A 109829-nucleotide genomic window follows, 5' to 3' on the forward strand; every position below is an offset into this window, starting at 1 on the left:
GAAGCCGGCGGTCGTTCATGAACGCGCCGCCGCCGCGTTCGGCGGTATAGAGCTCGTCCATCGCCGGGTTGTAGACGACACCGGCGACGATCTGGCCCTGCCGCTCCAGCGCGATCGAGATCGAGAAGATCGGGATGCCGTGCAGGAAGTTGGTGGTGCCGTCGAGCGGATCGACGATCCAGCGGTGCTGGTCGTCATCGCCTTCGACGGCGCCGCGCTCCTCCATCAGGAAGGAATAGCCCGGCCGAACCTTGGAAAGCTCGGCGTGGATGATCTCTTCCGCCTTGCGATCGGCCTGGCTGACATAGTCGCCGGGTCCCTTCAGGGACACCTGCAGGTTCTGGACCTCGCCAAAGTCGCGCGCCAGCGACCGGCCGGCCTTCATGGCGGTCTGCACCATGACGTTGATGATCGCTGAGCGGGCCATGAGGTAATCCGTCTCGTGCTGGCCGCGTCAGTCGGCGCGGCGCAGGTAGGTGATTTCGTTGGTGTCGACGACGATGCGCTCGCCGGACGAGATGAATGGCGGCACCAGGACACGGATGCCGTTTTCGAGCACTGCCGGCTTGTAGGACGAGGCAGCGGTCTGGCCCTTCACGACCGGGTCGGCTTCGGTGATGGTCAGCGTCACGTGATCGGGCAGCGAGATGCCGATCGGGCGCTCTTCATGCAGCTCCACGGTAACCTTCATGCCGTCCTGCAGGAACGCGGCGCGATCGCCGACGAAATCCTTGAGGAGTTCGAGCTGCTCGTAGCTCTCGTCGTCCATGAACACCAACGCCTCCCCCTGCTCGTAGAGGAAGGTGAAGTCCTTCTGCTCGAGGCGAACCTTCTCGACCGTTTCGGCAGCGCGGAAGCGCTCGTTCAGCTTGGTGCCGTTGATGAGGTTCTTCAACTCGACCTGGTTGTAGGCGCCGCCCTTGCCGGGCTTCACCGCATTGGTCTTCACCGCCACCCACAGGCCGCCATCGTGCTCGATGACATTGCCGGGACGGATTTCGTTGCCGTTGATCTTAGCCATTGCTCGTTTCCGGGATTTCTGGTCGCATACCGTAGCCGGCACGCATTCGGCGCTTCCAAGACCACAAAACGCCGCGCGAAGCAAGATAGCGCGCTACAGGACGGCGGATGCAGTCGAGCGACGTATCGAGTTCGGCCCGCACTCCGGCTACAGAATGGCGGCGCGTCGCCTGGCGAGGTCAAGTTCCTCTTCGGTGAGGCCGTCGATGTGGTCTTCCATCACCTGGTCGACGAGCCCGGCGCGGCGCGCGCGCAGATACCAGGCGACGGCCGTCACCCTGTCGGCCTCGACGCCGACGCCGGAACGGTAGAGCTTGGCGACCCGGTTCTGCGCAGCGGGATTGCCGGCGCGAGCAGCGCGCATCAGCCACGCAAAACCGGCCTTTTCCTGCTCGGCGCCGCCGCGACCCTCGACCAGCATCGTGCCGAGTTCGATCTGGGCGGTGTCGTAGTTCTGGTTCGCGGCCAGTTCCAGCCAGTAGCGGGCCTTGTCCAGGTCGACCGGTTTGCCGCCGGTGCCGTTGCGAAAAAACTGCGCCATCGCGTACTGCGCATCCGCAAGACCGCCTTCGGCCGCCATTTCGTAATATTCCGCGGCCCGCTCGCGTCCACGTTCGGTCGGGTCGCGATCAGCCAGCATCTGGGCGAAGTTGAACCGTGCGAGGCGGTGACCGGCATCCGCGGCGCGCTCCATCAGCGAAAAGGCCCGCTCTTCGTCGCGAAATTCGGCGCCGCCGTCGAGCAGGATCATGGCGAGCTGGAACAGTGCTTCGGGAACGTCTTGCTCGGCGGCCTTCCCGTACCATTCCACGGCTTTGGCCATGTCGCGGCGGACGCCGAGACCGCTGGAATAGATCTCGCCGATCAACGCCTGTGCCGCAGGATCGCCGTCGAGCGCCAACGGCGTGGCGAGGTTGAGGGCCGTGATGTAGTAGCCGCGCTGATAAGCGCTGTAGGCTGCATCGGCTGGCCGGCTGCCGAAGCGGTCGGGATCGATCGCCTCGATTTCAGGCGCGGTTACCCTGCCGCCATCGGGCGCGAGCTGCTGGGCCGATCCAGGGGTGGCGGCAAGCAGCCCGATCAGGACGAGAACAGTGCGTCGCATGGTCCTGGCGTCAACCCTCATCGAAGCGGGGTGCCTGGTCGAGCAATTCATTGGCGCGGGCGACAGCTTGCGCAGGGTCGATGCCATCGCCGAACACGGCCGCGGACAGCGCGACGAAATCGACTCCGGTTTCGGCCACGGCGGCCAGACCTGCCAGATCCGAACCGGCCATCACGATGCAGGGAATGCGCACCATCTCTCCCCACCACTCGCCAAGCTTGAGGTTGCGCGGGTGCGGCTCCGGCTTGTTGTCGTAGCCGAACTTGCCAAAGAACATGTAATCCGGCTGGACCTCGCCAAGTTCGAGCGCGTCGTCGCGGGTTGTCGCACCACCGGTGCCGACCATCAGTTTCGCCTGGTGCTTCTCGACGATCTCTGCCAGCGCCTGCTTGGAACCTTCGAAATGGATGCCGTCGGCGCGGCAGCGCGCGGCGATGCGCGGATCGCCGGCGATCATGACGGCGAGGCCTGCCGCCTGCGCGCCGGGGATGATCGCTTCCGCATAGCTCTGGAACTCATCGTCGTCGGCCTCCCACTGCGGCAGGATGAGAGAGGCAACATCGCCGCCCTCAAACGCCGACAGGATGCGCTTCGGCTCCTCGCGGGGCGGAGCGATGAGGACAATGCGGCAGCGGTCGGGCGCTTCGGTCGGGTTCATGGTGTTCCTGCGCGGGTTCGGCCTCAATGGCGGGCGATCGTGGTGGGAATGCGGCATAGAACACGCGGCGCGTTTTGAACAGCATCGCATGTGGCGGGGCGCCGATGTCATGGTCTCGCCAAGGCGATCGATTGCGGATATGGCTTTGCGCGAAAGGCCAGCCTACCGCGAAATGGAATCCCTCCTCACCGATCCCTGGTTCTACGCCGCCGCCCTGCCGGCGGTGATCGTCGTCGGCCTGTCCAAGGGCGGGCTGGGTGGCGCGACCGCGCTGATCGGCGTGCCGCTGATGGCGCTGGTGGTGTCGCCGGTGCAGGCGGCGGCGATCCTGCTTCCCATCCTGATCGTGATGGACATGGTATCGCTCTGGGCATGGCGCGGCGAGCGCGACCCCATGACATTGAAGCTGATGCTGCCTGGCGCGCTTGCGGGCATCGCCATCGGCTGGCTGACGGCGGCCATGGTGACGGCGGGCGCCGTCCGGCTCATCGTCGGGATCGTCTCGCTGGCGTTCTTCTTGCGCTGGGTCCTTCAGAAGCTGTCGTCGGCAGACAGGACACGGCCGCACCACGCGGGCAAGGCGACGGTGTGGGCGCTAGTGTCCGGCTTCACCAGCTTTGTCGCCCACGCGGGCGGGCCGCCCTACCAGGTCTACGCGCTGCCCCTCAAGCAGAGCCCGTCGATCTATGTCGGCACGAGTGTCGTCTTCTTCGCCATCGTCAATGCGGTGAAGCTGGTGCCCTATTTCGCGCTCGGCCAGTTCGATGGCACCAATCTCACCGCATCCGCCGTGCTGATGCCGATCGCGCCGGTGGCGACACTCGCTGGAGCGTGGATCGTCCGGCGCATGAAGCCCGAGATCTTCTATCCGTTCATGTACACGATGGTCCTGGTCGTCGGCTCCAAGCTCGTCTGGGACGGGATCATCGAAATCTGGGGATGATGACGACCGCGCGGCCATGTGCATAATCCCGCGCGCAGGAGGGAGACCATGACCAATCCATACGCAATCGGCCTCGACAAGAATGCCGCCAATTATCAGCCGCTGACCCCGCTTTCCTACCTCGAACGGGCGGCGAAGGTGTTCCCGGATCAGCTTGCCATCATTCATGGCGCCACCCGGTGGACCTACCGCGAGTTCTGGCGGCGGTCCCTCAAGCTCGCTTCGGCGCTGGCCGAGCGGGGCGTCGGCAAGGGCGACACGGTGACGGTGATGCTGTCAAACACGCCGCCGATGCTGGAAGCGCATTTCGGCGTGCCGATGGTCAAGGCGGTGCTGCATTCGCTGAACACGCGGCTCGATGCCGCCATCGTCGCCTTCCAGCTCGACCATGCTGAAACCAAGGTGCTGATCATCGACCGCGAGTTCTCCGGGGTCGTGAAGGAAGCGCTGGCGCTGGCAAGCGTGAAGCCGCTGGTCATCGACTATGACGATCCCGACTATGGCGACGACGCCCCCTATGCCAAGGGCGAGCGGCTCGGCACGATCGACTATGAGGATTTCGTCGCTTCAGGCGACGATGGATTTGCGTGGTCGATGCCCGACGACGAATGGGACGCGATCTCGCTGAACTACACGTCGGGGACCACGGGCAACCCCAAGGGCGTCGTCTACCACCATCGCGGTGCGGCGCTGATGGCCTATGCAAACACGATCCACGCCGGCATGGGGCGCCATCCGGTCTATCTGTGGACGCTGCCGATGTTTCATTGCAACGGCTGGTGTTTTCCCTGGACGCTCGCCGTGACCGGCGGGACGCATGTCTGCCTGCGCTGGGTGCGCGCCAGGGCGATGTACGATGCGATCGCCGATCACGGCGTCACCCATCTGTGCGGCGCACCGGTGGTGATGTCGACGCTGATCAACGCGGCAGCCGCAGACAAGCGCGACTTCCCGCAGACAGTCACGTTCAACACCGCAGCCGCGCCGCCGCCGGAGGCGGTGCTGTCAGGCATGGCAGATGCCGGTTTCGCCGTTACCCACCTTTACGGGCTGACCGAGACCTACGGACCGGCGGTGGTCAACGAATGGCATTCCAACTGGGACCATCTGGATCGCAACGCGCGCACGGTGAAAAAAGCGCGACAGGGCGTGCGCTATGCGGCGCTCGAGGAACTAACCGTCATGGACCCGGCAACCATGCAACGGACACCGCCGGATGGCGAGACCATCGGCGAAGTGATGTTCCGCGGCAACATCGTCATGAAGGGCTATCTGAAGAACACCAAGGCCACCGACGAGGCGTTTGCCGGCGGTTGGTTCCATTCGGGAGACCTGGGGGTGATGCACCGCGACGGTTATATCCAGCTCAAGGACCGTTCCAAGGACATCATCATCTCCGGTGGCGAGAACATTTCCTCGATTGAGGTCGAGGACGCGCTTTACAAGCACCCGGCGGTCGCTTCGTGCGGCGTGGTGGCGCGGCCTGACGACAAATGGGGCGAGACACCCGTGGCCTATGTCGAGCTCAAGCTGGGCACGAGCGCAAGCGAAGAGGAGATCATCGAACACTGCCGCGGCCTGCTGGCGCGCTTCAAGTGCCCGCGCACCGTCGTATTCGCGGAGATCCCCAAGACGTCGACCGGGAAGATCCAGAAGTTCAGGCTACGGGACATGGCCAGGGAGTTGTAAACCTGCGCGGCGGGGGAAGCAGGCGCGGACGCTGCGTAAATTGTCTCGATACGGGACAAATTTTCGGCTTGTTAACCATTCTGTTAAGCTTCGGTTAAGCTTTACATGTCATTACTGTGGGCATCCAGTGATCTGGATTCTTACCGAGTGGCCGAGCCACTCCGTTTGACGCCTCCCTGTTTAACTCCTGAGAGCCGCTTTTGCGGCTCTTTTTTTGTCTTGCGGCAGCCCCGGGAGCCTGCTCATCCACGTTAACCCTTTGTTAAACACGCACTTGCGTTTGGCCCCTCGGGGGATCAAATTGCCTGTTCCATCGTTTAAGCAGCGCGGCTCACGGGCCGCACGCCATTTCGATGGTCAGGCGGCGTCGAGAGTTCACGGGGTAGCGTTCACATGCAAGAGCAGGGTTTCGAGACCGGCAACACCATCAAGCTCGCCGAAAGGCGCGTGTTCTCCAACTCGTTCAAACCGCTTTACAATGAAGGCATGGCGCTGGTCGAACAGGCGGCGGAGTACCTCGACGGAGAGGGCCGAGCTGCAGCCAAGTCGCTGTCGCGGGTCGGCGCGACGCTCTATGCCGCCGAATCAATGCGGCTGACCACCCGCCTGATGCAGATCGCGTCCTGGCTGCTTTTGCAGCGCGCTGCCAATTCCGGCGAGATGACGCGCGATCAGGTAGCCTCGGAAAAATCCAAGGTGAGGCTCGACACGGCGTCGGCACAGGACGACACCCCGGGATGGTCGGACCTGCCGGAATCCTTCCGCGCAATCGTCGATCATTCGCTGCGCCTGCAGGCGCTGGTTCGGCGCATGGACGACCAGATTTATGGCGAGATCGTTGGCCGGGGTCCGGTCGGTGCCGTGCGGACGGGCAATCCGGTGTCCGACCAGCTCAATCTCCTGCAGACCGCATTCGCGCGCGGCTGATCAGCCGCCCAGCGCTGCCGCGGCGGCGTGAAAGACCCTGTCGAAAACCGGCAGCGCGAGGATGGCGGCGGCCAGGATGAGCGTGAAGGTGGCGATGCGGTAGAGCCTCTCGCCGCCGCGCGTGAAAGCGGACGTTCCCGCCACTATGCCTGCAAAGTAGAGCGGCGCGGCAATCAGCGCCCGCATGGCGACTTCCCACTGGAACAGGCCTGCGATCCAGAGATTGCCGAGCGCGACGAACTCGCCAATGAAGAACAGCGAGAGCAGGTTGGCGCGAACCAGAACGGCCGGCAGCCCGGCGGTCATCCAGTAGGCGATCACCGGTGGACCGGGCACGGACGCGATTCCCGACAGGGTGCCGGCAACACCGCCAACCGCGAACGACGTCGCCAGGTTGCGCGGACCGTGATAGGTCCAGCGCGACCAAAGCACCCCGACACAGGCAAGGATAGCGAGGCTGATGAGCCAGCGCAGGACCTCTTCGTCGCCATTGACGAGGATGAAGACGCCGATCGGGAAGCAGACGAACAGACCCGCCGCCACCGGCACAACCTCCCGCCATACGGCGATGCGCAGCGCCGGCAGGGTGACGGGGATGGTCGGCAGCGAATCCATCAACACGACGATGGCGAGCGCTGCCTGTGGTCCGTAGATGGCGCCTGCAACCGGCGCCACGATCATGCCGGTGCCGAACCCCGAAATTCCCCTTGCGATGCCCGCAAGCGTCACCACCGCGAGCAGGACGAGAAAAGGTAGGTCGAACGGCGGAAAGGGCCAGTCAAGCGGGTTCATGGCGCCGCTGTCACATGCCGGAGGCGGGTCCGCTAGGGCACAATGCGGCGGCACCCGATGGGCCAACCCAAACATCTGTTTCTGATTTGTTCACTTTCGCATGGCATTCCACGGTCGATGGAATAGGGTGGCTTGCATGAACAGCGCGATTCGAATCATCGGCATCGATCCCGGCCTGCGCCGAACAGGCTGGGGGATTGTCGAGGCTCAGGCCAATTCGCTGCGTTTCGTGGCGGCAGGCACGGTTCACTCCAACGGCAAGGCCGATCTCGCCTCGCGGCTGTGCGAGCTTCATGACGGCTTGTCCGCCATCGTCCATGGTCAGAGGCCGGACGAGGCGGCGGTAGAACAGACCTTCGTCAACAAGGACGCGACCGCCACCCTCAAGCTCGGCCAGGCCCGGGGCATCGCCATGCTGGTCCCGGCCCTTGCCGGTCTGCCGGTGGCGGAATATGCACCCAATGCCGTGAAGAAGGCGGTGATCGGCGTCGGCCACGGCGACAAGAAGCAGATCCACATGATGGTGCGCGTGCTGATGCCGAAGGCGACGTTCGATACCGACGACGCCGCCGATGCGCTGGCGATCGCCATCTGCCATGCGCATCATCGTCAAAGCGTCGCCGGCAGGCTGGCCGCATTGGCCCGGGCCAGCTAGCTATGTTCTTGACTTGTTCTGTTGTGGGCAGTAAGTAATACCTGAGAGGTATTACCATGCGTGTCACTGAAAAAGGCCAAGTCACGATCCCGAAGAACATCCGGCGCCACCTAGGGATCGCGCCGGGCAGCGAGGTGGAGTTCGTCTTCACCGACGAGGGCGCGCTGCTCAGGAAGGCGGTTAAAGGCCAGCAGGAGCGGAGCGCGGAAGTGCGTGATCTTCTGGACCACATCCGCAAGCACAGGGGATCGATGAACCTCGGCGGCTTGAGCGCCGACGAATTCTATCGAATGATGCGCGACTGATGGCGACGCTGATCGACACCAACGTGCTCCTCGACCTTTTCGAGGTCGGAGGGGAGTGGGAAGCATGGTCCCTGGAACAGGTCGCCATTGCGCGAGAGGTGGGTCCGGTCGTGATTAATCCGCTGATTTACGCAGAGATGGCCGCCGGCTTCGATCGCGAAGCGGAACTGGAGGCCGCATTGCCGCCGACGAAGTTCACGCGCGAGGATCTGCCGTGGCAGGCAGCCTTTCTCGCAGGCCGCGCCTTCCTGCTCTATCGGCGGTCGGGTGGGGCCAAGCGGTCGCCGCTACCCGACTTCTATGTAGGCGCTCATGCGGCCGTCGCCGGGCACTCGCTGCTGACCCGCGACCATGCGCGCTACGCCTCCTATTTCCCCACGCTTCGCATCATAGCTCCAGAGACGCGTCCATGATCGGCAAGCTCAAGGGCACGGTGGACGAGATCGCCGAGGATCACTGCGTCATCGATGTCCACGGCGTCGGCTATGTCGCCTATTGCTCGACGCGGACGCTGTCGGCGCTGGGCGGCGCCGGGGTCGCGGCGGTGCTCTTCATCGAGACCTATGTGCGCGAGGACATGATCCGGCTTTACGGGTTCGGCTCGGTGCTCGAGCGCGAATGGTTCCGCCTGCTGCAGAGTGTGCAGGGCGTCGGCGCGAAGGTCTCGCTAGCGGTGCTCTCGACTCTGACCCCGTCGGAGCTCGCCAATGCGATCGCACTGCGCGACATTGCGATGGTGTCGCGTGCGCCGGGGGTCGGCAAGAAGGTAGCGGAGCGCATCGTTACCGAACTCAAGACCAAGGCACCGGCCTTTGCCGGCGAAGCCTCCGGCACGATTGGCCTCAAGCAGGAACTGGGCGAGGGGGTGGCGCCTGCGCCGGTCGCCGACGCGGTCTCGGCGCTGACCAATCTCGGCTATTCGCGCGACATGGCCGCAAATGCCGTCGCTGCCGCGCTGAGAGCCTCGGGCGAGGATGCGGATTCCGCCAAACTCATCCGCCTGGGACTCAAGGAACTGGCGCGGTGATGCATTGTTGCAACCGCGCCGTCGTCGTGAAATGAAAAGCAGATGAGCCTCTCCCCGCGCCTCATAACGCCGGAAAAGCGTGGCGAAGACGCCGACGTCTCGCTTCGGCCGCAGGCGCTGGACGAGTTTGTCGGCCAGCAGGCGGCACGCGCGAATCTCAAGATCTTCATCGAGGCGGCGAAGAATCGCGGCGAGGCGCTGGACCATGTGCTGTTCGTCGGGCCGCCCGGGCTCGGCAAGACGACGCTGGCGCAGATCATGGCGCGCGAACTGGGCGTCAATTTCCGCTCGACTTCCGGCCCGGTCATCGCGAAGGCAGGCGATCTCGCCGCACTGCTGACCAATCTCGAAGACCGCGACGTCCTCTTCATCGACGAGATCCACCGGCTCAACCCGGCGGTCGAGGAAATCCTCTATCCGGCGATGGAGGATTTCCAGCTCGACCTGATCATCGGCGAGGGACCGGCGGCGCGCTCGGTCAAGATCGACCTGGCACGATTCACGCTGGTCGCGGCGACGACACGGCTGGGACTGCTCACTAATCCGCTGCGCGACCGCTTCGGCATTCCGGTGCGGCTCAATTTCTACACGGTCGAGGAACTCGAACTGATCGTGCGGCGTGGAGCGCGCATCCTGTCGCTGCCGATGACCGACGAGGGCTCGGTGGAGATCGCGCGGCGGGCACGCGGTACGCCTCGCATCGCCGGCAGGCTGCTGCGGCGGGTCCGTGACTTCGCCACCGTCGCGGGTGCAGAGACCGTCGACCGCAAGGTAGCAGACGCAGCCCTGTCGCGCCTCGAAGTCGACGCACTCGGGCTGGACGAACTGGACCGGCGCTATCTCGGCATGATCGCACGCAATTTTGGTGGGGGCCCGGTCGGAATCGAGACGATCGCGGCCGGTCTGTCGGAGCCTCGCGACGCGATTGAGGACATCATCGAGCCCTACCTCATCCAGCAGGGCTTCATCCAGCGCACGCCACGTGGCCGCGTGCTGACGGCAAACGCCTGGCGCCATATGGGGCTGGACGCGCCCAAGGATCTTGCCCAACAGCAGATCACGCTGTTCCAGGAGGAGAGTTGAGCGCGCGGGACTACAGGCCCGGCGTCATCGGCCAGATCGTTCGCCTCCATGCGGATTACTATGCGCGCGAATGGAACTTCGGTCTTGGTTTCGAGGCGAAGGTAGCGACCGAACTGTCGGCGTTCCTGTCCGGCTTCCGCGACGGGCGCGACTTCTTCTGCTGTGAATTTTCCATAGACGGAGACGTGCTGGGCACGGTCAGCCTTGAGGCGCCCGTCGAGGGTGAGCCGCTTGGCCATTTGCGCTGGTTCATCCTGTCGGATGATGCGCGCGGTACGGGACTGGGCAGGCGTCTGCTGATGCGGGCGCTGGCGCATGCTGACGCGCAGGGTTTTGCGGGAACCTACCTGACGACATTCGCAGGGCTGAGCGCGGCGCGTCATCTGTATGAAAGCTGCGGCTTCACGCTCGTGGCGCAGGCTGATATCGATCAGTGGCAGGGTGGGGTGCGCGAGCAGCGGTTCGAGCGGATGCCATCTGGGACGACGGACTGAATACGGGACCAGGGCGACATGCAAGATCATACCGGCTCCGCCGCCACGCCTTCCATCTCCGGCGAATTGACGGCGACCGGCCATCGGCTGCTGGCGCGGGTCTACTATGCCGACACCGATTTTTCAGGCGTCGTCTATCATGCCCGCTACCTCGAGTTCCTCGAGCGCGGGCGCTCGGACTGCCTGCGCCTGGCGGGCGTTCACCACACAGAACTCGCCGACGGCAAGCATGGCGAGAAACTCGTTTGGGTGGTTCGACGGATGGAGATCGACTTCCGCGCGCCGGCACGCATCGACGACGTGCTGACGATCGACACCCGGACCGAGACCGTATCGGGCGCACGCATCTTCATGGCGCAGCAGATCAGGCGTGGCGATGACGTCCTGATCGAGGCGCGGGTGGAAGCCGCGATCATCTCCGAGAGCGGTCGGCCGCGCCGCTTCCCCAGGGAATGGCTCGCCGCCTTCATGCCTGGCGCGCCAGACGCCGCCGACTAGCGTCGAGCGCTTCATAACCCATCCTTAACCTTAACGGCCCATGAAGATCATGGTGAAGAATGCGTGGGACGCTCACGCCTTCGTTTCACCAAATTTGGCCCGGAAAAGGCCGGAACAGCGTATCGAGGGCGGTTCCGACCAATTCGGACGCAACCGAGTGGGAACGATGCGCGCGGGACCGGACCTTGCGAAGGCCCGATACTCTTAGGGACTAAAGATTCATGGAACAATTGGCTCTCGCCGCGCCCGGCGGCGACCACTCGATTTGGGGCCTGTTCTGGCAGGCAGGCTGGGTTGTGAAGCTCGTCATGCTGGGGCTGATCGCGGCTTCGGTGTGGACGTGGGCGATCATCGTCGACAAGCTGCTTTCCTTTGCCCGGATGCGTTCGTCGCTGTCGCGCTTCGAGGAGGTGTTCTGGTCAGGCCAGTCGCTCGAGGAGCTTTACAGAACGCTCTCGGAGCGCAAGACCAACGGCATGGGCGCGGTCTTCGTCGCTGCCATGCGTGAGTGGAAGAAGAGCTTCGAGAAGGGCGTCAAGTCGCCGATCGGCTTGCAGAACCGTATCGACAAGGCGATGGATCTCGCGCTGACGCGCGAGATGGAGCGCCTGGAAGGCCGCCTCGGCTTCCTCGCATCGGTCGGCTCGGCGGCGCCGTTCATTGGTCTCTTCGGAACGGTCGTCGGCATTATGACGTCGTTCCAGGCGATCGCGGCGTCGGGCGCGACCAACCTTGCCGTCGTGGCGCCGGGCATCGCCGAGGCGCTGCTTGCAACCGCATTGGGACTGTTGGCCGCCATTCCGGCGACGATCGCCTACAACAAGCTGTCATCGGATGCCGGCAAGATCGCCCTTCGCATGGAAGGGTTTGCCGACGAGTTTTCCGCCATACTGTCGCGGCAAATCGATGAAAAGGTCCCTGCAAGGGCCGCGGCCTAGACACACACCCCGACGCAGGAGCGGCACTCATGGGAATGTCCATCGGCCAGAGCGGAGGTCGCGGCGGACGCGGCCACAGGCGGCGCGGACGTCATCACGCACTGGTATCCGAAATCAACGTCACACCGTTCGTCGACGTGATGCTGGTGTTGCTGATCATCTTCATGGTCGCAGCGCCGCTGATGACGGTCGGCGTGCCGATCGACCTGCCTGAATCGCAGGCGCGCGCGCTGTCGGCCGACACGCAGCCGATTACCGTCTCGGTGAATGGCGAAGGCAAGGTATTCCTCCAGGAGACCGAGATCGCGCTCGACGAGATCGTGCCGCGGCTCGAAGCCATTGCCCAGACCGGCTATGAGGAACGCATCTTCGTGCGCGCCGATGGTGCGTCCGACTATGCCAGCGTCATGCGCGTACTTGGACGCATCAACGGCGCGGGCTTCCGCAATGTCGGGCTGGTGACCCTGCAGGAACAGGGCGGCTGAACGGAATGAAGGTCGGGCTGACGACATCGCTGGCATTGCATGTGGTCGTGCTTGGCTTCGGCCTCGTAACGCTGTCGTCTCCCACGCCAATGGAACTGGGCGACATCGAGACGTTTCCGGTCGACATCGTGCCGATGTCCGACATCTCGCAGAGCGTGCAGGGAGACCGCGAAGCGCCGGCGGCCGAGCGCCCCGCGCCGACGCCCACGACGCGTACCGATGTCGTCGAGGACGCGCAGGAGGTTGGCGACAACAGCGAGGACCTGCAAACTCCTCCGACGCCAGATCCGCGTCCGCGCCCGGTCGAGACCGCAGCAGCGCCGCCGCCCGCCGAGGCGCCGGAGCCGACACCAACACCCGAACCGGAGCCCGAACCCGCGCCGACCCCCGAGCCCGAGCCCGTGCCGACCACCGAGGTCGCACCCGAGCCAGAGCCGCCGCAGGAAGTGACGCCGGACCCCGCTCCGGAGCCACCGGTCGTGGCAGAGACCCCCGAGCCGCAGGAGCAAGCAGTCAACCTGCCCACCAGCGCGCCCGCGCCACAATCGCGGCCGCAGCCGCCACAGGCGCAGACGGCACGCACGCCCGAGCGTCGGGAGCCGGAGCGGCAGAGCGAACCTAGCCGTGAGTCGGTGGCGAGCGAGACGGAGTCCGACAGCATCGAGGATCAGGTCGCCGCACTTCTCAATCAAGAAGACGCTTCCGGCGGCGGCGCCCAGCGTTCCACTGAGCAGGCCGCGCTCGGCGGTCGACAGACGACAGGCGCGCAGCTCACCCAGAGCGAGCGCGACGCAATCATCGCGCAGTTGCGGAGTTGCTGGAACGTGCCCGTGGGCGCCGAAGGTTCCGACGAACTCAACACGCGGGTGCGCTTCCGCCTTGACCCTTCAGGAACGCTGGACGGCGTGCCGGTGGTCGAGCAGGCGAGCGGCAACAGGCAATTCGACGAGAGCACAACCAGAGCAATCCGGATCTGCAGTCAGCGCGGCTTCCAGCTTCCCTCCGACAAATACGACACGTGGTCGGAAGTGGTGGTCAATTTCAGCCCGCGTGACATGTTCTGATTTTTCCGAACCGACATGAGCCCTTCCGGACCCATGAGGCCAAGCGAATGACACGACTTATGAACAACATCCTTTCCATCGGACTTCTTGCCCTCGGCATGGCGCTTGCGATCTCGCAACCCGCTCGAGCCCAGCTCGAGATCGACATCACGCGAGGCGTCGTCGAGCCGGTGCCGATCGCGATCACGGATTTCATCTCCGACGACACGATGGGCGCGGAGATCGCCGCGGTGGTCACCGCCGACCTGAAGCGCTCGGGTCTCTTTGCGCCGATCGAAAAAAGCGCCTTCATCGAGAACATCAGCAATCCCGACGTTGCGCCACGCTTCGCCGACTGGACCGTCCTCAACGCCCAGGCGCTCGTCACAGGCAGGGTTACCCGGGAGGCGGACGGGCGGCTGCGGGCGGAATTCCGCCTCTGGGACGCGTTTGCCGGACAGCAGCTCGTCGGCGAGCAGTTCTTCGCCAATCCTGCAAACTGGCGCCGTGTCGCGCACATCATCGCCGACGCCATCTACGAACGGCTGACCGGCGAGACCGGGTATTTCGACACGCGCATCGTTTTCATCGAGGAAAGTGGTCCGAAGAACGACCGTGTGAAGCGGCTTGCGATCATGGACCAGGATGGTGCGAACCACCGGACCCTGTCCGACGGGCGCTCGATCGTGCTGACGCCGCGCTTCTCGCCCAACCGCCAGGAAATCACCTACATGTCGTATGAGGGCGGTCAGCCGCAGGTCTACCTGCTGCAGATCGAGACCGGCCAGCGCGAACTGGTTGGAAATTTCCCGGGGATGACGTTTGCGCCACGGTTCTCGCCCGACGGACAGAAGGTCATCATGAGTCTGCTGCGCGACGACGGCAATTCCAACATCTACACAATGGACCTGCGCAGCCGCTCGACGACCCGCCTGACCAGCTCGAATTCGATCGACACTTCGCCATCCTATTCTCCTGACGGCAGCCAGATCGTGTTCACGTCGGATCGTGGAGGACGCCCGCACATCTATACGATGGGCGCGGATGGCTCCAATCCGCAACGCATCTCGTTCGGCGACGGCACCTATTCGACGCCGGTCTGGTCGCCGCGCGGCGACCTCATCGCCTTCACCAAGCAATCCGGCGGCGAGTTCCAGATCGGCGTCATGCGCACCGACGGTTCGGGCGAGCGGATTCTCAGCAGCGGCTACCTGGAGGAAGGTCCGACCTGGGCGCCGAACGGCCGCGTCATCATGTTCTTCCGCGAGAATGCTGGATCGGGCGGACCAAAACTGGTCTCGATAGACCTGACCGGCCGCAACGAACAGTCCATCCCAACGCCGCAGTTCGCATCGGACCCGGCGTGGTCGCCGCTACTCGACTGAGGCGTGTCAACCCCTACCAGATGACGACGGGCGGCGACGTTTTTGTCATCGAACGGATGACCGACTTGTCCTTCTGGCTCTGAAACCAGTCCTTTCCCGCTTCCTTGGTGGTGGAGGTCGAGTTCGATGCGACCGGGTATGCGCTGGCGAAGACGAGGTAGGACGTCGTGGTCTTGCGAAGGCAGACCACGACGTACTCTGCAGCATCGTCGTTCATGCTCGCCGCGCCCGCCGCACTGCCGGTGGTGTTCGAGCGGGTGAACTGCTTCGTGGACCCGAGCGTGGCGACTGCAGTTCTGGAGTAGAGATCGATGCCGTCGGTTGCGTCTGGCTTGCCGAGAAGGGCCTTGAGCGCGAGTTCTCCGATCTCGGTGTTGAGGGCGGCCGTTATGGCTTCGACAGAGGACAGAGGCGAGTCGAACATCGAGTGCTTTGTGCGCTTCTTGTAGGCCGATTTCAGATGGCCATCGACGGCATCAACCGTGCCGACCGCTGCTCCCGAAGAATCCGTGCGTTGCGTCGCCCAGAAGTCTTCGCTCTTCATGTGCTCCTTGGCATGAGACAGCGATGCGCTGGCATCGCCGAGAATCTGCGTCGCCGTCGCGGCAGTGAACTTGCGGTTCTTGGAGTCTCTGATCGCATCCGCGACCGTGTAGGTGTATGGCATGGTTTCGTGTCCCTCGTTGCGGGGAAGGCCACACCCATTGATCGCAGTGGCCGCGCCCCTTCGCCGGCGAGGGTTCAGTCGCTGATCCTGACCGCCGACGCGACCATGACGCTACGGCAAGTTTATCGGAATTTGAACCCGCATGATGGGGATTGCCCGCGGCCAGGCCATCGTCTGGCGCTGCCGGCCGCGGGCCCGGGGGCCGGACTTCTCACCAAAACGCCGCGTTTTGGCCCCATTTCAGCCTAGTGTTCGAGCCAAGTGCGTCGAGTCTGCCTCTGGCCGTCGTTCAATACCGACCGAAACGATCTGTTAACCGTGTTTCTTGAGTCCGCCTTAACCGAGTCATGGTTACTGGTTGTTCAACGATTTCACTAGAATGCGAAGGAGAGGCGGCAATGCGCCGTATCGCAGCCATCACACGTAATCCCGTAGCGATCGCGCTCGTGGCAATGCTTGCCATCGCGGGATGCGCCAACAAGCAAACACCCAACAATGCAGCCGATCTCGGCCTTGGCGGCAGCGGCTCGGCGGGTACGCCTGGCTCGTCCCAGGACTTCACCGTCAATGTCGGGGACCGCATCTTCTTCGATACCGACTCGTCGATCATTCGTGCCGATGCGCAGACGACGCTGTCCCGGCAGGCCCAGTGGCTGCAGCAGTACGGCTCTTATGCGATCACGGTCGAGGGCCATGCCGACGAACGCGGCACGCGTGAATATAACTTGGCGCTCGGCGCCCGCCGTGCCGCCGCAGCGCGCGACTTCCTGATCGCGCGCGGCATTCCAGCCAACCGTATCCGTACGATCTCCTACGGCAAGGAGCGGCCGGTCGCGGTCTGCGACGACATTTCCTGCTGGTCGCAGAATCGCCGCGCCGTCACGGTGCTTGGCGGAGCCGGAAGCTAGTTTTCGGCATCCGCTCCGGCGGCAGACTGCGCAGGGGCGGCCACGGGCCGCCTTTGCTGCTTTGATGCCAAACAAAATTTGGCCGAACTGTGCGGTGCTGATAATAGAGAGGCATTGCAAAGGACTGCGCAAGCAGTCCCGATACTAAAGGACCCGTCATGTATCTGAGAACCTTGATCCGAGGTGTTTTGGTTCTGCCGGTGGTGTTGTTTCTGGCGCTCCCCGCCAGCGCCCAGGTCGTCGACCCGCGCGTGGCGCAGCTCGAAGAGCAGGTGCGGCAGCTCACCGGAACGCTTGAGGAGCTGAACTTCCAGATCCTGCAGATGCAGGACCAGCTTCGGCGCATGCAGGAAGACAACGAGCTCCGGTTCCAGGAACTGGAGCAGCGACGCTCAGATGCGAGCGGCAGCACGCCGCCGCCGTCGCAGGACCAGGCGGGAAGCGGCGACGACGAATTCTACGCCGACGCCCCTCGCGTGGAAGGCGGAGCACCCGTGGCCGGCGCGCCGGCACGCGATTTCGGCACTATCATCTTCGACGAGAACGGCAATGCGACCGGTGCCGGCGTCGCTCCACGTCCGGCGCCCTCCGACAATACGACTGTTGCCGCGCTGCCGCCTGGCGGCGGGGACGACGCGGAAATCTACCGCAACGCCTACGAGTTCATCCTGTCAGGCGACTACGACACGGCAGAGGCCGGCTTTCGCGACCTGATCGAACGCTACCCGGAAAGTGAGCACGCTTCCGATGCGCATTTCTGGCTCGGGGAGGCGCTGCTGGCGCAGGAGAAGCCGCGCGAAGCCGCGGAAATCTTCCTGTCGGCGAGCCGGGAGTTCCCGCAGGCGCGAAAGGCGCCCGACACGCTGTTCAAACTCGGCGTTTCGCTCGCGGCGATGAACCAGCGTGATGTCGCCTGCGCCACCTTCAGCGAAGTGCTCCAGCGCTACCCGGATGTATCCGGCGCACTGAAGGATCGCATACGCCAGGAACAGGCCCAGGCCTCCTGCTGACAGCCCACATGGGTATCGATGTCGACCGTATCTTCGGCGATCTCGAGCTCGGCCAGCGATCAAGGCTGGTTGTCGCCATATCCGGCGGAAGCGACTCGCTCGCACTCCTCGTTCTCCTGAAACAGTATCTCGATCGACAAGCCTCGGCGACGCGGCTGCTTGCGGTGACCGTCGACCATGGCCTGCGCCCGGAAGCGGCGAAAGAAGCCTTGGCGGTCGGCGATCTATGCAGGTCGCTGGAGATCGAGCACCGGGCGGTGGCGTGGGCGGGAGCCAAGCCTCAAACAGGCGTGATCGCCGCAGCTCGCGAGGCGCGCTATGACCTGCTCGCCGACGAAGCCTCGGCGGTCGGAGCGGATTGCATCCTCACCGGCCATACTCTCGACGATCAGGCCGAGACGGTGGCGATGCGGGCGCAGCGGGGGCAGGGAGGCGGCCTTGCCGGGATGGCGCGCGCGACGCTGTTCGACGGGCGTGTGTGGATCGTGCGGCCGTTGCTTGGTATGCGCCGGCAGGCCCTGCGCGAAGAGCTGATTGCCCGGGAGCTTGCCTGGATCGAGGACCCGACCAACCTGAACCCCGCCTATGAGCGGGTCAGGGTACGGGCGGACCTCGCGACGTCGGGCGAGACGGACCGCCTTGCAGCGCAGGCCGCGTCCGCCGGCAGGGCCCGTCAGGCCCTTGCAGAACAGGCCGCGACACTGCTCGACGCTTGCGCCTCGATGCCCTCGCCCGGGCTGTTCCGGCTCGATGCGCGGCTGCTCGAGGAGAAAGGCGACGACACTGTGCATGCGCTGCGCGTCGTACTGGCACTGGTCGGCGGCGTGGCGCGATTGCCGGACGCGGCTCGCACACGGGCGCTGCACGAAAAACTGAACCACGGTTTGCCGCGCGTCTCATTGTCGCGCGCCGTGGTCGACCGGCGCAAGGATGCGATCTGGCTGAGGCGCGAGAAGCGCGGATTGCCCGACCCAATCCGCGCCGATGCGAGCTGCGTGTGGGACGGCCGCTGGCACCTCATGGGTGATGGGCAGGCGCATCTGCAGATCGCCGCCCTCGGCCCCCGGTTGGCAGCGGAACTTGTTGCCGGCGATGCGATGCCGTCACAAGGCCTTGTGCGCGATGCGCTTTCGAGCGAACCGGCGCTGTACGGCCCCAACGGGCTCGTCGGTCTGCTTGCGTGCCGAAGCGCGGCGGAGGCCGGGGTGCATTCAACGCGCATCGCCAGTCCCTTCGCACGCTTCCTGCCGGATTTCGACCTGCCGCTCGCGGCGGCAGCGACGCGCCTGCTCGGCACAGACGCGCCCCCGTCCCCGCCATGGAAGCACCACAATGAACCGGAAGCTTAACCCAGTGCGGTGCTTGTGCTTGGCAAGGCATTTGCCGATGCCTATGTTAGGCGCGACACTCGCTTCTTTGGGACCTCCGTCCGCTGCCAAACGGCATTGCGGGCCTCAACAGGAAACACGATGAATCCGAATTATCGCAATCTCGCGCTCTGGGCGATCATCGCCGTCTTGCTGATCGCGCTCTTCAACCTTTTCCAGGCCCCGCAGCAGCGCGGCATGGCACGCGAGATTCCCTATTCGGAGTTCCTGCAGGAGGTGGATTCGGGCCGCGTCAGCACGGTGACGATCTCGGGTAGCCGAATCTCCGGCACCTACGGCGATTCCAGCACCGGCTTCCAGACCTATTCGCCGGGTGATCCCGCGCTGGTCGACCGTCTCGAAGACCGCGGCGTGACGATCAACGCACGGCCCGAGAGCGATGGCTCCAACTCCATCTTCGGCTACCTGATCTCCTGGCTGCCGATGATCCTCATTCTCGGCGTCTGGATCTTCTTCATGCGCCAGATGCAATCCGGCTCGGGCCGCGCGATGGGCTTCGGCAAGTCCAAGGCCAAGCTCCTGACCGAAGCGCACGGCCGCGTGACGTTCGCCGATGTCGCGGGCGTCGACGAAGCCAAGCAGGATCTGGAGGAGATTGTCGAATTCCTGCGCGACCCGCAGAAGTTCCAGCGCCTCGGCGGCAAGATTCCGCGCGGCGTCCTGCTCGTCGGCCCTCCCGGCACCGGCAAGACGCTGACGGCGCGCGCCGTCGCGGGCGAAGCCAACGTACCGTTCTTCACCATCTCCGGTTCGGATTTCGTCGAAATGTTCGTCGGTGTCGGCGCCAGCCGCGTCCGCGACATGTTCGAGCAGGCCAAGAAGAACGCACCCTGCATCATCTTCATCGACGAGATCGATGCTGTCGGCCGCCATCGTGGCGCCGGCCTGGGCGGTGGCAATGACGAGCGCGAGCAGACGCTGAATCAGCTCCTTGTCGAGATGGACGGGTTCGAGGCGAACGAGGGCATCATCCTTATCGCCGCCACCAACCGTCCCGACGTGCTCGATCCGGCGCTGTTGCGTCCGGGCCGCTTCGACCGTCAGGTCGTGGTGCCCAATCCGGACGTCGTCGGCCGCGAGAAGATCCTCAAGGTGCACGTGCGCAACGTGCCTCTGGCGCCGAATGTCGACCTCAAGGTCATGGCACGCGGCACGCCGGGCTTCTCGGGCGCCGATCTCGCCAACCTCGTCAACGAGGCGGCGCTGATGGCGGCGCGGCGCAACAAGCGTCTCGTAACCATGGCCGAGTTCGAGGACGCCAAGGACAAGATCATGATGGGTGCGGAGCGCCGCTCCAACGCCATGACCCAGGCGGAAAAGGAACTGACCGCTTATCATGAGGCCGGTCACGCCATCACCGCTCTGCAGGTCCCGTCGGCCGATCCGCTGCACAAGGCGACGATCATCCCGCGCGGTCGCGCGCTCGGCATGGTGATGCAGCTTCCGGAGGGCGACCGCTACTCGATGAGCTACAAGTACATGACGTCGCGACTCGTCATCATGATGGGCGGCCGCGTCGCCGAGGAACTCAAGTTCGGCAAGGAGAACATCACCTCTGGTGCGGCCTCGGACATCGACCAGGCGACGAAGCTCGCTCGTGCGATGGTCACCCGTTGGGGGTTCTCCGAAAAGCTCGGCCACGTCGCCTATGGCGACAATCAGGAGGAAGTGTTCCTCGGGCATTCCGTGGCGCGCCAGCAGAATGTTTCGGAAGAGACGGCACAGCTCATCGACGCAGAAGTTCGCCGCCTGATCGACGAGGCCTACAAGGAAGCCCATCGCATCCTAAAGGACCATCGCGACGAGTGGCTCGCGATTGCCGAAGGCCTGCTCGAATACGAGACGCTCTCGGGCGAGGAAATCAAGGCGATCATCAAGGGCCAGAAGCCGGCACGGGATCTCGGCGACGATACACCGCCCAGCCGTGGCTCGACCGTGCCGAAGGCGGGTGCGCGCAAGGAAGGAAAGAAGGGCGGCGAAGAGCCCGACGCCGGCATGGAACCGCAGCCGCAAGGCTGACGCGACTGCCGTGTGCCGAAATATAGCGCCGCGAGGATATCTCCTCGCGGCGCTTTCTTATTCAGTCCTCGGAAATCCGGCTGATCATCAGCATCAGGTGCGCCTCGATCTCCTCGCGCACGATGGCCTGCACTTCGGGCTCGGGTGAGATCAGGTAGAAATCGACCAGCGCGCCCAGCAACGCATTCATCATCTTGAAGCGCAGGGGAGAGGCATTTGCGGTGCGCTCGAAGCGGGAGAAAAACGGCACGAACAATTCGGCAAGGATCCTGTCACCGTCATACGGCCGATCTGCCGCGATGGGACGGAGCTGCCGCATCGCATTCAGAAGGCCCGCATGGGCGGGCATCGCCTGGGCACCGGCGAGGTAAACATCGAGGATGTGGCTGGCAGCCTCTTCCGGGCGTGTATCCTCGTGAAGGACCTGGAGGGCATGGCGGCACTTCTCCACCAGCCGCGCTACGTGGTCGTCATAGGCCGCCAGCAGCATCGCATCGCGATCGGCGAAATAGCGATAGATCGTTCCCACGGCCACACCGGACTCCGCAGCGACCCGCGTGGTCGTGACTGCATCGATACCCTCGGCGATGACGATCGCCTCGACCGTTTCCAGCAGTCCAGCTCGGGTGGCGATGGCGCGACGCTGCCGTGGCTCGGCGATCTTGGGCGCCACATTGTCCTTCATGGTGCGGCTCGTTCCTCCAAATGATTTCGATAAGCACGCGGATCTCGAAGCAACCCTCATGTGCATCTGCTGCCTGATATAGCATAACCGCATCCGCCTTTCTCGAACATGTGGTGTTGATGTTGGCGGCGGATCAGCGCACTGGCGGTGGGCGCGCGAGACCATGCGCCTGGAAAGGCCGCTGGGATTACGCAGTGGGCAAGATATTGGCGAGGTTGATCGCCACGTGGATGGGGTGAGAGAGACGTGGCCCGCAAGGTCTCACCGGGCGCCACCTTTCCGAAAGACTTCGTGAAAAGACCGATGATTGCCGGCTATTTACCAAATCGTACCCAATCGATAACAGAATATCACACAATGTGATACCAAAGCGGCGTTTTCCTGTGGCACACCTCGCCAAGAGGGAATCCGAAACGGGAACCGAGAGTGGGCATGAGCAGACGGTATTTCGGAACGGACGGTATTCGGGGACGGGCCAACAGACTGCCGATGACGGCGGAAGTGGCGATGCGCGTCGGCATGGCCGTCGGCATGTCGTTCAAGCGCGGCAGTCATCGCCACCGCGTCGTGCTCGGCAAGGACACCCGCCTGTCGGGCTATATGATCGAGAACGCCATGGTCGCCGGCTTCTGCGCCGCCGGCATGGACGTGTTCCTGCTGGGACCGATCCCGACGCCGGGCGTCGCGATGCTGGTGCGCTCCTTGCGCGCCGACATCGGCGTGATGATTTCCGCTTCTCACAATCCCTACTACGACAACGGCATCAAGCTTTTCGGCCCTGACGGCTACAAGCTGTCAGACGAGATCGAAACGCGTATCGAGCAGTTGCTCGACCGGGACGTCGACATCGCGCTCGCCGACGCCGACGGGCTCGGCCGGGCCAAGCGCATCGACGGCGTCCATGACCGCTATATCGAGTTCGCCAAGCGCACGCTGCCGCGCTCCATGTCGCTTTCGGGGCTGCGCATCGTCGTCGATTGCGCCAACGGCGCGGGCTACAAGGTGGCGCCGGCGGCGCTGTGGGAACTCGGCGCTGAAGTTATCACCATCAACAACGAGCCGAACGGCCTCAACATCAACGAGGATTGCGGCTCGACGCATCCGCTCGGCCTGTCGCGCAAGGTTCACGAGGTGCGGGCCGATATCGGCATCGCGCTGGATGGCGACGCGGACCGCGTCGTGATCGTCGACGAGACCGGCACGGTGATCGACGGCGACCAGATCATGGCGCTGATCGCCGAGAGCTGGCATCGCAGCGGACGCCTGGCCGGCGGCGGGCTCGTGGCAACCATCATGTCGAACCTTGGGCTGGAGCGTTATGTCGGCGATCTCGGCCTTTCGCTTCACCGCACCAAGGTGGGAGACCGCTACGTCGTCGAACACATGCGCGCGCATGGGTTCAATGTCGGCGGCGAGCAGTCCGGCCACGTTGTCCTGTCTGATTTCTCGACCACCGGCGACGGACTGGTATCCGCGTTGCAGGTTCTTGCCTGCATCAAGCGCGCGGAGCGACCGGCAAGTGAGGTCTGCAGCAAGTTCGAGCCTGTCCCTCAGGTTTTGAAGAATGTCCGCTTCTCCGGCGGCGCGCCGCTGGAGAGCAAGCTGGTGAAGTCGGCGATCGCGGATGCGAATGCGAGACTCGGCGGCAAGGGCCGGCTGGTCATCCGCCCATCGGGCACCGAACCGTTGATTCGCGTCATGGCCGAAGCCGACGACAAGACGCTCGTCGAGCAGGTGGTCGACGACATCGTCGGTGCGATTTCGGACGCCCGCGACGCGGCTTGAGCTCGATGGCGGGTCGCAAGCCACGCGGCAATTTAAGTGCCAAATGGCAGCGGATTTTCGCAAAACGCCAATAATGCTTCGTTGATCGCCAAGGCTACGCGGCAGCGACTGTTAGGCTGGGGCTCCCGAAACGATGGAGAGTACCCCATGAGAAATCTAACGTCGGCGATTGCCCTCATCGGCTGTGTCTGGTCAACGGGCGCCGTGTCGGCAGACCGTACTGATCTGGCGATCGATGAGTTTACTGGCGGCACCGAGTCCGTTGGGATCGTTGAAAACAAGGCGTTCGTCGCGCCACGGGATGCCAAGCCCGCAACTGCCCCGTTCACCGGCACGATTGCCCTGTCGGAAGTGGCGATGACCACTGATCCCGGCACGTTCAAGAGCAACGATATCCTTGGCAAGGACCCGCAGGTGTTTCCCGCCGCCGTGCTCTCGTTCGTAACCGTCGACGATGACCTCGTACCGTCAACGCAGGATGTGCAGCGTTATGGCTCCACCGCGAACGGAACCAGCTTTTGGGACATCATCGTCCAGCCGGGAAAGGTCTGGTCGGAGGATGGGGACGATGGCTGGAACCGTGCATCCTTCCCGTTTTCCCTGATGCATTCGATTGAAGGTGAGACCCATAATGGTGTCGCCATGTTCCTCTACAAGGACGGAGAGGTTTCGGACCTGCGCTTTCAGGTGGTCAGCCAGACGGCTCCCTTCTATGTCGAAGACTATTTCACGGCAGCCGGGCTGGCCGATGCGTCGCTCTCGGAAGGCAGCGTGGACAATGAGGAGGAAATCGCCGCCAAGCATCGCCAGGCGATGGACGATGCGGAGAAACTTGCCGACTGGCAGGCTCTTGTGGAAAAATTCGGCGAAGAATCGGTCGACGGGTTCAACGGCGACATCAACAGCGAAGAGATCGTCGTCGACGGTCTGGGGGTCGACGGGACGTTTTATCTCAAGTCGTGTCCGACGGTGGCGGGCGAACTTCCCTATTGCGACCGGCAGCGCTTCGGGGTGTGGTCGGTGACCAAGGCGGCGGCGAATACGGTGGCCATGCTGCGGCTGGCGGAGAAATACGGCCCGGGCGTCTTCGACGAGAAAATCGCCGAATATGTCAACGAAGCCGAGGGCCTTCCTGGCTGGGATCAGGCGACCTTTGGTGATCTGCTGAACATGGCCAGCGGCATGGGCTACGGTTCGCAGGACGAGAAGCCGTACAACATCACCGATCCCTTCCTCGACCCGTACATGGCCTGGTACGAGGCGCCAACCGTCGAAGGAAAGCTCGACGTGCTCCTCGAGGGCGCCGAGCCCTATCCATGGGGCAATGGAGAGGTTGCGCGTTATCGGGACGAGGACATGTTCCTGCTCGGGGAGGCGATGTCACGCTACGTCCGCGCGCATGACGAGGCGTATCACACCATATGGGACCTGGTCACCGAAGAGGTCTATGAGCCGATCGGTATCCACTATGCGCCGATCAACAAGACCATCGAAGCCGCTTCCGAAGACGACCAGCCTCTCATGGCTTTCGGCTTCTACCCGACCATCAGCGACATGGTCAAAATCGCGAAGCTGTTCCAGAATGATGGTCGGGTCGGCGATAAGCAGATCCTGAACGCCGAGAAACTCGCGGACATCGCGCCATCGGAAGCCCCGATCGGCTTTCCGACCGGCGATCCGCAGCGTCCCTACTATCTCAAGGCGTTCTGGCGTGCGCACATGGACTCGCGAAACGGCTGCAGCTTCTATTATCCGACGATGGTCGGGTGGGGTGCGAACTATGTCGCGCTGTTTCCGAACGACGTTTTCGCGATCAGGCTGGCGAACGACTGGGACGACGATGCTGGCGCCAACCGCATGGATAGTCTCGAACTGACCGCTGATCGCGTCGGCAATCTCTGCGAATAGGCCTTCCACGCGCAGTTTCTAGAGACGAAACAAGGCGCTGCTCCTTGAGATGGAGCAGCGCCGTTTCCGTCTTCAGTATGGGGTGCATGTGCTTTGATGCACATGCGAAGGACAATTGGTACGGTTAATAAAGGCGGTTAATCGAGACTTAACCTTTCCGATTCATTGTCCATCCGAGTTCAATCATGCTCGGCCCGGAAAGTTCGTGGCCGGGCGCTTGCGAGGATGGGATGTCATGCTCAAATCCATGAAGCTGCTGGCCGCCGGCCTTGCGTTTGCCACTTTTGGTTCCCTGCCCGCGCTTGGCGCGGATCTGTACGAGCCGCCAATCATCGAATACGAGCCAGCGCCGGCTCCCGTCTATGGCGGCTGGTATCTGCGTGGTCATATCGGCATGTCGAACCAGCGTGTCGGCGATCTGTACAATGTGCTGTTCGACAGCTTCACGCCGGCCAACAATTTTGCCGTGCTGGACAAGAACTTCGAGGCCGGGCCGACGGTCGGTGCGGGCGTGGGCTACCAGATCAACGACTATCTGCGCGTCGACGGCATCGTCGAGTATCGCGGCGAGGTTGGCTTCCACGGCCTCGACTCGTGGACTGACAATGACGGCAATGCACGGTTCAACAACTATTCCGGCAAGAAGTCGGAGTGGCTGCTGATGGCGAACGCCTATGCCGACCTTGGCGAGTTCTACGGGATCGTGCCTTATGTCGGCGCTGGCCTCGGTGCCAGCCGCAACACAATCCATTCGTTCCGCGATGCCGGTCTCGATCCGGCGACGAATGCGCCGACGCTGGCCTATGCGGATGCCGCGTCGGAATGGAACCTGGCCTGGGCGCTGCATGCCGGTATCGGCATCAAGGCGACCGACCGTCTGACGATCGATCTCGGCTACAGCTTCCTGAACCTTGGGGATGCGCGCTCGGGCGATATCGTTACCTATGACGGCACCAATGCGATCGACAACCCCATGCATTTCGAGGACATCACCTCGCACGATTTCAAGCTCGGCGTGCGCTACTCGCTGTACTAGAATGTGCTGCATCACTGCTTCGAAGGCCCGGCTTTGCCGGGCCTTTTGGTTTTGGCGAAGCGCTTGCCCGCTTGATGCCAATGCGAGGCCGATTACCCTTTGTTAGCCTTAACCGTGACTTAACCACTATGGTTAACAATGCTCATGAAGACGGCAAGAGCGCCGTCACTTTTGCACCACGTGTCTGGAGTGGACCCATGAGCCTCAGTTCCCGCCTGCTCGCAACCTGCGTCGCGCTGGCAATCCTGCCTGCCGCACAGGCGCTGGCTGCCGATTATGACCCGCCGATCTTCGTGGAAGAGGCACCGGAATGGGTGCCGGTCGAAGTCGGCTCCGGCTGGTACCTGCGGGGCGACATCAGCTACAACGTGGCGGAACCGGTCTATGATTTCACATGGCTCGGACGAGACGTGGAACACGGACCGTTCGGCGGCAGCGTCGGCGTCGGCTACTACCTCAACGACAACATCCGTTTCGACGCCAATATCGGCTACCTCAACGGTGACGACTTCTTTGCCCAGGATGGCACCGAGACGTGGGAAGCTTCCCACAAGATGTGGAGCGGCTTGGTCAACGGCTATGTCGACCTTGGCACGATCGCCGGATTCACGCCCTATGTCGGCGCCGGCGTAGGCGTCACCTATTCGCGCCACGAGATCGACATCAACGCGCCGATCTCCGGCACCGTCGAGAGCATTTCAGACAGGCAGTACAACTTCGCCTATGCGCTCATGGCGGGCGGCAGCTACAAGATCACTGATAACGTGTCGATCGATGCCGGCTATCAGTTCCTGCACACGCCGGAGATGGAATATCTGAACACGGATACGCTGGCGGTCGAGAAGGGCAACATGCAGCATCAGGTCAGGGTTGGCTTGCGCTACGAACTCTGGTAGGCACCAGACATCTCAGGCAACAACGGCGGGCTTCGGCTCGCCGTTTCTTTTTTGGCCTCTCGTCAAAGGCGGAAGGTCCAGAAGAGACACGCCGCCGCCGCCGCGAGAAAGATGATGAAGAACAGCGTGCGCATCAGCAGGTTGCGCCGCAGATGGTTCATGAACATGTGCGCCACGATGATGGCGACGGCGAAGACAAATTGCCAATCGACCAGGGTCCACAACGCGTCGTCCTCGCCAAAGGCGAAGCGTGCGACCTGCAGCCCGATCACCGTTGCCAGCAGGATCGACGCCGCCGCGTGAATCGGTGAGGCGGCGTTGGCGTAGACGTATCCGGCGGCGCGCAGGGGCAGGAGCATCATCAAGGCGGCGGCAAACGCATAGAGCGCTGCCAGCGGCATGAAGGTGGCGGCACTGGCGATCGCGTCGAGCCGCTCGACGCCGCGTGCGCCGAAGGCGTAGCCCTTCTGCTCCAGCGCGATGCCGAGCGCTGCGAGCAGTGCCGTCATCACCATGACCATGAGAACTGTCGACGGCATTCTGTTCATGGTCCCTCCGGCAGAATCGCTTGATCCAAACCGATAGGACGAAGCGCGGCGCATGAAAAGCATGCAGACGCCGAAGCCTCACAAACCGCCAGATTACAATGGGTTGGAATACGTGACCGGAATGGCGGAACCGCGCGCGCGGTCTCCCATTACCCTACGCGCCCGCATTCGCGGGGGCATCTCAGGCAGCACGCCCCGTCGCCGGAAGGCGGCGGGGTACTGCTGTGGCGCATAGGCTGCGCTACTTCTTTGCCTTGGCTTTCGGCTTGGCCTTTGCCTTTGCCTTTGCCTTCACCTTGGGTTTTGCGGCGGGAGCTTCCGTGTCGGAAGCCTCGCTTGCAAGGCGCGCCAGACGGAGGCGCTCGGTCTTGGCGTCGCGTTTTCTGGACTCCGAATCCAGTATCTCGCGCGCGACCCTGGTGGTCGTATCCGCCTTCGCCTCCTGCTTGGAAGGCTTGGGCTTGAACATGGCGTTGATGGTGCTTTCGTCCACAATCGACTCCCTTCTAGCAAAAAAGGCCGGGGAATTCCCCGACCTTCTCCTGCACGCCTCAATGGCCGGTGCCAGTACATCCGTGGTCACAGACCAGAAGCGCAGATCCTTAAGCGGCCTGGAGGTTCTCAGCGGCGCTCTTGCCGTTGCGGTTGTCCTTGACGATGTCGAAGCTGAGCTTCTGACCTTCGACGAGGCTACGCATGCCAGCGCGCTCGACAGCCGAGATGTGGACGAAAACGTCCGATTCGCCGTTGCCCAGCTCGATGAAGCCGAAGCCCTTGGTCGCATTGAAGAACTTTACGGTACCAGTAGCCATGATGATTTCCTTTCAAATCGAAATAGCAAAAAGTCGCCCGGCAACATGCCAAGCGCCCAAAAAGTCGAAATTGAATAGGAAGATCGTCGGAGCGCTTGAGCGCGGAAACAAAGTTCGTCAGCAAGATCGATCCGGTTAACTTACGCTCAATCAAGGCGAAATTCAAGATGCCGCCCGAAAATATGCCAAACGTCTTGGCGACGTACGCCGCAGCCGGCCCATTGCGGCACCGGTGATGGGCGGCCGTCCTCACCCTTCGTCGTTCGCGAGGACCCACTTGCGCTTTCTCGCGCGTTGGCGTAATGCCCGCAGCGGGCCACCTCTCCCCAACGAGAGGCGTGCTATCTGAAAGGGTAGAACCAGATGACGACTCATTCCAAGCCGGACCTGCGTCCGGCAAATTCCAATTTTTCCTCCGGTCCCTGTGCCAAGCGTCCCGGCTGGTCGCTTGAAGCGCTGTCCGACGCCCCGCTTGGTCGTTCGCACCGAGCCAAGGTCGGCAAGGCCAAGCTCGAACGGGCCATCAATCTCACTCGCGACGTTCTCAAGGTACCCGCCGACTGGCGGATCGGCATCGTGCCGGCGTCCGACACGGGCGCCGTCGAGATGGCGCTGTGGTCGCTGCTCGGCGAGCGCGGCGTCGACATGGTCGCCTGGGAATCCTTCGGCTCCGGCTGGGTGACCGATGTGATCAAGCAGCTCAAGCTGCCGGATGCCCGCAAGATCGAAGCCGACTACGGCCGTCTGCCGGACCTTTCGCAGATCGACTTCGACCGCGACGTGGTGTTCACCTGGAACGGGACGACGTCCGGCGTGCGCGTGCCGAACGCTGACTTCATCCGCGCCGATCGCAAGGGGCTGACCATCTGCGACGCCACATCGGCGGCCTTTGCCCAGAGGCTCGATTTCGACAAGCTCGATGTTGTTACCTTTTCCTGGCAGAAGGTGCTGGGAGGCGAGGCGGCCCATGGCATGCTGATCCTGTCGCCGCGCGCCGTCGAGCGGCTCGAAAACTACACGCCCGCGTGGCCGATGCCCAAGATCTTCCGCATGACCAAGGGCGGCAAGCTGATCGAGGGCATCTTCAAGGGCGAAACGATCAACACGCCATCGATGCTGTGCGTTGAAGACTATCTCGATGCGCTCGATTGGGCGCAGTCGATCGGCGGTCTCGACGGACTCGTCGCGCGCGCCGACGCAAACTTCGCGGCCATCGACGCCTTTGTCGAAAAGAGTGCGTGGCTCGCCCATCTCGCGGTCGATCCCGCGACGCGGTCGAACACCTCCGTTTGCCTGTCCATCGTCGATCCGGAGATCACCGCGCTCGACGCGGACGCGCAGGCCGCCTTCGCCAAGGGGCTGGCGTCCATGCTCGACAAGGAAGGCGTCGCCTTCGACATCGGCGCCTATCGCGACGCGCCTCCCGGCCTGCGCATATGGGCCGGTGCGACCGTCGAGACGGCCGACCTCGAGGCGCTCATGCCTTGGCTCGACTGGGCCTTCGCGCAGCAAAAAGCAGCGCTGAAGGCTGCGGCTTAAGATTTCTTCCGGGGGTCGCTGTTGGGAGCGGCCCTCACCCCCTCCCATTGACTACTCAAGCTGACGAAGGAGGCCATCATGGCACCCCGCGTACTCGTTTCAGACAAGCTTTCACCCACTGCCGTTCAGATCTTCAAGGATCGCGGCGTCGAGGTCGACTACCTGCCGGATCTCGGCAAGGACAAGGAGAAACTGCTCGAAGTCATCGGCCAGTATGATGGTCTCGCCATTCGCTCGGCCACCAAGGTGACGGAAAAGCTGATCGCGGCAGCGACCAATCTCAAAGTAGTCGGGCGCGCGGGCATCGGTGTCGACAATGTCGATATTCCGGCGGCATCGCGTCGCGGCATCATCGTCATGAACACGCCGTTCGGCAATTCGATCACCACGGCGGAGCACGCGATCGCCCTGATGTTCGCGGTTGCCCGCCAGTTGCCAGAGGCGAACGCCTCCACCCATGCGGGCAAGTGGGAAAAGAACCGCTTCATGGGCGTCGAGATTACCGGCAAGACGCTGGGCGTCATCGGCTGTGGCAATATCGGATCGATCGTCGCGACGCGCGGCGTCGGGCTGCGCATGAAGGTCATCGCCTACGATCCCTTCCTGTCGGAGGGCAGGGCGCAGGAACTCGGCGTCGAGAAGGTCGAGCTCGACGAAATCTTCACCCGCTCGGATTTCATCACGCTTCATACGCCGATGACTGACCGCACGCGCGGCATCATCAACAAGGACGCCTTCGCGAAGATGAAGGATGGCGTGCGTATCATCAACTGCGCGCGCGGCGGGCTTGTCGTGGAAGCCGACCTGATCGATGCGCTGAAAAGCGGCAAGGTTGCCGGCGCGGGCATCGACGTGTTCGAGGTCGAGCCGGCGACCGAGAGCCCGCTCTTCGACTTCGAGAACGTCGTCTGCACGCCGCATCTGGGCGCATCGACGTCTGAAGCGCAGGAGAACGTCGCGCTTCAGGTGGCCGAGCAGATGTCCGATTACCTGGTGAAAGGCGCGGTTTCCAACGCCATCAACATGCCGTCGATCTCGGCGGAAGAAGCGCCACGGCTGAAGCCTTTCATCAAGCTGGCGGAGGTGCTTGGCGCATTTGTCGGGCAGGTCACCGACGAGGCGATCCAGGAGGTGGAAATCCTGTTCGACGGCGCGACGACCGATATGAACACGCGCGCGTTGACCAGCGCGGCACTCGCCGGCCTGATCCGGCCGCAGGTGGCCGACGTCAACATGGTTTCGGCGCCGATCATGGCTAAGGAGCGCGGCGTCATCCTCTCGGAGGTGAAGCGCGACAAGTCAGGCGTCTTCGACGGCTACATCAAGCTGACGGTGAAGACGGCGGCGCGGACGCGATCGATCGCCGGCACCTGCTTTTCCGACGGCAAGGCGCGCTTCATCCAGATCAAGGGCATCAACCTCGACGCTGAGGTCGGCGAGCACATGCTCTACACCACCAATGCCGATGCGCCGGGCATTATCGGCCTGCTCGGCTCTATCTGTGGTCGCAACGGTGTCAACATCGCCAACTTCCAGCTTGGCCGTAACAGGGCGGGCGGCGACGCCATCGCGCTCCTCTATCTCGACGCGCCGTTCCCGCCGGAAGTGCTGGAAGAGCTACGTGCCGACCCGAGGATCGATTCAGCCAAACCGTTGCATTTCGACGTGGGGGGTTAGACTGTATCGGAAAGCGGCCCCTGCCGTCGCCGCTTTCGGGCTCGGGGGTTGAGGCACGTCATCCTTGAGAAGGAAAATGGTCAAGATCGTCCTATTCAGCGCGCTTGTCGCAGCAGGGATCTATCTCTCGGTCGCACTCGCCCTGGTGGCGAGCCAGGAGATAGACACTTCGGTTGAGTCAGGCGGAGCGATCGATTTCTCCTACGCGCTGAACGCCGACAATGACGATTTGGCGGCGCTGCTGCCATATCCAACGCGCGCAGGCGACTCGCAGTTCTATCGGTATTATCCTTCTGATGACGCGGGGGTGAGGTTCATCCTCGTCCATGGCTCTGCCTGGCACAGTATGCAGTTTCACGAGATGGCGCGATCGCTTTCCGAGGCGGGCGTCGCCGAAGTCGTGGTCCCCGACGTTCGCGGACACGGGCCAAACACGAGGCTGCGTGGCGATATCGCCTATATTGGCCAACTCGAAGACGACATGGCCGACTTGATGGTGCATCTGTCTGCGGAATACGGGACGCGCCCGACCGTGTTGGGCGGTCACTCGTCAGGCGGCGGATTTGCCATCCGCTTCGCCGCAGGCCGACATACCGACCTAGCGGACGGCTTCGTCTTCCTTGCGCCTTACCTGCAACACGATGCGCCGACAACGCGGCCGAATTCCGGGGGCTGGGCGCGCCCGGCGGTGCGCCGCATCATCGGCCTGACGATGCTCAACACTATCGGCATCACGGCGCTGAACCATTTGCCGGTCATCGCCTTCGCCATGCCAGCCTTTGTGCTGGAAGGGCCGCTCGGTGACACGGCCACGACAAGCTACAGCTACCGGCTCAACACCAGTTTCGCGCCACGGGCCGATTTCGAATCCGAGATCGCGGCGATACCGGCACGATTTCTGGTGGTGGCGGGGAGCACCGACGAGGCTTTCGACGCTGCGCTCTACGAACCGGTCATGTCTGCCGTGAACGATCGCGGCACCTATCGCATCATCGATGGCGCAGGACACATCGACCTGCTGGGAGACCGGAGAGTTGTCGAAGCAATCAGCGTATGGTTGTCGAATCAAGATCTGCTGTGACTTCGGCGCCAGTGCGCTCCAGGTGGTCGGCAAGTAGGCCCAGATTGCGCGTCGAGGCCTTGTAGAAGACGTCGAACACGGAACCGACGAGTGGAATCGCTCCGAAAACGGTGTCGAGCGCGACATTGCCCGCCATGCGCGCCAGAAGCGTCTTGGGCGCACCGAGGCGATGCGCCTTGACGATGACATATGTCGAAACCACTCCCGCCACTAGGTCGCCTGCTCCAGGCACAAGCCCGAGAACAGGATCGATGCCGAAGCGGATCTGCGTCAAGGGGATTCGCCATCGCGAATCGAGCAACCGCGCGAGGTTGCGGATTTCCGCCAGCTCTGCCGCGTGATCGGGAAGGGCCTCCCCGCGGCGCGTCATTTGCGCAGGACCACCCAGATCGCGTGAATGATGCCGGGCACGTAGCCCAGCAGCGTCAGCAGGATGTTCAGCCAGAAATGAAGACCGAGACCGACCTGCAGGAAGACGCCCAGCGGCGGCAGGATAATAGCAGCAAGTATGCGTAATACGTCCATGTGATCCTCATCGCAGAGGAGCAAGAACGCGCGACGTCGCGAAAGTTTCCCTGCGGGCGACTATCGCTGTGCGGCGAGCTTGCGGCCGCTGTGCTCTGCAAGCCAGATACCGCCAAGAACCAGGGTGAGGGCGACCGCATGGTAGAGATGGAACGCCTCGCCCAGGAGAACGATCGAGAGCAGGGTGCCGAACAGTGGAACCAGGTTGATGAACAACCCGGCACGATTCGCGCCGATCAATTCGACGCCTCTCATGTAGAAGGCCTGGGCGGCTATGGACGGAAGGATTGCGGTGAACGCGGCAATTGCCCATCCGCGTTCGTCCGGCCAGATCGCGCGATCGCTGGAGATTTCCCAAGCCGCAAATGGCAGCGAGGTCAGGAAGGCGGCGAATGCCATCACCAGCATCATGCTCTTCCAGTGGATCGCGGGCTTGTAGCGCAGCGCGACTGTGTAGCCGGAATAGAGCACGACCGCACCCAGCATCAGGAGGTCGCCGAAGTTGAGTTGGAGTTCCGACAGGCGCAACAGGCTGCCGTGGCTCGCAGTCAATGCGATACCGATCAGTGACGCGGTGAAACCGACGATCTGGCCTGTCGATACCTTCATTCCGTAAAGCAGGAAGTTGGCGGCGAAAATGAACATCGGCATGCCCGCCTGCTCGATCGAGACGTTGATGGCCGTGGTGAACAGAAGCGCTGAATAAAGCGTGGCGTTGAAGAGGGCAAAACCTGCAGCGCCGAGCGCGGCGAGTAGAAGAAGGTTGCGTTTGACCAGGTGCCAGTCACGGGAAAGCTGCGGCAGGCCGATCGCGAGCATGATCGCAAAGGCCAAGCCCCACCGAAGCGCGGTCAGGAGCATCGGCGAAACATGGCCGACCGCAAGCTTGCCGGCCACCGCATTCGCGCCCCACAACACTGTGGTCAGGACCAGAAGGGCATAGGCGCTGCGAAACATAATGCTGCCGTGGGGGTTGTTGTCTTGCGCGCGGCTTAGACGTCTGATCCGCGGCTGTAAACGTGCCAGGACGTTATAATGAGTGGCTGCGTCACTTCCTCTGCCACGGAGGGGTCGCACATCACCGGACATGACGTTATAGAGGCCTGTCATTTTGCCCGGCGCGACGCCTGGCGCCAGAATAGAGGAAAGTTTCCATGGCCAATGTGGTGGTCGTCGGGTCGCAGTGGGGAGACGAGGGCAAGGGCAAGATCGTCGACTGGCTCTCCGAACGCGCGGATATCGTCGCCCGATTCCAGGGAGGGCACAATGCCGGCCACACGCTGGTGGTGGACGGCAAGGTCTACAAGCTTTCGCTGCTGCCCTCGGGCGTCGTGCGGCCGGGAAAACTCTCGGTCATCGGCAATGGCGTTGTCTTCGATCCGCATGCATTCGTCGCCGAATTGACGAGGATCAGGGAACAGGGCGTGGATCTTGGGCCGGACCGCCTGAAAATTGCCGAAAATACCGCGCTTATCCTTTCGCTTCACAGGGAGCTGGACGGCTTCAGGGAGGACGCGGCGTCGAACTCCGGAACCAGGATAGGCACCACGCGTCGCGGCATCGGGCCGGCCTATGAGGACAAGGTCGGGCGCAGGGCGATCAGGGTCATGGACCTGGCCGACCTCGAAACCCTGCCCGCGAAGGTCGACCGGCTGCTCACCCATCACAACGCGCTGCGGCGGGGACTTGGCCATGCCGAGGTTGGACACGACAGCATCATGCAGGAACTGACGTCGATCGCCGACAGCGTGCTGCCCTTCATGGATCGTGTGTGGAAAATCCTGGACGACGCACGCCGCGCCGGCCAGCGCATCCTGTTTGAAGGTGCGCAAGGCACGTTGCTCGATATCGACCATGGCACCTATCCGTTCGTGACTTCCTCCAACACCATTGCGGGGCAGGCGGCGACCGGCTCGGGCGTGGGTCCGGGGACGATCGGCTATGTGCTGGGCATCACCAAGGCCTACACCACCCGCGTCGGCGAAGGGCCGTTCCCGACGGAACAGGACAACGAGGTCGGCAATTTCCTCGGCACGCGCGGGCACGAGTTTGGCACCGTGACTGGCCGCAAGCGTCGCTGCGGCTGGTTCGACGCGGTTCTCGTACGCCAGTCGGTTGCCGTGAACGGTATCGACGGCATCGCGCTGACCAAGCTCGACGTGCTCGACGGGCTCGACGAGATAAAGGTGTGCACCGGCTACCGGCTCGATGGCGAGACGATCGACTACCTGCCTGCAAGCCAGGGCGCGCAGGCAAGGGTGGAACCGATCTACGAGACGCTCGAGGGTTGGAAGGGCACGACGGCAGGGGCGCGAAGCTGGGCCGACCTGCCGGCACAGGCGATCAAATATGTGCGCTATATAGAGGAACTGATCGGCGCGCCGGTGGCGCTGCTGTCGACCAGCCCGGAGCGCGACGACACCATACTTGTTACGGACCCGTTTCAAGACTAGGTATTGAAACCCATCCGGGGCCAATGATTTGGTCCTCCCGTCGCCCCGGAACCACGTGAGGACAAGGTAGAGAATGGCGGATTTCGTTGCGGTTCTGAGAAAGACGATCGGCGCGCTCGGCGACAACACGCCGGAAATGCGCGAAAAGGTCTATGACAAGGCCCGCGCCACCATCGAAGCCAAGCTGGCAGCGCTCGATCCACAGCCGCCGGCAGCGGTGATTGAGCGCCAGCGCAAGGCGCTGGACGACGCCATTGCGGTGGTACGAGCAGACTACGCCGCGCCTACCGAGCCGGAGAAGGACGAAGGTCTCGAAGACGTCTTCGCCAGCTTGAAGCCGATGGGCGATGAAACGCCGTCGCAACGGTCTCCGGCAGCGACCCCTCCACCTACTGCCGCATACCAAGCCCCGCTCGCCACACGCGCGACGCCGTCGATGCCGCGCGACCCCGTTCTGGATCCCGAACCGACCGATGGGGTGACGGGTAGCGGGCGAACCGAGCCAGTCGACGCGTTCCATGCAGGCGACGGAAAGTCTGATGCAGGCGACGACGCTTCCATGCGCGATGCCGCGCCGGGTCTGGTCGGCGATGAGCACGCCACCGATGTCGTGATGCCGCCGCCGGCGCCTCGCCGCGCGAAGCCCGCCGCCTCTCGCGGCCGGGGACGTACAATTGCTGCGGCGGCCTTTGTTGTTCTTCTGCTTGTCGCCGGCGGCACTTATGCCTGGATCAATGCCGATGACACCACCGAGGACACTGCGGAAGTCGCGGCGGCCCCGGAAGAAGACGTAGTGACCACGGCCGAGGAACTCGTCGAGGAGCCGCTGGAGGAAGACGTTGCGGCGGGTGACGAGACGGCGGCAGAAGATGCTCCGGCCGCGCCTGCCGAAGAGGAAGAGATCGCCGCATTACCGGAAACGGAGCAGCCCGACGAAGCGCCGGCCGCGCCAGTCGATGATACGGCGGATAAATTCACCCAGCGACTGATGCCCGACGGCAGCGAGGTCGATGAAGGCCCGGCCGGCGGGCAGAGCACGATCGGCGAAGGCACATCCGTTTCGGCTGTCGCGCCGCCGCAGGATGGTGAGGCGCCGGTTGCGCCGAGCCAGAACGCTGAAGCGGCGGAGACGAACGGCGAAGCCGCCGGCCAGCAAAGCGAACCCGGCATTGCGGTGGGTCAGCGGGCGATCTTCTACGAGGAGCGCACGAGTTCGACACAGGGTTCTGCCGAACTCGGATCTATCGTGTGGTCGGTAGTGCAGGAGTCGCCTGGTGGCGACCTGCCGCCGGAACCCGCGATCCGCGCCGAGGCGACGATCCCGGGCAAGGACGTGCAGCTTCGCATGACAATCCGGCGCAACGGCGACGAGTCGCTGCCTGCAGCGCATATCATCGAGATGATCTTCCTGACGCCCGAAGGCTTCGAAGGTGGTGCGATCTCGAACGTTTCGCGCGTCGCCTTCAAGGAGACGGAGCAGGCCGCGGGCAGCCCGCTGGTCGGTATTCCGGCGAAAATTGCCGACGGTTTCTTCCTGATCGCGCTCAGTGACGCGCCGGCGGAAACGCAGAACAACCTGACGCTGCTGAGGCGCCAGAACTGGGTCGACATCCCGATCGTCTACCAGTCAGGCCGGCGGGCGCTGCTTTCGCTGGAAAAGGGCATCCCTGGCGACCGGGTGTTCCAGGAAGCGCTGGGCGCGTGGGAGCAGGCCAACGAAGCTCCCGACTCGGCCGGATAACGTCTTCGAAGATCAAAAAAAGCCGCCCCGAAGGGCGGCTTTTGTATTTTTCGTCGACTTTGAAGTCGGCTCAGTGGGCCGGCTCGGCCTCGATGGTACGCAGCGACTGCGTCTGGCGGCGTGCCTCCGCCTTGACGGCGTCCTGGACCTTCTCGAAGGCGCGGACCTCGATCTGGCGCACACGCTCGCGGCTGATGCCGAACTCGGACGACAGGTCCTCAAGCGTGATCGGGTCTTCCGACAGGCGCCGTGCCTCGAAGATGCGGCGCTCGCGGTCGTTGAGGACCGAGATCGCGCTGGTCAACATGCCGCGACGGTTTTCCAGTTCGTCCTGCTCGATGAGCATGGCTTCCTGGCTTTCGTGGTCGTCGACCAGCCAGTCCTGCCACTCGCCGGATTCGCCTTCGGTGGCGCGGATTGGCGCGTTGAGCGAAGCGTCGCCCGACAGGCGGCGGTTCATCGACACCACCTCTTCCTCGGAAACGTTGAGGCGGGTGGCGATCTCGGTGATCTGGTCCGGCTTCAGGTCGCCTTCGTCGAGTGCCTGGATCTTGCCCTTCACCTTGCGCAGGTTGAAGAACAGCCGCTTCTGGTTGGCGGTGGTGCCCATCTTCACGAGGCTCCACGAACGCAGGATATATTCCTGGATCGCGGCCTTGATCCACCACATGGCATATGTGGCCAGGCGGAAACCACGCTCGGGCTCGAACTTCTTCACCGCCTGCATCAAGCCGACATTGCCTTCGGAAATGACCTCTCCGATCGGCAGGCCGTAACCGCGATAGCCCATGGCAATCTTGGCGACGAGACGCAAATGGCTCGTAACCATCTTGTGGGCGGCAGTGGTGTCTTCATGCTCATGGTACCGCTTGGCGAGCATGTACTCTTCCTGCGGCTGGAGCATGGGAAAACGTCTGATCTCCTCGAGGTAGCGGCTTAGGCCGCCTTCTCCGGAAACGATGCTGGGTAGTGTCTGGGCCATGATAGCGCCCTCCCTCTCTTGCGGGTAACATGCCCCCTGACGGCGGACATGCAGCGCGGCCGCGCCAAGGCGCACCACGCTGTACGGATTTATATAGGTACGTTTGCGGCAATTGCACGGCGCGTAACGCGCTGAAACAGTCCGTCACGCCAACGTGAACAATGGACTCAAGTTTTGCCGTTTGGCGACCAACGCCGAAACCCCTCCAGAAGTTCCGCAAGGTCTTGCGGATGAGGGGCCTCGAAGCGCATTGGCTCGCCGGTGACCGGGTGGCTGAACGCAAGCAGGCGCGCATGCAGCGCCTGGCGCGGAAACATGCGCACGACGGGTCCGAGCGTGTCGCCGAGCTTGTTGGCCTTGGTGAAGAATGCGCGCCCATAGTCCTGGTCGCCGATCAGCGGATGTCCGATATGGGCCATGTGCACGCGTATCTGATGGGTGCGCCCCGTTTCCAGCCGGCACTCGACGAGGGCGGCCATCGCGGTTGCGTCTTCTTTCTGGCCGAAGCGCTCCAGCACGGTGAAATGCGTGACCGCGTGGCGCGCGTCCTCGCGGGTTTCGGGCACGACCGCCTGTCGCGTGCGGTCGGTGCCGGAGCGGCCGAGCGGTGCATCGACCGTGCCGGCGACGCGGGCGGGCGAGCCCCAGACGAGCGCGTCATAGGCGCGCTCCAGGTCTCCGGTCCGGCCATGGTCGGCAAAGGCTTCCGACAAGACACGATGTGCCAGGTCGTTCTTCGCGACCACGAGAACCCCGCTGGTGTCCTTGTCGAGACGGTGGACGATACCCGGCCGGCGGACGCCGCCAATGCCGGACAGCGACGCCCCGCAATGATGGATCATGGCGTTGACCAGCGTGCCGGTCCAGTTTCCGGCGCCTGGATGGACGACGAGCCCCGCCGGCTTGTTGATGACGATGAGGTCGTCGTCCTCGAACAGGATGTCGAGCGGTATGTCCTCGCCGACAGGTTCGGCGGGCGCCGGTTCCGGCATCGTGATGACGATGCGGTCGCCCGGCACGAGTTTGCGCTTCGGTTCGGTCGCCGGCTGGCCGTTGAGGTGCACGGCGCCTTCGCGCATCAGCGCCTGGATGCGGCTGCGCGACAGGTCCGGCTGCAACCGTGCCGCCAGCCACTGGTCGATACGCTCGCCCTTGGCCGTCTCGTCGGCGTCGAGCTCTTTCAATGCCTGTTCGGCTTCGTTATCAGGATCGTTCATCAATCAACCGGACCGAATCTGCCATGGCTGCGCCTCACGACGACGACGAAGACGAAAAGCCGCTGGACCCGGCCGTTGAGAATGTCCGGCGGAAGCTCGTGCGCTTCATCGTCATCAATCTGGGGATACTGTTCATCGCCCTTATGGCGGTGGTGGTGGCACTTGTCTACCGCGCCACGCAAGTGGGCGAGGAGAGGTCCGGTCCGGTCAGCGAATTGCCCGTGCCGGAGAACGGAATGATCGAAGCCGACATCGTGCTGCCGCGCGGCGCGCGCGTGGTCGGCCATTCGCTTTCAGGCGGTATCGTCAGCCTGCATGTCGAACTTGGCGGCGGCGGGCAGGAAATACACCTCTATGACATGTCCGACGGCCAGCAGGTCGGCCGCTTTACCTTGCGCGAGGCACAATGAGCAGCACCCCGCCGCCCATCCACAAGCCGGAGTTCCGCAAGCTCGCAACGGTCGCGATCCTGGTGCGCGACTATGACGAAGCTGCTGCGTGGTATCGCAAGAAGCTCAACTTCATCCTCGTCGAGGACGTCGACTTGGGCGAGGGCAAGCGCTGGGTCGTCGTGGCGCCGAGCGTGCGCAACGGCGCCCGCCTCCTGCTTGCCAAGGCGGCTGGCGAGGGACAGGAGGCACGGGTCGGAGACCAGACCGGGGGCAGGGTCGGCTTCTTCCTGGAAACTGATGATTTCGGCCGCGATTTCGAGCGCATGCGCGCGCGCGGCGTCGAATTCCGCGAAGCGCCGCGCGAGGAACCCTATGGCACGGTGGCAGTGTTCGCCGATCTTTACGGCAACCTTTTCGACCTCATCCAGCCGCGGCAGCGCTGAGGCGCAGGCGCGTGAAAACCTGCGGCCACGTGGTTGCATTCGAGGCGAATCCCCTCTATATCGCCGTTTCTGGCAAGCGCCCATCGTCTAGCGGTCAGGACGGCGCCCTCTCACGGCGCAAACAGGGGTTCGATTCCCCTTGGGCGTACCAGATTTCCTGCAAATTCGAGTTCTCGGCCTTGCGTAAGTCATAATGCGGGCCAATGATGCACATGCGTCACAGGATGTGGTTTTGTTTGTGCAGGGGCATAAACGAGCCGCTGTTTCGGCTGGATCGCAATTCCGTGAACGGATAGGGTCCGCCCGCAAAGCTTAGTCGACGCATTGCGGTTCACCTTGACATACGCCAACACCTTCGATCGCAATAATGCGATCTTCGTCTTTCTTATCGGCGCGCTTCCGGCGGTTGCGGGAAGCGCGATTTCGTTTCTGTTGGGCGTCGCCTATGTCTGGGCGATCATCTCGCTGGTTCTGGGACGGTTTCCGTTCCGGCTGACGCGCGGCGACGTCTATCTGTGCGTCACATTCACCGCCTTCGTAGCGGCGGTTCTCGCCACCGCCTTGATCGGCGAGAACCGGGCGGCCATACCGGCCTACACTTACTGGCTCCTTCCGTTCCTGTCGGTCTGGGTTATCATTCCGCGACTGCGTGCCAGTCCGGGCGTGGATTTCCTGCATTGCTTCATCGTCGGTGCGGCGATCGGTGCGATCGGCGGAATGCTCGTCGGCCTGGCGCAAGTCGTGGTTTTCGATGTTCGCCCGGCCGGTGGCGCCGGCAATGCGGCGATCTACGGCATGATGTCACTGTGCCTCGCGGTCACGGCGGGCCTCAACATCAACCATGGCGAGCGGAATTTTCGCCTGCTCGCGCTGGCGGGCCTGATGGCCGGCTTGGCGGCCGTGATCCTTTCGCTGACGCGCGGGGTGGCGATGGCGGCGGCGCCGGCGATGCTGCTGTTGCTCGCCTATGCGCCGCGTGCGTGGCGCTTCTCCACGCGCGTTGCGATCATCATGTTGGCGCTCGTCATCGTCGTGCTCTATGCGGCCGCGGACCTGCTGCAATTGCGCGCCATCGAAACGCTTGAGGAAGTGCAGCGCGTGCTGGCGGGCGGCAGTTCCGAAAACATCGGCGAGAGGCTGCGGCTATGGGCAGCGGGCATCAAGGCAATCGGCGAATCGCCGATCTGGGGTCACGGCGTCCAGAACCGGATGAGCGAGGTGGCGCGGCATCTTGCCGGTGACGGCCTGCCGATCCAGGCGTTCACCCACGCCCACAACGCGTTCATCTCTTCCATGCTCGATGGCGGCGTCATCGTGCTTGCGGCCGTGCTGGCCGTGCTGGCGGTGCCGACATTGATCGCCTGGAGGGCGCCGCCTGGCCCGCGCCATCGCAAGAGGCTGTTCCTTGCTGCGCAGGTGGCGCTCGTCTACGCGACATGCGGCCTGAGCCAGATCATGTTCAAGCACGACATCATGGACAGCTTCTTCATATTCACCGCGGTGCTGGTGGCATCCAGCGTGGCCAGTGGCGGCGTCGACCCCGAGCCTGCCGGGCAAGACGGCGCCAAGACGTCCTAAAATCTCTTCCAGCATTGAGGCGTCATCGGACTGAGGGTGCTCGCAAGCGCGATCGTCATGGTTAGCAACTCGTTAAGCCTTCCGATGCACACTGAAAGTTGAATGCATCCGCGCAGGGAGTGCTTGGTCAGTGGCGACGCGGGAGGGGCGGACCGCACCTGAATCGACTGAGGCAGGGGAAGGTCGGGACGAGATGACTTCAAAAGAAGGCAGCGACGCTGTGGCCGTCGCCTCATGTCACGGCGCAGAGATCGATGCGCGCGACATGGCGGCGTTGCTGGAATGCGACAGCGACTGGCTGTGGGAATCGGATGCGGAGCATCGCATCTGCCACCTCTCGGATACCTATGTCGCGGCCACCGGCATGGATCCCCGGAAAATCCTCGGGCGCTCGCGCCTGCAACTGCTGATGAAGGCCCCGCAGCCTGGTGGCGGGGTATCCGGTCACCTCGACGATTTGATGGCCCACAGGCCGTTCCGGGATTTCATCTACGAGGCACGCCACGGCAACCCCGGCTGCCGCTGGGTATCGGTATCCGGTGTTCCGTGCTTCGACGCGCAGGGTCGCTTCACCGGCTACAAGGGAACGGGCCGCAACGTGACGGCGATCCTATCCGTTCTCGACGAACTGGGAGAGGCGCGCCGGCGGCTGTCGCTGCACGAGAACCACGACAGGCTGATACGGGACGAAAGCGCCGGCGAAAGCCATGCCGAGCGCCTGATGCATGCGCTCGACGCGATGCAGGACGCCTTCTGCTACTACAATGCGGACAACGAACTCGTCCTCTTCAATGAGGCCATGGTGTCGATGTATGGCGGGCTGGAGGACATGATCCGTCCCGGCACCACCTTCGAGCAACTGATCGATGCCGGCCTGGAACGCGGCATCTGGCAGATCGACGATGAAGGGGCAGCGGAATTCCGCAGCCAGGTTCTGGCCCAGCGGCGCGCGCAGACCCATTCGGAGGTGATGCTGCCGTTTTCGGATGGACGCTGGATCATGCACCGCGAAATCCGGGTCCAGGATGGCGGTACCATCAGCATCTGTACTGACATCACCGCCCTCAAGCAGAAGGAGATCGGCATCGAGCAGGCACGCGCGGATGCTGAACATGCCCGCGCGCGGCTGCAAAGTGCCATCGACGCCCTCGAAGACGGCTTCGTCCTCTGGGATGCCGACGACCGGCTCGTTGCCTTCAACGAAGCCTTCGCGCGGCAGTTCACCTTCATGCCGGACCTTTCAGTGGGCCGTAGCTTCGAAGAGCTCTTCGTCCAGTTCGCGCAGACCGGCGTGGTCGAGCAGGCGGTCGGCCGCGAGCGGGAATGGGTGGCCGAGCATGTCGCCTCGCGCGCTGCCGACCTCGACAAGGACATCGAGTATCCCACCCATGACGGGCGATGGATGCTGCGCCGCGACGTCCATACGGCCACCGGCGACCGTGTCGGCATTCGCACCGACATTTCGGAATACAAGCTCCGGGAAGTGGAGCTCGCCGGCGCCAAGCAGCAGGCGGAGATGCTGCTGGCCGACCTGAAGCGCAGTCTGGACGCGATGACGCTCGGCGTGGTGGTGCTCAATGCGGACCTCGACACCGAAATCCTCAATCGGGCGTTCGACGATCTCTGGAAGCTGCCCGATGGCGAGACCTGGGTCGGCGAGCCATTCCGCAAGCTGCTGGACATCAACCGTCATAACGGCATCTACGAGGTCGCGGACGAGGAATGGGAGGACTACGTCGCGTTCCGTCTCGACGAGATACGCCGCGGCGACGTGGCGCCGCGGGAGTTCCGGCGTGCCGACGGCCGCACGATGATCTACGCCGTGACGGCCCTGTCGGGTGGAAAGCGGCTGCTATCCTACTACGACGTGACGCCGCTCAAGGATCGCGAGGCGCAACTGGCGCAAGCGCTGGAGACGGCAAAGCTCGCCGAGGCGGTGATCGACAGCGTGCCGAGCCCGATGTACGTCAAGGACGCGCAGCTTAATTTCGTCATGGCCAATCAGGCTTTCGCCGACCTCTTCCGGACGACACCGAAGCAGATGATCGGCTTGAGGGCGAGCGACTTTGCCGACGCTGAAGCCGCTGCATCATTCGAGGAGAGCGAGCGGCAGGTGCTGGTGACCGGCCAGTTGTACGAAGTGGAAGAAGACTACGAGTTCGCTGGCATGGAGCGTTCGCGCATCGTGCGCAAGAACCGGGTGCAGACCGCCAGCGGCACGGACTACCTGGCGTGCTCGCTGTTCGACGTGACCGACCTGAAAAGGCGGGAAAACCAGAGCCAGGGAATGCACGAGCATCTGGCCGGCATTCTCGAGGCGCTGCCGGCTGCCGTCATCATCTATGATCGCGATGACCGGTTCGTGCTGGCCAACCGCAAGCTGCAGGACATGGTGCCCTTGCTGCGGCCCGTCTGGCAGAAGAACGGCACCTTCCGCGAAGCGCTCGAACTGGGCCACAAGGTCGGCTATTTCCGGCACAGCGGCGACGAGGACATCGACCGTCTATACAACGAGGATTTCAAGGCCTGGGCGCACGCCTACACTGAGCGTCGTCAGACGGGTTGCATCTACGAGCGGATGAATCCGGATGGCCGCTGGTTCAAGGTTCTGGACACGCGCGCACCCGACGGGTCGTATCTGGGGATCCGGATCGACATCACCGAACTCAAGCAGCGCGAAGCCGCGCTGAAGTCGAGCATGGCGGAGATCGAGCTCTACAAGCACGTGCTCGATGAACTGCCGGTGTCGACCTACGTCAAGTCGGACACGCTCGCCCTCGAATTCGTCAACAAGGCGTGGACAGAGGTGAGCGGCGTGCCGAAGGTAGAAGCGCTCGGCAAGACCGATCGCGACTTCTTCGGCGAGGAGGGAGAGGGATTTGCCGCGCGCGACCTTCAGGTCCTGTCCACCGGCGTGATGGACGAAACCGAGGAGATGCTCACCCATCGCGATGGCACCGTGCGTTGCCTGATCGCCAAGAAGAGCCGCATCGTCGGTGCCGACGGCAAGGTCCATCTCATCGGCTCGAGCACGGACATCACCGAACTCAAGGACCGCGAAGCGGAGTTGCAGGAGGCACAGCAACGCGCCGTGCTGGCCGACCGGGCGAAATCGGAATTTCTCGCCAATATGAGCCACGAGATCCGCACGCCGATGAACGGCGTGCTCGGCATGGCGGAACTGCTGGCGAAATCCGATCTCGATTCACGCCAGAAGACGTTCACCGACATCATCGCCAAGTCCGGTAACGCGCTGCTGACCATCATCAACGACATCCTCGACTTCTCGAAGATCGACGCGGGCCAGCTCGTGCTCGACCCGGCGCCGTTCCAGTTGGCCGAAGCGATCGAGGACGTGGCGACGCTTGTGTCGACCCGCGCAAAGGAAAAGGACCTCGAACTGATCGTGCGGGTGCAGCCCGGCCTGCACGACCACTATGTCGGCGATGCCGGGCGATTGCGCCAGATCATCACCAACCTGCTCGGTAACGCCGTCAAGTTCACAGATTCCGGACATGTGCTGGTGGACGTCACCGGAACGGCGGAGGGGGACGACACGCTGCTGCGCGTATCCGTAACCGACACCGGGATAGGCATTCCAAAAGACAAGCTGGCGCATGTGTTCGACAAGTTCAGCCAGGTCGACGCCTCCTCGACGCGGCGCCACGAAGGCACCGGGCTTGGACTGGCGATTACCTCTCGCCTCGTGGCGCTGATGGACGGCGAGATGGGCGTCTCCAGTGTCGAGGGCGAAGGGTCAACCTTTTGGTTCACCATCAAGCTGCCGATGGCCCCGGCGGTCGGAAAGGACAAGGTCACGCCGCTCGACGTCTCGGGCGCCCGCATTCTCGTCGTCGACGACAATGCGGTGAACAGGTCGATCCTGCTGGAGCAGATGGGCACGTGGGGCTTCGACGCCTGCGCGGCCGAAGGCGGGCCGGAAGGCATCGCCGTGCTCGAGGCGGTGGCCAGCCATGGCCTGAAGGTCGATTGCGTCGTGCTCGACTACCAGATGCCCGGAATGACGGGTGCGGAAGCCGCACGTATCATCCGGTCGACGCCGGCGATCGCAAGAACGCCGATCGTCATTCTCACTTCGGTCGACCAATCGCTCGGCCAGTTGAACTACCGGCATCTCGACATCGACGCGCATCTCATCAAGCCGGCGCGATCCTCCGCTTTGCTGGAGACCATTGTCGCGACGATCCAGAAACATCGGTCCGCCGACGAACCGAAAGCTGAAGCCCCGGCATCAACTGCACGTGCGCCTGCTGTTGCTGCCGAGCCGGCTGCCGCCGCCCCGGCGCGCCCAGAGCTGCGCCTGTCACCCCGTATCAAGGATGCCGTGCATCGCGTCGACATCCTCGTTGCCGAGGACAACGAGGTAAACCAGTTGGTCTTCACCCAGATACTCGGCGAAACCGGCTTCACCTACGAGATCGTCGGAAACGGCCGGCTTGCGGTCGAGGCCAAGCGGACGATGAACCCGCGCATGATCCTGATGGACGTTTCGATGCCGGAAATGAATGGGCTTGAGGCAACCGCCGCCATTCGAGAAGGAGAAGGTCAGACAGGGCACCGCGTACCGATCATCGGCGTTACAGCCCACGCTCTCAAGGGCGACCGGGATCGCTGCCTGGCGGCCGGCATGGACGACTATCTTTCAAAGCCGATCAGCCCGCGCACGCTGACACAGAAGATCGATCGCTGGATGCGTCAGGCGGAGGAGGACGAGAGCGCTCACGGCTGATCGGCCGCGTTACCGAGTCGACACGAAATTGTCATCCAACTGTTACACAGGGCCGCTATTGCCACTCCCGACGCATCGAGGCGTCAACGGATTTTCCGAACAGGAGTAGGCTCCATGAACAAATTTTCCCTCGTCGCAACCACTGCGTCGCTCGCTCTCGCCGCATCGCTCGGCGCTGCTGCCGCCCAGTCGCGCGACACCATCCAGATCGCCGGCTCGTCCACGGTGCTGCCCTTCGCCAGCATCGTCGCCGAAGAATTCGGCCAGGCATTCCCCGAGTTCACGACCCCCGTCGTCGGCTCCGGCGGTTCGTCGGGCGGTCTGCGCCAGTTTTGCACGGGCGTCGGCGAGAACACCATCGACATCGCCAATGCTTCCCGCCGCATCCGCGCCTCCGAGATCGAGGCTTGCAACACCGCCGGCGTCAACGATATCCGCGAAATCCAGATCGGCTATGACGGCATCGTATTCGCCACCGGCGCCGACAAGGAAGACTTCGCGCTCGAGCCTGTGCACGTGTTCAAGGCCATCGCGGCAGAGGTTCCCGTCGACGGCGAGATGGTCGCCAACCCCTACACCACCTGGAACGAGATCGACGAGTCGCTGCCGGAACAGCCGATCGCCCTGGCAATTCCCGCCAGCAATCACGGCACCCGCGAAGTGTTCGAAGAGCGCGTCCTGCATGAGGGCTGCGAGGCTGCCGAACTTCCGGAAATGAGCGAAGACGAAATGGACGCGGCTTGCCTGGCGCTGCGTCAGGACGTCGTCGTGGAGATCGCAGGTGACTACACCGAAACGCTCGCCCGGCTGCAGTCCAACCCCGACACTGTGGGCGTCTTCGGCCTGAGCTTCTACGACCAGAACCGCGACTCCCTGAAGGTCGCGACCATGTCCGGCATCACGCCGTCGCTCGAGACCATCGCTTCGGGCGAATATCCGGTGTCGCGCCCGCTGTTCTTCTACGTGAAGGGCGAGCACATTGGCACGATCCCCGGCATCGAGGAATACGTCCAGTTCTTCCTGTCCGACCAGATGGCCGGTATGGGTGGCACGCTCGAAGGCGCCGGCATGATCCCGGCCCCGGCCGAAGAGACAGCCGAAGTTCTGGCTGAGTTCGAAGAAGGCAAGTCGCTCACCGCTGCTGACGTGCAGTAAGCAGACCATGGACGGGGCCTCTCCTTTCGGGAGGCCCCCTTTCCGTTCTTTCGGGCCTTCACAGCGACTTGCCTTACGGAGCGTGACACAGTGAACACAGCCATCGTCGCCGGCCTGCTTCTCATCTTGCTCGGTTTTGCGTATCAACTCGGCTGGTCGCGCAGCCGCTCGCTGGTTGCCGCCGGCGCACGCGTCCATTCTCGACCGGTGTACCATGGATCGCTCGTCGCGATCTGGGCACTGGTTCCAGCGCTTCTGGTGCTGGGGCTCTGGGTGCTTTTCGGCGATACCGCCATGCGCGCCTACATCGTCGCGCAGTTCCCACCGGACGTCGCCAACCTCGCGCCCGGAGACCTCAATGCCGCCATCCAGCGTGTCCGCCAGATCGAAACCGGCTTCGGCGTCGTCGGCGAGACCGCTCCTTACGAAAACGCCGCTGCCCAGGCGCTGCGTGAATTCAGGGTTCTGACGTTCGCGCTCGTGGTTGCCGCTGCGGCGGGCACCGGCGCGCTGGGGCTCTATCTCGCCCGAAGGCGCATTTCAGACCGGCTGCGTGCCCGCAACGAGGTCGAGACGGTCGTCCGGATTCTTCTGATCGCCTGCTCCGTAGTGGCGATCCTGACCACCGTCGGCATCGTTGCCTCGCTCCTTTCGGAAGCGATACGCTTCTTCACGTTCGTCAGCCCGGCCGACTTCTTCTTCGGTACCGTCTGGAACCCTCGCTTCTCCACGGTCGGCAACGGGGCGACGGGCGAATATGGCCTGCTTCCACTGCTCTGGGGTACCCTGATGGTGGCGACGATCGCGATCATCGTGGCGCTGCCAATCGGGCTGATGACCGCAATCTACCTTACCCAGTACGCATCGCCGCGCGCGCGCGACATCATCAAGCCGATCGTCGAGGTGCTGGCGGGTATTCCGACCATCGTCTACGGCTTCTTCGCGCTCGTAACCGTCGGACCCTTCTTGGCGTCGGCTGGTACCAGCATTGGCCTCGACATCCGGGCGACGAGTGCGCTGACCGCCGGCGTGGTCATGGGCATCATGATCATCCCGTTCATCTCTTCGCTGTCCGACGACGTGATCCGGCAGGTTCCGCGCGCCATGCGCGACGGCTCGCTGGGGCTCGGCGCCACGCAGTCGGAGACGATCAAGCGCGTGATCCTGCCGGCAGCGCTGCCAGGCATCGTCGGTGCCTTTCTGCTCGCCGTCAGCCGCGCCATCGGCGAGACGATGATCGTGGTGCTCGCCGCCGGCAACAGCCCGTTCCTGCGGCTCAACCCCGGCGAACCGGTTTCGACAGTCACGGTGACAATCGTCAACCAGCTTACAGGCGACACGGATTTCGCTTCGCCGCAGTCGCTCGTCGCATTCGCGCTGGGTTTGACGCTGTTCGTGATGACGCTCATCCTCAACGTCGCGGCGCTGTTCATCGTGCGCCGCTATCGGGAGCAGTATGAATAAGATGGCCGAGATGTTCTCCCGACAATTGGAGCAGGGCTCCGACGGTTCCACGCAACGGCTCGAGCGGATCAGGGCAGGGTTGTCGGCACGTCACTCCCGCGAAAGGCGGTTCCGTGCCTATGGTATCGCGGCAATCGTCGCGGCGCTGGGTTTCGTCGCCATCCTGTTCTCCATGATCCTCTATCAGGGATTGCCCGCTTTCACTCAGGCCACCCTCACGGTGGACGTGTTCTTCGACCCCGAGATCATCGAGGCAGACGACATCCCCGTGCAGGTGGAGGGGCAGTCGGCGGCCGAGTACCAGAAGGCGCAGCTCGACTGGCAGCGTCAGGTCACGATGCTGAACTGGAACCGGGTCGTTGAGCAAGCCATCCTTGCCGCGGCGCCGGATATCGAGATCGATACTCGGGCCGTGCTTTCCGTGGTGGAAACGAGCGAACGTTTCCGGCTGCGCGACATGTTCGTCGCCGATCCCGGTCTACTGGGCAAGACAGTGAGCGTCGACATGCTCGCATCGGCCAATACCGACAACTGGCTCAAGGGCAACATCGATCGCAGCCTGCCGGACAGCCAGCAGCAACTCAGTCCCGAGGCTCGTGCGCTGGCCGATCGTCTGATGGAGGAAGGCAAGATGCGCTTCTCCTTCGCCGCGCACATCTTCTCCAACGTCGATTCGCGGTCAGCGCCGGCATCGGCGGGATTGGCGGGCGCGTTCGTCGGCTCGCTCTACATGATGCTGGTTGTCATCGTCCTCGCCGTGCCGATCGGCGTTGCAAGCGCGGTCTATCTCGAAGAATTCGCACCGAAGAACCGGCTGACCGACTTCATCGAGGTCAACATCAACAATCTCGCCGCCGTGCCGTCGATCGTCTTCGGCCTGCTCGGTGCCGCGGTGTTCATCAATTACTTCCGACTGCCGCTATCAGCGCCACTGGTCGGCGGTCTCGTGCTGACGCTGATGACGCTTCCGACTGTCATCATTGCGACGCGGTCGGCGCTGCGTGCGGTTCCACCATCGCTGCGGCAGGCCGCTCTCGGGCTTGGCGCGTCAAAGACACAGACCGTGTTCCACCACGTCCTGCCCGTCACCTATCCCGGCATCCTGACGGCCACCATCATCGGCGTGGCGCAGGCGCTCGGCGAAACGGCGCCGCTGCTGCTGATCGGCATGAACGCATTCGTTGCCCAGATACCTTCCACGCCGATGGATCAGTCGACAGCCCTGCCGGTGCAGATCTATCTTTGGCAGGGCAACGAGAACCGAAATTTCTTCGAGGCCCGTACGTCGGCCGCGATCATCGTGCTGCTCGGCTTGATGCTGACGCTCAACGCGATTGCGATCTTCCTGCGGACCCGGCTGGAGCGCCGCAAATGAATACCGAAACAAGGCAGGAGGCCACGTCCATGCACATGCCGGCCGAAAAGATCGTCGCGCAATCCGACCTTTACTCGATGGAATCACCCACCGTGCGTACACCTGACGAAAACCCGCGCCCGGTTCGGGTCAGCGCGCGCAATGTCAACGTCTTCTACGGTACCAAACAGGCGCTGTTCGATGTCTCCATCGACGTGCCGGAGAAGGCGGTGACTGCGTTCATCGGTCCGTCGGGCTGCGGCAAGTCGACGTTCCTGCGCTGCCTCAACCGAATGAACGACACGATCGAGGGCTGCCGCGTCACGGGCGCTATCGCGCTGGATGGCTCCGACATTTACGACCAGGCGCTCGACGTGGTCGAGCTGCGCGCCCGCGTCGGCATGGTGTTCCAAAAGCCGAATCCGTTCCCGAAGTCGATCTACGAGAACGTGTCGTACGGCCCCCGTATTCACGGCTTGGCGAGAAGCCGTGCCGAACTCGATGCAATCGTCGAAGCCAGCCTGCAGAAGGCGGGCTTGTGGAACGAGGTGAAAGACCGGCTCAGCGAGCCCGGCACCGGGCTTTCCGGCGGCCAGCAACAACGCCTGTGCATCGCGCGTGCGATCGCGGTCTCGCCCGAGGTCATCCTCATGGATGAGCCCTGTTCCGCGCTCGACCCGATCGCGACCGCGCGCATCGAGGAACTTATCGACGAGCTGAAGCAGAACTACACGATCGTGATCGTCACCCACTCGATGCAGCAGGCGGCGCGCGTCTCCCAGCGCACGGCGTTCTTCCATCTCGGAATCCTCGTCGAGGAAGGCCCAACCGACCTGATCTTCACCAGCCCGGGCGAAAAGCGCACGCAGGACTACATCACCGGCCGTTTCGGCTGAGCAGGCTCGCGCAAAGGAGACCACCAATGGGTGAGCATACAGTCACGTCCTTCGATGACGAACTCAACGAGATCGACAGGCTGATCCGCGACATGGGCGATCTGGCAGGGGCGATGGTGGCCGCGGCCACGCGCTCGCTGATAGAGACGGATGCCCCGTTGGCTCAGCGGGTGATTTCCGACGATGCCGTCATGGATGCACGCCAACGGGAACTAGACGAGCGCGCCATCACGTTGATCGCCAAGCGCCAGCCGATGGCGCAGGACCTGCGCTCGGTGGTGGGCGCGATCCGGATGGCGGCCGACCTCGAGCGCATCGGCGATCTGGCCAAGAACATCGCCAAGCGCGTCAATGCGGTGGGCGAGGGCGCAACGCCGCGCAAGCTGTCGCACTCCATCGAGGCGATGGCGCAAATGGTGATGGAGCAGGTGGCTCTGGTCATCTCCGCCTACGAAGCGCGCAACGCCGAGGGGCTGATAACCTTGCGTGCGGACGACGAGAACATCGATATCCAGTACACTGCGGTGTTCCGCGAGCTGCTGACCTACATGATGGAGGATCCGCGCAACATCACGGGCTGCACCCATCTGCTGTTCTGCGCGAAGAATCTGGAGCGTATCGGCGACCACGTCACCAACATCGCCGAAAACGCCTACTACATCGCCACGGGCCGGCAATTGCCGCTGCATCGGCCGAAGCACGACGAGACGTCGGTCCAGGGCTGACGACGGAAGACGGAAATATGATTGCACCGAAGATCATGGTGGTTGAGGACGAGGAGCCGCTGGGCGTACTCCTCAAGTACAATCTCGAGGCGGAAGGGTACGAGGTCGAGGTCATCATGCGTGGTGACGAGGCGGAAATGCGCCTGCGCGAAAGCCAGCCCGACCTGCTCGTGCTCGACTGGATGGTACCGGCGGTGTCCGGCATCGAATTGTGCCGGCGCCTGCGCATGCGCCCGGAGACCGAACGCTTGCCGATCATCATGCTGACGGCGCGCGGCGAAGAAAGCGACCGGGTTCGCGGCCTCGTCACCGGCGCGGACGATTATCTGGTGAAGCCGTTCTCCACGCCCGAACTCATTGCGCGCGTGCGGGCGCTGCTGCGCCGGGCGCGGCCGGAGGTGCTGTCCTCGGTGCTGAAGGTCGGCGACATCGTGCTCGATCGCGAGACGCACCGTGTGCATCGCGGCAAGTCTGAAATTCGGCTCGGGCCGACGGAGTTCCGCCTGCTGGAGTTCATGATGCAGCATCCCGGCAGGGTGTTTTCCCGCGGTCAACTGCTCGACAATGTCTGGGGCGAGACGATCTATATCGACGAACGCACCGTCGACGTGCATGTCGGGCGCCTGCGCAAGGCGGTCAATCTCGGCAACATGGCAGACGTCATCCGCACGATCCGTGGTGCCGGCTACGCCATCCAGGAGGGATAGGCCTGGCCGCCGCCCTGTGGCCGGCGCTTCAGACCACTTCCTCGCTTCGCACGGGGGCTGCAGCAGCGCCTCTGGCGAAGATTTCCTGATCGACGAACGTCAGCGCCTGGCGGGCGCAGCCTTCGCGGATAAGCGGTATCTCGTCCGGCTCCAGGTCAAACGAAATCGCCGCATTGTGCTGGCCGCCGGCGGTGCGGGCGATCGCCTCGCGCATCGTTGGCTCGATGACGTCGAAAGCCGAGGTGCCGAGGCCGACGATCGCCACCGGCGCCGGGTCGAACAGCGCGAACAGGCTGCCCAGCCCGAAACCGATCGCTTCTCCCGCGCGCTGGAATGCTTCGCGCTCGCGGCCGTCGTGATCGCGCGCCGCCGCCGCCATGGCCAGCATGGTTCCGTCGTCGATATCCGCTACCGGCAGTGCATGCTCGCCATCACCGCGCGCATGGCGGTAGATCGCATAGTTGCCGGCATAGGCTTCGATGCAGCCACGCCTGCCGCATCGGCAGAGCGCGCCGTTGGGCACGTGGATCATGTGGCCGAATTCGCCGCCCGACGAGTGCGACCCCGTGAAGAGTTCGCCCCGCAGCACCAGCCCCATCCCGATGCCATTGGACAGCAGGATGGTGAAGAAGTTGTCGCGATAGCGGTCCGGTTCGCGACCGCGCAGGGCGACCGCTATCATGTTGCAGTCGTTCTCGACGGTCACCGGGATGCCGAAGGCGGTTTCCAGTGCGTCGGCAAACGCGATTTCGCTGTGCGGGGTGATCGGCGACCACATCAGTCTGCGGGCGCTGGAGTCAGTGATGCCCTGGACCGCCATGGTGATGCGCAGGACGGGACCGTGGCCTGGCGGCGCACGCTCCATCAATCGCCGAACGGCGGAAATGACGTGATCGCACAGTTCGCCATCGGCCATGGTGAGTGTTGCCGGGCGGGAAATGTCATGGGCGATCGCCTTGCCGGTGTAGTCGATCAGCGCTGCGGACAGCGCGTTCAACGACAGCACCATCGACACGACGCTTGCCGCACGTGGGTCGAGATCGAGAGCCACCTGGGGCCTGCCGCGCTTCAGCGCCGCGGTCTCGCCGGTCTTTAGCTGGGCGAGAATGCCCTCGTCGATGAGGTCGGATGATATCGTCGAAATCGTGGAATGGCTGAGCGCCGTCGCCGTGGCGATCTCGGTACGGGAAGGCTGCCCGCCGCGCCGCACAGCCGCGATCACCATGGCCCGGTTGCGCTTGCGCAGATCGTCGTGGCGCACGCCGATCGTCATCTGACGTCCTTCCTCCCGCACAATGCTGCTCATTTACCCCGGTCCAAGCGGCAAAGCCAGCATTGCACGCAGGATATTGACACACGCCCCTAGCTGAGTCATTCTTTTTTTCGAGGCCCGAAAAAAAGAGCCTCGCGGTATTGTGTGCAAGCACCAGAAAGCGCTTGTTCCAAGCGCAGGGAGGAAATCATGAAGAATTTTGCAGCCGCCATGCTGGCGGGTGTCGCCATGTCGATGACACTGGCTGCCACCGCTCATGCCGAAGGCAAGATCGTCGGCGTGTCCTGGTCGAACTTCCAGGAGGAGCGCTGGAAGACCGACGAGGCCGCAATCAAGGAAGCCCTTGAGGCAGCCGGCAACACCTACATCTCGGCGGACGCCCAGTCGTCGGCCGCCAAGCAACTCACCGACGTCGAGGCGCTGATCGCCCAGGGCGCCAACGCGCTGATCATCCTGGCGCAGGACGCCAGTGCCATCGGGCCGGCAGTCGAAAAAGCCGTGGCCGAAGGCATCCCGGTGGTCGGGTACGATCGTCTCATCGAAAACGCCGATGCATTCTACCTGACCTTCGACAACAAGGAAGTGGGACGTCTGCAGGCACAGGCGGTGTTCGACGTGCAGCCGGAAGGCAACTACGTCTTCATCAAGGGCAACGGCGCCGATCCGAACGCCGACTTCCTGTTCGCCGGCCAGATGGAAGTGCTCAAGGAAGCCATTGATTCCGGTGCGATCAAGAATGTCGGCGAGGCCTATACCGACGGCTGGCTGCCCGCCAATGCGCAGCGCAACATGGAGCAGTTCCTGACTGCCAACAACAACGAGATCGATGCGGTCGTCGCCTCGAATGACGGCGCGGCCGGCGGCGCGATCGCGGCGCTGGAGGCACAGGGCCTGGCAGGGTCAGTTCCGGTGTCGGGTCAGGACGGCGACCATGCCGCGTTGAACCGCATCGCACTGGGCACGCAGACGGTCTCGGTTTGGAAAGACTCGCGCGAGCTCGGCAAGGCCGCCGCGGAAATCGCCAACCAGCTCGCCGACGGCACTGCGATGGACGCGGTGGAAGGCTCGCAAAAGTGGTCCGATGGCCCCAACGGCGTCGAGATGAACGCGATCTTCCTCGACCCCAACCCGATCACCAAGGACAATCTCGAGGTCGTGATCGATGCGGGCTGGGTGACGAAGGACGTCGTATGCCAGGGCGTTGAAGCAGGTTCGGCCGCAGCCTGCGACTGACCCTGACGCCTAATCTTCAGAACGCCGCGGTTTGACGAAAACCGCGGCGTTTCATTAGGATATCTATCCGGCCCCGCCCGACCACGGGCCAGCGCCGGACGGGAGGACGATCATGTCGGATGCAACCGCCCCAGCGCCAACCGATCGTGCGCGATCCAGCGAGAGCGGGCCGGTCGGCCGGTTCCTCAAAGCCACGGAACTCGACACGCGCATGCTCGGCATGATCGGCGCGCTGCTGATCATCTGGCTGACCTTCAACCTTCTCTCCGGCGGGCTTTTCCTGACGCCGCGCAACCTTTGGAACCTGTCGGTTCAATCCGCCTCGGTCGCGGTGATGGCGACGGGCATGGTGCTCGTGATCGTCACCCGGAACATCGATCTTTCGGTCGGGTCCATCCTTGGTGTCGTCGGTATGGTCATGGGTGTGACGCAGGCGCAGATTCTGCCCGACTATCTGGGCTTCGGCCATCCCGCCATCTGGGCCATCGCCGCGCTTGTCGGCCTTTGCTTCGGCGTCGCCATCGGCGCCTTGCATGGCTACGTCATCGCATATCTCGGCGTGCCGGCCTTCATCGTCACGCTCGGCGGCCTGCTGGTATGGCGTGGCGCCGCATGGTGGGTCACCAGTGGCCAGACGGTTGCCCCGATGGACTCTACCTTTCGCCTGATGGGCGGTGGACCGGACGGTTCTGTCGGCGCCACCTGGAGCTGGATCATCGGGGTCGTCGCCTGCGTGGCGGTCGTGGTGATGCTGGTGAACGCGCGCGTGCAGCGAAAGCGCTTCCAGTTTCCGCTGCGCCCGGTCTGGGCAGAGGCGTTTCTTGGCGCGGTGACCTGCGGCCTGATCCTTGGCGCCGTGTGGGTGGCCAATTCCTATCCGTGGCCGATCGGCATCGTCCGGCGCTATGCGGAGGCGAACAACATGGAGCTTCCCGAAGGCGGGCTGTTCATCGCGCATGGCATCGCCATTCCGGTGCTCATCGCCGTCGGCGTCGGTATCCTGATGACGTTCGTTGCCACGCGAACGCGTTTCGGGCGCTACGTTTTCGCCATCGGCGGAAATCCGGAAGCCGCGGCGCTGGCCGGCATCAACACGCGCTGGGTGACGATGAAGATATTCATGCTCATGGGGGCACTCGCCGCCGTGGGCGCGATGATTTCGACGGCCCGCCTCAATGCGGCCACCAACGCGCAGGGCACGCTCGACGAACTGCTTGTCATTGCAGCGGCGGTGATTGGCGGCACGTCGCTGTCGGGCGGCGTCGGCACCATCGCCGGCGCCATGCTTGGCGCGATGCTGATGCAGTCGCTGGCCTCGGGGATGATCCTGCTCGGCGTCGACACGCCATTGCAGAACATCGTCGTCGGCCTTGCGCTCGTCGTGGCCGTGTGGCTCGACACTGTCTATCGCCGCCGGCTGGGTTGAGGAGCGACAAGATGACCAACAACGGCATTCCTCTCGTCGAGATGAAGAACATCTCGATATCGTTCGGCGGCATCCACGCAGTGGACGATGCGTCCATCGACCTTCACGAAGGCGAGGTGGTCGCGCTGCTTGGTCACAATGGCGCCGGCAAGTCGACGCTGATCAAGATCCTCTCCGGCGCCTACAAGCGCGACGAGGGCACCATCCTCGTCAAGGGCGAGGAGGTGACGATCAACAATCCCCGCGATGCGAAGAAATACGGAATCGAGACGATCTACCAGACACTGGCGCTGGCCGACAATGTCGATGCCGCCGCCAACCTGTTCCTCGGGCGTGAGCTGCGCACGAGATGGGGGACGCTCGACGACGTGGCGATGGAATCCGAGACAAGGAAGGTAATGGGGCGGCTCAATCCACGCTTCCAGCGCTTCAAGGAGCCGGTGGTCAAGTTGTCTGGCGGTCAGCGGCAGTCGGTCGCCATTGCCCGCGCGATCCATTTCGACGCGCGCATCCTGATCATGGACGAGCCGACAGCCGCTCTCGGACCGCAGGAAACCGCGCAGGTCGGTGAGCTGGTCAAGCAACTCAAGGAGGACGGGATCGGCATCTTCCTGATCAGCCACGACATTCATGACGTGTTCGATCTGGCAGACAGGGTATGCGTGATGAAAAACGGGCAGGTGGTCGGCACGGCGCAAACCAGCGACGTAACGGAGGACGAGGTGCTTGGCATGATCATCCTCGGCAAGTGCCCACCCGGCGCAACGCCTGGCCCGGGGGCGCTGGCTCTGGCCTAATACGTGTAAAAAGGGAGCCCTCGCAGGCTCCCTTTTACAATCGTAGACACCAATTTAGAAAAGCGAAGGCGTCTAGCAGCGGTCTTCGTAAATCCGGCCATACTGGTCGCGATAGCGGCACCAGCCCTGACGATCTGCACTGCGACCGACCAGATAGCCGGCGGTTCCGCCGACGGCAGCACCGGCCAGAGCACCCGTAGCGCTTCCGGAGGCGACACCACCGATCGCAGCGCCTACAGCAGCGCCACCAACGGCCGTCTGCTCAGCAGTGCTGCACCCAGCCATACCAAGCGTCGCAACCGCCGCAGCGGCCATTATCCAATTCCTCATACCTGCCTCCATTGAAAGACGCCCTTCCTTGGCCAACTTACCGGTACGGCGTTTCATTATCCAGTCCCGGCGCGACGTGGCCGCGCCGCGATCGTCGTTTGACCTCCCATGAACACATGGAACGCGAAAGGGTTCCATGCTTCACCTTTTGAAAAGCTGGCGGCGATAAGGTGCCGCATCACGAGGAGACGGCCATGACCATCGCGGCGCGACTCGACGCGTTCCTGGAGATGATGAGTGCGGAGCGGGGCGCAAGCCAGAACACGCTCGCCGCCTACCGGCGCGATCTCGAGGACGCGGACGATTTCATCTCCGGCGGTCTGGCCAAGGCGGCGTCCGATGATCTGCGCGCCTGGCTCGATGACATCGCATCGAAAGGGTTTGCAGCCTCTTCGCAAGCGCGCAAGCTGTCGTCGCTGCGCCAATATTTTCGCTTCCTGTATTCGGAGGGCATCCGCGCCGATGATCCGACCGGGGTCATCGACGCGCCCAAGAAGCAGAGGCCGCTGCCCAAGACGATGCGCGAGAACGCCGTGACGCTGCTTCTCGACAGGGCGGAGACCGAGAAGAAGGAAGCGCTCGATGACGTCAGCAGGATCGGCGCGGCAAGGCTGCACGCGCTGGTGGAAGCGCTTTATGCTACTGGGCTGCGCGTTTCCGAACTCGTCAGCCTGCCGGTAACCGTCGCCTTGCGTGACGAACGCTTCTTCACCGTGCGCGGCAAAGGCGGAAAGGACCGCATCGTGCCGCTGTCGCCGAAGGCGCGCGTGGCGATGAAGGATTGGCTGTCGGCGCGCGCGCTGCGGCCCGCCCTGGCCGAAAGCCCGTTTTTGTTCCCTGCATCCTCGGGGAGTGGCTACCTGCCGCGACAGGTCTTTGCCCGCGAGCTCAAGGGCCTGGCGGCGCGCGCCGGAGTACCGGCGGCGAAAGTGTCGCCGCATGTGCTGCGCCACGCCTTCGCGAGCCACCTTCTGCAGAACGGCGCCGACCTGCGCGCCGTCCAGCAACTGCTCGGGCATTCCGACATCTCGACGACGCAAATCTACACGCATGTGCTTGAAAACAGGCTCGTCGAGCTGGTCAGCCAGCATCATCCGCTTGCCGACCAGCCCTAGGGTCGCTATGTGACACCCCAATCGGCCGTTTTTCTAGCTTTTCGGCCCCTCATTTCCCTCCGGATCAAAGCTGCGCATGTTTAATTATCTCGATTTCGAAAAACCCGTCGCTGACCTCGAAGCCAAGATACTGGAGCTCAAAAAGCTCTCGGAAAGTGGCGAGTCGGTGGATGTCGGGGAGGAGATATCGCGGCTTGAGAAGCGCTCGACCGATGCGTTGCGCGAGGCCTACCGCAACCTGACCCCGTGGCAGAAGGTGCAAGTGGCGCGCCATCCCGACCGGCCGCACTGCCTCGACTATGTCGAGGGGCTGTTCACCGATTTTACTCAGTTGGCCGGCGACCGAACCTTTGGTGAAGACAATGCGGTGATCGCGGGTTTCGCGCGTTTCCGCGGGGAATCTGTCGCCGTGCTCGGCCTCGAAAAGGGCAACGACACCACCACCCGTCTCAAGCACAATTTCGGCAGCGCCCGACCCGAAGGGTATCGCAAGGCCGTGCGCGTCATGGAGATGGCGAACCGCTTCGGCCTTCCGGTCATCAGCCTCGTCGACACCGCCGGGGCCTATCCCGGCATCGGCGCGGAGGAGCGGGGGCAGGCAGAGGCGATCGCCCGGTCGACCTCGGCATGTCTCGGACTGACCGTGCCGAACATTTCCGTCATCATCGGCGAGGGCGGTTCTGGCGGCGCCATCGCCATTGCCGTCGCCAACCACGTCTACATGCTCGAGCACTCGATCTATTCGGTGATCTCGCCCGAGGGTGCGGCATCGATCCTGTGGCGCGACACCACGCGCTCGAAGGATGCCGCCACCAGCATGAAGATTACCGCGCAGGACTTGCTTGAGCTCAAGATCATCGACGGCATCATAACGGAACCGCTGGGCGGCGCGCATCGCAACAGCGAGACCGTGATCAAGGCGGCGGGCGACCAGATCGCCAAGGGCTTCGCCGATCTCGCGGGCGCAAACATGGATTTCCGCGAGCACCGGCGCGAAAAATTCCTTGCGATGGGCCGAACAATCTAGCTGCCCTACGGTCATCTGCCACAAAATCGCCTTGCCGCATGCTTCAAGTGCGCGATGACATTCCCGTGAGCGCCAACCGGTAAAGATTGTGGTAAGGTTTTTTCAACGTTAACCGGTCTATGGTCGGTTTTGGGGCAAGCATGAGTTGTCGGGGAGGACGGCCCCGTCATTCGAACCAGAGTACGATCCGCGATCCAATGAACATCAACTTCGCACGCGCCGGCATATTGCTTGCGGCCCTCGCACTGGCAGGCTGCAACGAAACGCTCGAGGACATCGCGCCCAAGGCGGAGAAGAGTCTGCCGCCGGCGCTCGTCCAGTCGATGCGCGCCCAGGGGATGAGCACGACGTCGCCGATCATGGTGCGCATCTTCAAGGAAGAAGCCAAACTCGAGGTCTGGAAGCAGAAGGACAACGGGCGCTACGATCTCGCGACCACCTATGACATCTGCACATGGTCCGGAAAGCTCGGCCCGAAGTTCACCGAAGGTGACCGCCAGGCACCCGAGGGCTTCTACATGGTGCGGCCGCACCAGATGAACCCGAAATCCCAGTACCATCTGGCTTTCAACATGGGGTTCCCGAACTCCTATGACCGCGCGCACGGGCGCAGCGGCCAGCATCTGATGGTGCACGGCGCCTGTTCGTCGGCCGGCTGCTATTCGATGACCGACCCGCAGATGGAGCAGATCTACGCGTTCGCGCGCGATGCCTTCAAAGGCGGGCAGACGGAGTTTCAGGTCCAGGCGTTTCCCTTCCGCATGACGCCCGCCAACATGGCGCGTTACAAGGACGATCCGAACTACGCGTTCTGGACGATGCTGAAGGAAGGTTACGATCATTTCGAGATCACCAAAGTGCCGCCGAAGGTCGATGTCTGTGGGCGGCGCTACGTGTTCAACCAAACGGCCAGTGACGGCAGGGGTTTCTCGCCCACGGCCTCCTGCCCGGTAACCACCCAGCCGGATTCGCTGCGCGTTGCCTATTCGAGCTACCAGAACAGTTATGAGACGGCGTTCTCGGCTGCGCTTGGTTCGGCGCAGGGCATCTCGACACCCGCACCGACAATTGCCGGCATGAAGGAAGCATCTCTCGTCGCGGACTGGTCGCGCCGGCGTGCTCGCGGTGAGCGCGTGACGCGTCAGCCGCCATCGCTCGACCGCCCCGAAATCCTCATGGCCGAACAGGAACGCAAGGCGCAGCCGCCAGCGCTCAAGCCAACCGTGGCAGCGGTGCCGACACCGGCTCCCGCCGAACAGCAAGCGGTTGCACCTGCTGCTGCGCCGATGTCGGTATTCACAAACCTGCTGCCTGGGCGTGGCGATGCGTCGGAAGCACAGCCGCAGGCAGCAGAGAGCCCGGCAGCGCCGGCGCCCTCGGAAGAAAAGCGCGGACTCGGCAGCCGTCTGCTCGGCATGTTCGGCGGCTGATTCGATCGGCTCACGCGTGGCCGAAATTTATGATCTCAAGGGACTGAACTGTCCGCTTCCGGTGTTGCGGGCGGGCAAGCGACTTGCGGGCCTGCCCGTCGGCACGCGGCTTTGGGTGGAAACGACCGACCCGCTCGCGGTTATCGACATCCCTGCGTTCTGCCGGGACGCCGGCCATGTGCTTGTGGAGAGCGTAGCGGTTGACGGCGGGCATCGCTTTCTTATCGAACGCGGCGCCTAGGCCCGCTCTGCGTTACGGCTTGAAGCCGGCGATGGCCAAGGGGTTGTCCTGCATCGCCGCGCGGTCAGGGGTATCGATGCCCGGTGCGCCCATAAAGGCCGAAAACAGCCGCCGCACATACTCTTCCGACATGTCGAAAGTGATCAGCACGATGCGGGTGCCGCGGTCTCCGGCGGGCCATTGCGGCAGACGCGCGGGCGGATGCATGATCTTCTGCACGCCGTGGATGACCAGCGGCCTGTCAGGATCGTCGGCGAGTTCGATGACACCCTTCATGCGCAGGAGCTTGTCGCCCTGCGTCGAGCGCAGCAGGTCGAGAAATGCCTCGACGACGGCGAATGGCACGGGTTTGTCATGCACCAGCGACAGGGTCCTGACCCGCTGATCGTGGTGATGATGTTCATGATGGTGATCGTCGTTGCCATCGTGGTGGTGAGCGTGATCATGATGATCGACGGGGCCGCCGAGCCAGCGCGCGACGTCAGCGATCTTCCTGCTCGGATCATACAGACCGCAATTGAACAGAGCCGCGGCGCCGGTGGTGGCATCGCCGGCATCGAGCACTTCAGCGGTGGGGTTCAGCGCCGAGAGCCGTGACGCCAGCGTTTCCCTGTCTCCTTCGTCGGCCATGTCGGACTTCGCCAGCACGATGCGGTCGGCCACGGCCACCTGCCTGACGGCCTCCTGATGGGCATCGAGGGTAGCCCGGCCGTTGACGGCGTCGACGACGCAGATCACGCCATCGAGACGCAGCGCCTGCACCAGTGCCGGGTGCCCCATCACGGCCTGAAGCACCGGGACCGGGTCCGCAAGCCCCGTAGTCTCGATCACGATCCGCTTCAGCGGCGCGATGCGGCCGATCTGCATGCGGTCGACCAGATCGGCCAGCGTGTCGACGAGTTCGCCGCGCACGGTGCAGCACAGGCAGCCATCCGCAAGCTGGATGACGCCATCCGAGGCTTGCTCGACCAGCATGTGGTCGATCGAGACGTCACCGAACTCGTTGATGATCACCGCGGTCGAATCCAGCATCGGGTCCTTGAGCAGCCGATTCAGCAACGTGGTCTTGCCCGCACCGAGGAAGCCGGTGAGGATCGATACGGCGATGGGTTCGAAGTTCACGTCGTCAGCCGCCTTCAGCAGTTGCGGTCACGGGGGTGTAGTCGGCCGGGCGCGGCGTAGGGATCGGGACGTCGGCGTAACGCGGCGCGGGCGATTCGGGGCCCGTCGCCCCGCCGAGCGCCACGGCCACGGGCACCGGGGCGCGTGTCGGCTCGGGAAGGTAGGGCGACGTGAAGGCCAGCTTGCCCGACGGACCGCGCCTTTCCGATACCGCCTTCCAGTGCGCTTCGGTGCAGATCACAGGTCGAAGGTTGGCCGCGTCCTTGGGCTCGGTGCCGGTGGGACGAAGCTGGCCAAGGTAGGGTGCGCTGTCCTCGCTCGCATCGAAGCCCTGGACGAGCATGTTGGCGGCCTTGTCGTCGCGCTCCTCCACGGTGTGCTCACCGATCACAATGGCCATCAGGTTGCGCGAGCCGCGCCGCGCGGTGCCGACCAGGTTGAAACCGGATGGGCACGTATAGCCGGTCTTCATGCCGGTCGCGCCGTCGAAACGCATGACGAGGTTGTTGTGGTTCTCGATCAGCGCGTTGCCGGTGCTGATCGCCTCCAGCGTGTAATAGTCGTCGTATTGCGGGAATTCGTTGCGCATCGTCATTGCGAGGATGGCAAGGTCACGCGCGGTGGTGACCTGATCGTCGACATGCAGGCCGTGCGCATTGGCAAAGCGCGTGTCGCTCATGCCGATGCGCCGCGCCTCGGCGTTCATGCGGGCCACGAAAGCCTGGCTGGAACCGGCGACGCTTTCGGCCAGGGACGTGGCGATGTCGTTCGCCGACTTGACCATCAGGATCTTGATCGCGTTGTCGACCGTCAGCACCGAGCCGGGCTTGAAGCCCATCTTGCTTGGCGGCTCCTTGGCTGCCCGTTCGGAAACTCGTACCGGCGACAGCATCGTGATCTCGCCCGCCGCGATTGCGCGGTAGGTGACGTAGGTGGTCATCAGCTTCGTCAGCGATGCCGGATGCCATGGCACGAACGCATCGTCGTGCTGCAATACCTTGCCCGTATCGAGATCGACGAGAAGCGACGGACCCGCCAGGGCCGCACCCGACGAGATCATGAGGGCCGCAAGCGTGGAGGAGAAAAGCAGTTGCCGCATGGTCAAATCGAAATCACCTCTTGCCGTCATTGCCAAGGCGTCATTAGAGTTCCCGCAAGGATAGCGACTTGCGCTGTCCCTTTCCTTGCCGAACAACAGGACCCTGGACGTTCGCCTCTGCTATTTAGCCCATGTGACGCCATGATGGCAAAGCCGCCATGCGCTTGCGTGCCGCAAGAGGCCTTCGCAGGTCGATAATGGGGACTACTGTCTATGCCGATACTCAACCGCGTCGCCGAAATGCACGACGAAGTGACCGAATGGCGCCGTCACCTGCACACGATACCGGAACTGCTCTACGATCTCCATCAAACTTCGGCCTTCGTAGAGGACAAACTCAGGTCGTTTGGCTGCGACGAAGTCGTTCCCGGGCTCGGCAAGACCGGGGTGGTGGGCATCATCAAGGGAAATCTGGGCGATGGCCCGACAATCGGGCTGCGCGCCGACATGGACGCGCTGCCGCTCGACGAGATCACCGGCAAGCCCCACGCCTCTCAGACGCCCGGCAAGATGCACGCATGCGGCCATGACGGCCACACGGCCATGCTGTTGGGTGCTGCGAAATATCTTGCCGAGACGCGCAACTTCAAGGGGTCCGTCGCGGTGGTGTTCCAGCCCGCCGAGGAAGGCGGCGCGGGCGCCAAGGCGATGATCGATGACGGCCTGATGGACCGGTTCGGCATTTCACGCGTGTTTGGCATGCACAACATGCCGGGCCTGCCGGTCGGCCAGTTCGCGATCCGCCCCGGTCCGATCATGGCGGCAACGGCGGAATTCACCATCACAATCAAGGGCCGTGGCGGCCACGCTGCGATGCCGCATGGCACGATCGATCCGATCGTCATCGCCAGCCAGATGGTGATGGCGCTGCAGACCATCGCGGCGCGCACCACCGACCCGATCGATTCGATCGTGGTCTCGGTCACCAAATTCCATGCCGGCGATGCCTACAACATCATTCCGCAGACGGCGCTGCTTGCCGGCACCATCCGCACGCTTCGCACGGAGGTCGGCGAGAAGGCCCGCGAACGCATGCGCGCGATCTGCGAGGGGATCGCGGCGGCAAACGGCGCCACGGTCGACGTGCACATCGACGTCAACTATCCCGTCACCTACAACGATCCGGGCGAGACCGATTTCGCCATCGACATCGCGCGCGACGTCGCCGGTGAGCCGGGCGTTCATACCGGTGTCAATCCGGTGATGGGCGGCGAGGATTTCTCCTACATGCTGGAAGTGCGGCCCGGCGCGTTCATCTTCGCCGGCAACGGCGACACGGCCAATCTTCATAACCCGTCCTACGATTTCAACGACGAGCTGATCCCGCATGGCATCTCGTACTGGGTGCGGCTGACCGAGACGGCGCTGGCGCGCTGACCGACTTTTGACAAACGAGTTCCGGCGCGAATCCCGCGCCGGACCCTGCTCAAATTGCGGCCCAAAACGGTTGGCGAAAAGCACCGAAGCGGCTATACCGCTGGCAAGCGGTCCCGTAGCTCAGCAGGATAGAGCACCAGATTCCTAATCTGGGGGTCACTGGTTCGAATCCAGTCGGGATCGCCAGCTGCAGCGACGTTTGTATTTTGCATGATGTGCGAACACCTGTTGGTGCCTCTTCCGCACGCTCAATGGGTTCAGGCAGCCGGGTTCAAAGGAACCATCCCGATCATCCCAGCGCGATGATCACATTGTCTGGACACAAAGGTCGATTCATCCATATGCGCACCTTTGTCCGCGCGCCGGGGACCTCCATGGAGAGGATTTCCGGCATGTTCGCATCGAAGAGTTCAACACGATACCCTGGAGTATTGAGAACGCCATCGAATCTTGGGAGGGCAGGCTGCGGGGGGGGGGGGCAGTTCCTCGAAGCGACCCAGCGCAATGGTCGTTTCGCCCTGGTTCCAGGGGAGAGCGCTGACATTTATACAGTCGTCGGAAGCCACGACACCACGCATGTCATGGTCGCGAGGCACCCTCTCTTCGCCCACACCCGCAATGTAAAAGCTGCAGTAGTCGAGCAACACAGCGGCTTTCTTGACCGTCATTGGTGTAACTCCGGAAGTGCGCTATGCCGTCTTAACTCGATGGCACGATTCGGCTAAGTCCATGGAAATCTCGTCGTCATCCCAAGGCGATGATCACATTGTCCGGTTCGGTTTGGTGGTTCGTCCAGATGCGCACCCTGGTCCGTAAACCGGGCACTTCCATCGACAGAATCTCGGGCATGTTCGCGTCGAAAAGATCCACCCGACGCTCAGGCGTCTCCAGCACTCCGTCGAATTTAGGTAGTCCTGTCTGCGGCGACAGTTCTTCGAATGGCCCGAGCGTAATGGTCGTGTCGCCATCCTCGCCATAGAGACAGCCGACATTGATGCATTCGCCGGATGCTGTGACGCCGACCCTATCATGATCCAAGGGTACTCGAATGTCCATTTTACCGGCAATGTAGAAGCCAAGATATTCGGGCGCCACTACTGTCTTCTTGACCGTCATTCCGTGTACCTCCGGCGGTATGCGCCTATGAGGCCGCCCTGGCTGGCGCTGCATTTGGCGCAATGGGGATAGATTCTGGTGGGCCTGCCCATCGATTTTGGCACTTGATGGTCGCCAATGAAAGAACCGGATTTTGTTCCAGGATTCATGCTGCCACATCGGTGGCAGCCCCATCTGCGGCCAATGCGGTCAATTTCCTGTCGCTCAGAGCGGTTCAGGCTACGGTTAGTTGGGGGAGCCGGTATCCACTCACCGGCATAAGGCCCTGGCTCGGCACGAGTCCCCAGAAGCTGAAATAGTCGAAACCGCGCCTCCAGTTCGATGGCGCGGTTGGCGGAAATAAGTCCCTCGACCGTCGAGTAGGCTTGCGCGGGCGGTTTCCAGTTGGGATCGAGTTCGCGCACTTCCCGCAATGCACGGCGCACGGCGTTTTGGGACAATGCAAGCCGCACCTCTTGCGCTGGGGTGATCGCCTGCCAGCGACCGCCGATCCTGATCTGCCCGCGACCGGCCCTGCGGCGCGAGATCTGGTGGATCTGCGCATAGCCGGGAACGCGCGTCCACTGTCCGCCATCCGGTTGCCCGCTAGGAATGCGTGGCTGACCTGGACGAAAGCCTGCCTTGAGAGCAACAGAAAGGCGCAGCATTGCCGTCTGCATGCGCAAGCCTGCCAGTCGCCATCTCAACCTCGAAAGGCTGCCTTCATGCCGTTTCACGCGCCGCGACCTCCTTCGTCTCGTCGCGAGAAGTATCCGGCACGATCGGAGGTGGTGGACAAAGCCGTCGCCGTGTCCTGCCTAACGGCTTGCTATTTAATGCAAATTTTTCGACTGCAGTCGAAGTTTGTCCACATCCGAGGAAGCAGGCGAGATTGACCATCCAGCGGAAGCCCGTCTCGTAGACAGGGTCATAGCGTAGATATAGTCACCATCATCGCCTGTGGCGGGTCGCCAGATCAGTCCGATCCTGTCCATTTTGCCACGACGTCTGCCGACGGCGTTTCGCCTCCGGTGCCGCCGTCGTTGGCCAGGGGCACCGGCTTGTGGTGGACGCTGATGACAGTCAGGTAGTGCGTGGTGTCCTCGTGGGCGGCTGCAACGCGGTCTCCTGGCGAAGGCGCCGACAAGAAGGCATATACGCCCCAATCCTGCGATTTATCCCGGAACGATCCTCTTTCAACCATCAATCGCGCGGCAAACATGGCGCCGGACTCCCATTCTGCATCAACAAGTCCGCCGCGCACGCCCACCATCGCAACAGGCTAGGCGATGGGCGGCAGTTTCGGACGGAACTTAGTTTCATGTCTGCGTCGTTCCATTGCAACCAAAAGCGTGTGTCCCGCGATATCTTGTGGCGCTCGCGGCTCTCGCGGATGGGGGCAGGGACGGAACCGCTTGGCTTCATGGCTCGCCCGCGCTAGTGACCACTGCGAACCGAAGCATCGGAGGCCGAACATGAAAGTCATCGTTTGCGGAGCCGGACAGGTCGGAACGACGATCGCCCGGCATCTTGCGACAGAGGGCATAAACGTCACGGTCATCGACTCGGACAAGGAGCAGGTGCGCCGCGTCGACGAAAGTCACGACGTGCGGGGAGTCGTCGGCTATGCGTCGCATCCCTCCACGCTGCTCAAGGCCGGCGCGCGCGATGCCGACATGCTGATCGCCGTGACCCGCTCGGACGAGGTCAACATGGTCGCGTGCCAGGTCGCCTACTCGCTTTTCGGCGTGAAGCGGCGCATCGCCAGGCTACGCCATTCGGGCTATCTCGAGCAGGACAAGTCCGGGCTTTATGCCGCCGAGCACATGCCGATCGACGTCGTCATCTCGCCGGAGATAGAGATCGCGGAAGGGATCGCGCGCCGGCTGCGGACGCCCGGTGCGTTCGACATGGTGCAGATGGCCCATGGCCTGGTCGTGCTGCTGGGGATCCATACTGAGGATTCCCGCTGCGCCGTGATCGGCGAGCGGCTGGTCGACATCGCCCAGAACAGCGATTTCGAAGGAATGTCGATCGTTGCGGTGGTGCGCAAGGGGCGCTGCTTCGTTCCCGACGAACAGGACCGCATCGCCGTCGGCGACGACGTGTACGTGATTGCCCGTGAGGACAGGATCGACGAAGTCATGGCCGCGTTCGGCCACCGCGAGAGGGTAGGGCGCAAGCTGATCATCGTCGGGGCAGGCAATGTCGGCCTTCATCTTGCGATGAAGATCAGCGATGCCTCGCCCAATGTCGACATCAAGATCATCGAGCACGACCTGGACCGCGCGGAGTATGTGGCGGGAGAGCTCGGCAACTCGGTGGTCGTGCTGCATGGCGATGCGCTGGACCGTGCCCTGCTGGAAGAAGCCCAGACAGGTCTCGCCGAGACCATCGTCGCGGTCACCAATGATGACGAGACGAACATCTTCTCGTCGGTGCTCGCCAAGCAGGTTGGATGCAAGCGCGCCATCACGCTTGTCAACAAACGGTCCTACGAGGTCCTCATGCCGACGCTGGGCATCAATTCGGTAGTGAGCCCGAGCGCGGTGACGATCTCGACCGTGCTGCGCCATGTCCGCCGCGGCGCTATTTCGGCGCTCTATACGCTTCGCGAGGATTTCGGCGAGGTCGTGGAGGCGAAGATCACCGAAGAGTCGCGCCTGTTGCGCCGTCCCCTCGACCAGCTCGGCCTTCCCCCCGGCATGAAGATCGGCGCCGTGATCCGTGAAGGCAAGGTCATCATTCCCAGGTTCGACACCCAGTTGCAGGTCGGCGACCATGTGGTGGTGCTTGTCACCTACAGCTATCTTCGCCTTGCGGAGGCGCTGCTGGGTGCGAGCGGGAAACGCAACGGATGACCCCTGTTCGGCAGAAGCATGCGGCGGTGAAGACCGTGTCGGTGTCCGGCATGAAGCCGGTTCTGCACATGACGGGCCTGGTGCTTCTGTCAATGTCCGGCATCATGCTGTTTCCGATGCTGGTCGACGTCTTCTATGGTAGTCGAGACTGGCAGGCATTCGCCGCTTCTGCGGTCGTGACTGCGTTGATAGGCTCGACGCTGCTCTACGGCAGCCGCGGGTCCCTCAAGGCGGGTTTCACGCTTCGGCAGGCCTTCGTGCTGACGCCGACGAGCTGGTTCGGCGTCTCGGCGGTCAGCGCCATGCCGTTCTTCTTTTCGGAATATGGCGTGGTCAGCGGCAGCCTTGCGAACTCGTTCTTCGAATCGGTTTCGGGAATAACGACAACCGGCGCGACGGTGATCTCGAACCTCGAGCGCGCGCCGCCGGGCCTGTTGATGTGGCGGGCGCTGCTGCAATGGGTGGGCGGCATCGGCATCATCGCGACGGCAATCGCGATCCTGCCGGCGCTCGGCATCGGCGGCATGCAGCTCTTCCGTACCGAATCCTCCGACAGGTCGGAAAAGGCGATGCCGCGCGTGCGCCAGATCGCGATGACGATCGGCTCCGTCTATATCGGGCTCACCGTCACCGCCACGCTGGTCTACTGGCTCTGCGGCATGCGGCTGTTCGATGCGATCGCCCATGCGCTGACATCGATCGCAACGGGCGGCTATTCGACATCCGACCTTTCCTTCGGCGCATGGAACACCAACGGAATACAATGGTTTGCGGCGCTGTTCATGCTGTCGGGAACCGTGCCGTTCGTTCTCTATGTCCGATTTATCGCCGGCGATTACCGGGCATTCTGGGACCGTCAGATTCGTACGCTGATGATCTTCCTCGCGGTTGTCGTCGGGTCGCTCGGTTCGTGGCTGGCCCTGTCGGGCCAATACGGCGTCGAGGAGTCGTTTCGCCACGCAGCCTTCAACGTCGTCTCCGTGGTCACCACCACCGGCTTCGCCACCACCGACTACACGCTCTGGGGCAACGCCGTCATCGGCATATTCTTCGGCCTGACATTCGTCGGTGGTTGTACTGGTTCGACCTCCGGCGGCATCAAGATATTCCGCTTCGAGGTGCTGGCGGTGATGCTGAGGGGGCATTTCCTGCGGCTGATCTATCCCCGCGGCGTGTTCCCGCGCTTTTACGGGGAGCGGCCGCTCGACAGCGACGTGGTGGGATCGGTCATCGCCTTCTTCGCCGTGTTCTTCCTGTGCTATTCCGCGCTGACCATCGCCCTGATGGGATTTGGCCTTGACTTCCTCACCAGCGCCAGCGGCGCTGCAACCGCGGTTGCCAATGTCGGCCCGGGGCTCGGCGCCATCATCGGCCCCGCAGGCAATTTCGGTCCGCTGCCGGATGGCGCGAAGTGGCTGCTGTCGCTCGGAATGCTGCTCGGGCGGCTCGAGCTGTTCACGGTGCTGGTACTATTCATTCCGCGATTCTGGCGCGGATAGGCGGGCTGCAGGACGGGCAAAGAAAAACCCGCCGGGGGAGGAGGTCCGGCGGGTCTAACTGAAGCGCGACAAGGGAGGAGGTTTGCCGCGCCGGGTGTCGGCTCTCTGGGAGGAGGTAGATCACCGACAGTCCCTAAGTAGGATGCGTCGCTGATTGATACAATTGCATTTGCCGCATGGCAGATGTGCGGAAATGACTGCGCCAAACGGTCGCGAAAATTACCGTATTTGCGCGGCTAGCGGCGACGATTTCCCATAAGCAGCGCGGCCGTCACGACAAGCGCCACAAGGCCAACCGCCGCAGCGGTGCGCGTGGGATTCTCGCGGATCGTATCCTCGATGTCGTGGGCCCGGCGACGGATCACCGGCAACGCCCCCGCGACCCGATCTGCAAGGTCGCCGTAGAACTCAGACGCGCTGTCGCTTGCGCCATGATAGGCCGATGCGCCCTTCTTGCCCGCCGAACGGCTCAGGGATGCAACCTCCTTGCGCAGGGCGGCGATCTGGTGATGCAGGTCGAGCGCATCGTCATTGCGTGAAAAGAACGCCATCGCGAAAAACTCCTTGTTGGATCGCGTTTTCAACGACTTGTAAGGCCGATGGTTCCGATTGCGCCGCCGCCGCGTTCGTCGCATTCCAATTTCGCCGACAGTCAGAGTGTGCAGCGCCGGTTCAACAGAGAGCCGATTTCGGTCTAAGGGATTGCGTTGAATAGGGAATAGGCGCTATATTGAACGTCCGTTCAATAGAGTCAGGATGAGGTATGACGCAACCGCTGCTTGATGCGCGGATTCCGAACGATTGGGATCGCAGGGGCCTTCCAGGCTGGAGTTACCACAGCCAGGCCCTGCTCGAACTTGAGAAAGAGCATGTGTTCAGGACGCACTGGCAGATCGTCGGCCATGTGTCCGACGTGCCGGATGCGGGCGACTACCTGACGCTCGACATGGTCGGAGAACGTGCGCTCGTCCTGCGCGGCAAGGATGGTGTGGTGCGCGGTTTCCACAATCTATGCCGGCATCGCGGCAGCCGCGTGGTCGCCGACGAGCGGGGCAGTTGCAAGAACGCGCTCGTCTGCCCGTTTCACGGCTGGGTCTACAATCTCGACGGCACGCTCAGAGGAGCGGCACGCCCGCGCACGTTCCCCGATCTCGACAAGGCTGAGTTCGGCCTGAAGCCACTCGACCTGGAAATCTGGATGGGGTTCATCTTCGTGCGCTTCCGCGAGGGGCCGCAGCCGTCCGTGGCGGACCTGCTCAGGCCGGTGGAAGAAGAGATGGCGCATTACCGCTCAGAGACCATGGTGCCGACGACTGGCATGTGGACGCAGGAAAGCCCGGTCAACTGGAAGTCGGTGCGCGACGTCGACAATGAAGGCTATCACGTCGCGATGGCCCATCCCGCGCTGCAGGACCTTTATGGAGCGACCTATTACGACGAACCTTTCGTCAACGGCATGTCGCGCTCCTTTGCGACTTTTAATCCGCATGCGGGGCGGCGCTGGAGCGTCAAGCGCTACGTGTCGTTGTGCAAGCCGCGCGAACATCTGCCGCCAGATCTGGCGCGCGCCTGGGTCTATTACGGGTTGTTCCCGAATGCGGTGATCGCCGCGACGCCCGAACTGGTGCAATTCTACCAGGAATTTCCGCTGTCGACCGGCAAGACATTGCTGCGTGGCGCGGTCTACCGCTACGCCGACGAGGATCGCCAGGCGGCGGCGGCGCGCTATCTGGCAACGCGCATCGACCGGGACACGACGGCGGAAGACGTTCAGTTGACGATCTGGTCGAACGAATCGATGCGTTCTGGGGCCTTTGAAGGCTTCTTCCTGTCAGATCTCGAATACGGCGTGCGCACGCATCACGACCATCTACGCGCGCACCTGCCGGTGCTGGATCTCGAAAGCGCCCCGCCGGAGAAGGATATCACCGGCCTGAACGCCGCGTTGCTGGCGCGGAGACGTTCCTGAGGTCGCCATCGGGCATGACGATGTCCATGGGGCGCTCCTCGCAGGCAAGTGTCGCGGACAGGAGCAAGCCTCCGTTCCTCGGCTGGTTGCCAATGAGATATGCGATGCGCTGACGGGCGCGCCGTCAGGCGTCCCACAGGCCTTCGCTGCGCAGGTCGTCCATGGTGCGGGAGATGCCCTCCCGCAGGATCGAGACCATGGTGTCGATCTGCTCCGAAGTGATGATCAGGGGCGGCGACATCACGCACATATGGATAAGCGGGCGCACCAGCAGTCCCAGTTCGTGACAATGCGCGTCGATACGCTGTCCGACCTCGGTGTCCAGCGCGAGCGGATTGCCGCTCTGCTTGTCGGCGACGCACTCCACGCAGGCCATCAGCCCCAATCCCCGGACCTCGCCGACCAGCGCCAGGTCCTCCAGTGTCTTCAGTTGCCGCTGAAAATAGGGAGCGACCGCACGGGCATGGTCGAGGACGCCGGCCTCGAGCAGATCGAGGTTCTTGAGCGCGACCGCGCAACCCACCGGGTGGCTCGAATAGGTCAGCCCGTGCGCGAACATCGCCTCGCCATGGTTCGACTTTCGCAGGTCCTCCATGAGACGCGCGGATATGATCGCGCCGCCGAGCGGAAAATAGCCGGACGTCACGCCCTTGGCGAAGATGATGATGTCGGGCTCGATGCCGAACACCTCCTTCGAGGCAAAGACGTGGCCAAGGCGCCCGAAGCCGGTGACGACTTCGTCGGCGATGAACAGGATGTCGTTGTCGCGGCAGATTTCGCGAATGGCGGAGAGGTAGCCATCCGGCGGCACGATCACGCCGCCCGACGCCATGACCGGCTCGCCGACGAAGGCGCCGATGCGGTCCGCGCCGATGCGTTCGACTGCCTGGCGAAATTCCTCAACGAGGCTGTCGCGGAACGCTTCGACGCTGGTGCCGGCTGGCCGCCGAAACGGGTCGGGGCAGGTAAGCTTGACGACGAGGTCGTCGGCTCCGTCCATCCAGTCGCGGTCTCGCGGGCGCCCGTTGAGCGATGCTGAAAGGTAAGACGAGCCGTGATAGGCGCCGCCGCGCGACAGGATCATCTTCTTTTCCGGCCTGCCGCGAACATTGTTGTAGAACTGCATGAACCGCAGCGCAGTCTCTACCGCCGAGGAGCCACCGGTGGTGAAGAAGACGTGATCGAGGTCGCCCGGCGCGTGTGTTGCCAGGCGTTGCGCGAGCACTGCCGACGGCTCGTTCATGGTGTACCAGGGCGTGTTGTAGGACAGCTCCATGGCCTGCTCGTACATCGCTTGCGCCAGCTCGCGCCGGCGATGGCCGAGATTGGTGCACCACATGCCGGCCGGTCCGTCGATCAGTTGCCGTCCTTCCCCGTCCGTCACATAGATGCCGTCCGCCGCGCCGATCACGCCACGGGATTCGTCGCCGATCGATCCGGCCACCGGCCATGGCTGCACGAGGTGACGGCGCGCAATATCCTGCATCGTCTCCGCCGAAGCCTTCGACTTGCCGCTCAACCTCGTCATCGCCGCCATGACGGACCTCCTTTTTGAGATATCGATACATGTGAATGCATCATGCAAGTAACAGGAATATCATCGATATTCGCAATTTTCTGAATGTCTGTTCAGTCAATATCGCAGACGGGCGGGTTGATTTCAATCCGAATGTGCGCACACTATGATGTGCGACGGGCGCCAATGACGAGCTGGTCCGCGCGCCCAGAAGGAGACCCTGTGACGATCAGCCTTGGCAGAGAACGGACTGAGCCAGTGCCGGGAAGGCTGCGATGACAGCCGCCGCCGAAGACGCTCGGTCACTCTCCGCGAGCGTCAGGGCACGGCCTCCCCTTTTGCAGTCGGAACAGGCGCAGGGCCTCGCGCTGATCAGCCCGACCTTTCTCTACGCCCTCGTTCTTCTTCTGCTGCCGATCGCGGTGGTGATCGCGCATTCGTTCTGGACGCAGGACTATCTGACGATCGATCGCAGTTTCACGCTGGCGAATTACAGGGAGGCGCTGACCGATCCAATGTATCGCGACCTTCTGGCGCGGTCGGTATCGGTGTCACTCGCCGTCAGCGTCGCTGCCGTGGTGCTCGGATATCCGGCGGCCTATTTCATCTCCTTCCATGGCGGACGCCACAAGAACCTCTGGCTGTTCATCATCATGGTGCCCTTCTGGACCAGCTATCTTCTGCGCGTCATGGCCTGGAAAGTGATCCTCGGCTACCAGGGTGTACTCAATACCGGCTTGATGGGGCTGGGTATCCTCGACGAGCCTTCCACCGCGCTGCTCTACAACACCTCCGCCGTCGTCATCGCGCTGACCCACGCGTGGGCGGCCTTCGCGATCCTGCCCATCTACGTATCGCTGGAAAAGATCGACCGATCGTTGCTGGAGGCGGCGCGTGACCTCGGCGATGGGCCGTTGCAGTCATTCCTTCGCGTGACGCTGCCGCTGTCGCTGCCGGGCGTCATCGCGGCGCTCCTCATCGTCATGATCCCAACGGTGGGGGACTACATCACGCCACGCCTCGTCGGCGGGACGGAAGGAATCATGATTGCGAACGCGATCCAGTCGCAGTTCGGCCGCTCGGCCAACTGGCCGCTCGGCGCGGCGCTTTCGGTGACGACGATGATCGTCGTGTCGCTGACGGCATGCATTGTCGTGCTGGCGATCAAGGCGCTGGCGAGGGTGGTGCGATGAGCCGGCCGGTGCGCAGGATGGCGATCCGCTGGCTACCGGCCTATGCGGCGCTCTACATCCTGTTTCTTTATGGGCCGGTGCTGCTGCTGCCGCTGTTCTCGTTCAACGATTCGGCCACGCCGACGCTGCCGCTGGCAGGCTTCACCTGGCGTTGGTACGAGCAGCTCGCGGGCAACCAGGAGATGATCGACGCCGCCTGGAACAGTCTCGGCGTCGGGCTGGCCGTGGCGGTCATGTCGACGCTGCTCGGCATCTGCGGGGCACGCGCCGTGACGCGCTACCGCTTCACCGGCAAGCGCGCGATGAGCGGCCTGATCATGGCGCCCCTGGTGCTGCCCGAGATCATCGTCGCGATCTCGCTGCTCCTCGTGTTGCTCGCGTTCGGCATGAGCCTGTCGCTGGTGACGGTGACGCTCGGTCATGTGCTGATATGCCTACCCTATTCGATGGTGGTCCTGATATCCGGCTTCGAAGGGTTCGACCGCAGCCTGGAGGAGGCTTCAGCCGATCTCGGTGAGACGGCATTCGGTACGTTGCGCCGGGTGACGTTGCCGATGGTGGCGCCGGCGATCATTGCCAGCCTGCTCGTTTCCTTCACGATTTCCTTCGACGAGTTCATCGTCGCGTTTTTCCTGAGCGGTGCCGATCCGACACTGCCTATCTACATCTGGGGGCAGCTTCGTTTCGCCTCGCGCCTGCCTTCAGTGCTGGCGCTGGGCACGATCATGCTGGTCGTCTCGTTCGTGCTCGTCACGATTGCCGAGATGCTGCGCCGGCGCGCGGCCTCGCGCACCAACACTGATGGAGGTCTGTTTGCCTGAGCGGCCGATGATCGAGATTCGCGGCGTCACGCGCCGCTTTGGCAATTTTGCCGCGCTCGACAACGCATTGCTGAGCGTGCGTGAGGGCGAGTTCTTTTCTCTTCTGGGGCCCTCAGGCTGCGGCAAGACCACGCTGTTGCGCATGATCGCCGGCTTCGACACGCCGACGAGCGGCACGATCCTGATCGATGGCCAGGAGATGGGCGGCACGCCGGCCAACCAGCGTCCGACCAACATGGTGTTCCAGAGCTATGCGATCTTCCCGCATCTGAATGTCGAACAGAATGTCGGATACGGGCTGAAGCGCCTGAAGCTCGGCAAAGTGGAGGAGAGACGGCGGGTGGAGGAAGCGCTGTCGCAGGTGGCGCTTTCGGGGCTGGGCAAGCGAGGCGCCAGTGAACTGTCGGGCGGACAACGCCAGCGCGTGGCCCTTGCGCGGGCGCTGGTCATGCGTCCCAAGGTCCTGCTTCTGGATGAGCCGTTGTCGGCGCTGGACAAGAAGTTGCGCGAACAGATGCAGGTCGAACTGCGGCATCTCCAACAGACGGTCGGCATTACCTTCGTGCTGGTGACGCATGATCAGTACGAAGCGCTGGCGATGTCGGACCGCATCGCTGTGATGTTCGGCGGCCGCATTGCCCAGGTCGATACGCCCAAACACGTCTATCAGCGTCCGGTTAATCGGCAGGTGGCCGATTTCCTCGGCGGCATGAACTTCGTCCGCGCGCCAGTGGTGGAAGAAAGCGGCGGCCAGATCGTCGTCGACACGCCGGGCTTCGGCCGTGTGAGCACGGATCGGCCGATCGCGTTCCAGACTTCAGACGGATCGGCCACGCTGGGCATACGCCCCGAACGGCTGCGGGTGCTGTGGGACGATGAAACGGCCAGCCATGAAGTGGCAGGCACCGTCGTCGACAGGCATTATTTCGGCGAGATCACCCACCTGCTGGTCGACATACCAGGCTTCGAAAGCCCGCTATCGGTGACCGAGACCAACAATTTTGGCGCCGACGACATTCCTGTCGGCGCTCCCATCCGGCTCGCCTATGATCCGGATGCGCTGGTGGCGATGGCGGATTAATGGGGGCGAGACGGCCACCGCCGCCTCGCTCGATTCTCCCTCAGTAGCCGGCCTTGATACGCTCGAATTCCTCGATCAGCTTCGACTTGGTCTCCGGCGGCAGCGGGCTGTTGAACAATGTCTTGTCGACGAAGGCCTCGAGATCGCCATAGCCCGTTGATTCCAGAACTTCCGGATCGATCTTTGCCATGCCGGTGGCATTGGCGTGGCCATAGCCCCAGTCGTTGACGAGGTAGGTGGCGACCTCCGGCGTGAGGATCGCGTTGAGATAGTCGTAGACCTTGTCGGTGTTGCCGGGCGCATCCTTGAGGTGCACATAGCCGCAGACCCAAGTGGACAGCCCTTCGTCTGTGTCGCGCTTCATCGCCGCAGGCACGCCATCGGCCATCAGTGTCGTGGCAGTTTCATTCCAGGCCCAGGCCAGATCGACCTCGCCGCCGGCCATCGCCTGCGAGAGCTCGGTGTTGTCGAGCCAGTAGAGGCGGACATTCTTGTGAACCTCGCGCAGGAAGGCGGAAGCCGCATCCCAGTCGGCGTCGGTCATCTTGGTCCAGTCGGTGTGGCCGGTGGCCAGCGCGGCCAGGGCGTAGGCATCATCGACATTGTCAGGCATCGAGACACGGCCTTGGAATTTCGGGTCGGCGAAGGCCTTGAGGGACTGGATGTCGGCCTCGTCGACCTTGTCCGTGCGGTAGGTAACGAGCGTGTTGCCCCATTCGAAGGGCACGAACCAGGCCGTGCCTTCGCCGTCCGTCATCAGGTTGTTCATCGACTTCAGTCCCGGCAGTATCTCCTCCCAGGCGTCGATGCGCGCGGGATCCAGTGGCTGCAGCAAACCGGCATCGCGCCATTTGACGACGTTTTGCGAGCATGGGTGAGCGAGATCGCTGGTGAACCCGGCGCGCAGCTTCTCGAATGCTTCGTCCTCATCGCCGAAGAAGGAGAACGACGGAGAGTCGCCATGCTTCTTCACATAGTCGGGGTGGAAACCGGGATCTTCGTAACCGGCCCAGTCGAACACGCTCACGTCCTCATCGGCTGCCAGCGCGATGCCGCTCGATCCCGCGGTCAGCGCCGCAGCCAGAGCCATCGTGACCTTCAGGTGTCTGATTCCGTTCTCGTGTCTCATCTGGTCGTCTCCTGTTCTTGTGTTCCCGTTGGTTGACCCCGCGTTCGTCAGGATGACGTGCGCGGGAAGTGGCGTGGAAAGAGGGTGGTGAGCATGGTGCTGGCCGCGGCGTGGGCCTTATCGCGCGTCAGGTCGTCGCCGCGCATCATCAGGCGCAGCCACAATCCTTCAAGCATGGCGTCGAGGGCGAGCGCGGTCTGGCGCGGATCGAGCGGGTAGTCGCCGGCCTCGACCAACGCGGAACACAGCTCGACGACTGTTTCCTGGTACATCTCGTCACGCGACCCGCACAGTGCCTGGTAGGTCGGGCGCGACCTCGCCTCACCCCAGAACGCACACCACGCCGCGAGTTTTCGGCGGCTGCATATGGCGCGGTCGAAATCGGCGGCAACGAGTGCAGCGAGGCGCGCGGACGGCTCCGGCCCGGCCTTGGCAAGAGCTCCCTTCCAATGAGCGGCATATTCCTCGGCCATGTGCTGCAGCGTGGCGACCAGCAGCTTTTCCTTGCTCTCGAAGTGGAAGTTGACGATGCCGCGCGAGAGACCCGCGCCATCGGCTACATCCGCCATGGTCGTTTCGGAATAGCCGCGCTTGGCCAGCGAATCGATTGTCGCCTCGATCAGTTGCAGCCGGCGCGTTTCCTTGGAGGCCTTGCGGCCGCGCTTTTCCGTTTCCGGCGGATGCGTGGCCGCCGCGCCATTCTTCATGATATCGTCGTCCCGTTCCAGTATTGCCAGCCTCATGGCTTGCGTCCGCGCAGATGGGTGGGCCGATGTTCGCCTGAGTCAAGCACCTTCTGCATGGCGCTCCAGGTGTGAATGTTCTTGTCGACATAGGCGGCACCTACGGCATCCGCTACCCGTCCGTACAGAGGGCCCTTCAGCCGTTCGAGCTCTCCGCGCGCGACCTCCCGGTACCAGGCATTGCGATCCTCGGACGCCACCTCGACGAAACCCGCTTCGCGCATCGCGGCGTGATAGGCGGCCGGCGAGCGCATGGAAAAGGACAGACCTTCCGCCTCGACATAGGCTTTCATGTCGCCGGACGGCTCGCCGTCATGCCCGATCATCCAGTCGCTGGCCGCGAACACGCCGCCGCTTTTCAGGACGCGAAAGATTTCTGCAAACAGCGCATGCTTGTCCGGAACATGCAGCATTGAGTCCTTCGAAAAGACGACGTCAAACGCTCCATCGTCAAAGGGAAGCGGGCCGGGCGGCGCCTGCACGAATGTGGCGCGCTGGTCCAGTCCGGCAGTGTGTGCGGCCCGCCTTGCCTGCACGATCACCGGTTCCTCGACGTCGAACCCCGTTACTTGCGCCTGGTGCCTGCGTGCGAGGTGGAGGGCGATGCCGCCCGCCCCGCAACCAAGGTCGAGCACCGACTTTCCCGCAAGATCAAGACCGGCGACAATGCGGTCGACCTCATCAGGCCCGCCGGGCGACAGATAGCCTTCGCCCCAGAGAGCCTCAAGGAAACGTATGGCCGTATCGTCGTATTCCGCTTCATGTGCCGATGCGTCGGCCATGCGGGTGTCCGTCGCTGAATTCATGGCCAAAGCCTAACGCAGGCAGGACAAAACGCAACCGTGTTTGCTGAACATTCATTCAAAATGGCTGGACATCGATGCGAGCGGCATGGCAGGTTTCAGCGCTGATGAGTTTGTTGGATGGTCCTGAAAGCGGAGTGCAGCGAGCCTCGAAGGACGGACGAAACGGGAGGGTGGACGCGAGCGATGAAGACCTACGACGCGATCATCATCGGCGCGGGGCACAACGGGCTCGTCAATGCGTGCTACCTGCAGCGCGCCGGGCTCGACGTGCTGGTGGTGGAAAAGAACGACTGGATCGGCGGGGCGGCGGTGAGCCGCGAACTGACCCCGGGCTTCCTGTATTCCAACTGCTCCTATGTCTGCTCGCTGTTCCGGCCGGAGATCATGCGCGATCTCGAACTGCCGAAATATGGGCTGCAGGTGATCGCCTATGAAGGCGGGGCGGTATTGACCCAGGACGGCGACTATCTGGCGAGCTATCGTGACCATCACGCGCACAGGCGCGAATATGCGCGGTGGTCGGCGCGGGATGCCGAGGCCTATGAGCGCTATGCGCGTGACGTCACGCGGCAGTGCCGTTTCATCCAGCCCTTGCTGATGCGTACCGCGCCGGACCCGATGAGTTTCCGTCCGCGCGACCTGTCCGAACTGGCCTATCTGGGCCGGAAGTTTGCGGGTCTTAGCGCGCCGGAAATGGCGGAGATGCTGCGCTTCTGGACCATGTCGATCTCCGATTTCCTCGACGAGTATTTCGAGACGGACGTGATCAAGGCCTATCTGGCGCTGTCGGGGATCATCGGCACGGCGCTCGGGCCGATGTCGCCGGGCACGGCTTACGTTCTCCTGCATCACTACATGGGCGAGGTCGACGGCTCCGTCGGTGCATGGGGCTATGCGCGCGGCGGCATGGGCGCGGTAACGCAAGCACTGGCAGATTCGTTTCGCGCTTCAGGCGGTACGATCCGCACCGAAGCCGAGGTCGATCGCGTGCTGGTTCGCAATGGCGAGACCAAGGGCGTCGTGCTCGCCGGCGGCGAGGAGGTCCACGGTCGCCTCGTGGTCTCGAACGCTGACGTCAAACGCACGTTTCTCAAGCTGGTCGAGGAGAAGGAACTGCCGGACCCGTTCCTGCGGCGCGTCAGGAACTTCAAGATCCGCGGCTCTTCGGGCAAGGTCAACATCGCACTGGATTCGATGCCCGAATTTCCCGCCCTGCCAAAGGACAGCCCGTGCCTTCGCGGCGATCTCCATTTCACCGACAGCGTCGAGCGGATGGAGCGTGCCTACGATGACTGGAAGGAGGAGCGCTGGTCGGCTGACCCGTTCCTCGACATGGTGATCCCGACCACGCTCGACCCGACCATGGCGCCGCCGGGCAAGCACTTCATGAGCTGCTTCGTGCAGTACTGTCCGCCGAAGGTTGAAGGCCGCGACTGGACCGATGCCGACCGCGATGCGTTCGCCGAGACGGTCATCTCCCAGATCGCCGATTATTCGCCGGGCTTTCGCGACCGCATCGTGCACATGGAGGTGCGGACGCCGCGCGAACTCGAAGCCGAGGTCGGGTTGACGGAAGGCAACATCTTCCAGGGCGAGCTGACCTTCGACCAGCTCCTGTTCAACCGCCCGGTGCCCGGTTATGCGCAATACCGCTCGCCGGTGAAGGGGCTCTACATGTGCGGCTCGTCGACACATCCGGGCGGCGGCGTCATGGGTGCGCCGGGCCGAAACGCCGCGGCTGAAATGCTGCGCGATCTGAAGCGGCCTGCTGGCCACATGAGCGAAGCCCATGACGTCATCTGATGCGATCGTGATCGGTGGCGGGCACAATGGGCTCGTCGCGGCAACGCTGCTGGCCAGATCCGGCCGCAAGGTGGTGTTGCTCGAAGCCGAGGGCGAGGTGGGGGGTGCTGCGCGGACGCACGAATTCCATCCCGGGTTCCGAGTCTCGTCCATCGCCCATATCCTCAATCGCCTGCATCCCGACGTCGTCAAGGCGATGGACCTGCAACGCCACGGCCTGACCTTGGAAGGGCGCGCGATGGCTTCCGTGGCGTTGGGCGACGCCGAGCCGGTGGTGCTGCGCGGCGCCTACGGTGAAATGCTGGACGGGGTTCCCGCCTCGGAAGCGACTGCGTGGAAGGAACTGCGCGCGCAATTGATCCGCTATGCTGGCGTGCTCACGCCATTGCTGGCGCGCCGCCCGCCGGACCTCGCCGGCATGCCGCTCTCGGAGAAGCTTGCGCTCGGCGGCATCGGCCTGTCGCTGCGCCGGCTTGGCCGTGAGGACATGCGCGACTTCCTGCGCATGCTGCTGATGAACGTCAGCGATGTGCTCGACGAACATCTGACGAGCGACGCCCTGCGCGGTTTGGTGGCCTTCGATGCGGTGCTTGGCAGCCACCTCGGCCCTCGCTCCCCAACGTCGCTGGTCGGGCTCTATTACCGGCTGGCCGGCGAAGTGGGCGGGGTTCCCGGCGGTCAGATGCTCCCCCAAGGCGGGATGGGCGGTGTCGTTTCTGCAATGGCGGCTTCGGCCGCCGAGGCCGGTGTCGCAATCCGTACCGGGACGCAGGTGGCGCGTATCCTGGTCGAGAAGGGCAGGTCGGTCGGTGTGGGGCTCGCAAATGGCGAAGAATTGCGGGCGGCGACGATCGTCTCGGCGATCAATCCGCGCACGACCTTCCTGGATCTGGTCGGTTCCCGCGACCTCGACACCGGCATCGTCCGCAAGGTGCAGAACGTCCGCATGAAGGGCAACGTCGCCAAGCTGCATCTGGCGCTCGACAGGGTGCCAGACTTCAGCGGCGTCGCGCCGGAGGACCACAAGGGCCGGCTGGTGATCGCGCCCTCCGCGAGCCATGTCGAGCGTGCCTTCAATCCCGCGAAATATGGCGCGTTCAGTCCGGAGCCGGTGATGGAGATCGTCTTGCCCAGCCTGTCCGATGCTGCACTTGCGCCCGACGGCGCCTGCGTGCTCTCGGCCAATGTCCAGTTCGCGCCCTACGCGCTGAAGGGCGGATGGAACGAGGGCCGGCCTGCCTTCCAGAAGGCGATCATGGCGCAGCTCGAGCGTCATGCGCCTGGTATCGGATCATCGGTGATCGCCAGCGAGCTGCTGACGCCCGCCGACATCGAGACACGGTTTCAGATGCCGGGCGGACACTGGCACCATGGCGAATTGCAGCCCGACCAGATGTTGATGTCGCGTCCGTTCTTCGGCGCCGGTGGTTACGATACGCCGATCGACGGGCTGTTTCTCGCGGGCGCAGGCTCGCATCCCGGCGGCGGCGTGTCGGGCGTGCCGGGTATGAACGCGGCGCGGCGCGTGATGGCGGTGACGCAATGACGGATCGTCGAAAAGCGCAGTCGCATATCGACCAGCTTCGCCTTGAGACGCCGTTTCATCCGCGGCTTCAGGCGCTGGCGCAGCAGAACGACTGGTACGACTGGGCAGGCTACAAGGCACCTGCGTCGCTGTGGGACGAGGAGCTGGAATATTTCGCCATCCGCAGCCAGGCGGCGCTGTTCGACATCTCGCCGATGGTGAAATACCGCATCGAGGGGAGGGACGCAGAGGCCTACTGCAATCGGCTGACGCTTCGCGACGTGGCGAAACTCAGGGTCGGCCGGGTCCACTACACGGCCTGGTGTGACGAAGAGGGCCACGTCCTCGACGACGGGACACTGTTTCGTCTCGCCGGGGATCGTTTCCGGCTGTGTTGCCAGGAGCGGCATTTGCCGTGGCTGCTCGATTCCGCCATTGGCTTCGACGTCGAGATAGCGGAGGAAACCGAGACGCTGGCCGGTCTCGCCGTGCAAGGGCCGACCGCGTTCGCGGTTCTTTGTTCCGCCGGCTTCGAGGGTATCGAGCGCCTCAGGCCGTTCGATATCGCAGACTTCCAGCATGCCGGCGGCGTGGTCACGATCTCGCGGACCGGCTTCACAGGGGACCTCGGCTACGAGCTATTCGTCGACGCAGGCAGCGCGCTGTCGCTTTGGGATCGTCTCATGGATGCAGGCCATCAGCACGGAATTCGCGCCATTGGCTACACCGCGCTGAACCGCGCCCGCATCGAGGCCGGGTTCATCGTCGCCAATGCCGATTTCATCACCGCCGAGCACGCGATTCGCGCTGACCGTGTCCGGATGCCGGACGAGATCGGGCTCGGCTGGATGGTGGATGCGGAGAAGGGGCATTTCAACGGGCGGCGCGCCATACTGGCCGCGCGGTCCGGCGGCACCTTGCAGCATGTGCTGGTCGGGCTGGAGATCGAGGGCAACGTGCCGGCCGAGCACGCTATCGTCTATCACCGCAAGAAGCGTGAAGTCGGGCTGGTCACCGCCGCGATCTGGTCGCCCACCGCCAAGCGCAACGTCGCGATAGCCAGCCTGCAGCGCCCCCACGGCGATACGGTGATCGACGATCTTTGGGTGGAAATCTATGCCTTGCTTGAACTGCAATACGTCAAGCTGATGAAGCGTGCGCGGATCATCGAGCGGCCGTTCGTGAAGCTGGCCAGACGCGGTGCGACGCCTCCGGGAATGAGCTGATGGCGGAAGGCGACGCCGAGTGGCAGGAGCAGTGGACGCTGGTCAACACGCCGCTGGGTGAGGAATGGTCAGGCCGTTCGCGGTATGGCGCGGCGATGTACTTCTACAAGCAAGGTGCCATGAGCGCGGAGGCGCTGGAGGTCTACCGGCTGTGCTCGCGCCTCGACAGCGAAGATCCCCTGCCGATCATCCGCGAACGGAAGGCCGGCAAGGGATGGCTCGAACGGTTCGGTCGCTGAACCGTGGACGGTGCTACTGCATCCAGACGTCGTCCCAGGCCGGGCTCATGCGCTTGAGTTCGTCGGCTACGAACCAGCATGTCGGCGTGATCATGGCGCCTGCGGTGCGGGCGTCCGCGACCAGTCGTTCAACGAGGCGTTCCGCGATGCCTTCGCCCCGCCATGGCACCGGCACGAAGGTGTGGTCGGCGATCCAGTGAGTCTCCGACACCCTGACGAATGTCAGACGCGAATCCTCCTCGCCGGGCATCCTGACGAAATAGCGGCCGCCCTTGGCGGTCTGCTCGAACTCGATCGGATAGTCGGTCATGCGACGGGCTTCTTGCGAAGTACGTCGGCCCATTCGGGATGGCGGCGAAACTGCGCCGCGGCAAAGGGGCACAAGGGGATGACCGTTACGCCCGCCGCGCGCGCATCGTCCACGGCCCGTTCAACGAGCCGCGCCCCGACACCCTGGCCGCGATAGGCGTCCGGCACCTCGGTATGATCGATGATCATCTGATGCTTGCCGACCTTGGTGAAGGTCATCTCAGCTTCCGGGCCGCCCGGCGCGCGCGCGACATAGCGTCCCTTGGTCTCGTTTTCTTCCCGGTCGATCTGCAGTTGGTCCGTCATCGTCATCTCCTCATGCGGCCGGCCGATACGGAGCCAGAAAGGCCCCCGCCGCGGTGAGTTCGCCCTCGCGGATTTCGTGTCCGCCATCGTGCCAGAAAAGCTCGACGTCTGCAGACAGGTCCCGCAGCGCCCGGTCGAGTTCCACGGTCAGCGCCGGCGGACAGATCGGGTCACGCTTGCCCGCCGTGACCAGCACGCGTGTCGACGACAGATCGCCCTCGACATGAGGGGTAAAGGGGATCAGCGGATGCATGAGAACAGCCGCGTCGAAGAGGCTGGGTGCGTGGAAAAGCACCGAGGCAAGAATATTGGCGCCGTTGGAATAGCCGAGGCCGATCACCGTCGATGGCCCCGCCTCCTCGACATGGGCCCGCACGAAATCCGCCATCTTCGCTGTGGCGCGGGAAAGGTCGGCCATGTCGTAGACACCTTCTCCGGTGCGTCGGAAATAGCGTGCCGCGCCGTGTTCCGACACGTCGCCACGCGGGGCGACCACCTTTGCTCCGGGCAGGAGATCGGGGCCCAATCCGAGAAACTGGTTCTCGTCGCCGCCGGTGCCGTGAAAGGCGAAGAGGAGGGGTCCGCCGCGGTTGCCCGCGACGGTCTTGTGGACGTAGCTGTCTGTCGCCATCGGTTCAGCCCTCGATCGGCTGGAGATTGGTTTCGAGCCACGGGCGAAGGTGCTCGTGCTGGGACGGCAGCTTCAGGGCTTCGCCGAGATGCTTGGTGTCCTCGTCGCGGTCAAAACCGGGTTCGTTGGTCGCCACTTCGAACAGTACGCCGCCCGGTGTGCGGAAATAGATCGCCCAGAAATAATCGCGATCGATCACCGGCGTCACCTGATAGCCCGTGTCCAGAAGCGCCTTGCGCACTTCGAGCTGCTTTTCCCGGTTCTCGACCGAGAAGGCGATGTGGTGCACGGAGCCGGCGCCCTGCCGTGCGTTGTTGAGGAGCGGCAGGGTCTCGATGTCGATCACATCCGCGCCATTGCCGCCGCCCTTGACGGCGAAGCGGCGTACGCTGCCGGCCTTGTCGATCTCTTCGTAGTTCATGAACCTGAGCAGTTCCGCCGTCGCACCACCATCCTGCAGCCGCATCGAAACCGAATGGAATCCGCGTATCGCCTCGTCGTCGGCCACCCCGCCATCGGTCCAGGGCGCGCGATCGTCGTCGCGAACCTCGACAAGTGCAAATCCGTCACCGTCGGGACCGGTGAACGAGAGGCGCTTCTGGCCGAACAGCTCGCCGCGCTCGATCCCGCCTACGCCCTGCTCGCCGAGCCGCTGCTGCCAGAAATCCAGCGTTCCCTCCGGCACGGAGAAAACGGTGACGCCGACTTCGCCCGTTCCGGGCCGGCCGCGTGCGGCATTGGGGAACGGGAAATATGTCATCACCGAACCCGGGGTGCCGAACTCATCCCCGTAATAGAGGTGGTAGACGTCGGGAGCGTCGAAGTTGACGGTCTTCTTGACCCGGCGCAGGCCGAGCTTGTGGGTGAAGAAGTCATTGTTCTCGCGGGCGTCCTTCGCCATCGAGGTTACGTGGTGAAGTCCCTTGATCTGATCGAGCATGGTCATGGCCCTTTCCGTTGGCCGCGATTGCGCGGCGTTCGCTGCCATATGTCGTGCTGATCAGGAAAAGGGAAAGATGGCGAGAGCGATAAGGTTCGTTCTCTATTTGTGAACAATCACGCGCTCGTCGTTCATCGGTTGGGCAGACTTAGCTAAGAAAAAGGCCCGCGTCTTGCGACGCGGGCCTATCGATTGCCTCAGGTGAGGCTTATTCGGCAGGAGACATCATCAACTGATCGTCACGGTTCTCAGCGAAGGTTGCCTCATCATACTCGGGCTGCGCCTCGAGCTGCTCTTCGGTGAACTGCGTGTAGAGATAGTTTTCTCCATCTTCGTCGCTCATGAAGGCCAGATTGTCCATGCCCACAGCGACGGGCTTGGCACCGATTCCGAGGAAGCCGCCAACGTCGATGATCACGCCTTCGACAGTCGCGCCATCGCTCGACAGGATCACGTCTTCGATCTCACCGACATTCTCTTCATTGGCGCCATAGACGGTCGTACCGATGAAATCGTCAGCGCTCATGCCGTCGACTGGAGTGTCCGTGAGCGTCGAACGGTCGATCGCGGATGTCTGGGTTTCGTCGGTCGCTGCCGTGTCGTCGGCAGGAGCGGCAGCCATGCTGTCCTCTTCCGCGGCGGCATCGGTCTCGTCAGCCGGAGCTGCAGCCATGTCGTCGCTGGCAGCCGGATCCTCGGCGGGAGCAGCGGCCATGCTGTCTTCTTCAGTCGTGGCAGCTTCGTCGTCAGCCGGAGCGGCAGCCATGGTGTCGTCGGTTTCCGTCATGTCGGATGCCGGTTCGGATGCCGCCATGTCGTCGGTTTCTTCGGCAGCTTCTTCAGCCGCAGCCGTGGATTCAGCGCTGCCGAGATCCTCAGCCGAAGCCGCTTCCGTGTTGCCGACCTCAGCGTCAGCAGGCTGCGGTGAGTAGGCGGCCGTATCGAATTCCGGGAGCGCTTCGAGAGCCTCGCGGTTGGTGCTCACCACCATCCACTGCTCGCCCTCACGCTCGGTCCATTCGACGAGGTCATATTCGAGTGCGACATTCTTCTGGCCGATGCCCAGGAAGCCGCCGACACCGACGACGATCGCCTGCACGTCGCCTTCCGGCGACAGGACGAGGTCGTTGACGCTGCCGATGTTCTCGGCATCGTCGCCGGAGCTGCTGTAAACGGTTTCACCAATGAGGTTGGAGGCAAGATGCCCCTCTGCGTGGACAACCTCGGGGGCAGCCTGTTCAACGGGGGCTGCCGGCGCGGGTGCGGTCTGCGCATAAGCGCCGGAAGCAACGAGAGTCGCAATTGCGGTAGTCGCCAAAAGCTTGCGGATCATGTTAGTCTCTCCTTGTGCATGTTCCTTGCACGGCGGCGCCCTTGGCCAATCTTTTGCAGGGGAGGCCTGGGCGCTGCCTTCACACCCCCACAACGTCGCCACATCGCTCTGGTTCCGATTCCGTGATATTCGCGTGATACTTTCCTACCAGTCGCGTCGTTGTTCGGCCGGCGGAACAAATACATCAAATGTGCGTTCGCGCAGGCTGCCGCCCGCGGCCCTCGACGAGTGACTGGAGCGATCGGCATGCATTTTCACATCATCCTCAATCGCCAGGGCGGAACGCTCCGGACGCTAGACGTCGACGCTTTTGCGGCCAAGTCGAAAGCTACGCTGGAGGAGGCCGGTCACACGGTCTCGACACTGACTGTCGACGGCAAGAAGATCGAAGAGGCGCTCACGCAGGCGGTTGAGGGCCCCGCCGACGTGATCATGGTTGGTGGCGGCGACGGCACCGTTTCTGCGGCGGCAGGCAAGCTGATGAATACGAGCAAGGCGCTTGCCATCCTGCCGGCTGGAACAATGAACCTCTTTGCCCGAAGCCTTGCGATCCCACTGCAACTCGAGACGGCGGTCAATGCATTTGCCGGCGGCGAGATCCGATCCGTCGACCTGGCACGCGCGAACGATCGTGTCTTTGTGCATCAGTTTTCGGTGGGGCTGCACGCCAAACTGATCGAATTGCGGGAAAAGGCCGAGTTCAGGTCGCGCCTCGGAAAGATTTGGGCTTCCGCGCGCGCTGGTCTGAACGCGCTCTTTCGTCCGCCCAATCTGAAGGTGACGTTGGAGATGGACGACGAGATGGTGGAAGTGGCGACCACGGGTGTCGGGATCTCGAACAATCCGTTCGGGGAGGGACACCTTCCCTATGCCGATATGCCGGACAAAGGCGTGCTCGGTGTCTATGTCACGCGTGCGTGGCGCAAGCGCGACATGGCTCTATTTGCGCTGAAAATGGCCATGGGGCAATGGAAGACCAATCCGCATGTCGACATCTATCAATCGAGGAAGGTGACGCTGAAGCTGAAATCAAAGCCAAAGCGTTTCGGCTGCGCGATCGACGGGGAATTATGCGATCTGGACGGCTCGACGCGGATCGAAATCCTTCCAGGCGCGCTCAAGGTACTCGTCGCGCCTGAATAAGATGCGGGGGTCAGTCCTGGGCAGGGATTTCCGCAGGTTGCTCTGTCGGCTCGCCGCCGACGGGGTCTTCCGGTTCAATGGTGCTGCCAAAAATCCCGACACCCCACCATACAACCATCGCCAGAATCAAAGCGCAGACCAGTACGACGAGGACCTGCCAGCCGCTGCGTCCTTGCCGCGCCTTGTTCTTGTCGATTGTCTTTGTCATGGCTTCGTCTCCGGTTCGGGGCAATTTCGATACTGTAAAATGCGTCGAAAGCGCGGGCGGTTCCGCGCTTTCGTTCAAACCACGCATGCGTGATCAATCTGGCAGGGTCGGATCGTGAGGCCTGCGAGCCGTCTGTTCGCGATAGACCGCATAGGCGAGCCCAGCGAGCGCGGGGATTACCAGCATCATCCCGCCGCCGCGGCTGGCGAGAAGAGTTGGAATCAACGCAATAGCTGCAGCTCCCGCGACGGCCTTTGCCTCTGTCTTGCGGCGGCGCGCAACACGCCTCCGCCTGATCCCCGACGCCACACGATAGGCAATCAAGAGGATGACGGCCACAGCGATGAAGCCTCCGCCAAACGCCAGCGCGGCTTCAAGCACGCCGATCTCTTCGGCGGTCGCGACAAATCCCGCGATGATCAGAAACGCGATGCCTGCAACGGCGAGCAGTGCGGCGAAAAGATAGACGATGGCGGCACGCCGCGCCCGACCGATGGCGTCCGACGCTTCGCCGGAAACCAACGACATGACGAGTGTAGCAAGCCCCTGCACGGTTAGCGGCGCGTCAGTAGTGCGAAGAAGAAGCCTACGCCGGCAGCGATCGCAAGTGCGGTAATCGGCTTTTCACGAACCGCTTCGGTGATTTGCTGCTCCATGTCGTCGGCGTTTGATCTCAGCGAATCCATCGCGGCTTCGCCTTTGACCCGCATCTGGGCAGCGCCCTCACTTGCCGCGCGCTTGGCTGCCGATACCGAATGCTCGCCGGTCGCACTCAACTGCGCCGTGAGGCGGCTGATGTCATCCCGGAGCCGGGCGATCTCGGCCTCCAGATCCTCCGGAGTCCTGTCCTTGGCGCCGTTGGTGACCTTGCCGGCCCTGCCGCTGGGTGCTGTTGCCATCATAAAACTCCCTTCATTCATGTCGTCCTTCAACGTGTGATCACAGAGCAGGTTCCTTGGGCTCCGGACATTGGTTCAGATGAACGGTCTGATGGTCTCGGTGCCGCCGTCCCATCGCGAAAGTTCCTTGAGCCCCTCTATGTCGAGAACCTGACAGCCGCGGTCGCGCCAGCGCAGCAGCTTGCGGTCGACGAGGCGCCGGACGGTCTTGTTGGTATGGACAAGCGAAAGGCCGAGCGTGTCGGCGATGTGCTGTTGCGTGATCGGCAGCACCTGCGAAGCGCCGTTGAAGAGCCCGACCGCGTCTCCCCGCTTGACGAGAAACGCGAGGAGGTAGGCAAGTCGCTCCACCGCAGTGCGTCGGCCTACGCTGAGAAGATTCTCGTCGAGCATCGACTCTTCGCGCGCCGTCAGCCAGGTGACGTCATAGGCAAGGTCCGGATGGTCCCTGTAGAGCGACATCAGTTCGCCGCGCTCGAACACGCACAGTGTCATTCCCGAAAGCGCCTCGACGGAATGCTGCATCTCCCCCATCAGGCTGCCCTGCAGGCCGACAAGGTCGCCGGGCATGACGAAGTTGACGATCTGGCGGCGGCCGTCGGGAAGCAGCTTGTAACGGAAGCCCCAGCCGATGAGGACGGTGAACAGATGCGGGTTGCGGGTGCCTTCCGCCAGCACGATAGCACCTTTGTCGACCGTCAGTTCGCCGCGCTTGAATTTCGACATGAAGGCGACCTCCTTGGCCTCCATGTCACGAAACGCATCACGCTTCATCAACGGGCATTGCTCGCAAGGATATTTGCGTTCGGAACTGTTCGAGCGCTGCGCCATTCATGCTCCCCTGCCCACACCGTACTCATGACATCGCGACGAAAAAAACGCTATCTTTCTAACAAGGTTGCGCTGCGTCATATTTAAATGACACCTCACCCATGATTCGGCATAGATTGCGTTTTGGAGGCCTACCCCTTTGAACGCTTCGCCTTTGGACGGATTGCGCGTCCTGCTCATGGAAGACGAATTTCTTATCGCCATGGACGTCGAGCAGTTGTGCCGAGATCACGGTGCCGCCGACGTGACGATTGCACAGACAATTGATGCGCTCGGACCGGACCCGTTTGCCGGCGATCCGTTTCATGTCGCCATTCTCGATGTGAGATTGGCGGGCCACACCACGATCGACTTTGCCCGCCAGTTGGCGGAACGCGGCATTCCGTTCATTTTCGCCACCGGCTATGCCGATGGCAACGGAACATTCGAGGCGCTGCACCAATCCATCGACAGCTTCGAAGTGGTCATCAAGCCGTATGGCAGCGAAGACCTTATGGGTGCGTTGACCCGCGCGATATCCCGCAAGAAATGAACGCGGCCGTCAGGCCGCGTTCGAACCCATAACCTGCGCCGAGATAGCGTCAGGCCCATAGTCGCTTTCGCCCGAAACGTTCAAAAGCTCCTGCAGACGCGTCCGGGCGCGACTGACGCGGCTCTTTATGGTTCCCACCGCGCAATCGCAGATTTCGGCCGCTTCCTCATAGGAAAAGCCCGATGCGCCGATCAGGATGATCGCCTCGCGCTGGTCCTCCGGCAGCGTTTCAAGCGCACCGCGGAAGTCGTTGAGGTCCATAGAGCCCAACTGGCTGGGGTGCACCGCGAGACGGGCGGTGATAAGCCCGTCACTGTCCTGCACCTCGCGTCCGCGCTTGCGCATCTGCGAGTAGAATTCGTTGCGCAGGATCGTGAAAACCCATGCCTTCAAGTTGGTTCCTGGCTGGAACGAAGCCTGCTTGTCCCATGCCTTCACCAGTGTTTCCTGGACGAGATCATCAGCCTTGTCCGCGTTCTGGGCCAGGGACATGGCAAAGGCGCGAAGGCTGGGTATCGCACCGAGCAGATCGTTCTTGAAGATCGAAGGGTCACCCATGTCAATTGCCTTCGTTAGAAGTGGACGACGGGGTCTCGCGATCTTCGAGCTGCTTAAGCAGGTCCGCGAACTTGTCCGGAACGTCCTCCGACACGAGTTCATCATAATATTGTTTGAGCTTGCGGCCAATCTCGGTGTTCACACCAAGTGGCTCGCTGCGGCTCGCGCTTTTTCTCTGACCGCCGGTCGCGGCCTGGGTGTTTGGCTTCATGCTGGTTCTCTTGCCCCCACTGTTCCGCATTTCTCTCATCTCAAAGCGCATATAGTCTCCCGCATGCGCAATTAGAGCGCGTGATCGCAGGGCAAACGCCGGCTTGTAAAAATCGTTCCAACATTTTCGGAACTTTTTTGCCGGTATGCCGTTAAACGGCTTCGAGGGCGCTTTCCGCCCTCGCGCACACGTCTATTGAGGGAGACGCAACACATGAGTTTGTCTACGCGGATCGCGCCGCATCTGCCATTTCTTAGGCGCTTTTCGCGCGCCGTAACCGGTTCACAAAACAGCGGCGATGCACTGGTCGCGGCGACGCTTGAAGCCATCATTGCCGACGTCAGCGTGTTTCCTTCGCTCTCCAGCGATCGCATTTCGCTTTATCGCGTCTACACCAAGCTGTTCACCTCTGTAGGTATCCGCGTGCCGCAGGAAGACAATGGTCCGGCGTGGGAAAGCCGCGCGGTCGCCAATCTTTCCTCACTCGCGCCGTTGCCCCGCCAGGCTTTCCTTCTGGTGGCCGTTGAAGGGTTCACGGAGGCTGAGGCGGCCGAGATTCTCGACGTTGACGAGAGCAGGTTCAATTCGCTGCTGAGCGAAGCCAGCGACGAGATTTCGCGTCAGGTCGCCACCGACGTGCTCATTATCGAAGACGAACCGCTCATCGCCATGGATATCGAGCAGATGGTCGAAAGTCTGGGCCATCGTGTCGTCGGAACGGCCCGCACCCACAAGGAAGCGGTGGCGATGTTCGCCAGCACCAAGCCCAGCATGGTGCTCGCGGATATCCAGCTTGCCGATGGGTCGTCCGGCATTGATGCGGTGAACGAGATTCTCGCCGCCGCTCCCGTGCCGGTGATCTTCATCACAGCGTTCCCCGAGCGGCTGCTGACAGGTGAGCGTCCCGAGCCGGCATTCCTGGTCACCAAGCCTTTCAATCCGGACATGGTCAAGGCTCTGATCAGCCAGGCACTGTTTTTCGATCGTCAGGCTCAAGCGGCAGCCTGAACCAAGATGCGGGTGCATTGATCCAAAAGGGCCGCCAGAAACTGGTGGCCTTTTTCAATTGTGACCGATTTCGTCGAAACGTGGCGAAATAGGGGAACCAAAGTTTTCAATCGACGTTTTCCTGTACCAATTCCAAGGAGATAACCATGCTTTATTGGGCTCTCGTATTCCTGGTGGTTGCGATCATTGCTGGTGCGCTCGGCTTCGGCGGCATCGCGGGCGCATCCGCAGGGATCGCCCAGATTCTGTTCTTCATCTTCCTGGCCTTCCTCGTCATCTCGCTGGTGGTGGGGCTGCTTCGCCGGGCTGGATAATCTGAAACCGTGCTCCGGTGGCGTCTCGCGACGGCATCGGGTTGGCGGAGTTTGCAGCCCCCTCATCTCGAACTCCGCTACCCGCCGGATGATGCAGGGCGAGAGCCGATGCATCATCCGGCGGCGTTGAACGGATAGCCCGTGCACCAGTTTTTGTTCACGTTTCGCGCGTTATACTCCCTCTTCCGGCATGGGGGCCGGAGGGAGGAGCTTGGTACGAAGGGGGGTGGGTAGCATCGACAGGAAAAACCAGGGCGCCGTCCATGGCCATTCCACACGTTCGGACCTCGAGTTCGGACGAGGATTGCTGCGCGCGCTGAGAAATACCGGAATAATTGTATTCTATCAGAGCGCCGACCTGAGCGTGGTTTGGGGGCAGAACATCCCTTCCGCCTGGGGCGGAGACGCCATTGTCGGCCAGACCGACGGCGATTTCCTGCCCGCCACGTCGGTTACGAGAATTGTCGAGCGCAAGAATTCGGTTCTTGCTTCCGGCATTCCCGAGAAGCTCGAATTTCGTGATCACGGCGAAGATGGCGGACGCTGGTACGACATGTGGATCGACGCCGACCTTTCCGACGAGGGCGACATCCTCGGAATCGTGACGACCGTCGTCGAGATCACCGACCGCAAACATCGTGAGCAGACACTGCGCACGCTGCTGCGCGAGGTCAGTCATCGCTCCAAGAATCTGCTTGCGATCATCCAGAGCATTGCCACGCAGACCGGCCGCTATTCGGCGAGTATCGACACGTTTCTCGATCGCTTCCGGGGACGGCTCCAATCGCTTGCATCCTCGCAGGATCTAGTGACCTCCTCCAACTGGCGCGGCGCGATGCTCAGTGAACTCATCGAGGGGCAGATCGCTCGCTTCCGTGGCGAAGCGGATGACGGGGTACGCTTCAAGGGCGTGGACGTTTATCTCAATCCCAATGCAGCCTTGCACATCGGCCTGGCGCTGCATGAGCTGGTGGTGAATTCGATGAGCCACGGTGCATTATCGCGCCCCCACGGACAGGTAACCCTGACAAGCGGGCTCAATGGCGGCCAGGACGAGACCCCGGTTCTGGTGCTGGTGTGGAGTGAACGCACTGACGCGGCCAATATCCAAGACGAAAAGCGGTTTGGAAGTGTGGCACTGGAGCGCGTCGTGCCGATTTCGCTTGATGGTACCGCGAGGTTCGAATTGCATGGCGACCGCCTGGACTACCGTCTGGAAGTGCCGAGCGCGAATTTCGAAGTCGAATAGACAAAAAAAGGCCGGCCTCATGGCCGGCTTTGTAGTAGCATCCTGATGATCGATGATCGGGGTCCATCTCGATCAGACGCTATGACGATGATAGTTGGATCATCGCTCGTTGGTGGCCGCGCCGCACGCTTTGGGGGGCGATTGGGGGTATGCGCACAGCGCGGCACCGATAGAGAAACGGCTCGTTGACCAAATAGTTCCATCCTTCATGAAGTTTTTTGAGGGAACATGATCAGGCCGAGGCGCGTTCATGAGCATCGCCGAGGCAACCGGGAGGAACGATCATGATGTCGCAGATGAATTTGGTGCACAATGCGGCGCGTCTGGCGATGGATCATCGCGCTGCCTCGCCGATGCGGGGAGGGCCTCAGCTTCGTGCGGGACGGGGGGGCTTGTCCAAAGCCCTTGTCGGCATTGCGGCGGTTCTGGCCCTTGCAATAGCAGCAGCGCTGATTTTCTGATCCGTCAGTTCTGAGGGTTGAGGCGCTCAGGTGGAATGCGAACGGTCATCTCGCCCCTGTTGGGCTCGACGAAGATCACGAGCGCGTACATCGCCCCGTAGGCCAGACCGGCCAGTAGTGCCAGCGTGAATACTAGCCTGAATAATGTTGGCATTAAGCCGCCCGCAATCCTGCATGATCTTCGAACCGTGCCGTTATGGGACGGCAGCGGCAGCTTTTCAAGGATGCAACCTCGCCAGCCTCCCGGCTTGACGCGCATGATCTTTTCATGTCGTTACCGCGCAAAGAGGCGGAGAGGGTGGTGTATCCAGAAGCGAGAGAGTTTTCGGCACTAGCCCACGGTTTGCAGCGTTTCGCCGCAGCCGGCTTGGGCAATGCGTGCTGGCGCGGCGGTGCAGCGGCATGAGCGATCAGGGCGCGCCTTGGACCAGGACCGGAATTCGGGAAAGGCTCGGAGAGCGGGTGATCGTTTTCGTCGGGCTTATGGGTGCTGGCAAGACTGCGATCGGGCGCAAGGTTGCACAGGTTCTCGACCTTCCTTTCGTGGATAGCGACCACGAAATCGAAACCGTGTCGCGCATGAGCGTGCCTGAATTGTTCGAGCGCTATGGTGAGCCGGAATTCCGCGCGCTGGAACAGCGCGTGATCGAGCGACTGCTGCGGGAGGGACCGCGCGTGCTTTCTACAGGCGGCGGCGCCTTCATGAATGCGCAGACGCGGGACATGATTGCCGAATCCGGCCTGTCGGTCTGGCTCAAGGCGGATCTCGACCTGCTTATGGAACGCGTCGCTAAACGCGAGAACCGGCCGCTGCTGAAAAACCCTGACCCGCGTGGGGTGATGCGAAAGCTCATGGACGAGAGATACCCTGTCTATGCTCTCGCCGACGTGACCGTCGAGACCCGGGACGCCAGACGTGAGATCATCGCCGATGAAACCGTCCAGGCAATCGACGGCCACCTGGATCGTCTGACCGGCGTAGTGGGAAACGAGGCTTCGTCATGACGGAAAAGAACCAGACGCCGCGCATCGTTCGTGTGGATCTCGCGCAGCGCGGATACGACATTCTGATCGGGTCGGGCCTCGTGGGGCGGGCTGGCTCGGAGATCGCCGGGCGCCTGCCGGGTGTACGCGCTGCGGTCGTCACCGACGCAAATCTGGCGGCCCAGCACGCACCCGCGCTTCTCGCGAGCCTTGATGCCGCCGGAATCGATGCAACGCAGATCGTGGTGGCACCGGGCGAGCGCAGCAAGGGATTCGATACGCTGCAGCAGGTGGTCGACGGTGTCCTGGCCGCACGCCTCGAACGCGGCGATGCCGTCATTGCGCTCGGTGGCGGCGTCGTTGGCGATCTTGCGGGTTTCGTCGCGGGCATCGTGCGGCGTGGCATGAAATTCATCCAGATGCCGACGTCGCTGCTGGCTCAGGTGGATTCGTCCGTCGGCGGGAAGACCGGCATCAACACCGCGCACGGCAAGAACCTGGTTGGCGTTTTCCAGCAGCCGTCGGTGGTGCTCGCCGACGTTGACGTTCTCGATACGCTGCCGCAGCGCGAATTCCGTGCCGGCTATGCCGAAGTGGTGAAATACGGGTTGATCGACCGGCCGGATTTCTTCCAATGGCTGGAGGCGAATTGGCGGGACGTCTTTTCCGGCGGGTTCGCGCGCACCCATGCGATTGCCGAATCCTGCCAGGCGAAGGCTGACATGGTCGTGCGCGACGAGTTCGAGGCCGGCGACAGGGCGCTGCTCAATCTCGGGCATACGTTCGGCCACGCACTGGAAGCGGCAACGGAATATGACAGTGCTCGGCTGGTGCACGGCGAAGGCGTGGCGATCGGCATGGCGCTGGCCCACCGGTTTTCCAGCCGGCAGAACCTTGCCAGTCCCGACGACGCGGTGCGCGTCGAGGCGCACCTGCGCGAAGTCGGCCTGCCGACATCGATGCGCCAGATCCCTGGCGAAATCCCTGGCGCCGAGCGCCTGCTCGACTATATCGCGCAGGACAAGAAGGTCTCGCGCGGCGCGCTGACTTTCATTCTGACGCACGGCATCGGGCGGGCCTTCGTCGCTCGCGACGTGCCGTCTTCCGAGGTTCTTGCCTTCTTGAAGGAGACACTGGGCGAATGACGACGGAGATGTGGCTGACGCTCGGCGCGATCATCGTGCTGCTGGGGTTCTCATTCCTTTTTTCGGGATCAGAGACCGGGATGACGGCCGCGTCGCGGGCGCGGCTCCATTCGCTGGCGGCGGGAGGCAGCGTGCGTGCGCGGCTCGTCGAGAACCTGATCGAACGCAAGGACCGGCTGATCGGCGCGCTGCTGATCGGCAACAATCTCGTCAACATTCTCGCATCTGCTCTCGCCACGAGCTTGCTGCTCGACATCTTCGGCCAAAGCGGCGTGGTGTATGCGACCATCGCGATGACCATCGTCATCGTCATCTTTTCCGAAATCCTGCCCAAGTCGTGGGCGTTGGCCCGGCCGGAGCCATTCGCGCTGTTCGTCGCGCCATTCGTGCGCGTGGTGGTGTTTCTCTTCGGCGCCTTGTCGGGTGTCGCCAACTGGATCGTGCGGCTGTTCCTGTCACTGTTCGGGCTCAAGCTCGACAGCGACGCCTCCATGCTGTCCGCGCATGAGGAACTGCGCGGAACTGTCGCCGTGCTTCATCGCGAGGGCGGCGTGATCAAGCAGGACCGCGACCGCATGGGCGGCGTCCTCGACCTGCACGAACTGGAAGTTTCCGACGTGATGGTGCACCGGACCAACATGCGGATGGTCAATGCCGACGAGCCGCCGGACGCGATCGCGCGCGCGGTGCTCGCGAGCCCCCACACACGCCTGCCATTGTGGCGGGGCACGACTGAAAACATCGTCGGGCTGCTGCACTCGAAGGATCTGCTGCGCGCGCTGGATGAGGTCGGCTTCGATTTCACCAAGATCGACATCATGAAGGTCGCGTCCAAGCCCTGGTTCGTACCGGATACAACGACGCTGCAGGACCAGCTCAACGCATTCCTGCGCCGCAAGGCCCATTTCGCGATGGTGGTCGACGAATATGGCGAGGTTGAAGGCCTCGTGACGCTCGAGGACATCATCGAGGAAATCGTCGGTGAGATCGCCGACGAGCACGACGTCGACGTTCAGGGTGTCAAGCAGGAGGCCGACGGCTCCGTCGTCGTCGACGGTACGGTGCCGATCCGCGACCTCAATCGCGCGCTTGACTGGAACCTGCCGGACGAGGAGGCGACGACCATCGCCGGCCTCGTCATTCACGAGACCCAGTCGATACCGGAGGCGCGCCAGTCGTTCAGCTTCCACGGCAAGCGGTTCACGGTGATGCGGCGCGACAAGAACCGGATCACGAAAATCCGGATCAGGCCGGCGGAAGACGTGTAGGCGTTACCAGCGCGTCGTCTCGCCGGGCGCCGAAGCCTCGATGGCGAGAGCATGGACGCCTGCGGCAAGTTCGTCGGCCAGCAGCGTGTTGACGGCGCGATGGCGTTCCAGCCTGCTCTTGCCCGAAAATTCCTTCGCCACGATGCGGACACGGAAATGGGTTTCACCACTGCCGTCGAAGGTCTCGTGATGGCCCGACTCCGCATGATGGTGGCCGGCATGGAGGTGGCTTTCGTTGAGAACGGCAAGGCGCTCGGGCGAAAATGCCGAGGTAAGCTTGCGTTCTATCGTCGTTTGGATGGACAAGGCTGGCTCCGTTCACCATATCAGGGATGCACCGGTCTGGCGGGCATGATTCATGCCGTTGGGCGATGATCCATCAAATGTCAATTCTTGTATCGCACTGCGAAGAGCCCATAATCCGTTGGCTGCTTCGCGCCAGGAACGCATGAAACCCTATTCGAAATATTTCGATAAGATCAAAGTCCGCCCCGATCGTCAGGCCGAGGCGAACGTGCACGCGCCGGTGTGCCAGTGGGATGGCTGCAACGAAGCGGGCACCCATCGCGCTCCTGTTGGGCGTATGCGCGAAGGGGAGTATTTTCGGTTCTGCTTCGATCACGTCCGCGAATACAACAAGGGTTTCAACTATTTCTCGGGGGTCGCCGACAGCGACATCGCGCGCTTTCAGAAAGAGGCGCTGACCGGTCACCGCCCGACCTGGAAGATGGGCGCCAACGGGCATTCGACCTCCTCACCCAACATGGCGCAGAAGCGTTCGGGCAATGCCGGCTACTACAACCGCATGCGCGATCCGTTCAACGTCTTCAACGATGCCCGCGACGCCCCAAAGCCGAGGGAGCGCAAGCTGAAGATGCTTGAGGCCAAGGCACTGGAAACGCTTGGTCTTGGTGCAAAGGCGACTGGCGCAGACATAAAGGCGCGCTATAAGGAACTCGTGAAGCGTCACCATCCGGATGCGAATGGCGGCGACAGAGGTTCGGAAGACCGTTTCCGCGATGTGCTGCAAGCCTACCGTGTGCTCAAACAGGCAGGTTTGTGTTAAGCGCGTCGTCTGCTAAATACGGCCCCCGAATATGACAGCAACACCGGCGGGAGCTCTGCTTCCGCACGTGGAGGCATGATGAACAAGGTCGACCGCGACATCGCCAACCTTCCCGACACGACCGTTCCGGTGAAGGATACTTTCGGTTTCGAATCCTCGATGGTCGTGCCGGCCTATTCGGCAGCTACCGAACATGTGCCGGATATCGATCCCGATTATCTTTTCGACAGGCAGACGACGCTCGCGATCCTGTCCGGCTTTGCCTACAATCGACGGGTGATGGTGTCGGGCTACCACGGCACCGGCAAGTCCACGCATATCGAGCAGGTTGCCGCACGGCTTAACTGGCCCTGTGTGCGCATCAATCTCGACAGCCATGTCAGCCGCATCGACCTCGTCGGCAAGGATGCGATCGTCGTGCGCGAGGGCATGCAGGTCACCGAGTTCCGCGACGGCATACTGCCCTGGGCCTACCAGCACAACGTCGCGCTGGTATTCGACGAATACGATGCCGGGCGCCCCGACGTGATGTTCGTGATCCAGCGCGTGCTCGAAGCATCGGGTCGCCTGACGCTGCTCGACCAGAGCCGTGTCATCCGTCCGCACCCGGCTTTCCGCCTGTTTGCCACGGCCAATACCGTGGGGCTTGGCGACACGACGGGTCTCTACCATGGTACCCAGCAGATCAACCAGGCCCAGATGGACCGCTGGTCGATCGTCACGACGCTCAACTACCTGCCGCACGACAATGAAGTCGAGATCGTGCTGGCCAAGGCGAAGCACTTCCGCAACGAGAAGGGCGCCGCAATCGTCAACAAGATGGTGCGGGTGGCCGACATGACCCGCTCGGCGTTCATCAACGGCGATCTTTCGACCGTCATGAGCCCGCGTACCGTGATTACCTGGGCCGAGAATGCCGAGATCTTCAACGATGTCGGCTTCGCTTTCCGTCTGACCTTCCTCAACAAGTGCGACGAACTCGAGCGCGCGGTGGTCGCGGAGTTCTATCAGCGCGCGTTCGGCGAGGAACTGCCGGAGTCGGCGGCGAATGTGGTGCTGGGCTAGGAGACATCGATGCATAGCGGAAGCTGCCATTGCGGCGAGGTTCGGTTCCAGGTCGAGGTCGACTTGGCCAATCCGATCACCTGCAACTGCTCCTATTGCCAGCGGCGGGGAAGTATTCTCGCCTTTACCCCGGCGCAGAATTTCGAACTGGAAGCGGGCGACGGTTCGCTCAGCGAATACCGGTTCAACACCAACAAGATCCAGCACCTGTTCTGCTCGACCTGCGGCATGGAGTCATTTGCCCGCGGTGCAATGCCTGACGGAACGGAAATGGTGGCCGTCAACGTGCGCTGTCTCGAGGATGTGAATATCGCGGCCCTGACACCGACCCAACATGACGGTCGCTCGAGCTGAGCATTACGTGAAAGAGTTCCAAGGTTCATGGCAGGTCCCGGAGACAACACCCGCAACAAGTCGCTGAAGGGCGTTGACGCCGACGCCTTCAAGCGGGCGGTGTCGGTGTGCGTGCGCGCGCTGGCAGGCGACAACGAGCTGGAAGTCGCCTTCTCCAAGGACAAGCCGTCGCTCGCCGGCGGCCGTGCGCGCCTGCCCGACCTGCCGAAGAAGGCGAGTGCCGAAGATGTCGCCGTAACGCGCGGCATCGGCGATTCGATGGCGTTGCGCCGCGCCTGCCACGATCCGCGCATCCACATGAAGCTGGCGCCGGAAGGCAAGCAGGCCCGGGCGATATTCGACGCCGTCGAGCAGGCGCGAGTCGAGGCGATCGGCAGCCGCGCCATGCAGGGCGTCGCCGACAATATCGGCTCGATGCTGGAAGACAAATACGCCAAGGCCAACCTGGCGGACGTGGCCGACCAGGCGGACGCGCCGCTGGAGGAAGCCGTTGCACTGATGGTGCGCGAGAAACTGACTGGTCGTGCGGCGCCGAAAAGCGGTGCGCGCACAGTCGAGCTCTGGCGCAAATGGGTCGAAGACAAGGCCGGCGGCGACATTGGCGGGCTGCTCGACCGGCTTGACGACCAGCAGGCGTTCGCCCGCGTGGTGCGCGAGATGCTCGCTTCGATGGAGATGGCCGAAGAACTCGGCGAGGACGAACAGAGCGAAGAGTCTCAGGACGAAGACAACGAACCGCAAGGCGAGGAACAGAGCGAAGAGGGCGGAGACGACGACTCGGGCTCCGACCAGTCGCAGGCCGAAGAGACCGACACGTCAAGCGAGGACCAGGAAACCGGCGAGACCGAGACATCCGATGCCAGTGCCGACGAACTGGCGGACGACGACGACCTCGACGCCGAGACACCCGGCGAGGCAAAGCGTCAGGACAACCCCTTCGCCAACCTGCCGAAAGAAATCGACTACAAGGTCTTTACCACGCAGTTCGATGAAACAGTCGGCGCGGAGGAACTCTGCGACGAGGAGGAACTCGACCGCCTACGTGCCTTCCTCGACAAGCAGCTTTCCAATCTCCAAGGCGTCGTCGGACGGCTCGCCAACCGCCTGCAGCGCCGACTGATGGCGCAGCAGAACCGTTCGTGGGATTTCGACCTGGAGGAAGGCACACTCGATCCGGCGCGGCTGGTACGCGTTGTCATCGATCCGATGCAGCCGCTGTCGTTCAAGATGGAGCGCGATACGCAGTTCCGCGACACGGTCGTGACCCTCGTGCTCGACAATTCCGGCTCGATGCGGGGCCGACCGATCACTGTTGCCGCGACCTGTGCCGACATTCTGGCGCGGACGCTGGAGCGCTGCGGCGTCTCGGTCGAAATCCTCGGCTTCACCACCAAGGCCTGGAAGGGCGGCCAGTCTCGCGAGAAGTGGTTGAAGGAGGGCAAGCCTGCCAATCCCGGTCGTCTCAACGATTTGCGGCACATCATCTACAAGTCCGCCGACGCGCCGTGGCGGCGTTCGCGCCGCAATCTCGGGCTGATGATGCGCGAGGGGCTGCTGAAGGAGAACATCGACGGCGAAGCGCTGATGTGGGCCCACCAGCGCCTGATCGCGCGGCCGGAGCAGCGCAAGATCCTGATGATGATCTCGGACGGCGCGCCGGTCGACGATTCAACGCTCTCGGTCAATCCCGGCAACTACCTCGAGCGTCATTTGCGCGCCGTTATCGATCTGATCGAAACGCGATCGCCCGTGGAGCTACTGGCGATCGGCATCGGCCATGACGTCACGCGCTATTATCGCCGGGCGGTGACAATCGTGGATGCCGAGGAACTGGCCGGTGCCATGACGGAGCAGCTCGCATCGCTGTTCGGCGAGGAAAGCCAACGCGACGTCAAGCGCAAGCGGCGGGCATGACGCGCCGCATTCTGCCGCTGCTGGCGGCGGCATGCGCGACATTTCTCCAAAACACCGTGCTGTCGGCGCAATCGGTTGCCGTCACCTCGGTTCCGATTTCGCATTTTCGTTTCGGCTCCGAGCAGACGCGCTTCGGCGCGCTCGAATTCGTCGGCGGGTTCGAGATGCGTGCTGGAGAACGTGAGTTCGGCCAGCTTTCGTCAATTCGATTTCTGACGCCCGGCGGCGACTTTGTCGGCGTTGCCGATAACGGCCACTGGTTCTTAGGTGCGATCGAACGCGATTCGGACGAGGTGCCTGTGGGCGTGCGCGATTTTCGCATGCAGGCCATGGTCGGTCCGCAGGGTCAGGTGATCGCCCGCAAGGCCGACAAGGACGCCGAAGGGCTCGAGATATTCGACGACATCGCGACGGTCTCCTTCGAACGGGAGGCAAGGATCAGCGAATATCGCCTTGATCGCGACGGCATGGCAGATCCGATCCGGGACCTCGACCTCGTCGTGCCGCGCAACGAGCTGCGTCACAACCAGGGCTTCGAGACGCTGGCGCGGGCGCCTGAAGGCGGCGCGCTTGCGGGGGCGCGTCTGATCATCGCGGAACGCAGCATCGACACGAACGGCGACATCTTCGCCGCAATCCTGGAGGGGCCCGAAAAGGGCGTCTTCAAGGTGCGGCGCACGGACGACTTCGACGTCACGGACGGGACTTTCCTGCCGGATGGCGACCTGCTGCTGCTCGAGCGCCGCTTCTCGCTCGCACAGGGGATCGCCATGCGGCTGCGCCGTATCGCGGGAGCGAACCTGCGACAGGGCGCGGTGGTCGATGGAGAGGTGTTGATGGAGGCCGATCTCGCCTATCACATCGACAATATGGAGGGGCTGGATGTCTGGCGACGCGGCGATGGCGCGTTGATCGTCTCGCTTCTGTCGGACGACAACCAGTCGTTCCTGCAAAGGACAATCTATCTGGAATTCGTGCTCGGGGAGTAGGACGGATCGAGACCCCCGACTACCCCAGCGCCTGCTGCACCTTGTTGCGGATCTCGACCAGCGTGAATGGTTTTGAGACCACGTCGACGATGATCTGTTGCAGGTCGGCGGCGCGTTCGCGCTGCTCGGCATAGCCGGTCATCAGCAGGATTTTCAGGTCTGGAAACTCGCCTGCCGCAAGCTTGGCCATCTCGATGCCGTCCATGGCCGGCATGCGGATGTCCGACAAGACCAGATCGTAGCCGCCGCCGGCCTTACGGATCGATTCGAGGCCTTCATCGCCATCTTCCGCTGTCTCGACCTCGTGGCCTGCAGTGGCGATCGCCCGCGCGGTGAAGGTGCGGACCGATTCGTCATCCTCGACGATCAGGATCCTCGCCATGGGCTACGCATCTCCCTTGACGACGCCAACGAACGGCAGTTCGCGGAAGGCGTGCGCGACGTCCATGCCATAGCCGACGACGAAATAGTCCGGGCAGTCGAAGCCGACGAAGTCGGCCGTCAGCTCGGTCTGGCGCTTCGAGTGCTTGTCGAGCAGGACGGCGATGGAGACGCTCTTGGCGCCGCGCGACAGCATCAGCTCGCGGGTGAACTTAAGCGTCTTGCCCGATTCGAGAATGTCATCGATCAGAAGCACGTCGCGGCCGCTGACCTCGTTGTCGATGTCGCGCAGGACCTTCACTTCGCCTGACGTCGTTCCCGTGCCGTAGCTGGAGATGAAGATGAACTCCACTTCCGGCGACAGGCCCGTGTCGTGCATCGCGCGGATCAGGTCGGCGGCGAAGATGAACGAGCCCTTGAGAATGGAAATGACCAGAAGGTCATGATACTCGCGCTCGGCGATATCCTTGGCGAGTTCGAGATTGCGCCTGGCTATGGCCGAGGCGCTATACAGCACTTCAATCTCCTTGCCACGTACAACGGGCATCAGCGATTATCCTCCTGGAAGGTGACGGAGACGGTCTTCACACCGTTCCTAGGTGCCTCCAGGCGGCTGGAAAAGGCATAACGCTCCCCGGGTCCGAGCGGAGCATCGCTTGTCCCCAGGAAATAGCGGGTTTCGGTGCCATCATTGGCAAACACGACGATCTCGATCGCCGGCAGGTCGCGATCGGTCTGGCTGTCGTTGCGGGCCTGCCCTTCGACAAAGAGAACGTCGCGCCCGTCGAGGCGCTCGATGCGGCTTGAGACATCGGCAATGTGCAACTGACGCTGCGGCTGGGACGGCGGAGGCAAGACGCTCTGGCGCACAAAGGCGTGGCCGCCGGACACCCAGAAGGCCAACACCACGAGAACCAGGCCGGTCATCCAGAACAACGGCCCGCCGGGCTGCCGGCCCTTGCCGGCTATCTCCGCCTCGCCCTGCTTCAGGAATTCCATGCCGGTGGGAGCGGGGACCTCCGCTGTCCGACGCGGCTGTGCGTCACGCGCGGGCTCGACGGTTTCGAACTCGGCGTCGGCAAAGCCTTCTTTCCGCACATTTTCGCGGGGCGAGGGGGCATCCGTCATGATTTCGCCGGAAACGGGGCGTGCCTTGTCGAACTCGTTCATGCAGCCGGCGTCCCTTTCGCGGTGCTTCGCGAGGGTTAGCCTGAATTGGTTAATGCTTTGCTGAGGGGCACGCGTTGCACGCATGGCTTAACCGCAGATTAACCATGCAGATGGATGTTCGGTGCGTTCCGTTGCGCCGCTTCCCGTGACCGGCACAATTGCTAGACGCAAGGACTTTCAGTGATCCGTTTCGAGAATGTCGGCCTCAGATACGGCATGGGTCCGGAAATCCTCCGTGACATCTCCTTTCATCTGCCGGAACGCTCGTTCCAGTTCCTCAGCGGACCCTCGGGCGCCGGCAAGACGACACTGTTGCGCCTGCTGTTCATGTCGCTGAAGCCGACGCGCGGGCTGATCACGGTGTTCGGCAAGGATCGCGCCCGGATCACGCGGCGCGAACTGCCGCTGCTGCGCCGCAAGATCGGCGTCGTGTTCCAGGACTTTCGCCTTCTCGACCACATGACGACCTACGAAAACGTGGCGCTGCCGCTGCGTGTGCGCGGCCGCGAGGAGGCGAGCTACCGAGCCGACGTGATCGAACTGCTGAAATGGGTTGGCCTGGGCGAGCGCATGCATGTGCTGCCGCCGGTGCTTTCAGGCGGCGAGAAGCAGCGTGCCGCGATCGCCCGTGCCCTGATAGAGCAGCCACAAATCCTGCTGGCCGACGAACCAACGGGCAATGTCGATCCGCCACTGGCGCGGCGCCTGCTGCGCCTCTTCATAGAGCTCAACCGGCTCGGCACGGCGGTTCTCATCGCCACGCACGATATCGGGCTGATGGAGCAGGTCGATGCCCGCCGCATGATCCTGGCGGGCGGGAGGCTTGAAATCCATGACTGAAGCGAGTCTCACCGAGACGGCTGCCGTCGGGCGGCGCTTCGACCGGGCGCCGCGAAAGGCCGCGCCCATCGTTCCGCCACAGGACGTTGCCGGCAGTGCGCTTATCCTCGTCATCGCGATCATGACTTTCCTGTCATGCCTGACCTTCGGCGCCGTCACGCTGGTGCGCGACACCGCCGCGACATGGCAGACCCAACTTGCACGCGAGGCGACGATCCAGGTGATGCCCGATGACGGGCTGGACATGGAAGCGGCATTGCGGGCCGCACAACAGATCGCGGCGAGCCATGCCGGGGTGCGCGCGGCCGGCGTGGTCGACCGCGGCGCCACCGAACGGCTGCTGGAGCCGTGGCTCGGTGAGGGTTTCGAGATCGAGAACCTGCCTGTGCCGCGCCTCGTCATTGTCACCATCGACCCGTCGTCGCCGCCCGATTTCACCGCCATGCGCGCCGAACTGGCCGAACAGGTCCCTCGCGCCACGCTCGACGATCATCGAACATGGGTCGACCGCCTGGTGGCGATGGCCCGCACCACGGTGACCATCGGCGTGGCGATCCTCATCCTGATGCTGACTGCGACAGTGCTGGCGATCGTGTTCGCGACACGCGGCGCCATGGCCGGCAACGGGCACATCATCGAAGTTTTGCATTTCGTGGGCGCGGAAGCACGTTTCATCGCGGGACAGTTCCGGCGCCACTTCCTCTGGACGGGGATGAAAGGCGCTGCGGCCGGCGGTATCGCCGCGACCATCGTCTTCATCGGATTCTCCTGGTGGTCCTCGCTCAACATGGCGACGCCCCAGGCCGACCAGGCAACGGCGCTGTTCGGAAATTTCGCGATCGGTACCGCCGGCTATGCGGGGGTGGCCATGGTGGTGCTTCTTGTCGGCGCACTGACCGCGGCGACCTCGCATCTGACGGTGGTGTCTTATCTCAGCGACATCGATGCCCGGCAGCACGAAGTCTGACGCACGTCGATGCCGCCGACTTTCATCACTCAGCCGACAAAACGTCTATCCAATGCCGCATTTGCGGGTTAACCATGGTCACATGAAGGGGCCACAGGATATCGGTTCGTCGGAAATCGCGACGGACCACACTGCTGGTGCGACGCAGGCGCGCATGCCGGCGGTGCGCGCCATGTGTGTCGGCTGTGTCATCCTCATCGGGGCAGCGATTGCTTTCCTTGGCGGTTTCGCCGCGTTTGCCACCCATGTCGCGCGTCTGTCTACCCCATCCGAACTTCGTGAGGCCGATGCGATCATCGTATTGACGGGCGGCGAGAAAAGGATCGACGCGGCGCTCGAACTTCTTGAGTCGGGGAAGGGGCAGCGGCTGCTGATCAGCGGCGTGCATCCTTCGGCGCGGGTCATCGACCTCCAGCGGGCTACTGGCGGCAATGAGACCCTGTTTTCGTGCTGCGTCGACATTGACCGGCTGGCTCTCGACACCATCGGCAATGCCGAGGAGAGCGCCAAATGGGTCAATTCCCATGCCTGGAACAGCGTCATCGTGGTCACCAACAACTATCACATGCCGCGCAGCCTGCTCGAACTACGGCGGCTGATCGGTGACGCCGATTTGCTGCCCTATCCGGTGGTCAACACGCGTCTGGATGATGGCGAGTGGGTGACCAACCGGGCCGCGCTGCGGGTGCTTTTCACCGAATATGCCAAATACGTCGCTGCGGTCGCGCGCGGCATGCTGCCGCTGGGCGAACCTGGAGCTGGCGACGCCACGCTGGCGGTTTCAGCAGCGCATCCGTAGGATCGCCTTTCCGGCGGCATGACTCGCGGACGTTTCCCTTTTGCCGCCCGTAGTGTAACGAGCCGGTCACGTGATCAGATTCAGGCCGGTTTCATGCTCGTGCTCCGTTCGCTGGCGTTCAACATCGCCTTCTACGTCAGCCTCGTCGTCCAGATGATCGTCTGGTCGCCGTTCTACTTCCTCGCGCCGCGAAAGCAGGCGTGGTTCGTGCCTCGCTTCTGGTCGATGTCGAGCCTGAAGCTGATGGAGTGGATCGCCGGAACCAAGAGCCGCATCGACGGGCTGGAGAACCTGCCCGAGGGCCCCTTCATCCTTGCGCCCAAGCACCAGTCGTTCTGGGATACGATCGCGTTCTTCCCCTACCTCTCCGACCCGGTCTACATCCTCAAGCGTGAACTGACGTGGATTCCGTTCTTCGGCTGGTACCTGGCCAAGGTGAAGATGATTCCGATCAATCGCGGCAACCGGTCGAAGGCGCTGAAGGAGGCGCTGCGGATAGCGCGGCAACGGATGGCCGACGGGCGCCAGCTCATCATATATCCCGAGGGCACCCGCCGCCCGCCTGGCGCAGAGCCGCTCTATAAATGGGG

At 63.1% G+C, this 109829-nt stretch carries 115 protein-coding genes and 2 tRNA genes (2 of these 117 running past the window's edge); 74 read left to right on the forward strand and 43 right to left on the reverse strand.

Annotated features, from left to right (window positions below):
* The 4 genes from AAFN84_RS22995 to AAFN84_RS23010 form a co-directional block, all read right to left on the reverse strand.
* On the reverse strand, positions 1-427 hold the 5' portion of the coding sequence (locus AAFN84_RS22995; RefSeq protein ID WP_347517053.1) for an inositol monophosphatase family protein. The gene continues 365 nt to the left of window position 1, outside the view; 427 of the gene's 792 nt are visible here — the first part of the coding sequence; it begins with the start codon at positions 425-427; its stop codon lies off the left edge, out of view.
* A 27-nt stretch (positions 428-454) separates the two neighbouring features.
* Positions 455-1021 carry an elongation factor P gene (gene efp / locus AAFN84_RS23000; protein ID WP_347517054.1) on the reverse strand — a complete coding sequence of 189 codons (567 nt, stop codon included), beginning with the start codon at positions 1019-1021 and terminating at the stop codon, positions 455-457.
* 147 nt (positions 1022-1168) lie between these two features.
* The gene (locus AAFN84_RS23005) at positions 1169-2125 is read right to left on the reverse strand and encodes a tetratricopeptide repeat protein (protein ID WP_347517055.1); all 957 of its coding nucleotides are present in this window, start codon (positions 2123-2125) and stop codon (positions 1169-1171) included.
* 10 nt (positions 2126-2135) lie between these two features.
* Positions 2136-2783: a thiamine phosphate synthase gene (locus tag AAFN84_RS23010; RefSeq protein WP_347517056.1), complete on the reverse strand. Its 648-nt coding sequence runs from the start codon at positions 2781-2783 to the stop codon at positions 2136-2138.
* A gap of 172 nt (positions 2784-2955) precedes the next feature.
* Here AAFN84_RS23010 and AAFN84_RS23015 point away from each other — a divergent pair, with 172 nt between their 5' ends.
* The 3 genes from AAFN84_RS23015 (at position 2956) to AAFN84_RS23025 (ending at position 6342) form a co-directional block, all read left to right on the forward strand.
* A complete protein-coding gene (locus AAFN84_RS23015) occupies positions 2956-3726 on the forward strand; it encodes a sulfite exporter TauE/SafE family protein (RefSeq protein WP_347517235.1) in 771 nt (256 codons plus the stop codon).
* A 48-nt stretch (positions 3727-3774) separates the two neighbouring features.
* The gene (locus AAFN84_RS23020) at positions 3775-5415 is read left to right on the forward strand and encodes an acyl-CoA synthetase (protein ID WP_347517057.1); all 1641 of its coding nucleotides are present in this window, start codon (positions 3775-3777) and stop codon (positions 5413-5415) included.
* 393 nt (positions 5416-5808) lie between these two features.
* The gene (locus AAFN84_RS23025) at positions 5809-6342 is read left to right on the forward strand and encodes a DUF1465 family protein (protein WP_347517058.1); all 534 of its coding nucleotides are present in this window, start codon (positions 5809-5811) and stop codon (positions 6340-6342) included.
* On the opposite strand, the gene AAFN84_RS23030 is transcribed toward AAFN84_RS23025, so the two are convergent.
* A complete protein-coding gene (locus AAFN84_RS23030) occupies positions 6343-7134 on the reverse strand; it encodes a sulfite exporter TauE/SafE family protein (RefSeq protein WP_347517059.1) in 792 nt (263 codons plus the stop codon). It abuts the gene before it with no gap.
* A 136-nt stretch (positions 7135-7270) separates the two neighbouring features.
* Between AAFN84_RS23030 and ruvC the strand changes: the two genes are divergently transcribed.
* The 11 genes from ruvC (at position 7271) to tolB (ending at position 15047) form a co-directional block, all read left to right on the forward strand.
* On the forward strand, positions 7271-7789 hold the full coding sequence (ruvC, locus tag AAFN84_RS23035; protein WP_347517060.1) for a crossover junction endodeoxyribonuclease RuvC: 519 nt from the start codon (positions 7271-7273) through the stop codon (positions 7787-7789).
* Positions 7790-7845: 56 nt separating this feature from the next.
* The gene (locus tag AAFN84_RS23040) at positions 7846-8094 is read left to right on the forward strand and encodes an AbrB/MazE/SpoVT family DNA-binding domain-containing protein (RefSeq protein ID WP_347517061.1); all 249 of its coding nucleotides are present in this window, start codon (positions 7846-7848) and stop codon (positions 8092-8094) included.
* A complete protein-coding gene (locus AAFN84_RS23045) occupies positions 8094-8507 on the forward strand; it encodes a type II toxin-antitoxin system VapC family toxin (RefSeq protein ID WP_347517062.1) in 414 nt (137 codons plus the stop codon). The genes AAFN84_RS23040 and AAFN84_RS23045 overlap by 1 nt, the downstream gene beginning before the upstream one ends.
* Positions 8504-9121: a Holliday junction branch migration protein RuvA gene (gene ruvA / locus AAFN84_RS23050; protein WP_347517063.1), complete on the forward strand. Its 618-nt coding sequence runs from the start codon at positions 8504-8506 to the stop codon at positions 9119-9121. Before AAFN84_RS23045 ends, ruvA begins: the two co-directional genes overlap by 4 nt.
* 42 nt (positions 9122-9163) lie before the next feature.
* Positions 9164-10204, forward strand: a complete 1041-nt coding sequence (ruvB, locus tag AAFN84_RS23055) for a Holliday junction branch migration DNA helicase RuvB (RefSeq protein WP_347517064.1) — start codon at positions 9164-9166, stop codon at positions 10202-10204.
* Positions 10201-10698 carry a GNAT family N-acetyltransferase gene (locus tag AAFN84_RS23060; RefSeq protein WP_347517065.1) on the forward strand — a complete coding sequence of 166 codons (498 nt, stop codon included), beginning with the start codon at positions 10201-10203 and terminating at the stop codon, positions 10696-10698. The genes ruvB and AAFN84_RS23060 overlap by 4 nt, the downstream gene beginning before the upstream one ends.
* Before the next feature lie 18 nt (positions 10699-10716).
* Positions 10717-11196: a tol-pal system-associated acyl-CoA thioesterase gene (ybgC, locus tag AAFN84_RS23065; protein ID WP_347517066.1), complete on the forward strand. Its 480-nt coding sequence runs from the start codon at positions 10717-10719 to the stop codon at positions 11194-11196.
* 221 nt (positions 11197-11417) lie between these two features.
* Positions 11418-12134, forward strand: coding sequence for a protein TolQ (gene tolQ / locus AAFN84_RS23070; protein ID WP_347517067.1), 717 nt, complete (start codon positions 11418-11420; stop codon positions 12132-12134).
* Between the two features lie 29 nt (positions 12135-12163).
* Entirely contained in the window at positions 12164-12619 is a 456-nt protein-coding gene (tolR, locus tag AAFN84_RS23075; RefSeq protein ID WP_347517068.1) for a protein TolR, read from the forward strand.
* A gap of 5 nt (positions 12620-12624) precedes the next feature.
* The gene (locus tag AAFN84_RS23080) at positions 12625-13683 is read left to right on the forward strand and encodes a TonB family protein (RefSeq protein WP_347517069.1); all 1059 of its coding nucleotides are present in this window, start codon (positions 12625-12627) and stop codon (positions 13681-13683) included.
* 47 nt (positions 13684-13730) lie between these two features.
* The gene (gene tolB / locus AAFN84_RS23085; RefSeq protein WP_347517070.1) at positions 13731-15047 is read left to right on the forward strand and encodes a Tol-Pal system beta propeller repeat protein TolB; all 1317 of its coding nucleotides are present in this window, start codon (positions 13731-13733) and stop codon (positions 15045-15047) included.
* Positions 15048-15060: 13 nt separating this feature from the next.
* Here tolB and AAFN84_RS23090 read toward each other — a convergent pair whose 3' ends face one another.
* On the reverse strand, positions 15061-15714 hold the full coding sequence (locus AAFN84_RS23090; protein ID WP_347517071.1) for a hypothetical protein: 654 nt from the start codon (positions 15712-15714) through the stop codon (positions 15061-15063).
* Between the two features lie 398 nt (positions 15715-16112).
* On the opposite strand from AAFN84_RS23090, the gene pal reads away from it, so the two are divergent.
* The 4 genes from pal (at position 16113) to ftsH (ending at position 21039) form a co-directional block, all read left to right on the forward strand.
* Positions 16113-16622, forward strand: a complete 510-nt coding sequence (pal, locus tag AAFN84_RS23095; RefSeq protein ID WP_347517072.1) for a peptidoglycan-associated lipoprotein Pal — start codon at positions 16113-16115, stop codon at positions 16620-16622.
* Between the two features lie 158 nt (positions 16623-16780).
* Positions 16781-17632 (forward strand): tol-pal system protein YbgF, encoded by an 852-nt coding sequence (gene ybgF / locus AAFN84_RS23100; RefSeq protein ID WP_347517073.1) that lies wholly within the window; start codon positions 16781-16783, stop codon positions 17630-17632.
* An 8-nt stretch (positions 17633-17640) separates the two neighbouring features.
* The gene (gene tilS, locus AAFN84_RS23105; protein ID WP_347517074.1) at positions 17641-18981 is read left to right on the forward strand and encodes a tRNA lysidine(34) synthetase TilS; all 1341 of its coding nucleotides are present in this window, start codon (positions 17641-17643) and stop codon (positions 18979-18981) included.
* 120 nt (positions 18982-19101) lie between these two features.
* Complete coding sequence (ftsH, locus tag AAFN84_RS23110) at positions 19102-21039, forward strand: ATP-dependent zinc metalloprotease FtsH (RefSeq protein ID WP_347517075.1); 1938 nt, start codon at positions 19102-19104, stop codon at positions 21037-21039.
* Positions 21040-21100: 61 nt separating this feature from the next.
* Here the strand turns inward: ftsH and AAFN84_RS23115 are convergent, their stop codons facing one another.
* Positions 21101-21724, reverse strand: a complete 624-nt coding sequence (locus tag AAFN84_RS23115) for a TetR/AcrR family transcriptional regulator (protein ID WP_347517076.1) — start codon at positions 21722-21724, stop codon at positions 21101-21103.
* Between the two features lie 432 nt (positions 21725-22156).
* Here AAFN84_RS23115 and glmM point away from each other — a divergent pair, with 432 nt between their 5' ends.
* The 4 genes from glmM to AAFN84_RS23135 all read left to right on the forward strand — a co-directional run bounded on the left by glmM (position 22157) and on the right by AAFN84_RS23135 (position 27349).
* On the forward strand, positions 22157-23509 hold the full coding sequence (glmM, locus tag AAFN84_RS23120) for a phosphoglucosamine mutase (protein ID WP_347517077.1): 1353 nt from the start codon (positions 22157-22159) through the stop codon (positions 23507-23509).
* A gap of 147 nt (positions 23510-23656) precedes the next feature.
* On the forward strand, positions 23657-25417 hold the full coding sequence (locus AAFN84_RS23125) for a serine hydrolase domain-containing protein (RefSeq protein WP_347517078.1): 1761 nt from the start codon (positions 23657-23659) through the stop codon (positions 25415-25417).
* A 235-nt stretch (positions 25418-25652) separates the two neighbouring features.
* Complete coding sequence (locus tag AAFN84_RS23130; RefSeq protein ID WP_347517079.1) at positions 25653-26453, forward strand: outer membrane beta-barrel protein; 801 nt, start codon at positions 25653-25655, stop codon at positions 26451-26453.
* A gap of 197 nt (positions 26454-26650) precedes the next feature.
* Entirely contained in the window at positions 26651-27349 is a 699-nt protein-coding gene (locus AAFN84_RS23135; RefSeq protein ID WP_347517080.1) for an outer membrane protein, read from the forward strand.
* A gap of 62 nt (positions 27350-27411) precedes the next feature.
* On the opposite strand, the gene AAFN84_RS23140 is transcribed toward AAFN84_RS23135, so the two are convergent.
* The 3 genes from AAFN84_RS23140 to AAFN84_RS23150 form a co-directional block, all read right to left on the reverse strand.
* Positions 27412-27897, reverse strand: coding sequence for a hypothetical protein (locus AAFN84_RS23140; protein WP_347517081.1), 486 nt, complete (start codon positions 27895-27897; stop codon positions 27412-27414).
* A gap of 241 nt (positions 27898-28138) precedes the next feature.
* Positions 28139-28390 (reverse strand): hypothetical protein, encoded by a 252-nt coding sequence (locus AAFN84_RS23145; protein WP_347517082.1) that lies wholly within the window; start codon positions 28388-28390, stop codon positions 28139-28141.
* Positions 28391-28499: 109 nt separating this feature from the next.
* On the reverse strand, positions 28500-28709 hold the full coding sequence (locus AAFN84_RS23150) for a cold-shock protein (RefSeq protein WP_347517083.1): 210 nt from the start codon (positions 28707-28709) through the stop codon (positions 28500-28502).
* 363 nt (positions 28710-29072) lie between these two features.
* On the opposite strand from AAFN84_RS23150, the gene AAFN84_RS23155 reads away from it, so the two are divergent.
* The 3 genes from AAFN84_RS23155 to AAFN84_RS23165 all read left to right on the forward strand — a co-directional run bounded on the left by AAFN84_RS23155 (position 29073) and on the right by AAFN84_RS23165 (position 33006).
* The gene (locus tag AAFN84_RS23155; protein ID WP_347517084.1) at positions 29073-30248 is read left to right on the forward strand and encodes a phosphoserine transaminase; all 1176 of its coding nucleotides are present in this window, start codon (positions 29073-29075) and stop codon (positions 30246-30248) included.
* A 78-nt stretch (positions 30249-30326) separates the two neighbouring features.
* On the forward strand, positions 30327-31925 hold the full coding sequence (gene serA, locus AAFN84_RS23160; protein WP_347517085.1) for a phosphoglycerate dehydrogenase: 1599 nt from the start codon (positions 30327-30329) through the stop codon (positions 31923-31925).
* Positions 31926-32001: 76 nt separating this feature from the next.
* Positions 32002-33006 carry an alpha/beta fold hydrolase gene (locus AAFN84_RS23165; RefSeq protein ID WP_347517086.1) on the forward strand — a complete coding sequence of 335 codons (1005 nt, stop codon included), beginning with the start codon at positions 32002-32004 and terminating at the stop codon, positions 33004-33006.
* On the opposite strand, the gene AAFN84_RS23170 is transcribed toward AAFN84_RS23165, so the two are convergent.
* From AAFN84_RS23170 to AAFN84_RS23180, 3 genes are read right to left on the reverse strand one after another with little or no spacing between them, the layout of a single operon-like run.
* Positions 32972-33376, reverse strand: coding sequence for a DUF4112 domain-containing protein (locus tag AAFN84_RS23170; RefSeq protein WP_347517087.1), 405 nt, complete (start codon positions 33374-33376; stop codon positions 32972-32974). The two genes, AAFN84_RS23165 and AAFN84_RS23170, sit on opposite strands and share 35 nt — an antisense overlap.
* Positions 33373-33531, reverse strand: a complete 159-nt coding sequence (locus AAFN84_RS23175) for a YqaE/Pmp3 family membrane protein (RefSeq protein ID WP_347517088.1) — start codon at positions 33529-33531, stop codon at positions 33373-33375. Before AAFN84_RS23175 ends, AAFN84_RS23170 begins: the two co-directional genes overlap by 4 nt.
* A gap of 60 nt (positions 33532-33591) precedes the next feature.
* On the reverse strand, positions 33592-34488 hold the full coding sequence (locus tag AAFN84_RS23180; protein WP_347517089.1) for a DMT family transporter: 897 nt from the start codon (positions 34486-34488) through the stop codon (positions 33592-33594).
* A gap of 197 nt (positions 34489-34685) precedes the next feature.
* Between AAFN84_RS23180 and AAFN84_RS23185 the strand changes: the two genes are divergently transcribed.
* Together AAFN84_RS23185 and AAFN84_RS23190 are read left to right on the forward strand one after the other, a co-directional pair.
* Positions 34686-35984: an adenylosuccinate synthase gene (locus tag AAFN84_RS23185; RefSeq protein ID WP_347517090.1), complete on the forward strand. Its 1299-nt coding sequence runs from the start codon at positions 34686-34688 to the stop codon at positions 35982-35984.
* Between the two features lie 73 nt (positions 35985-36057).
* Positions 36058-37725 carry a hypothetical protein gene (locus tag AAFN84_RS23190; RefSeq protein WP_347517091.1) on the forward strand — a complete coding sequence of 556 codons (1668 nt, stop codon included), beginning with the start codon at positions 36058-36060 and terminating at the stop codon, positions 37723-37725.
* 70 nt (positions 37726-37795) lie between these two features.
* Here the strand turns inward: AAFN84_RS23190 and rpoH are convergent, their stop codons facing one another.
* On the reverse strand, positions 37796-38707 hold the full coding sequence (gene rpoH / locus AAFN84_RS23195; RefSeq protein ID WP_347517092.1) for an RNA polymerase sigma factor RpoH: 912 nt from the start codon (positions 38705-38707) through the stop codon (positions 37796-37798).
* Between the two features lie 167 nt (positions 38708-38874).
* Positions 38875-39924 (reverse strand): RluA family pseudouridine synthase, encoded by a 1050-nt coding sequence (locus tag AAFN84_RS23200; protein WP_347517093.1) that lies wholly within the window; start codon positions 39922-39924, stop codon positions 38875-38877.
* Positions 39925-39947: 23 nt separating this feature from the next.
* On the opposite strand from AAFN84_RS23200, the gene AAFN84_RS23205 reads away from it, so the two are divergent.
* The 11 genes from AAFN84_RS23205 to phoB all read left to right on the forward strand — a co-directional run bounded on the left by AAFN84_RS23205 (position 39948) and on the right by phoB (position 53388).
* Positions 39948-40334, forward strand: a complete 387-nt coding sequence (locus AAFN84_RS23205; protein WP_347517094.1) for a fimbrial protein — start codon at positions 39948-39950, stop codon at positions 40332-40334.
* A complete protein-coding gene (locus tag AAFN84_RS23210) occupies positions 40331-40759 on the forward strand; it encodes a VOC family protein (protein ID WP_347517095.1) in 429 nt (142 codons plus the stop codon). Before AAFN84_RS23205 ends, AAFN84_RS23210 begins: the two co-directional genes overlap by 4 nt.
* 76 nt (positions 40760-40835) lie before the next feature.
* A tRNA-Glu gene (locus tag AAFN84_RS23215) sits at positions 40836-40910 on the forward strand.
* A 185-nt stretch (positions 40911-41095) separates the two neighbouring features.
* Positions 41096-42337, forward strand: a complete 1242-nt coding sequence (locus AAFN84_RS23220) for an O-antigen ligase family protein (protein ID WP_347517096.1) — start codon at positions 41096-41098, stop codon at positions 42335-42337.
* Positions 42338-42530: 193 nt separating this feature from the next.
* Positions 42531-47087: a PAS-domain containing protein gene (locus AAFN84_RS23225; protein ID WP_347517097.1), complete on the forward strand. Its 4557-nt coding sequence runs from the start codon at positions 42531-42533 to the stop codon at positions 47085-47087.
* A 114-nt stretch (positions 47088-47201) separates the two neighbouring features.
* Positions 47202-48242, forward strand: coding sequence for a substrate-binding domain-containing protein (locus AAFN84_RS23230; protein ID WP_347517098.1), 1041 nt, complete (start codon positions 47202-47204; stop codon positions 48240-48242).
* A 90-nt stretch (positions 48243-48332) separates the two neighbouring features.
* Positions 48333-49706 carry a phosphate ABC transporter permease subunit PstC gene (pstC, locus tag AAFN84_RS23235; RefSeq protein ID WP_347517099.1) on the forward strand — a complete coding sequence of 458 codons (1374 nt, stop codon included), beginning with the start codon at positions 48333-48335 and terminating at the stop codon, positions 49704-49706.
* Entirely contained in the window at positions 49699-51081 is a 1383-nt protein-coding gene (gene pstA, locus AAFN84_RS23240; RefSeq protein ID WP_347517100.1) for a phosphate ABC transporter permease PstA, read from the forward strand. Before pstC ends, pstA begins: the two co-directional genes overlap by 8 nt.
* A gap of 77 nt (positions 51082-51158) precedes the next feature.
* On the forward strand, positions 51159-51956 hold the full coding sequence (gene pstB / locus AAFN84_RS23245) for a phosphate ABC transporter ATP-binding protein PstB (RefSeq protein WP_347517236.1): 798 nt from the start codon (positions 51159-51161) through the stop codon (positions 51954-51956).
* Between the two features lie 26 nt (positions 51957-51982).
* Positions 51983-52681: a phosphate signaling complex protein PhoU gene (phoU, locus tag AAFN84_RS23250; RefSeq protein ID WP_347517101.1), complete on the forward strand. Its 699-nt coding sequence runs from the start codon at positions 51983-51985 to the stop codon at positions 52679-52681.
* A gap of 20 nt (positions 52682-52701) precedes the next feature.
* A complete protein-coding gene (phoB, locus tag AAFN84_RS23255; RefSeq protein ID WP_347517237.1) occupies positions 52702-53388 on the forward strand; it encodes a phosphate regulon transcriptional regulator PhoB in 687 nt (228 codons plus the stop codon).
* A 28-nt stretch (positions 53389-53416) separates the two neighbouring features.
* On the opposite strand, the gene AAFN84_RS23260 is transcribed toward phoB, so the two are convergent.
* The gene (locus AAFN84_RS23260; protein WP_347517238.1) at positions 53417-54661 is read right to left on the reverse strand and encodes an ROK family protein; all 1245 of its coding nucleotides are present in this window, start codon (positions 54659-54661) and stop codon (positions 53417-53419) included.
* Positions 54662-54850: 189 nt separating this feature from the next.
* On the opposite strand from AAFN84_RS23260, the gene xylF reads away from it, so the two are divergent.
* The 3 genes from xylF to AAFN84_RS23275 all read left to right on the forward strand — a co-directional run bounded on the left by xylF (position 54851) and on the right by AAFN84_RS23275 (position 58117).
* Positions 54851-55894: a D-xylose ABC transporter substrate-binding protein gene (xylF, locus tag AAFN84_RS23265; RefSeq protein ID WP_347517102.1), complete on the forward strand. Its 1044-nt coding sequence runs from the start codon at positions 54851-54853 to the stop codon at positions 55892-55894.
* A gap of 112 nt (positions 55895-56006) precedes the next feature.
* Positions 56007-57320, forward strand: coding sequence for a sugar ABC transporter permease (locus AAFN84_RS23270; protein WP_347517103.1), 1314 nt, complete (start codon positions 56007-56009; stop codon positions 57318-57320).
* 11 nt (positions 57321-57331) lie between these two features.
* Entirely contained in the window at positions 57332-58117 is a 786-nt protein-coding gene (locus tag AAFN84_RS23275; RefSeq protein WP_347517104.1) for an ATP-binding cassette domain-containing protein, read from the forward strand.
* Positions 58118-58189: 72 nt separating this feature from the next.
* Here the strand turns inward: AAFN84_RS23275 and AAFN84_RS23280 are convergent, their stop codons facing one another.
* Entirely contained in the window at positions 58190-58447 is a 258-nt protein-coding gene (locus tag AAFN84_RS23280) for a glycine zipper domain-containing protein (RefSeq protein ID WP_347517105.1), read from the reverse strand.
* A gap of 194 nt (positions 58448-58641) precedes the next feature.
* Here AAFN84_RS23280 and AAFN84_RS23285 point away from each other — a divergent pair, with 194 nt between their 5' ends.
* From AAFN84_RS23285 to AAFN84_RS23300, 4 genes are all read left to right on the forward strand, one after another.
* Positions 58642-59562 (forward strand): site-specific tyrosine recombinase XerD, encoded by a 921-nt coding sequence (locus AAFN84_RS23285; RefSeq protein WP_347517106.1) that lies wholly within the window; start codon positions 58642-58644, stop codon positions 59560-59562.
* Positions 59563-59638: 76 nt separating this feature from the next.
* Positions 59639-60589, forward strand: a complete 951-nt coding sequence (locus tag AAFN84_RS23290; protein WP_347517107.1) for an acetyl-CoA carboxylase carboxyltransferase subunit alpha — start codon at positions 59639-59641, stop codon at positions 60587-60589.
* 197 nt (positions 60590-60786) lie between these two features.
* Positions 60787-62019: a murein L,D-transpeptidase family protein gene (locus tag AAFN84_RS23295; RefSeq protein WP_347517108.1), complete on the forward strand. Its 1233-nt coding sequence runs from the start codon at positions 60787-60789 to the stop codon at positions 62017-62019.
* Positions 62020-62035: 16 nt separating this feature from the next.
* Positions 62036-62260: a sulfurtransferase TusA family protein gene (locus AAFN84_RS23300; RefSeq protein ID WP_347517109.1), complete on the forward strand. Its 225-nt coding sequence runs from the start codon at positions 62036-62038 to the stop codon at positions 62258-62260.
* 12 nt (positions 62261-62272) lie between these two features.
* Here the strand turns inward: AAFN84_RS23300 and AAFN84_RS23305 are convergent, their stop codons facing one another.
* Together AAFN84_RS23305 and AAFN84_RS23310 are read right to left on the reverse strand one after the other, a co-directional pair.
* Positions 62273-63382 (reverse strand): GTP-binding protein, encoded by a 1110-nt coding sequence (locus AAFN84_RS23305; protein ID WP_347517110.1) that lies wholly within the window; start codon positions 63380-63382, stop codon positions 62273-62275.
* A gap of 4 nt (positions 63383-63386) precedes the next feature.
* Positions 63387-64481, reverse strand: coding sequence for a D-alanyl-D-alanine carboxypeptidase family protein (locus tag AAFN84_RS23310; RefSeq protein WP_347517111.1), 1095 nt, complete (start codon positions 64479-64481; stop codon positions 63387-63389).
* 213 nt (positions 64482-64694) lie between these two features.
* Between AAFN84_RS23310 and AAFN84_RS23315 the strand changes: the two genes are divergently transcribed.
* On the forward strand, positions 64695-65858 hold the full coding sequence (locus tag AAFN84_RS23315; RefSeq protein ID WP_347517112.1) for a M20 aminoacylase family protein: 1164 nt from the start codon (positions 64695-64697) through the stop codon (positions 65856-65858).
* A 109-nt stretch (positions 65859-65967) separates the two neighbouring features.
* Positions 65968-66044: transfer RNA gene (locus AAFN84_RS23320), tRNA-Arg, on the forward strand.
* Between the two features lie 558 nt (positions 66045-66602).
* Here the strand turns inward: AAFN84_RS23320 and AAFN84_RS23325 are convergent.
* The 3 genes from AAFN84_RS23325 to AAFN84_RS23335 form a co-directional block, all read right to left on the reverse strand.
* Positions 66603-66974, reverse strand: coding sequence for a hypothetical protein (locus AAFN84_RS23325; protein ID WP_347517113.1), 372 nt, complete (start codon positions 66972-66974; stop codon positions 66603-66605).
* Positions 66971-67633 (reverse strand): hypothetical protein, encoded by a 663-nt coding sequence (locus AAFN84_RS23330; RefSeq protein WP_347517114.1) that lies wholly within the window; start codon positions 67631-67633, stop codon positions 66971-66973. The genes AAFN84_RS23325 and AAFN84_RS23330 overlap by 4 nt, the downstream gene beginning before the upstream one ends.
* A 296-nt stretch (positions 67634-67929) precedes the next feature.
* Complete coding sequence (locus tag AAFN84_RS23335) at positions 67930-68175, reverse strand: hypothetical protein (RefSeq protein ID WP_347517115.1); 246 nt, start codon at positions 68173-68175, stop codon at positions 67930-67932.
* Positions 68176-68428: 253 nt separating this feature from the next.
* Here AAFN84_RS23335 and trkA point away from each other — a divergent pair, with 253 nt between their 5' ends.
* Complete coding sequence (gene trkA / locus AAFN84_RS23340) at positions 68429-69814, forward strand: Trk system potassium transporter TrkA (RefSeq protein WP_347517117.1); 1386 nt, start codon at positions 68429-68431, stop codon at positions 69812-69814.
* Positions 69811-71313 carry a TrkH family potassium uptake protein gene (locus tag AAFN84_RS23345; protein ID WP_347517118.1) on the forward strand — a complete coding sequence of 501 codons (1503 nt, stop codon included), beginning with the start codon at positions 69811-69813 and terminating at the stop codon, positions 71311-71313. Before trkA ends, AAFN84_RS23345 begins: the two co-directional genes overlap by 4 nt.
* A gap of 236 nt (positions 71314-71549) precedes the next feature.
* On the opposite strand, the gene AAFN84_RS23350 is transcribed toward AAFN84_RS23345, so the two are convergent.
* The gene (locus tag AAFN84_RS23350) at positions 71550-71864 is read right to left on the reverse strand and encodes a hypothetical protein (protein ID WP_347517119.1); all 315 of its coding nucleotides are present in this window, start codon (positions 71862-71864) and stop codon (positions 71550-71552) included.
* 212 nt (positions 71865-72076) lie between these two features.
* Here AAFN84_RS23350 and AAFN84_RS23355 point away from each other — a divergent pair, with 212 nt between their 5' ends.
* The gene (locus AAFN84_RS23355; RefSeq protein ID WP_347517120.1) at positions 72077-73282 is read left to right on the forward strand and encodes an aromatic ring-hydroxylating dioxygenase subunit alpha; all 1206 of its coding nucleotides are present in this window, start codon (positions 72077-72079) and stop codon (positions 73280-73282) included.
* A 124-nt stretch (positions 73283-73406) separates the two neighbouring features.
* On the opposite strand, the gene AAFN84_RS23360 is transcribed toward AAFN84_RS23355, so the two are convergent.
* Positions 73407-74819 (reverse strand): aminotransferase, encoded by a 1413-nt coding sequence (locus AAFN84_RS23360; RefSeq protein WP_347517121.1) that lies wholly within the window; start codon positions 74817-74819, stop codon positions 73407-73409.
* Positions 74820-75073: 254 nt separating this feature from the next.
* On the opposite strand from AAFN84_RS23360, the gene AAFN84_RS23365 reads away from it, so the two are divergent.
* Genes AAFN84_RS23365 through AAFN84_RS23375 form a run of 3 tightly spaced genes read left to right on the forward strand, consistent with a single transcriptional unit; the run spans position 75074 to position 77893 of the window.
* Positions 75074-75991, forward strand: a complete 918-nt coding sequence (locus AAFN84_RS23365) for an ABC transporter permease (protein ID WP_347517122.1) — start codon at positions 75074-75076, stop codon at positions 75989-75991.
* Positions 75988-76812, forward strand: a complete 825-nt coding sequence (locus tag AAFN84_RS23370; RefSeq protein WP_347517123.1) for an ABC transporter permease — start codon at positions 75988-75990, stop codon at positions 76810-76812. The genes AAFN84_RS23365 and AAFN84_RS23370 overlap by 4 nt, the downstream gene beginning before the upstream one ends.
* 7 nt (positions 76813-76819) lie before the next feature.
* Positions 76820-77893, forward strand: a complete 1074-nt coding sequence (locus AAFN84_RS23375; protein ID WP_347517124.1) for an ABC transporter ATP-binding protein — start codon at positions 76820-76822, stop codon at positions 77891-77893.
* Between the two features lie 40 nt (positions 77894-77933).
* Here the strand turns inward: AAFN84_RS23375 and AAFN84_RS23380 are convergent, their stop codons facing one another.
* From AAFN84_RS23380 to AAFN84_RS23390, 3 genes are read right to left on the reverse strand one after another with little or no spacing between them, the layout of a single operon-like run.
* Entirely contained in the window at positions 77934-79022 is a 1089-nt protein-coding gene (locus AAFN84_RS23380) for an extracellular solute-binding protein (RefSeq protein WP_347517125.1), read from the reverse strand.
* 47 nt (positions 79023-79069) lie between these two features.
* Positions 79070-79729, reverse strand: coding sequence for a TetR family transcriptional regulator C-terminal domain-containing protein (locus AAFN84_RS23385; protein ID WP_347517239.1), 660 nt, complete (start codon positions 79727-79729; stop codon positions 79070-79072).
* A 32-nt stretch (positions 79730-79761) separates the two neighbouring features.
* A complete protein-coding gene (locus AAFN84_RS23390; protein ID WP_347517126.1) occupies positions 79762-80571 on the reverse strand; it encodes a methyltransferase domain-containing protein in 810 nt (269 codons plus the stop codon).
* 183 nt (positions 80572-80754) lie between these two features.
* On the opposite strand from AAFN84_RS23390, the gene AAFN84_RS23395 reads away from it, so the two are divergent.
* From AAFN84_RS23395 to AAFN84_RS23410, 4 genes are read left to right on the forward strand one after another with little or no spacing between them, the layout of a single operon-like run.
* Entirely contained in the window at positions 80755-82374 is a 1620-nt protein-coding gene (locus AAFN84_RS23395) for an NAD(P)/FAD-dependent oxidoreductase (RefSeq protein ID WP_347517127.1), read from the forward strand.
* A complete protein-coding gene (locus tag AAFN84_RS23400) occupies positions 82361-83920 on the forward strand; it encodes an NAD(P)/FAD-dependent oxidoreductase (RefSeq protein ID WP_347517128.1) in 1560 nt (519 codons plus the stop codon). Before AAFN84_RS23395 ends, AAFN84_RS23400 begins: the two co-directional genes overlap by 14 nt.
* Positions 83917-85125, forward strand: coding sequence for an aminomethyltransferase family protein (locus AAFN84_RS23405; RefSeq protein ID WP_347517129.1), 1209 nt, complete (start codon positions 83917-83919; stop codon positions 85123-85125). Before AAFN84_RS23400 ends, AAFN84_RS23405 begins: the two co-directional genes overlap by 4 nt.
* A complete protein-coding gene (locus tag AAFN84_RS23410) occupies positions 85125-85364 on the forward strand; it encodes a hypothetical protein (RefSeq protein WP_347517130.1) in 240 nt (79 codons plus the stop codon). The genes AAFN84_RS23405 and AAFN84_RS23410 overlap by 1 nt, the downstream gene beginning before the upstream one ends.
* A gap of 13 nt (positions 85365-85377) precedes the next feature.
* Here the strand turns inward: AAFN84_RS23410 and AAFN84_RS23415 are convergent, their stop codons facing one another.
* The 5 genes from AAFN84_RS23415 to AAFN84_RS23435 form a co-directional block, all read right to left on the reverse strand.
* The gene (locus AAFN84_RS23415) at positions 85378-85674 is read right to left on the reverse strand and encodes a GNAT family N-acetyltransferase (RefSeq protein WP_347517131.1); all 297 of its coding nucleotides are present in this window, start codon (positions 85672-85674) and stop codon (positions 85378-85380) included.
* Positions 85671-85979, reverse strand: a complete 309-nt coding sequence (locus AAFN84_RS23420) for a GNAT family N-acetyltransferase (protein ID WP_347517132.1) — start codon at positions 85977-85979, stop codon at positions 85671-85673. The genes AAFN84_RS23415 and AAFN84_RS23420 overlap by 4 nt, the downstream gene beginning before the upstream one ends.
* A gap of 10 nt (positions 85980-85989) precedes the next feature.
* The gene (locus tag AAFN84_RS23425) at positions 85990-86610 is read right to left on the reverse strand and encodes an alpha/beta hydrolase (protein ID WP_347517133.1); all 621 of its coding nucleotides are present in this window, start codon (positions 86608-86610) and stop codon (positions 85990-85992) included.
* 4 nt (positions 86611-86614) lie between these two features.
* Entirely contained in the window at positions 86615-87550 is a 936-nt protein-coding gene (locus AAFN84_RS23430; protein WP_347517240.1) for a VOC family protein, read from the reverse strand.
* Positions 87551-87758: 208 nt separating this feature from the next.
* A complete protein-coding gene (locus AAFN84_RS23435) occupies positions 87759-88883 on the reverse strand; it encodes a PRC-barrel domain-containing protein (RefSeq protein WP_347517134.1) in 1125 nt (374 codons plus the stop codon).
* Positions 88884-89129: 246 nt separating this feature from the next.
* Here AAFN84_RS23435 and AAFN84_RS23440 point away from each other — a divergent pair, with 246 nt between their 5' ends.
* Positions 89130-90026, forward strand: a complete 897-nt coding sequence (locus AAFN84_RS23440; protein ID WP_347517135.1) for a diacylglycerol kinase family protein — start codon at positions 89130-89132, stop codon at positions 90024-90026.
* 10 nt (positions 90027-90036) lie between these two features.
* Here AAFN84_RS23440 and AAFN84_RS23445 read toward each other — a convergent pair whose 3' ends face one another.
* The 4 genes from AAFN84_RS23445 to AAFN84_RS23460 all read right to left on the reverse strand — a co-directional run bounded on the left by AAFN84_RS23445 (position 90037) and on the right by AAFN84_RS23460 (position 91964).
* Positions 90037-90234: a hypothetical protein gene (locus tag AAFN84_RS23445; RefSeq protein WP_347517136.1), complete on the reverse strand. Its 198-nt coding sequence runs from the start codon at positions 90232-90234 to the stop codon at positions 90037-90039.
* Positions 90235-90327: 93 nt separating this feature from the next.
* Positions 90328-90762, reverse strand: a complete 435-nt coding sequence (locus AAFN84_RS23450) for a hypothetical protein (RefSeq protein WP_347517138.1) — start codon at positions 90760-90762, stop codon at positions 90328-90330.
* A gap of 26 nt (positions 90763-90788) precedes the next feature.
* Positions 90789-91166: a hypothetical protein gene (locus tag AAFN84_RS23455; protein WP_347517139.1), complete on the reverse strand. Its 378-nt coding sequence runs from the start codon at positions 91164-91166 to the stop codon at positions 90789-90791.
* Between the two features lie 42 nt (positions 91167-91208).
* Positions 91209-91964 (reverse strand): Crp/Fnr family transcriptional regulator, encoded by a 756-nt coding sequence (locus AAFN84_RS23460; RefSeq protein ID WP_347517140.1) that lies wholly within the window; start codon positions 91962-91964, stop codon positions 91209-91211.
* A gap of 139 nt (positions 91965-92103) precedes the next feature.
* Here AAFN84_RS23460 and AAFN84_RS23465 point away from each other — a divergent pair, with 139 nt between their 5' ends.
* Positions 92104-92496 (forward strand): response regulator, encoded by a 393-nt coding sequence (locus AAFN84_RS23465; protein WP_347517141.1) that lies wholly within the window; start codon positions 92104-92106, stop codon positions 92494-92496.
* A gap of 9 nt (positions 92497-92505) precedes the next feature.
* On the opposite strand, the gene AAFN84_RS23470 is transcribed toward AAFN84_RS23465, so the two are convergent.
* The gene (locus tag AAFN84_RS23470; RefSeq protein WP_347517142.1) at positions 92506-93054 is read right to left on the reverse strand and encodes a sigma-70 family RNA polymerase sigma factor; all 549 of its coding nucleotides are present in this window, start codon (positions 93052-93054) and stop codon (positions 92506-92508) included.
* Between the two features lies 1 nt (position 93055).
* Positions 93056-93265: a NepR family anti-sigma factor gene (locus tag AAFN84_RS23475; RefSeq protein WP_347517143.1), complete on the reverse strand. Its 210-nt coding sequence runs from the start codon at positions 93263-93265 to the stop codon at positions 93056-93058.
* A 213-nt stretch (positions 93266-93478) separates the two neighbouring features.
* On the opposite strand from AAFN84_RS23475, the gene AAFN84_RS23480 reads away from it, so the two are divergent.
* The 3 genes from AAFN84_RS23480 (at position 93479) to AAFN84_RS23490 (ending at position 95836) form a co-directional block, all read left to right on the forward strand.
* The gene (locus AAFN84_RS23480) at positions 93479-94273 is read left to right on the forward strand and encodes a response regulator (RefSeq protein WP_347517144.1); all 795 of its coding nucleotides are present in this window, start codon (positions 93479-93481) and stop codon (positions 94271-94273) included.
* Between the two features lie 146 nt (positions 94274-94419).
* Positions 94420-94587, forward strand: a complete 168-nt coding sequence (locus AAFN84_RS23485; protein ID WP_347517145.1) for a DUF1328 domain-containing protein — start codon at positions 94420-94422, stop codon at positions 94585-94587.
* A gap of 304 nt (positions 94588-94891) precedes the next feature.
* Positions 94892-95836 carry an HWE histidine kinase domain-containing protein gene (locus AAFN84_RS23490; protein WP_347517146.1) on the forward strand — a complete coding sequence of 315 codons (945 nt, stop codon included), beginning with the start codon at positions 94892-94894 and terminating at the stop codon, positions 95834-95836.
* A gap of 465 nt (positions 95837-96301) precedes the next feature.
* Here AAFN84_RS23490 and AAFN84_RS23495 read toward each other — a convergent pair whose 3' ends face one another.
* Positions 96302-96451, reverse strand: coding sequence for a histidine kinase (locus AAFN84_RS23495; RefSeq protein WP_347517147.1), 150 nt, complete (start codon positions 96449-96451; stop codon positions 96302-96304).
* 248 nt (positions 96452-96699) lie between these two features.
* Between AAFN84_RS23495 and AAFN84_RS23500 the strand changes: the two genes are divergently transcribed.
* The 3 genes from AAFN84_RS23500 to AAFN84_RS23510 are packed head-to-tail and all read left to right on the forward strand — an operon-like array spanning position 96700 to position 99694.
* The gene (locus AAFN84_RS23500) at positions 96700-97302 is read left to right on the forward strand and encodes a shikimate kinase (RefSeq protein ID WP_347517148.1); all 603 of its coding nucleotides are present in this window, start codon (positions 96700-96702) and stop codon (positions 97300-97302) included.
* Positions 97299-98426, forward strand: coding sequence for a 3-dehydroquinate synthase (gene aroB / locus AAFN84_RS23505; protein ID WP_347517149.1), 1128 nt, complete (start codon positions 97299-97301; stop codon positions 98424-98426). The genes AAFN84_RS23500 and aroB overlap by 4 nt, the downstream gene beginning before the upstream one ends.
* Entirely contained in the window at positions 98423-99694 is a 1272-nt protein-coding gene (locus tag AAFN84_RS23510) for an HlyC/CorC family transporter (protein ID WP_347517150.1), read from the forward strand. The genes aroB and AAFN84_RS23510 overlap by 4 nt, the downstream gene beginning before the upstream one ends.
* Positions 99695-99697: 3 nt before the next feature.
* On the opposite strand, the gene AAFN84_RS23515 is transcribed toward AAFN84_RS23510, so the two are convergent.
* Entirely contained in the window at positions 99698-100000 is a 303-nt protein-coding gene (locus AAFN84_RS23515; protein WP_347517151.1) for a BolA family protein, read from the reverse strand.
* 142 nt (positions 100001-100142) lie between these two features.
* On the opposite strand from AAFN84_RS23515, the gene AAFN84_RS23520 reads away from it, so the two are divergent.
* The 5 genes from AAFN84_RS23520 (at position 100143) to AAFN84_RS23540 (ending at position 105082) form a co-directional block, all read left to right on the forward strand.
* Entirely contained in the window at positions 100143-100760 is a 618-nt protein-coding gene (locus AAFN84_RS23520) for a J domain-containing protein (RefSeq protein ID WP_347517241.1), read from the forward strand.
* 78 nt (positions 100761-100838) lie between these two features.
* Positions 100839-101825, forward strand: coding sequence for a cobaltochelatase subunit CobS (gene cobS, locus AAFN84_RS23525; protein ID WP_347517152.1), 987 nt, complete (start codon positions 100839-100841; stop codon positions 101823-101825).
* 9 nt (positions 101826-101834) lie between these two features.
* Positions 101835-102179 carry a GFA family protein gene (locus tag AAFN84_RS23530; protein ID WP_347517153.1) on the forward strand — a complete coding sequence of 115 codons (345 nt, stop codon included), beginning with the start codon at positions 101835-101837 and terminating at the stop codon, positions 102177-102179.
* A gap of 27 nt (positions 102180-102206) precedes the next feature.
* On the forward strand, positions 102207-104093 hold the full coding sequence (gene cobT, locus AAFN84_RS23535) for a cobaltochelatase subunit CobT (RefSeq protein ID WP_347517154.1): 1887 nt from the start codon (positions 102207-102209) through the stop codon (positions 104091-104093).
* On the forward strand, positions 104090-105082 hold the full coding sequence (locus AAFN84_RS23540) for an esterase-like activity of phytase family protein (protein ID WP_347517155.1): 993 nt from the start codon (positions 104090-104092) through the stop codon (positions 105080-105082). Before cobT ends, AAFN84_RS23540 begins: the two co-directional genes overlap by 4 nt.
* A 19-nt stretch (positions 105083-105101) precedes the next feature.
* Here the strand turns inward: AAFN84_RS23540 and AAFN84_RS23545 are convergent, their stop codons facing one another.
* Genes AAFN84_RS23545 through AAFN84_RS23555 form a run of 3 tightly spaced genes read right to left on the reverse strand, consistent with a single transcriptional unit; the run spans position 105102 to position 106633 of the window.
* Positions 105102-105464: a response regulator gene (locus AAFN84_RS23545; protein ID WP_347517156.1), complete on the reverse strand. Its 363-nt coding sequence runs from the start codon at positions 105462-105464 to the stop codon at positions 105102-105104.
* 3 nt (positions 105465-105467) lie between these two features.
* Positions 105468-106010, reverse strand: a complete 543-nt coding sequence (gene hpt / locus AAFN84_RS23550) for a hypoxanthine phosphoribosyltransferase (protein ID WP_347517157.1) — start codon at positions 106008-106010, stop codon at positions 105468-105470.
* Positions 106010-106633 (reverse strand): hypothetical protein, encoded by a 624-nt coding sequence (locus tag AAFN84_RS23555; protein ID WP_347517158.1) that lies wholly within the window; start codon positions 106631-106633, stop codon positions 106010-106012. Before AAFN84_RS23555 ends, hpt begins: the two co-directional genes overlap by 1 nt.
* Before the next feature lie 180 nt (positions 106634-106813).
* On the opposite strand from AAFN84_RS23555, the gene ftsE reads away from it, so the two are divergent.
* From ftsE to AAFN84_RS23575, 4 genes are all read left to right on the forward strand, one after another.
* A complete protein-coding gene (gene ftsE, locus AAFN84_RS23560; protein ID WP_347517159.1) occupies positions 106814-107473 on the forward strand; it encodes a cell division ATP-binding protein FtsE in 660 nt (219 codons plus the stop codon).
* Positions 107466-108440: an ABC transporter permease gene (locus AAFN84_RS23565; RefSeq protein ID WP_347517160.1), complete on the forward strand. Its 975-nt coding sequence runs from the start codon at positions 107466-107468 to the stop codon at positions 108438-108440. Before ftsE ends, AAFN84_RS23565 begins: the two co-directional genes overlap by 8 nt.
* Before the next feature lie 172 nt (positions 108441-108612).
* Positions 108613-109239 (forward strand): YdcF family protein, encoded by a 627-nt coding sequence (locus AAFN84_RS23570; protein ID WP_347517242.1) that lies wholly within the window; start codon positions 108613-108615, stop codon positions 109237-109239.
* Positions 109240-109332: 93 nt separating this feature from the next.
* Positions 109333-109829, forward strand: partial view of a 1-acyl-sn-glycerol-3-phosphate acyltransferase gene (locus AAFN84_RS23575; RefSeq protein WP_347517161.1) — the 5' portion only. 304 nt of this gene lie beyond the right edge of the window; only the first 497 of its 801 coding nucleotides appear in the window; it begins with the start codon at positions 109333-109335; the stop codon falls past the right edge of the window.

The organism is Mesorhizobium sp. CAU 1741 (assembly GCF_039839275.1).
In the GTDB taxonomy this organism is placed as follows: Bacteria; Pseudomonadota; Alphaproteobacteria; order Rhizobiales; family Rhizobiaceae; genus Aerobium.

What these genes read in the sequence shown, in the direction of transcription:
- AAFN84_RS23330 (WP_347517114.1), bottom strand. Translation starts at nt 67,633, where the DNA reads ATGCAGACGGCAATGCTGCGCCTTTCTGTTGCTCTCAAGGCAGGCTTT.
- pal (WP_347517072.1), top strand. Translation starts at nt 16,113, where the DNA reads ATGCGCCGTATCGCAGCCATCACACGTAATCCCGTAGCGATCGCGCTC.
- AAFN84_RS23200 (WP_347517093.1), bottom strand. Translation starts at nt 39,924, where the DNA reads ATGAACGATCCTGATAACGAAGCCGAACAGGCATTGAAAGAGCTCGAC.
- AAFN84_RS23375 (WP_347517124.1), top strand. Translation starts at nt 76,820, where the DNA reads ATGATCGAGATTCGCGGCGTCACGCGCCGCTTTGGCAATTTTGCCGCG.
- AAFN84_RS23475 (WP_347517143.1), bottom strand. Translation starts at nt 93,265, where the DNA reads ATGAAGCCAAACACCCAGGCCGCGACCGGCGGTCAGAGAAAAAGCGCG.
- AAFN84_RS23295 (WP_347517108.1), top strand. Translation starts at nt 60,787, where the DNA reads ATGAACATCAACTTCGCACGCGCCGGCATATTGCTTGCGGCCCTCGCA.
- AAFN84_RS23420 (WP_347517132.1), bottom strand. Translation starts at nt 85,979, where the DNA reads ATGACGGACCAACTGCAGATCGACCGGGAAGAAAACGAGACCAAGGGA.
- tolQ (WP_347517067.1), top strand. Translation starts at nt 11,418, where the DNA reads ATGGAACAATTGGCTCTCGCCGCGCCCGGCGGCGACCACTCGATTTGG.
- hpt (WP_347517157.1), bottom strand. Translation starts at nt 106,010, where the DNA reads ATGCCCGTTGTACGTGGCAAGGAGATTGAAGTGCTGTATAGCGCCTCG.
- tilS (WP_347517074.1), top strand. Translation starts at nt 17,641, where the DNA reads ATGGGTATCGATGTCGACCGTATCTTCGGCGATCTCGAGCTCGGCCAG.
- tolB (WP_347517070.1), top strand. Translation starts at nt 13,731, where the DNA reads ATGACACGACTTATGAACAACATCCTTTCCATCGGACTTCTTGCCCTC.
- AAFN84_RS23565 (WP_347517160.1), top strand. Translation starts at nt 107,466, where the DNA reads ATGACTGAAGCGAGTCTCACCGAGACGGCTGCCGTCGGGCGGCGCTTC.
- cobS (WP_347517152.1), top strand. Translation starts at nt 100,839, where the DNA reads ATGAACAAGGTCGACCGCGACATCGCCAACCTTCCCGACACGACCGTT.
- AAFN84_RS23485 (WP_347517145.1), top strand. Translation starts at nt 94,420, where the DNA reads ATGCTTTATTGGGCTCTCGTATTCCTGGTGGTTGCGATCATTGCTGGT.
- AAFN84_RS23180 (WP_347517089.1), bottom strand. Translation starts at nt 34,488, where the DNA reads ATGTTTCGCAGCGCCTATGCCCTTCTGGTCCTGACCACAGTGTTGTGG.
- AAFN84_RS23015 (WP_347517235.1), top strand. Translation starts at nt 2,956, where the DNA reads ATGGAATCCCTCCTCACCGATCCCTGGTTCTACGCCGCCGCCCTGCCG.
- efp (WP_347517054.1), bottom strand. Translation starts at nt 1,021, where the DNA reads ATGGCTAAGATCAACGGCAACGAAATCCGTCCCGGCAATGTCATCGAG.
- AAFN84_RS23190 (WP_347517091.1), top strand. Translation starts at nt 36,058, where the DNA reads ATGGCGGATTTCGTTGCGGTTCTGAGAAAGACGATCGGCGCGCTCGGC.
- AAFN84_RS23275 (WP_347517104.1), top strand. Translation starts at nt 57,332, where the DNA reads ATGACCAACAACGGCATTCCTCTCGTCGAGATGAAGAACATCTCGATA.
- AAFN84_RS23030 (WP_347517059.1), bottom strand. Translation starts at nt 7,134, where the DNA reads ATGAACCCGCTTGACTGGCCCTTTCCGCCGTTCGACCTACCTTTTCTC.
- AAFN84_RS23425 (WP_347517133.1), bottom strand. Translation starts at nt 86,610, where the DNA reads ATGGCGACAGACAGCTACGTCCACAAGACCGTCGCGGGCAACCGCGGC.
- AAFN84_RS23470 (WP_347517142.1), bottom strand. Translation starts at nt 93,054, where the DNA reads ATGGGTGACCCTTCGATCTTCAAGAACGATCTGCTCGGTGCGATACCC.
- AAFN84_RS23345 (WP_347517118.1), top strand. Translation starts at nt 69,811, where the DNA reads ATGACCCCTGTTCGGCAGAAGCATGCGGCGGTGAAGACCGTGTCGGTG.
- AAFN84_RS23460 (WP_347517140.1), bottom strand. Translation starts at nt 91,964, where the DNA reads ATGGCGCAGCGCTCGAACAGTTCCGAACGCAAATATCCTTGCGAGCAA.
- AAFN84_RS23335 (WP_347517115.1), bottom strand. Translation starts at nt 68,175, where the DNA reads ATGTTTGCCGCGCGATTGATGGTTGAAAGAGGATCGTTCCGGGATAAA.
- AAFN84_RS23415 (WP_347517131.1), bottom strand. Translation starts at nt 85,674, where the DNA reads ATGACCGACTATCCGATCGAGTTCGAGCAGACCGCCAAGGGCGGCCGC.
- AAFN84_RS23225 (WP_347517097.1), top strand. Translation starts at nt 42,531, where the DNA reads ATGACTTCAAAAGAAGGCAGCGACGCTGTGGCCGTCGCCTCATGTCAC.
- AAFN84_RS23175 (WP_347517088.1), bottom strand. Translation starts at nt 33,531, where the DNA reads ATGGACGTATTACGCATACTTGCTGCTATTATCCTGCCGCCGCTGGGC.
- AAFN84_RS23315 (WP_347517112.1), top strand. Translation starts at nt 64,695, where the DNA reads ATGCCGATACTCAACCGCGTCGCCGAAATGCACGACGAAGTGACCGAA.
- AAFN84_RS23350 (WP_347517119.1), bottom strand. Translation starts at nt 71,864, where the DNA reads ATGGCGTTCTTTTCACGCAATGACGATGCGCTCGACCTGCATCACCAG.
- AAFN84_RS23170 (WP_347517087.1), bottom strand. Translation starts at nt 33,376, where the DNA reads ATGACGCGCCGCGGGGAGGCCCTTCCCGATCACGCGGCAGAGCTGGCG.
- AAFN84_RS23445 (WP_347517136.1), bottom strand. Translation starts at nt 90,234, where the DNA reads ATGACAAAGACAATCGACAAGAACAAGGCGCGGCAAGGACGCAGCGGC.
- AAFN84_RS23385 (WP_347517239.1), bottom strand. Translation starts at nt 79,729, where the DNA reads ATGAAGAATGGCGCGGCGGCCACGCATCCGCCGGAAACGGAAAAGCGC.
- AAFN84_RS23355 (WP_347517120.1), top strand. Translation starts at nt 72,077, where the DNA reads ATGACGCAACCGCTGCTTGATGCGCGGATTCCGAACGATTGGGATCGC.
- AAFN84_RS23040 (WP_347517061.1), top strand. Translation starts at nt 7,846, where the DNA reads ATGCGTGTCACTGAAAAAGGCCAAGTCACGATCCCGAAGAACATCCGG.
- AAFN84_RS23165 (WP_347517086.1), top strand. Translation starts at nt 32,002, where the DNA reads ATGGTCAAGATCGTCCTATTCAGCGCGCTTGTCGCAGCAGGGATCTAT.
- AAFN84_RS23365 (WP_347517122.1), top strand. Translation starts at nt 75,074, where the DNA reads ATGACAGCCGCCGCCGAAGACGCTCGGTCACTCTCCGCGAGCGTCAGG.
- ruvA (WP_347517063.1), top strand. Translation starts at nt 8,504, where the DNA reads ATGATCGGCAAGCTCAAGGGCACGGTGGACGAGATCGCCGAGGATCAC.
- AAFN84_RS23010 (WP_347517056.1), bottom strand. Translation starts at nt 2,783, where the DNA reads ATGAACCCGACCGAAGCGCCCGACCGCTGCCGCATTGTCCTCATCGCT.
- ftsH (WP_347517075.1), top strand. Translation starts at nt 19,102, where the DNA reads ATGAATCCGAATTATCGCAATCTCGCGCTCTGGGCGATCATCGCCGTC.
- AAFN84_RS23130 (WP_347517079.1), top strand. Translation starts at nt 25,653, where the DNA reads ATGCTCAAATCCATGAAGCTGCTGGCCGCCGGCCTTGCGTTTGCCACT.
- phoU (WP_347517101.1), top strand. Translation starts at nt 51,983, where the DNA reads ATGGGTGAGCATACAGTCACGTCCTTCGATGACGAACTCAACGAGATC.
- AAFN84_RS23020 (WP_347517057.1), top strand. Translation starts at nt 3,775, where the DNA reads ATGACCAATCCATACGCAATCGGCCTCGACAAGAATGCCGCCAATTAT.
- AAFN84_RS23230 (WP_347517098.1), top strand. Translation starts at nt 47,202, where the DNA reads ATGAACAAATTTTCCCTCGTCGCAACCACTGCGTCGCTCGCTCTCGCC.
- ybgF (WP_347517073.1), top strand. Translation starts at nt 16,781, where the DNA reads ATGTATCTGAGAACCTTGATCCGAGGTGTTTTGGTTCTGCCGGTGGTG.
- AAFN84_RS23570 (WP_347517242.1), top strand. Translation starts at nt 108,613, where the DNA reads ATGTGTGTCGGCTGTGTCATCCTCATCGGGGCAGCGATTGCTTTCCTT.
- AAFN84_RS23290 (WP_347517107.1), top strand. Translation starts at nt 59,639, where the DNA reads ATGTTTAATTATCTCGATTTCGAAAAACCCGTCGCTGACCTCGAAGCC.
- AAFN84_RS23480 (WP_347517144.1), top strand. Translation starts at nt 93,479, where the DNA reads ATGAGTTTGTCTACGCGGATCGCGCCGCATCTGCCATTTCTTAGGCGC.
- cobT (WP_347517154.1), top strand. Translation starts at nt 102,207, where the DNA reads ATGGCAGGTCCCGGAGACAACACCCGCAACAAGTCGCTGAAGGGCGTT.
- trkA (WP_347517117.1), top strand. Translation starts at nt 68,429, where the DNA reads ATGAAAGTCATCGTTTGCGGAGCCGGACAGGTCGGAACGACGATCGCC.
- AAFN84_RS23500 (WP_347517148.1), top strand. Translation starts at nt 96,700, where the DNA reads ATGAGCGATCAGGGCGCGCCTTGGACCAGGACCGGAATTCGGGAAAGG.
- AAFN84_RS23545 (WP_347517156.1), bottom strand. Translation starts at nt 105,464, where the DNA reads ATGGCGAGGATCCTGATCGTCGAGGATGACGAATCGGTCCGCACCTTC.
- AAFN84_RS23280 (WP_347517105.1), bottom strand. Translation starts at nt 58,447, where the DNA reads ATGAGGAATTGGATAATGGCCGCTGCGGCGGTTGCGACGCTTGGTATG.
- AAFN84_RS23270 (WP_347517103.1), top strand. Translation starts at nt 56,007, where the DNA reads ATGTCGGATGCAACCGCCCCAGCGCCAACCGATCGTGCGCGATCCAGC.
- xylF (WP_347517102.1), top strand. Translation starts at nt 54,851, where the DNA reads ATGAAGAATTTTGCAGCCGCCATGCTGGCGGGTGTCGCCATGTCGATG.
- AAFN84_RS23285 (WP_347517106.1), top strand. Translation starts at nt 58,642, where the DNA reads ATGACCATCGCGGCGCGACTCGACGCGTTCCTGGAGATGATGAGTGCG.
- AAFN84_RS23405 (WP_347517129.1), top strand. Translation starts at nt 83,917, where the DNA reads ATGACGGATCGTCGAAAAGCGCAGTCGCATATCGACCAGCTTCGCCTT.
- AAFN84_RS23325 (WP_347517113.1), bottom strand. Translation starts at nt 66,974, where the DNA reads ATGACGGTCAAGAAGACAGTAGTGGCGCCCGAATATCTTGGCTTCTAC.
- AAFN84_RS23410 (WP_347517130.1), top strand. Translation starts at nt 85,125, where the DNA reads ATGGCGGAAGGCGACGCCGAGTGGCAGGAGCAGTGGACGCTGGTCAAC.
- AAFN84_RS23310 (WP_347517111.1), bottom strand. Translation starts at nt 64,481, where the DNA reads ATGCGGCAACTGCTTTTCTCCTCCACGCTTGCGGCCCTCATGATCTCG.
- AAFN84_RS23150 (WP_347517083.1), bottom strand. Translation starts at nt 28,709, where the DNA reads ATGGCTACTGGTACCGTAAAGTTCTTCAATGCGACCAAGGGCTTCGGC.
- pstA (WP_347517100.1), top strand. Translation starts at nt 49,699, where the DNA reads ATGAATAAGATGGCCGAGATGTTCTCCCGACAATTGGAGCAGGGCTCC.
- ybgC (WP_347517066.1), top strand. Translation starts at nt 10,717, where the DNA reads ATGCAAGATCATACCGGCTCCGCCGCCACGCCTTCCATCTCCGGCGAA.
- AAFN84_RS23440 (WP_347517135.1), top strand. Translation starts at nt 89,130, where the DNA reads ATGCATTTTCACATCATCCTCAATCGCCAGGGCGGAACGCTCCGGACG.
- AAFN84_RS23380 (WP_347517125.1), bottom strand. Translation starts at nt 79,022, where the DNA reads ATGAGACACGAGAACGGAATCAGACACCTGAAGGTCACGATGGCTCTG.
- AAFN84_RS23140 (WP_347517081.1), bottom strand. Translation starts at nt 27,897, where the DNA reads ATGAACAGAATGCCGTCGACAGTTCTCATGGTCATGGTGATGACGGCA.
- AAFN84_RS23185 (WP_347517090.1), top strand. Translation starts at nt 34,686, where the DNA reads ATGGCCAATGTGGTGGTCGTCGGGTCGCAGTGGGGAGACGAGGGCAAG.
- AAFN84_RS23135 (WP_347517080.1), top strand. Translation starts at nt 26,651, where the DNA reads ATGAGCCTCAGTTCCCGCCTGCTCGCAACCTGCGTCGCGCTGGCAATC.
- AAFN84_RS23540 (WP_347517155.1), top strand. Translation starts at nt 104,090, where the DNA reads ATGACGCGCCGCATTCTGCCGCTGCTGGCGGCGGCATGCGCGACATTT.
- AAFN84_RS23555 (WP_347517158.1), bottom strand. Translation starts at nt 106,633, where the DNA reads ATGAACGAGTTCGACAAGGCACGCCCCGTTTCCGGCGAAATCATGACG.
- AAFN84_RS23495 (WP_347517147.1), bottom strand. Translation starts at nt 96,451, where the DNA reads ATGCCAACATTATTCAGGCTAGTATTCACGCTGGCACTACTGGCCGGT.
- serA (WP_347517085.1), top strand. Translation starts at nt 30,327, where the DNA reads ATGGCACCCCGCGTACTCGTTTCAGACAAGCTTTCACCCACTGCCGTT.
- AAFN84_RS23530 (WP_347517153.1), top strand. Translation starts at nt 101,835, where the DNA reads ATGCATAGCGGAAGCTGCCATTGCGGCGAGGTTCGGTTCCAGGTCGAG.
- glmM (WP_347517077.1), top strand. Translation starts at nt 22,157, where the DNA reads ATGAGCAGACGGTATTTCGGAACGGACGGTATTCGGGGACGGGCCAAC.
- AAFN84_RS23510 (WP_347517150.1), top strand. Translation starts at nt 98,423, where the DNA reads ATGACGACGGAGATGTGGCTGACGCTCGGCGCGATCATCGTGCTGCTG.
- AAFN84_RS23205 (WP_347517094.1), top strand. Translation starts at nt 39,948, where the DNA reads ATGGCTGCGCCTCACGACGACGACGAAGACGAAAAGCCGCTGGACCCG.
- AAFN84_RS23045 (WP_347517062.1), top strand. Translation starts at nt 8,094, where the DNA reads ATGGCGACGCTGATCGACACCAACGTGCTCCTCGACCTTTTCGAGGTC.
- AAFN84_RS23025 (WP_347517058.1), top strand. Translation starts at nt 5,809, where the DNA reads ATGCAAGAGCAGGGTTTCGAGACCGGCAACACCATCAAGCTCGCCGAA.
- AAFN84_RS23155 (WP_347517084.1), top strand. Translation starts at nt 29,073, where the DNA reads ATGACGACTCATTCCAAGCCGGACCTGCGTCCGGCAAATTCCAATTTT.
- AAFN84_RS23430 (WP_347517240.1), bottom strand. Translation starts at nt 87,550, where the DNA reads ATGCTCGATCAGATCAAGGGACTTCACCACGTAACCTCGATGGCGAAG.
- AAFN84_RS23390 (WP_347517126.1), bottom strand. Translation starts at nt 80,571, where the DNA reads ATGAATTCAGCGACGGACACCCGCATGGCCGACGCATCGGCACATGAA.
- rpoH (WP_347517092.1), bottom strand. Translation starts at nt 38,707, where the DNA reads ATGGCCCAGACACTACCCAGCATCGTTTCCGGAGAAGGCGGCCTAAGC.
- AAFN84_RS23395 (WP_347517127.1), top strand. Translation starts at nt 80,755, where the DNA reads ATGAAGACCTACGACGCGATCATCATCGGCGCGGGGCACAACGGGCTC.
- AAFN84_RS23005 (WP_347517055.1), bottom strand. Translation starts at nt 2,125, where the DNA reads ATGCGACGCACTGTTCTCGTCCTGATCGGGCTGCTTGCCGCCACCCCT.
- aroB (WP_347517149.1), top strand. Translation starts at nt 97,299, where the DNA reads ATGACGGAAAAGAACCAGACGCCGCGCATCGTTCGTGTGGATCTCGCG.
- AAFN84_RS23520 (WP_347517241.1), top strand. Translation starts at nt 100,143, where the DNA reads ATGAAACCCTATTCGAAATATTTCGATAAGATCAAAGTCCGCCCCGAT.
- pstB (WP_347517236.1), top strand. Translation starts at nt 51,159, where the DNA reads ATGGAATCACCCACCGTGCGTACACCTGACGAAAACCCGCGCCCGGTT.
- AAFN84_RS23115 (WP_347517076.1), bottom strand. Translation starts at nt 21,724, where the DNA reads ATGAAGGACAATGTGGCGCCCAAGATCGCCGAGCCACGGCAGCGTCGC.
- AAFN84_RS23435 (WP_347517134.1), bottom strand. Translation starts at nt 88,883, where the DNA reads ATGATCCGCAAGCTTTTGGCGACTACCGCAATTGCGACTCTCGTTGCT.
- tolR (WP_347517068.1), top strand. Translation starts at nt 12,164, where the DNA reads ATGGGAATGTCCATCGGCCAGAGCGGAGGTCGCGGCGGACGCGGCCAC.
- AAFN84_RS23080 (WP_347517069.1), top strand. Translation starts at nt 12,625, where the DNA reads ATGAAGGTCGGGCTGACGACATCGCTGGCATTGCATGTGGTCGTGCTT.
- AAFN84_RS23125 (WP_347517078.1), top strand. Translation starts at nt 23,657, where the DNA reads ATGAGAAATCTAACGTCGGCGATTGCCCTCATCGGCTGTGTCTGGTCA.
- ruvC (WP_347517060.1), top strand. Translation starts at nt 7,271, where the DNA reads ATGAACAGCGCGATTCGAATCATCGGCATCGATCCCGGCCTGCGCCGA.
- AAFN84_RS23400 (WP_347517128.1), top strand. Translation starts at nt 82,361, where the DNA reads ATGACGTCATCTGATGCGATCGTGATCGGTGGCGGGCACAATGGGCTC.
- AAFN84_RS23370 (WP_347517123.1), top strand. Translation starts at nt 75,988, where the DNA reads ATGAGCCGGCCGGTGCGCAGGATGGCGATCCGCTGGCTACCGGCCTAT.
- AAFN84_RS23090 (WP_347517071.1), bottom strand. Translation starts at nt 15,714, where the DNA reads ATGCCATACACCTACACGGTCGCGGATGCGATCAGAGACTCCAAGAAC.
- ruvB (WP_347517064.1), top strand. Translation starts at nt 9,164, where the DNA reads ATGAGCCTCTCCCCGCGCCTCATAACGCCGGAAAAGCGTGGCGAAGAC.
- AAFN84_RS23260 (WP_347517238.1), bottom strand. Translation starts at nt 54,661, where the DNA reads ATGACGATCGGCGTGCGCCACGACGATCTGCGCAAGCGCAACCGGGCC.
- AAFN84_RS23210 (WP_347517095.1), top strand. Translation starts at nt 40,331, where the DNA reads ATGAGCAGCACCCCGCCGCCCATCCACAAGCCGGAGTTCCGCAAGCTC.
- AAFN84_RS23450 (WP_347517138.1), bottom strand. Translation starts at nt 90,762, where the DNA reads ATGTCGTTGGTTTCCGGCGAAGCGTCGGACGCCATCGGTCGGGCGCGG.
- AAFN84_RS23360 (WP_347517121.1), bottom strand. Translation starts at nt 74,819, where the DNA reads ATGGCGGCGATGACGAGGTTGAGCGGCAAGTCGAAGGCTTCGGCGGAG.